Below are 84862 nucleotides of genomic sequence, written 5' to 3' on the forward strand. Positions count from 1 at the left end.
CTGCGACTCGTCGGGCTTGACGACCGGCATGGCGCTTACCCCGCACAGCTGTCGGGCGGCATGCAGCAACGGGTGCAGATCGCGCGTGCGCTGGTCGTTCGGCCGCGGGTACTGTTCATGGACGAACCCTTCGGCGCACTCGACGCCATGACCAGGGAAGGCCTGCAGGACGAGCTGCTGCGCATCCACGCGCAGACCTCGATGACGGTCGTATTCATCACCCACGACATCGAGGAGGCTGCCTACCTGGGCACCCGCCTCGTCGTGCTCGAAGGTAGGCCGTCGGCCGTGGGGCACGACCTGCGCAGCATGCTCGGGCCCGACCGGGACCAGGTCGCCACCAAGGAGTCCGCCGAGTACCTGCGACTGCGGCACAAGCTGTACGCCGCGGTGCGAGGCGAGCGGAGGGGTGAGGCACGGTGAGCGCTCAGATCGCGGTGGTCTCCTCGGCCGGGGCTGTGCCGGAGCAGCCGACTCGCCGCCATCGGCGGCGGTGGCTCAACCTGCCTGGGCTCGGGCTTTTGGTGGCGCTGGCCGTGCTGTGGGAGGTGCTGGCTCGCACGGTTCTTCGTTCGTTCGAGAACTTCGTGCCGACCTCGGAAATTGTCCGCGCGTTCGGTGAGCTTGCCAGGCAAGGCGACTTGGCCGCGCAGATCGGGCACACTCTCAGCGTCACCATGATCGGCTGGGCGGTGTCCACTGCGGTCGGTGTGGTGATCGGCGTCTGGCTGGGGCTGTCCGGAGCCGCCTGGCGCTGGTCGATGGCCAGCGTCGAGGTCCTCCGGTCGCTGCCGTCCATCGCGTTCGTGCCGATCGCGCTCCTCGTCTTCGGGTTCTCGCAGGAAATGGAGCTCATGCTGATCATGTACGTGTGCCTGTGGCCGGTGCTGATCGCCACGATCGAGGGCGTGCGCGGGGTACATCCGGGCCTCATCGACACCGCCCGCACGTTCAACCTCGGCCGGGTGCAGGTGTGGCGCAGCATCGTGCTGCCCGCGGCCGTGTCGCGGATCCTCGTCGGCGTCCGGCTGGCTCTCGCCCTCGCGGTCTCCCTCGCCGTGATCGCCGAGATGCTCGGCAACCCCGAGGGCCTGGGCTTCGGAATCGTGTTCGTACAGCGCGGTTTCCAGCCGGGGCAGGTTTTCGCCTACTTGTTCACGATCGGGCTGGTCGGCTGGGCGCTGAACGCGCTGTTCACCGGTGCGGTGCGGCTGCTGGCGCCGCGGTTTGCGGGGTCGCTGTGAGTGGCGCGGCACAGGCGCGACAGCGGCGGCGCACGTCCGGGATCCCGCCGCTTCGGGGGTTGCTGCCACTGGTGGTGCTACTCGTCCTGTGGCAGCTGCTGGTCTCGCCCGACGATCCCTACTTCCCCCCACCGAGCCGCTGGTTCGCGGCGCTCGGAGATCTCGGTACGGCGGGTGCGCTGTGGCCCTCGATATTCACCACTCTGCTGAGCTTCGTGCTCGCTCTGCTGATCTCCGTCGTGGTCGGTGCCGCGCTGGGTGTCGCCGTGGGTCGCGCTCCCGTCGCCGACCGAGTCCTCGGTCCGACCTTCGAATTCATCCGGACGATCCCGGCCGGCGCGATGGTGCCGGTCGCGGTGTTGGTCATCGGCTACACACGCTCGATGACGGTCGCCGTCGTGGTCGTGACGTCACTGTGGCCGGTGCTGTTGGCCACTCGCGCGGCTGCTCGCGAGCTCGATGGCGCTCGGCTGGAGGCGGCTCGGGTGATGCATCTGGGCCGGTTCGAGACCTTCCGCAAGATCGTGCTGCCCTCCCTGAGCTCGAGCATCGTGCTGGGCCTGCAGATCACCGCCCCGCTGGCACTGATCATCACCATCGTCGTCGAGCTGATCACCCAAGTCGATGGGATCGGCAAGCAGATCAGCCTCGCCCAGTCCCAGTTCCAGAGCGAGACGGTGTACGGGCTGGTGGCTGTCACCTGTCTGATCGGGCTCGCTGTCAACCTGGTGGCTGCGGTCGTTGCCCGTGCTACCCGTCGCTATGTCGCCTGAGCCGAGGAGGGACCGCATGACCTACCCGTACGAGGATTTCCGTGGCTACCTGAATTCACTGGAGGAGTCGGGCCTGCTCGTGCGGGTCGCCGCGCCGGTGGACAAGGACACCGAGTTGGTGCCGTTGGTCCGCCTACAGTTCCGCGGACTGCCGGAGGACAGGCGCCGGGCCTTCCTGTTCGAGAATGTGACCGATAGCCGGGGCAGGCAGTTCGACGGCGGGGTGGCGATCGCCACCTTCGCCGCGTCGCGCCGCGTCTACGCCCACGCGCTCGGTGCCGATCTGGATCGGCTCGGTGAGGTCTGGCAGCGGGCGCTGTCCGAGCCGATCGAGCCCGAGATCGTCGAGACAGGGCCGTGCAAGGAGCGGATTCTGCTCGGAGATGAGATCGTGTCCTCGGGTGGGGTCGACGCGTTTCCCCATCCCATCTCGACGCCCGGCTTCGACAACGCGCCATTCCTGACCTCGCCGTACTGGGTCACCAAGGACCCGGAGACCGGCGAGTACAACGTCGGAACCTACCGCGGCATGATCAAGGGGCCGGGTCTGGTGGGCCTGCAAATGGACACCCCGAGCCAGCACATCGCCATCCACCTTCGCAAGGCGCGGAAACTGGGGAAACCGCTCGAGGTCGCGGTGGTGCTCGGCGCCGTCCCTGCGGTCGGCCTCGCCAGCGTGCAGAAGGTGCCGTTCGGGGTAAGTGAGTACGCGGTCGCGGGCGGGTTGATGGGCCGCCCACTGGAGGTCGTACGCTGCGAGACAGTGGACCTGGAGGTTCCGGCCACGGCGGAGATCATCCTGGAGGGCCGGATCGACCCGACGCATCTGGAGCCGGAGGGCCCGTTCGGCGAAGCCAGCGGATACATGGGCCCGCGCACATTGTCGCCGGTGCTGGAGCTGACCGCGATCACGCATCGGGAGCGGCCAGTGGTGCAGGCGTTCATCAGCGAGTTTCCGCCCAGTGAGTCCACGCTGATGCGCAAGATCGGGTTCGAGAACGTCTATCGGCGGTTCTTGCAGCAGTCCTGCAATATCTCCTCGGTCGTCGACGTGACCTTCTACGAGATGGCAACCTGCAACATGTTCTTCGTCATCCGCATGAAGGACCCGTCACCGGGCCAGGCGTGGCAGGCGCTGTATGCCGCCTCGGGGTACGAGCCTTCGATGGGTAAGTACATTGTGGCAGTGGACGACGATGTCGATCCGTCCGATCTGGGGTCGGTGGTGTGGGCACTGAGTTTCCGCACGCAGCCCGCGCAGGACGTGAAGGTCCTCGGGGACAAGTTGCCCCGGCTCGACCCGTCGATGCCGCTGCCGCTCGGTGCGGATCCGGTGGCGAGCGGTTCGGCCATGCTCATCGACGCGACCCGGTCGCACCCGTTCCCGCCGACGTCACTGCCCGCTGAACCGTACATGGACGCCGCACTGCGGCGCTGGAACGACCTCGGCCTCGGACCCCTTGATCTCGCCGCCCCCGTCCACGGCTATGAACTAGGAGATTGGACGGAAGAGAATCGCGAAGAGGCGGCATTGGCCGTACTGGGCCGCTATCTGGAGACGGGTGCGAAGTTGCACGGCGCGTGAGTCCGGGCGGGGGCCGGGCGTGAGACGGCCCCAGCGCGTTCACGCCGGCGTCACCGGCGCAGCCGAACCATGGGGTTGGTGTCGCGGACCGCGCGACGACCGCCGCTGGGTCGAGGTCTGCGATGCGCCCCTCATGTTGTCCGGCGCGGGCCAGCACCCGGCTCGCCGGGTCCACGCGCCGCCGACCCTGGCTGGCGGTGTGTGGTCGGCAGCGACCAAGTAGCAGGTGTCCTCGATCGCCCGAGCCGGGCGCAAGGGTGGTCCAGTGATCCTGCCGTGGGCCGGTAGACCTGCTACGACCTGCGCTTCCCGGAAATCGGCCGGTGGCTCGTCGACGCGGGGCCGATCTGCGCGCGCCATAGGCGTCGTAGCGGTGGATCTTGCGGTGAACCAGTAGTGGGGACTGGCCAACCGTCGCGACCTGGTTGTTGGCGACGCGTTGGTCTGGGGCCGTCGTTGCCTCGACCATGCCTGCCATGAGCCGTGTTCGGCGGCCAGCGCGCAGATCGCCCGAACAAATGAACCATCGAGCATCAAGGTCAGCGTCCGGCTCGGTGGTCGGCGCGAACCGGGCGATGACGACGCGGACAGCGCGCTCCGGCTGGCATGGGAGTGCTCTTGACGACCGGGACGGCGACGATGACGAATACAGCATGACGTAGATGAAGTATCTAAACACTTGACTTAAATAAGATATTTTGGTTGCCTGTTCTTGTTGAATATTGATCTCGGGCGGGCAAGACCTGCTCATGGGACGAGGAGGGACGGGCGATGACCCGGTCTGGCAAGGACTACATCTCGGGCCTGAAGGACGGGCGTCGGGTATTCATCGACGGCGAATACGTCTCCGACGTGGCCGCGCACCCGGCTTTCGCCGGTGCCGTCGCGTCGATAGCGAACGTTTACGACAACGCCAACGCGCCCGCGAACCGCGAGGTCATGACCTACCCGTCGCCTGCCACTGGCGACCCGGTGAATCTGTCGTTCCTGATTCCGCGCAGCGAGGACGACCTGCGGCGCAGGCGGACCGCGTTGCGTCTCTCGGCCGAGACAACCGCAGGACTGATGGGCCGGGGCCCCGAGCACGTGGCGGGGTTCCTCGCCGGCTGGGCCGGGCGGGCGGACGTCTTCGCCGAGGGTGGGGATCGGTTCGCCGCGAACATCACGGCGTTCTACGAGCACGTACGTGACAACGACCTCTACTGCAGTTACGCGATCGTGCCGCCGCAAATCGACCGCAGCAAGCCCGCTCACCAGCAGGCCGATCCGCACCTCTATGCCGGTGTCAAAGAAGAGCGCGAGGATGGCATCGTGCTGGCCGGCGCACAGATGCTCGGCACCGGTGCGGCGATCTCGGACTACCTGATCCTCTCCTGCATCGTGCCGTTGCGGGAGGGGGATGAGAACTACGCGATTTCGGTCGCCATCCCGCTCGGCGCGCAGGGACTGAAAGTCTATTCGCGGCGCAGCTACGCCGAAGGCGCTACCAGCGTCTTCGATTACCCGCTGGCCAGCCAGTTCGACGAGACCGATGCGCTGATCGTGCTCGACGACGTCTTCGTGCCCTGGGAGCGGGTCTTCGTCTTCCGCAACCGCGATGTCCTTTCCGGTTCCTGGAACCGCACTCCCGCGCACCTGCTGGGCAACAACCAGGCACAGATCCGCTTTTCGGTGAAACTCGACCTGCTCACCGGGCTGGCGCAACGCGTCGCGGCGATGAATGGCTCGGACACATTCCCGCCCGTCCGCGGCACGCTCGGCCAGTTGGCCGCGCACGCGGCCATGGTGAGCGGGCTGGTCGCGGCCCAGGAGCAGGAGTGCGAGATCGATGAGCACGGCGTTGCCTGGCCCGCCCGCACGCCCAACTTCGCCGTCCAGACCCTGCAGTCGGAGTTCTACCCGAAGTTGCTGCAGATGGTCCGCGAGTTGTGCGGCGGCGGGGTCATCCAGCTACCGTCCGACATCCGCGACTACGACAACCCGGAGGCCGCGGCCGACCTGGAACGTTACGTCCAGTCACCGGGCTGGAGCAGCGTTGAGCGGGTCAAACTGCTCAAGCTGGTCTGGGACCTGGTCGGCTCGGAATTCGCGGGCCGGCACGAACAGTACGAGATGTTCTACGCCGGGGCCCCATTCCTTGTCCGCACAAGGATGGCGCAGGTCTACGATTTCGCCGCTGCGGAGGCATTGGTGGACCGGGTGATGAGTACCTACGACCGGTCCGGCCGGATCGCGTCGGACGGATCGGCAGCCTGATGGCAGGATTGCGAATCGGAGTACCAGACCTCGTCTCCCCGTCCTATTTCCCCGCGATCGCCGCGGTCGAGCTGGGCCTGCTCGCCGACGAGGGTGTCGAGGGCACGATCGAGCTGGTCTTCCCGGTCACCGATGCGGCTACGTCGCTGCGCGACGGTCGTTTGGACCTGCTGGCCGGGGCCGCGCACGCCCCGCTCTACGCGTTCCCTGGCTGGCAGAACGCCCGGCTGGTCGCCGCGATCTCCCGCAACACTTACTGGTTCCTCGTGGTGCGGTCGGATCTCGGCGTCGCGCGTGGCGACTTGAAGGCACTACGCGACCTGCGGATCGGTGCTGCTCCCGGAGTCGATGAGGGACTCCGGCAACTGCTCGTGCGCTCCGGTGTGGACTTGGCCGGGCAGGGCCTGCGGATCGGGCCGATACCGGGGGTCGCGCCGGGGACGATCTCGTTCGGCGTTGCGGCCGCCGAGGCGCTGGCCGACGGCCGGGTGGACGCCTTCTGGGCCAATGGGATGGGCGCACAGGTCGCGGAGTCGACCGGGACCGGGACAGTGGTCGTCGACGCTCGCCGCGACGGAGGCCTCGGCTCGAGGCTCACCTTCCCCGCGATCTCCACCACTCAGGACCTGATCGCCCGGGACCCGGCAGTGGTCGCCGCAGTCGTGCGCGCACTCGGCCGGGCCCAGCGGGTCCTTGCCGATGACCCGGAGCGGGCCACCGAGGTCGGCCGTCGGCTCTTCCCGCCGCGGGAGGCCGGGTTGATCGCCGAACTCGTCCGTCGGGATGCGCCGTGGTACGGGACGGAGATTTCCCCCGAAGCGGTCGCAGGCCTGAACGCTTTCGGCCGGCACGCCGGCCTGCTGGCGCATGACGTCGCGTTCGATGACGTCGTGGTCACCGATCTCGTCTCGTCCGGAACATCCCGGTGAGGCCCGACCCGACAGGAGCCGTCATGTCCGCACCACTTGTCCTCGCGATCGCGGGAACGGACGAGACGCTGGTCTTGACCGAGTTCGACCTGGTTGTCGCCGGATACACCGGGCGCGACGAGGCAGCGGTCCGCGAACACGTCGAGGAACTCGCCGCGATCGGAGTGCCCGAGCCGGACTCGGTGCCCGCTTTCTACCCGCTCGACCGCTCGCTGGCCGTCGTCGCCGACGAGATCACCGTGACCGGGGCCGGGACTTCCGGTGAGGTGGAACCGTTGCTGGTCCGGACCGGCGGCCGGCTCTATCTCGGCGTCGCGTCCGATCACACGGACCGCGAGCTGGAGCGGACGACCGTTGCCGGATCGAAGGCCGCCTGCCCCAAGCCACTCGGCCCGACGGTGCTGCCGCTGCCCGCCGACCTCGACTGGGATTCCGTCGCGGTGCGGTCCAGCGTCGACGGCCGGCCTTACCAGGACGGGTACTTGCGAGCGCTGCGCATCCCGACGGAGGTGCTCGCCCTGTACCTCGCGGCGGGAGATGACGGCCGCGACGTGGTCTTGCTCGGCGGGACTGTTCCGGTGATCGGCGGGGATTTCGTCATGGGTGCCTCCTGGGAGATGACTTTGCGGCCCGCCGGCGGGCCGGCACTCGAACTGAATTATCGCGTCGCCGTCGCCGATGTCGGCGCTGCCGAAGGAGCAAAAGCATGACCAAGCCCGAGATCGAGTTCACTCCGGTCGAGAAGACGGACTTCACGCTGTGCAGCGGGCACGTGCCCGAACTGACCGAGCGGATCCTCGCGACCGACCCGGAAACCGGGACCGCGACTCGGATCCTGCGGTTCGCGCCCAACACCGACACCACTCCGAACGGCGTGCAGGTCCACGACTTCTGGGAGGAGGTCTACATCCTGGAGGGCGAGATGACGGATCTCCGACTCGGCCAGACCTTTTCCGCCGGCCAGTACGCGTGCCGGCCCCCGGGCATGGCGCACGGGCCCTGGACGAGTGGTCCCCAGGGGTGCCTCACCTTCGAAGTCCGCTACCGGTGATTCCGCTTGCCGGGCCGCGCATCGCCGCGGACGCAGTGTTCGAACTGTGCGATGCGCGGCTGTGCGCGTGTCGGCGCGGTCGATTTCAGCGAAGACCGGCATCCCAGCACCTATAACCCTGACCGGCAGCTGCCTGAGCGGACCCGGGGAATTCGATGTCGAGACAGGGTCGTTACTCAATTTCGGGACTGGGTCCCGAAGTGCTGTGCCACGACTGACAGCTGGGAATGACTCGACTAGCCGAAGGCTGGCCGGAGCGTTCGTGAACCTTCGATGTCGAGCGGGTATGGTGCACGAAAGTGCCTGTCCTGCAAGGAATGAGGACGCGTAGAATCCCTGATGCCCGATCGGGACAGTGTCCGGTTTTACGATCGAAAGAATCCGACTGGCCGAGCTGATCTCCACCCGGGGATGGGACCGCTGACGTGCGGGCGGTGAGTGCGGCAGCCAGAATTATCGGGAACCCCGGTAACGGGGCGGTGTTGTGGTGTGCCTTCTGACCTGGATTTCAACGGGTCGCTGGGTATCGGGGAAGCGCGATCGTCTGGCCCCGGATGCTCGTGTCGGCAGCCCCGACGCCGAGCGCCAAGTCATCCTGCGCAGTCTGGGCAAGGTGTCCGATGTGGGGCTGTCGTTCACTGGTGGCGTCTGCTCCGCTTACCGCCCCGAGGGGGTCGGAACCGACCCACTAAACTCGGCAGTCATGCACGGTACAGGTCGGCGCCGCAAGCTCGGTGTGATGGGCGGTACGTTCGACCCCATCCACCATGGTCACCTGGTCGCCGCCAGCGAAGTCGCGAACCGCTTCGACCTGGACGAAGTGATCTTCGTCCCGACCGGCCAGCCGTGGCAGAAAGCGGATAAGCAGGTCAGCCCGGCCGAGGATCGATATTTGATGACCGTGATCGCGACCGCATCCAACCCGCGGTTCTCGGTCAGTCGTGCCGACATCGACCGTGGCAAGGTCACCTACACGGTCGACACCTTGCGAGAGATGCACACGCAGTGTCCCGATGACGAGCTGTACTTCATCACCGGTGCGGACGCGCTGGCCAGTATTTTGACATGGCAGGATTACACGGAACTGTTCGAACTGGCGAAGTTCGTCGGGGTGAGCCGTCCGGGCTATGAACTCAATACCGATCATCTCGAGGAGCATCTACGGGATCTTCCCGCCGATGCCGTGACCATGATCGAGATCCCGGCATTGGCGATCTCGTCGAGCGAATGCCGTCGCCGCGCCGCCGAGAATCGGCCGGTGTGGTACCTGGTCCCGGACGGCGTAGTGCAGTACATATCGAAGCGGCACCTGTATGTGCCCGGAGCAGCGGAAGGTAGCTGAGCGTGAGCGAGCGCAGCGAGGTGCGGGGATGAGTGCGTCGAGCGAGTCGGTCGAGATGGCGCAGGTCGCGGCGCGGGCGGCAGACGAGAAGTTGGCCTCCGATGTGGTGGTGCTCGATGTGTCCGAGCAGTTGGTGATCACCGATTGCTTCGTGATCGCGTCCGCGCCGAACGAGCGCCAGGTGAACGCGATCGTCGACAATGTCGAGGAGAAACTCCGTGCTGCCGGGCACAAGCCAGTTCGGCGCGAGGGCACCCGCGAAGGCCGGTGGGCGCTGCTGGACTACGTCGATATCGTGGTGCACATTCAGCACAATGATGAGCGCAATTTCTATGCGCTGGAACGTTTGTGGAAAGACTGCCCGGTCGTGCCGGTCGAGGGGATCACCGGCGCCTCGCCGGAGCCACACGCGGGTGCGGCGGCCAAGGACCACAGCCGGTGAGCGAACGAATTGTCACAGCAGCACGGTTCGGCGTGCGACCGGTCATCGGCGAGGCGAGACAGTGAACAAATACGCCGGCGTGCGCACCCTGATCCTGTTGCGTCACGGGCAAACCGAATGGAACGCCGCCGACCGGATGCAAGGGCAGATCGACACCGATCTCACCGAGCTGGGCCGCAGGCAGGCCAAAGAGGCAGCCCGCGAACTGGTCTCGCGCAACGCGATCGCGATCGTGTCCTCGGACCTGCGCCGAGCCTTCGACACCGCGTCTACGCTGGCCGACCATACCGGGCTGACCGTCGTCGCGGACGCGCGACTGCGGGAGACCAACCTCGGTGACTGGGAGGGCTTGACCCACCTCGAGGTCGATGCCGACTACCCGGGTGCGCGCGTCGCATGGCGGCTGGACGCGAGATACACCCCGCCGAACGGCGAGAGCAAACTCGAGGTCGGTGCGCGGTCGCTGCCGGTCGTGCGGGAATTGCTTGTCCAGCGGCAAGACTGGCCCGGCCGGACTATTATCCTGGTGGCGCACGGCGGGCTGATCGCTTCCCTCACGGCTGCGCTGCTCGACCTGCCGCCACAGAACTGGCCGATTCTCGGAGGACTGGCCAACACCAGTTGGGTGCAGCTCAGCAGCCACGGCCCGAGTATCGAACAGCCCGGCTGGCGTCTGGATGTGTGGAACGCAGCGGCGAAGGTAGCACCCGATGTCCTCTGAAGAACCGATCAGATCGGTCCCGGATGAACTGTTCCGGAAGGTGTCGGCGAAGGCCGAACGACACCTCCCCGACGCGTTGTTCGGCGGCCCGCCGCCGCCTCGGCGGGAGCCCGAGGCTCGGCCCGAGGTGACATCGGCGATCGCGGCGGGGGATTCGGGTGCGGCGGACCGATCGCCCGTCGCGGAATCCGACGGGACGCACGCGGAGAGTGACGCAGCGGTCGCGCAGACTGCCGCGCCGTCCGCGGAAGACGTCGGTTCCGCCGGTACGGACCGCGGGACCGCCACCGTGGCGGAGTCGGCGGTTCGTGCCGACGGCGCCGGTGTCGCGGGACCTGACGCCGGCGCGCCTGCCGATGTGGCCCACGCCGAAACTGCTGCCGACGCCGAGTCGGTCGTCGCGGAAGCCGGTGCGCAGCATGCCGTGACCGGGTCGCCGGACGATCTGTCCACGGCGATCGATTCCGATACTCCGGCAACCGGTTCCACCGCAATCGCAGGCGCCGAGGTCGGCTCGCCCACCGCGGCGGTCCGGTCCACCGATGCGGACATCGCCAGCCCCGTGCGGGCCCCTGTGGACGCCGAGTCCGCGGCCGACGTGGTTGCCGCCACTGGTGTACATGTCGACGTCGACGTCGACGTGACTGTCGACGCGGACGCCGACGTGACTGTCGTCGCGGACGCGGAGACTATCGTCGACGCGGTTGTCCCGGAAGTCGAGGCCGTCGCGGCTCGGTCCGCCGCGCCTGCGGCGGAATCGATGGTCGCGGACGAGCCCGCCGAGGTGCGGGAATCCCCGCGCCCGGTGCTGCTGGTGATCGCCGACTCGCTCGCCTATTTCGGTCCCCAGGGTGGGCTGCCCGCCGATGATCCGCGAATCTGGCCGAACCTGGTTGCCGCCGAACTGGATTGGGATGTCGAGCTGGTCGCGCGGATCGGCTGGACCTGCCGCGACGCCTACTGGGCGTTGATCGGTGATCCGCGGGTGTGGGCTGCGGTGCCGCGCGCGGGCGCGGTGGTCTTCGCGGTCGGCGGTATGGACACGCTGCCTTCGCCACTGCCGACTGCCTTGCGCGAGCTGATTCGTTACGTGCGTCCGCCCGCGCTGCGCCGCATCGTTCGCGCCACCTATCACTGGTTGCAGCCGAAACTCGCGAAACTCGGCCGCCCCGTGGCGCTTCCGCCGAAGGTGAGTGTCGCTTACCTGGAGCAGTCGCGCACCGCGGTGACGCAGCTGCGGCCAGATCTGCCGGTTGTCGCGGTGCTTCCCTCGGTGCACAACTGCGCCGCCTACGGGCGCGTGCACTCCGGACGGGAGCGTGCGGTCAAGGCAGTGCGGGCTTGGTCGGGGCGCACCTCGGTGCCGCTGGTCGATCTGGGTGAAGCGGTGCGCGACAACATCTTCTCGGGTGCGGCGAACCCGGACGGCATCCACTGGGGCTGGGACGGGCACACCGCTGTCGCCAACTCGATGGTGAAGACCCTGCAGGAGGTTCGGTAGTCCGTGGGCGTTGTGGTCGTCACCGATTCGTCGGCCAGCCTTCCTGCCGAACATCTCAATGCGCTGAACGTCGCCGTCGCGCCGCTGCATGTCCTGGTCGGTGACCGATCGATCAGGGAGGGTGTCGATTCGGTCGACATCGACTACGCCGCGGATACCGTGACCACCTCGGCGGCGTCGCCGGGCGAGCTGCGCGCGGTCTACGAGCGGGCGCTGGCCCGCAGCGGCGGCGACGGTGTCGTCGCGGTGCATCTTTCCCGGCAGCTGTCCGGAACCTGGGAGGCCGGTCGGCAGGCCGCGCGCGACCTGGACGCCGCCGACCGGGTGCGCCTGGTCGACTCGCTGGGTGCCGGGCTCGGGACCGGGCTGCCGGTTCTGGCCGCCGCGCGGCGGGCGCAGGCCGGTGCGTCGCTGGACGAGGTCTACGACACCGCGGTCGCCGCTTCCACCGGCGCCCGGTCGTTCATCCTGGTCAACCGAACCGAGCAGTTGCGTCGCGGCGGCAGGCTGCCGTCGTCGGCGGCCTTCTTCGGTACGGAGCTGGTCAGCAAGCCGCTCCTGCAGATGGTCGAGGGGCGGCTGGAGCTACGCGAGAAATTGCGTACCCGCTCCAAGGCGTACGCGAAACTCGTCGCGGCGGCGGTCGACGCGGCAGGCGAGGATGGTGCGTCGGTTGCCGTGCAGCACCTCGGCGCCGAGGAGGCGGCACACACCATCGCCACTCAACTGCGTGAACTCGTCCCCGGCGTCCGGGAACTCCTCGTCGCGGAATTCGGCCCGGCGCTGGCGGTACACCTCGGGCTCGGCGCGGTCGGCGTCGTCGTTCTGCCCGGCGTCGGCGCCTGACCAGCGGCACTGCGTCTCGTCGAGGGTTCTTGCGCGGCTGTGATGGTCGCCGCCCCGCATACGTGGTGCTGGGTGACGGCGAAGTAGCCCGCTGGGCGCCACAATCCGGGTGATCCGAACCCGGGCGCAGTGCCGAACGTGCGGCTAACGTCGCGGCATGACGAGTTCCGCGTTACCGTCGATCCGTCCCGCGCTGACGGTGTCCTCGGTCGACTGGGAGCATCCCGACGCGACGACCTTGCGCGCGGAGATGGCCGCCGAGGTGGGCCCGCGCTACCGCGATCTCGGGAACGGAGTGCACGCCGCAGCGAATGCGGTCGATCCCGCCACCGTGCACCGCACTTTCGTCGCATATTCGGACGAGCCGGTCGGCCACGCCGCGATCCGATGGAACGCCGACGATCTCGAGGTCAAGCGGATGTTCGTCCGTCCCGCGCACCGAGGTTCAGGCGCCGCGGCGTTGTTGCTCGGCGCCGCCGAGCGGGCCGCAGGCGCGGCCGGGCGTCCACGGCTCATCCTGCAGACCGGTCATCTGCAGCCGGAAGCTGTCCGCTTCTATGAACGCAATGGTTACTACCGGATTCCGATCTTTCCGCCATACGAGCCGCTGCCGCTGTCGAACTGTTTCGCCAAAGATCTGAGCTGACGCGTCGGCTCGGCGGGCCCCGCGCGCGACGCGGGGCAGGTTGCGAGTGCCTCCTCTCTTTCGGTTCGAGACAACTGGTAGGGCCCAGATCGCCCCGATCCGGCGGGTGGATGGGGCGTGCCGAAAAGTATTGATGTCCAACGATGCTGGTCGGACTTCGGAGGCGCTTCGCGACAGGTAGACCGCGACAGGCGCTCTCGACATCCCTCACCGCTCACTGTCGAGGGCCGTTCCCGATCCGATCGGCGCGCGGTGCGCCGATCGGATTCGGTCGCGGGACGGCGGCAGCCGTACGATCCCTGATTCGAATGGCATCTGTCGAGGTGCTGGTTGTCGTCGGGCTACCGCCGCCGGTGCGCCGACTACTCTTCGACGCGTTCGACGCGGCCGACCAACAGTACGTACGAGGCGATGCCGATCACCGTCACGACTGTCATGTAGAGGAACCCAGATGCGAAACTCTCGTCGGTGACGAGATAGCCGATGACAATGGGTGTCGCGATCGAGGACAGGTTGCCGATGAAATTGAACATCCCACCGGTCAACCCGATCAAGCGTTTCGGCGCGAGTGCCGAGACCAGCGACCAAGTGATCGACGCCAACCCGTTGCCGAAGAACGCGATCGAGAGAAACACGATCACCAGCGCGGTGGAGTCGATGAAATTCGCGCCCATCATCGCTGTCGTCAACAGCAGCCCGATGATGATCGGGCCTTTCCTGGCAACGCCGAGGGAGAATCCGCGACGCAACAGGAAGTCCGACAGCACCCCGGAGAAGAGCACCTCCGCAAACGAACCGTCGGTATGACGCCGCCGGCGCAGTAGGTCCGGCACGGTAGGCGATGACGTGCCGGCGTAGCTCGGGTGCGAGTTGTCCACAGTGCGGCGGTTATCAACAGGTTTATCGGATCAGCTGGTCGGGCCCATTCTTCAGCGGCGCGGCGGGACTACCGTCGCCGCCATGTCACGACAGGACGAACGCGAGCGAGTACGACGGCGGCTCGGCACGCTGACCGCCCGGATCGGTACGAGCACAGCGGCCGGCACCGCCGCCCCGGGTGACGGGTCGAGTGGCGGCGCGGCGAGTCGGCCGATCAGACCGGGGCGATGGGACCTAGAGCAATTGCCTGCCGACTCGGACCCCGGCGCGGCGGACGATCGTGTGGTCGGCGATGTGCGGTCGCCGGGCTGGCTGGATGAGCCGATTGCCGGACCGGGTTGGCGGAAACGTCTCGTGCCCGAAAGGTTTCGGGGAGTCCGCCTCGATCCGGGTCGGCGTGGTGTGCGCACGCTGGCGTTGGTCGGGCTGGCCGCGATGGTGGTCGCCGCGGTTGTCGCATTCCGCGAGCGGCCGATCGACCGATCGGTTGCTCCATTGCCCGCGATACGGTCGACGGCTGTCGCGCAAGTGCCTACGCCGGTTCCCGCGGCGAGTTCGGCCGCGGAACCCGGCGCGGCGATGGTGCACACCGATCCGGCCGTAACGACCGAGCTGGTCGTCAGCGTCGTCGGCCTGGTCCAGCGCACCGGTCTGGTCCGGCTTCCCACCGGATCGCGGGTCGCCGACGCCCTCGCCGCGGCGGGCGGCCCGAGCGACGGCGCCGACACCACCGGCTTGAACCTGGCTCAGCGCCTGTCGGACGGAGACCAAGTGCTGGTCGGCCCCGCCGGGTCGAGTCAGAGCCCGCCCCAGGTCGGCAGCACGACGGTCACCGCGGGCGACCGCCCGTTGTCCGGCTCGGCATCGGCGCCCGGCCGCACATCGAGCCCCGCGGCTAAGGTCGACCTCAACACCGCCTCCGAGTCCGACCTCGATGCCCTTCCGGGAGTCGGTCCGGTCACTGCCCGCGCCATCGTCGCCTGGCGTACCACCAACGGGCGCTTCACCTCCGTGACGCAACTCGGCGAGGTCGACGGCATCGGCCCGGCCCGCCTGGCGCGTCTGCGCGACCTGGTGCGGGTATGAGGGCCGACCGGTCGGGCGACGCGACTGACCGCACGGGCACTTCGGCTACGCACTCGGGCGAGGTCGACTCGACCGGTCGTACCGCCGGTCGCTCCCCGGCAGCCGGCGACGATCCCAGCGCCGCGCAGGTGCTCGATGCCAGACTATTGCCCGCGGCCCTGTGCTGCTGGGCCGCAACGATTGTGGCGCTGACAGCAGGCTGGCGGACCGGGGTGATGCTTGCCACCGCATTGGCGGTGTTGGCCATCGGTCTGTGGTTGTTGCTGCTGTGGGCGATCGCGCACCGGGATGAACGGTGGCGAGCCGTGGCGATCGTGGCGTTGGCAGCAGTGGTGCTCGGCGCGGGTTTCGCGGCGGCCGCGGCCTGGCGGCAGTACCGGGTGGCTATCCATCCGTTGCGGACGGCGTCGGAGCTGTCGCTGCATGTGGTGGTGTCCCCGACCGACGATCCGGAACCGCTGCGCGGCACGGGCATCGGCGGCGGACGGCAGTGGCTGGTCCGGGCGGATCTGCAGGAATACCAGCGCGGTGACACGCTTGTGCGGGCCGGTGGTGCGGTGGTGATCCTGGCGGCGGGAGAGGAGTGGGCCCAGGTGCCGCCCGGCCGGGCGATCGAGTTCCGGGCTCGGGTGGACCAGCCACGGCGAGCCGACCTCACGGTGGCGACGCTGCACGCTCAGGGGCCGCCGAAAGCCGTCGGGCGGTTGCCGTGGTGGCAGCGTATCGCGAGTTCGGTACGTGCCGATTTCACGACGGCGGCGGGACGGGCCTTGCCGGCCGATGCCGCAGGACTGCTGCCCGCGCTGGTCGTCGGTGATACCTCGGCACTGCCGGACTATGTACGCGAAGACTTCGAGATCGCGGGGCTGCAACACCTCTGCGTGGTGAGCGGGGCGAACTTCACCATTCTGCTGTCCGTCGTGTTGTTCGCCATGCGATTGCTCACGGTCGGTCCACGGACGACTGCGGCTGCCGCGGCGGCGGCGCTGCTCCTGTTCGTGGTCATCGCACGCCCGGACCCCAGTGTGCTGCGCGCCGGGGCGATGGGTGCGGTCACGGTGCTGGCTGTGATCACGGGTCGTCGGAAGCAAGCGCTGCCGGCGCTGTGCGCTGCCGTTATCGCGCTGCTTGCCCTGTCGCCTGGGCTTGCGGTCGGCGCGGGCTTCGCGTTGTCGGTGATTGCGACCGCGGGCTTGATCCTGTTGGCGCCCAGCTGGGCCGACTGGTTGCGTGCGCGGGGGTGGTGGCGTGCGCCTGCCGAGATGGTGGCTGTGTCCGCGGGGGCATTCGTGGTCACGATGCCGATCATGGTGGCGCTCACCGGGAAGATCAGCCTGGTCGCGGTGCTCGCGAATGTTGTTGTGGCACCGGTTATCGCGCCGATCACCGTCATTGGTGCGGGTGGCGCCGTGCTGTCGTGTGCCTGGGCGCCACTCGCCGACCTGGTCCTGCGTTGCGCCGCACCACCAACGTGGTGGTTGCTGCGCGTCGCCGAACACGCAGCCGGTCTCCCCGGCGCGTCTGTCACGGTAACAAGTGGTGTGACGGGCGGGCTCATCGCCGGCGTCCTCGTTGCGGTCGCGATCGCCGCCCTGCGCTCGCGGGTCGTACGCCGTTTCACTGCGGCGGTGGTGCTCGGCATGGCGGTGGTACTGATCCCGGTTCGCGTCTGGCATCCCGGTTGGCCGCCGACCGGTTGGATCCTCGCTGCCTGCGACGTCGGCCAAGGTGACGGCCTCGTCCTCGCGGTCGGTCCCGGCGCCGCCGTGGTCATCGACGTCGGGCCCGACCCGCGTCCGATCCGAACGTGTCTGGACCGCCTGCACATCTCGCAGATCCCCTTGCTCATCCTCACCCATCCGCACGCGGACCATATCGGCGGTCTCACCGGCGCCTTGCGCCACCGTGCGGTGGCGGCGATAGCCGTTGGTCTGCACGAACTCGACGGATTGCCACCAGCCTCCGCATCCGAACACGCGCCCGCGGCCGCTGAGGGCGAATCCGAATGCGCGTCGGGCGTTCCCGCAATACCGGCGGGTATTCAGCAGGGAGACAACGACGACCATGCGGGAAGCGATTCACGTCCGCTGGTACGGCCGGTCCCGGCACAGGGGCGAGTGCCCGATCCGCGCGATCATGCGATCGGGGATCGGCGAGGGCGAGTCAGCGATCGGCCAGAAGGCAGAGGTGGCCGATCCGATGGTGGGCGGGAGCGTGCGGTCGACGATGAGAGTGGGTGGGGTCGAGCCGGCGACCGGCCGACGCGCACGGCCGAGGTGATGATTGCGGGGGACCGGCGACCGACTGGGCGCGATACGTCGGTGCAGGTGCGCGGTCGGTGCCCGCTTATGGGGCCGGGATCCGGGTCGGAGGTGGGCCGAACCGGTGACGATCCGCGTGCGCCGGTGACCGGCTTGGTACAGGTGGCGGCCGTCGCCCGAAAGGCTGGGGTGCCATTACTGGAGCTGTCGGCCGGACACATGTTGAGTTTCGGTGCGGTCGAACTCGAGGTGCTGGCGCCCACCAGGAATACACCGCGGCCCATCCGCGGAGCCGAAGCGGACGACGCGAACGACCGCTCGGTGGTCGTCACCGCCCGAACCCCCGTCGGTCGCATTCTGCTCACCGGGGATATCGAAGCGCCGGCTCAGCTCGCGCTGATGCATGCCGGAATCCCTATCCAGGCCGAGATCCTCAAACTCCCACATCACGGATCACGGACAACCACAAAAGAATTTCTCACCGCCGTCGGCCCCCGCCTCGTGCTCGTCAGTGTCGGTGCCGATAACACGTTCGGTCACCCGAACCCCGCTGTCCTCGCGGATCTGTCCGCCCTCGGCGCGACGGTCGCGCGCACCGACCGTCGCGGCGACATTGCGGTCTTCGGCAATGCAGGAAGCCTGCGCATCGCGAGTTCACGGTGAGTACAGGTCGCGGAGATCGAGGATCCCAAATAGCTTTCCACTGCAAGCGCTCCGCGTCTGACCGAGGCTTAAGGCGCGCGCACCGCCACCGCTTTACTCAAGGCGTCGAGGCCGTTGCTGAAGATGCCGGTGATCAGATCGACCACCTCGGACTCGCTCACTCCGTCAGGTGCGAACCGTGCGCCCCACACCACCTCGGCGCGCTGCTCATCCTCGGGAACCGGGTACACCCGTAAGGTCGCAAGATAGCCGCGTACCGGGAAAGGCGATGCGACGATCGAGTAGGAGTAGTGGCGCTCCTGTTCGTTGAATTCCTGCAGACGTTCGACAATCGTCCCCCCTTCGCTGTTGCGTAACTCGCGGACTCTGCCCCCTTCCAGCGGGGTGCTACGGGCGACGAAAGGAAGCCAGTCCGGCAGCGCGTGGAAGCCACCGATCAGCTGCCACACCTGTTCGGGTGAAGCTGGGATGATCCGGCTTACCGAAGTCGATGCCATCTATTTCTCCTGGGCTCGTATGCCTGCGAGACGAGATCGAACCGCAGCGGTCAGACGCCGTCCGGGGTCGGGGCATTGGGGCTGATCAGTCCGGCCGCACGAAGTTCGGCCCAGAATGCCGCCGGGACATTCGCTCGCACGGCAGCTTGGTCCTCGGCGATGCGGCTGGGCCGCGACGCTCCGGGAATAGTGGCGACGGCGACCGGGTGGGCGAGCGAGAACTGTAGGGCGGCTGCTTTCACACTGACGCCGTGCCGGTCGGCGATCTCTTTGATGCGCCGGACCCGATCGACGATCTCGGCCGATGCCTTCTGGTACTCGAAATGGGCTCCGCCCGCGAGCACCCCGGAGTTGTAGGGCCCGCCGACAATCATCTCCAAGCCCTGTGCGGCGGCCATCGGCAGCAGTCGTTCCAGAGCATGTTCGTGATCCAGCAGCGTGTATCGGCCTGCCAGCAGGAAGACGTCCGGGCGCGGTTCGTCCAGGGCAATTGTCAGCTCGACCGGTTCGGTGCGGTTGGTCCCGGTGCCCCATGCCTTGATGACACCTTGATCCCGCAGCCGGTCGAGAACGCGGAAACCTCCGGTGCGGGCGACCTCGAACTGCTGCAGCCAGGCGTCGCCATGGAAGTCCTGAGCGATGTCATGCACTGTGACGATATCCAATCGGTCGACACCCAGTCGCTTCAGACTGTCCTCGATCGACCGCTCTGTGGCCTCGGAGGTGTAGGTAGTCACCATCTTGTTGGGACGACCGTGTTCGAAAAGCCCGCCCTTCTCCCCGAGATCACGCGCACTCGGGCGCTCCACCTCGTCGTAGATGACGCGCCCGACCTTTGTGGACAAGACGAAAGAATCCCTGGGCTTGGTGGACAGCAGCTCGCCGAGCCGCTGCTCGGCCAAACCCGCTCCATAGAACGGGGCGGTGTCGTAATATCGAACGCCCTGATCCCATGCGGCGTCCAGGGTCGCGGCTGCCTCATCCTCCGGGATCGCACGGTACATATTGCCCAGCGGGGCCGTGCCGAACCCGAGCGGGCTGGGAAGGAACTCACTGAAACGCATCGGCGCCTCCGTGTGACAGACCCTCTTGACCTGACCTTCGCATCGATTCTGCCCCAACCAATGTAGCTCAGCTGAGATCGCGGCAGGCCTGCTCGGCTGCCTGGCGGCGCAGTATCCGATCACATGGGTGATCGATCATGCGGTCGGCGAGGTCGCTTCGCCGCCCGAGCCCTGATCCGCTACGTCGCGCTGGTCGGGGCACTACCCGGGGTGGCCGGGGGTGTTCTCGTCCGGCCGTTCTTCGAGCGTTTCCACCAGAGCCGAGGCGAGCAGAGCCACCGCCCGATCGTCGTCGTCGGCCAGGTGCCGCAGAATGTCCAGCGCGATGGTCCCCGGCAGCTCGGCGAGCGCCTGGGTCAGTCGTCTGCGCACCGCCGAGTCGGCCGTGTGTGCGGCGAGCTCGTCGACCAGCGCACTCAGGATCCGGTCAGCCCATTGCGGATCCCGTGCCAACGTTCCCAGGAGCTCGGCCGCCTCGACATCGTTCGGGCCCTCGACCACCGTGCCGACGAGTGCCGGCACAGCCAGGGTCACCCCTCGCGCACCCAGTGCGAGACCAGCCTGTGCGCGGATTGTCGTGTCCGCGTCCTCGAGCGCGGCCGTGAGCGCCGCGGTCGCCTCGTCGCCGGGTAGCTCGGCGAGCGCCAAGACCGCGCGCCGACGGACGTCGACCTCCTCGGAGGCCAGGCCGGATGCCAAACTCGCCACAGCGTCGCCGCCGGTGCGCGCGAGCGCCCACCGCAGTGCCCCGGCAACGTTCGGGTCGGATTCGGTGAGAACCGCCTCGGCCAGCAGTTCGGCGGGCACCGGCACGTCCTCGATCGGGGTGAGGACGGTGCGCAGGCGCCGGTCGGCACTCTGCGAACCGAGTCCGTGCAGCAGCTCGACGATGCGCAGGACGTCCGGCCACCCGGAGGGCTCGGCCGCATCGACCTTGCGGAGCCGCTCGAGCAGTTCTCGCTCCCGGTTCAGTCGTTCCTCGGTCTTCCGGATGAGGTGGCCGACCAGTGCGGACGGGGTGAATTCGAGGTCGTCGAGAGCGCGTCCGACTTGGCTCAGAGACAGCCCCAACGACCGCAGCCCCTCCACATGGAAGATCCGCCGGATGTCGTCGGGGGAGTATTCCCGGTAGCCGCCCACGGTGCGGCCGGTCGGCCGCACCAGCCCGAGCGAGTCGTAGTGCCTGAGCATCCGCGCGCTGACCCCCGAACGGCGCGCCACCTCGCCGATCAGCACGCGGTTTCCTCCTCCCGGTCCGGACCGAGCGCGCGGACCCGTCTCGCCGCATCGACGGCGAGATCGAATCCGGCGTCCGGGTCGCACAGAAGTCGCTCCGTGGCGCTCGCATGCGCGCGCACCGTCGGGTCGTGACTTGCCATCGCCGTTCGCAGGACCGGCTCGACCACGGCGCCGAGCGTGACGAGGGCACGGCTCAGACTCAGCCGCACTTCCCGGTCGCCGCGGCCGAATTGCGTGGCGAGCTGCTCGGCCAGCTCTGCCTGCTCGCCGTCGGGCACGAGGACGACCGCAGCGCGCCACGCGCTGCGCGCGACCTGGTCGTCGGCGTCGTGCAGCAATGACCGGGTGATCGAGGGCCACGCGTTCGCGTCCCCGATCTTGGACAGCGTGTGCAGCGCTTGGCTGCGGGCCTGTGCACGGTCGCAACAAAGTTCCGCGCGCAGTCTCGGAACCGTGATCTGCGCCGGCAGTCGGGTCAGCGCCCACGTGAGCATGTCGCGCACGAAGAAGTCCGGCTCGATCGCGCACCGTTCTACCAGCACATCGACGAAATCGGGCTCGGGACGCGTGCCGACTGCCAGGGCGGCCGCGAGTCGAGTCGATGAGTTCTCTGCGGCCAATGCGTCGAGTAGTCGCGTGTTCTGTGGGTTCCGGTGTATCGCGTTGATGGGTACCACCTCCGACCGCCAGTGAACGCCTTGTCACAGTGACAATGTCAAGATCGCGAGCGAGCCGCCGTCGACATCGCGGTATTCACGATCGCACGGCGACCTGGCCCGTCGAATGCAGGCGTGTTCGCGTATCGCGCGTAACGATGGTGGAACGTCTCCTCCCTTCGAGGTGGAAGTTGCCCGGCCACGTTCCGGCAGGCGGCGGCGCTGCGTGCCCTGTCGGCTGGGCTTGCGGTCAGCGTGGGCTTCGCGTTGTCGGTGGTCGCGACCGCGGGCCTGATCCTGTTGGCCACCCATTTGGGCCGACTGATTGCGCAAGGGGTGGTGGCCGAGATCGTGGCGGTTTCCGCAGGGGCGTTCGTGGTCACGCTTGCCGATCATGGCGGCGCGCACCGCGATGATCAGCTTCGTGGCGGTGCGGTCGTGGTAGACAGCGGTGTTCACGGCACGCTCGCGAATGTCCCTGTTACATCGGCGCTGTCGTGTACCTGGTCATCCGGCGGCCCCGTAATATCGCACCCGCGCCATATCGCACCCGCGCCGAATTTCCCTCGTAACCATGTCCGCAACCGACCTTTCGGCGTCGGTGCTCGCGTCGGAATCCGCATCGCCCTCGTCGTTGTCCTCTGCGCGCCGATGACGAAGTCTCAAAATGCCACGCCATCACCGATATTCATCGCGAAAACCGGGCGCATCGCGGCATCGGTGCGCCGGATCGCCACGACAATGCGGCCGAGTCGGTCGACGGTGGGAGCGGTCCACGAGGCATTGTGTTCGACCGGTCGGCAACATACGATGCAGAACGCCGAACACGGAGGCATGTGATCGTCGCTGTCAGCCGAGTTCGGTCTTTCCGCAGTTTTCGACCTCGATGAGGTGCTATGAATTTCCGCCGCGTGGCCGTTATGGCTGCTGCTGTGTTCGCATCCACTTTTCTCGTAACGGCGGCCCCGGCATCGGCGGCGAGCGACAAGCCCGGTACTTGCCGGGAGGTTGCTGTTCCCGTTGCGCTGTCCGATGGTGGGCCGCAGGACAATACCGTCGCCGCGACACTCTGTACGCCGAGCGTGTGGGCTCCCGGCGAGCATCGAATCGACGTGCTCGTAGCCGGCGCCACCTACAACCGGACGTATTGGGATTGGCCGCAAGACCCGCAGGCGGATTCGTATGTCGACCTCACCTTGGCGGCCGGTCGGGCGACGTTCGATTTCGACCGGCTCGGCACCGGATCGAGCAGCCGTCCGGCGAGTTCGGCGCTCACGGTATCCAGCGACGCCTATGTGCTGCACCAGTTGATCGGCTGGGTTCGCGGTCAGGGCTATTCGCAGGTGAACGGTGCGGGGCATTCGCTGGGCTCGGTCACACTCACGAACGAGGCGTCGCGCTGGCACGATCTGGACCGACTTGTCGTGACCGGAATAATTCATCTGCCTGCCGTGGGTCTGACTTCCACCGCGTTCTTCGCCAGCCTGTATCCGGCGGCGCTCGATCCCAAGTTCGCCGGAAAGGGCCTCGACCCCGGATATCTCACCACGGTGCCCAGTCGGCGTGGCCCGGCCTTCTACGATCCGAAAACCGCCGATTCCGCGGTGATCGCCTATGACGAGAGCAACAAGGATCTGGCCACTGTCGGTGAAGTGGCCGAATCGGCTACCGCGCTGTTGGCGCCGGTGGCACTCAGCTCGGCCCGCTCGATCACCGCACCGGTCTTGATCGTCATGGGCGCGAACGACGACATCTTCTGCAACTTGGTGGTGAGTTGTCAGACAGCGGATTCGATTCTGGCGAATGAGGCTCCTTATTACAGCGGCGCCGCGGATTTCGACGCCCTCGTCGTACCGGGTACCGCGCATAACCTCCCGCTGCACCCGTCGGCGCCATCGTCCTTCCAGAAAATAAACAACTGGATCGAGACCGGCACCGCGTAACAGCGTGTAGCCGCGCCGAGGTCCTGCCCATCGTTCGCCGACGCACGCGTGTCGCGTGCGCTGGGTGCCCGGCGCAGGGTGTCGGTCGGGGATCGTAGGATCGGGCCGTGAGCGAGCGCTGCGAGCGAACCATCCAGGCAAGGCCCTCGGACGCGATGCCGTCGGGGACGTCGGGGACGTCGGGTTTCGGAAAGGCGCCGTCGTGAGCGCGCGGCCGGCACAACTCCACCTGCTGCTCGGGGAAGAAGAGCTGCTGATCGAGCGGGCACTGGGGGAGGTGACCGCGCAGGTGCGTGCGTCGGCTCCGGACGCTGACGCGGTACCGGTGGACCGACTGCGTGCGGGGGACGCGAGTACCGCCGAACTGGCTGAACTACTGAGCCCCTCACTGTTTGCCGAGGACCGGGTGATCGTGCTCGAGTCAGCGGCCGAGGCGGGCAAAGACGCGGTCGCGGTGATCACCGGGGCCGCACAGGACCCGCCCGATGGTGTGGTGCTGGTTGTCCTGCACTCCGGCGGCGGACGGGCCAAGGCTCTTGTGCCCGCGCTGCACAAGGCCGGGGCGGTCACCCACGAATGCGCCAAGGTGACCAAGGCCACCGAGCGGGTCGAGTTCGTTCGCGGTGAGTTCCGCCGTGCCGGGGTCCGGGTGTCCGGCGAGGTCGTGCAGGTCGTGCTGGAGACGGTGGGCTCGGAGCTGCGTGAGCTGGCGGCCGCGTGCGCGCAGCTGGCCGCCGACACCGGCGGTAAGGTCGATGTCGCGGCCGTGCGCCGCTACTACTCGGGTAAGGCCGAAGTGTCCGGGTTCGACGTCGCCGAGCTGGCCGTGGCGGGGGATCGTCCCGGTGCGATGGAGGCCCTGCGCTGGGCGAACGACCGTGGCGTGCCGCATGTCCTGCTCGCCGACGCACTCGCCGATTCGGTACACACCATCGCGCGGGTCGGCTCGGCCGGCCGTGGTGACCCGTTCGCACTGGCCCAGCAACTCGGCATGCCGCCGTGGAAAGTGAAAAAGGCCCAGGCCCAGGCCCGCGGCTGGACCTCCGCGACCATCGGTTCGGCCCTCCAAGTGGTCGCTGCGCTCAACGCCGACGTCAAAGGCGGCGCCGCCGACGCCGGTTATGCCCTCGAACGTGCCCTCACTCGGATCCTGGACCTGCACGGCGCCGGCTGATCCGGATAGCGAAAACCGCGACGCGATGGCCGGGTTCGCCTGGTCAACTGTCGGATCGGGTGATGGTCATCGAATCGCGTGGCGTTCGGCCTTGCTCGATTATCGTCCGCTTTGATCGATCCGGTCGGTTGGTCATGGGGCACGGTTCTGTCGATGCGTCCCGGGTTCGGTGGAACGGTCAGAGCGCGTCGGCGATTCGCTCCGCACCCGCCCCCGTCACCCCGGCGAGCCCAGCCGCGCGCCCGGTCGCGACGAGCAGCAGATCACTCAGCGACCCGCGAATCTCCTCCGATCCGTCGCCAGCCGACCAGTCCGTGTCGGTGGCCACCAGTCGCACGCCGCGCAGGCGTGTCCTGGCGCCGTAGAACCTGCTCCGCAGGACATGTTCCAGTGCGACCACTGCCGGTTCGCTCGGCATCGCCCGCCACCGCCCGAGCGGCCGGGCGATGTCTTGACCGTGGATCATGATGTCCACCAGCGGATCCAGTGGACCGGCGCCCGGCGCCAGCCGCGCCGACCCGGCATTCTCGCGTAGTTGCGCGATCAGTTCGGTCGGCCGGTAGCGGGCTGCCCAATCGCGTGCCCTCCGCTCGGTCATCCGATTCCAGTTCCCCCGGGCCCGAATCACGCCCGCGATCGTCGCCCGGAAGGTGTCCACCACTGTGACGTGGGCCAGCACGTCGTGCACGGTCCAGCCGGGGCACAAGGAATCGGCACTCCACTCGTGCTGGTCGAGGCCGTCGAGGAAATCGGCGAGCCCGAGTCGTTCGGTGCGGGTCCATGCCATGATCTCGTTCAGGTCCATCGTCACTCTCCGTAGTCGGCGCCAGCACCGATGCAGACGGTTCGCAGCGCCCGAACTCATCGGTCGGACCACCGGCTCGGCGGTGACGCTACGCATCAGGGCAGTAGCCGCAGCGTCGGGAACGCGATGGGCCCGGACACGACCCTTACGGCGGTTTGTGCCTGTGGCACCGCGCCCGGGACAGCGGCCGTCGGTGATGCAAGTCCGGCTCGCACCGCCGCACGGGTCCGAGTACTATTCGCGCCCTTCGATGTTCAGGTCGCCGAAGGTGACACTGCGGGTCATCGGCCGGGTCAGGACTCGTGCGGGAAGCCGAGGTCGACGGCGCTGGCCTGTTCCAGTCGGGCCAGCTGGGCCGTGTCGAATTCGACGTCGAGCGCGCCGAGGTTGTCCTCGAGCTGAGCGGCGGTGCGCGCGCCGATGATCGGCGCGGTGACACCTGGCTTGCGCAGGGTCCAGGCCAGTGCGACTTGCGCAGGAGTTCTGCCGATATCGGCAGCGACTTCCTTCACCACATCCGCGATCGCGAGGCCGCGTTCGGTGAGTGATCCGTTGGCGGCGGCCACGTTCTTGCGATTCCCCTCCGGCGAACCCTCCGCCTCGTGCTCCAGGTCCGCGCGGCTGTACTTTCCGGTGAGCACGCCGCTGGCCAGTGGCGACCACGGGACCACCCCGAGCCCGAGCTCACGCGCCACCGGGATGAGCTCACGTTCCACGGTCCGCTCGATCAGGCTGTATTCGATCTGCAGTGCGATCAGCGGCGAGACCAGCCACGCAGGTCGGCGATGGTCTGCATCCGGGAGACCTGCCAGGCCGGAGCGTCCGAGATCCCGACGTAGAGCACCTTGCCCGAGCACACCAGATCGTCCATGCCGCGCAGAATTTCCTCGACCGGGGTCAGGAAGTCCCAGGCGTGCAGGTAGAGCAGATCGATGTAGTCGGTGTTCAGCCTACGCAGACTGGCCTCGACCGAGGCGAACATGCTTTTGCGGTGTTTTCCTCCGGAGTTCGGGTCGCCCGCGCGCCGCAGCATGGTGTATTTGGTTGCCAGCACCAGGCTTTCGCGGTTGTCCGCGGTTGAATTCGCCGAGAAGTTGCTCGGAGGTGCTGTTGGTGTATTGGCTCGCCGTATCGATGAAGTTGCCGCCGCGGTCGAGATCGCGACGGGACGAGGTCGCCGAGCTGGCGGGGGTGAGCACGGACTACATCGTGCGACTGGAACAAGGGCGCGGCCTGCGTCCGTCGGCGGCGGTGCTCGAGGCGTTGTCGCAGGCGTTGCGGCTGGACGCCGACGAGCGCACCTACCTGTTCGACCTGGCGCAACAGCGGCTGCCGAACAACGGTAAACCGAGTACGGTGCCGGCGCCCGCACTCGCGAGGCTGGTCGACGACCTGTCGCCGCTGCCAGCGATGCTGGTGAACCATCGCTACGACATCCTGGCCTGGAACGGAGTGATGGCGCGGCTGACCACCGTTTCGGGGCCCTACCCACACGACAGCGCAACACCATGTGGCTGTGTCTGCTGGACCCGGGCGTGCGGGACTTCTACGTCGAGCGCGAACGGATCATCCGGGAGGGCATCGCGGATCTGCGGGCCGCGCGGGCCGCGCATCCGGACGATCAGATGCTCGCGGACCTGATCATCGAGTTCACGACACACAGCCCCGAGTTCGCACAGGCGTGGGCCCGCCACGACGTCCGAGTGCAGGGGCGGGGGAACAAACCGCTGCGCCATCCGGTGGTCGGCCCGCTGACGGTCAGCTATGAGGTGCTGATTCCGGTGCAGGACCCCGATCAGCGGATCATCATCTACCGCGCGGCAGATGACGAGTCCCACACGGCGCTCGCTCGACTGGCCGCCGATCCGTGAGCGCCGTGACCTGGGACTATTCCACCGAGGTGAGCGTCAGTTCCTCGTCGTCCTCGGTGTCCTCGTAGCGGCCTTCCCACTCCTCGTAGGCGGGCACGTCCTCGTCTCGCGTGACGATCCACTCCAAGGAGTAACCGCCGTCGTCGTCGGGAACCAGCACATTCTCGATCTTCAAGCCGAATCCGAGCACTTCCGCCGCCCGGATCACATCCGGCAGGTCCTCGCTGCGGACGACAGTCTGATTGGCATACACGGTTACCATGCGCCGAATGGTAGCTGGACCGTCGCCCTGGCGCGGGATGATCCAGAATCCCCGGGAGAGTGCCAGGTGAGCGAGTCGAGCGACTCGACGGGTGGTCTGGGCACGACAAAAGCCGCCTTGGTCATCGAGGCCATGGCGGCTGCGTCAAAAACGGGAACGATACCGGCGGGCGGTACCGCTGGGTCAGAGCTTGTTGAGAGCCAGTGCCAGGGCTGACTTCTTGTTGGCGGCCTGGTTGGCGTGGATGACGCCCTTCGAGGCGGCCTTGTCCAGCTTGCGGCCGACGAACTGCAGGCGCTCGGTGGCCTTTTCCTTGTCACCGGCGGCCGCGGCCTCGCGGAAGCTACGGATGGCGGTGCGCAGCGCGGACTTGACCGACTGGTTGCGCTTGCGCGCTTCCTCGTTGGTGCGGATCCGCTTCATCTGGGACTTGATGTTGGCCACGCGTGTTTCCTCGTGTTCCTGTCTGGTGGGTGTCCTGGAAAGTTCGGGAGCGCGCGACACACCCGGGAGTGAACGGGTAACGCAGCGCCGAAGGTCGAGGTTACCAGTCGGCGTTCAGCACAGGAAATCGGCGCCCGTCCGGCCTGGTCGAAGCCCGAACGACCGGTCCGTCCGGTGGCCGGAGATTCACCCATGGAATAGGAGTGATGCAAGAAATTTATCTGCATCACACCCAGTGTTGGTGACGGAATGCTGCACGATTTTCCCATGACCTCCGCCTCCCCGCCACGACCCGCCGGGTCCCCGCCGGTTCGTGCCGGGCGTGCGGCGGGCGATGGGATGAGGAGGCAGACGGGACTGTTCGAGGGATATACACCGGGCCGCTACGCCGAAGCCTTCGATGAAATGTTCGACCGCTCCGGTCGGGTGCACCCGCCGTACAACGGGATCTTCGCCGCGCTCGCGCCGATCGACGTCGCTGATCTCGCCGCGCGCTCGGAGGCGCTGGATCGCGCGTTCATCGATCAGGGCATCACCTTCTCGCTGTCCGGTCAAGAGCGCCCGTTTCCGCTCGATCTGGTGCCGCGGGTGATCGCTGCGGCCGAGTGGGGAAAACTCGAGCGCGGCATCGAACAGCGCGTGATCGCGCTGGAACTGTTCCTCGCGGACGTGTACGGCGAACAGAACATCCTGCGCGACCAGGTGATCCCCAAGCGCCTGGTCACCTCGTGCCACCACTTCCACCGAGAGGCCGCGGGCCTGGTGCCGCCGAACGGGGTGCGCATCCACGTCGCGGGCATCGACCTGATCCGCGACGAGCACGGCGATTTCCGTGTGCTGGAAGATAATCTGCGCTCCCCGTCAGGCGTCTCCTACGTGATGGAGAACCGCCGAACAATGGCGCGGGTCTTCCCGGACCTGTTCTCCTCGCACCGGGTGCGCGCGGTCGGCGATTATCCGAGTTATCTGCTCGCGGCGCTGCGCGCCGCGGCCGCGTCGAACGAAGCCGATCCCACCGTCGTGGTACTCACTCCCGGCGTGCACAATGCCGCGTACTTCGAGCATTCGCTGCTGGCCAGGCAGATGGGCGTGGAGTTGGTGGAAGGCCGTGACCTGTTGTGCCGCGACAACGTCGTCTACATGCGCACGACGGCGGGCGAGCGGCAAGTCGACGTGATCTACCGACGCATCGACGACGCCTTCCTCGATCCCATGCATTTCCTGCCGGATTCGGTGCTCGGCGTGGCCGGCGTCCTGAACGCGGCGCGGGCGGGCAACGTCGTCATCGCCAGCGCGGTCGGCAACGGCGTCGCCGACGACAAGCTGATCTACACCTACGTGCCCACGATCATCGAGTACTACCTCAATGAGAAGCCGATACTGCCCAACGTCGACACCTTTCGCTGCTGGCTGGACGACGAACGCGACGAAGTGCTTGACCGGATCGGCGAATTGGTGATCAAGCCGGTGGAAGGCTCCGGCGGCTACGGCATCGTGATCGGACCGGACGCGACGCCGCGCGAGCTCGCGGCGGCCCGACGCCGAATCAAGGCCGACCCGCGCGGTTGGGTCGCGCAGCCGGTCGTGCAGCTGTCGACCGTGCCGACCAAGATCGGTAACGCACTGGTGCCTCGGCATGTCGATCTGCGGCCGTTCGCGGTCAACGACGGTGACGACATCTGGGTGCTGCCCGGCGGACTGACCAGGGTCGCGCTACCGGACGGTTCGCTGGTGGTGAACTCCAGTCAGGGTGGCGGCAGCAAGGACACCTGGGTGCTCGCGGGCCGCGCCTCGCCCGTTGATCGTGAACTGGCGGGCGCGCAACTGGTCGGTGATCCGCCGCAGGCGGAGTCGTTCGAGTTGGGCCGGGAACCGACTGCGGTGCAGGCGAATCAGCAACAGCAGCAGCAACAACAAGACCGGCGGCGGAGCGGGCGGTCACCGCACGGTGGTGTCGGCCCGCCGCAGCAGCCGGCCGGGAGGTGACGCGCTGATGCTGGCTCGCAACGCCGAGTCCCTGTATTGGATCGGCCGTTATGTCGAACGCGCCGACGACACCGCACGTATTCTCGACGTCGCGGTGCACCAGCTGCTCGAGGACGCGACGGTGGACCCGGACCGCACATCCCGGATCCTGCTGCGCGTGCTCGGAATCGAGCCGCCGCAGGGTGAGTTGGACGTCTGGTCGGTGACCGACCTGGTGGCGTTCAGCCGCGAGCACGGCGGCTCGATCATCGATTCGATCGCCAACGCGCGCGAGAACGCCAAGGGCGCCAGGGAGGTCACCTCCAGTGAGATGTGGGAGTGCCTGAATGCCACCTACATCGGGCTGGCCGTCGCGGAGAAGGCGGCGCGCGGCCTCGGGCCGCACGAGTTCTTCCACTACATCAAGGACCGCGCGGCGATGTTCGCCGGGTTGTCGGATTCCACCCTCAGCCGCGACGACGGCTACCGTTTCCTGCTGCTCGGCCGTTCCATCGAGCGGGTGGACATGACAGTGCGCCTGCTGCTTTCGCGTGCGGGCGATCGAACCTCCTCGCCCGCCTGGGTGACCGTGTTGCGCTCGGCGGGGGCCCACGACACCTATCTGCGTACCCATCGCGGCGCGCTCGACGCCAACCTGGTGGCCGAATTCATCCTGCTCGACCGTCTGTTTCCGCGCTCGGTGTTCCATTCGGTGCGGGTGGCCGAGACCTGTCTGGCGGAACTGGATCAGCGTCCGAGCAGCAGGGTCGGCGCCAGACCCGAGGCGCAACGCCTGCTCGGTACCGCGCGCAGCGAGCTCGAGTTTCTGCCGCCTGGCGTGCTGCTGGAAGATCTGCAGACCCGGCTGCTCTCGCTGCAGAAGATCTGTCGCGCGGTGAGTGAGGCGATCGCGCTGCAATACTTCCACGCGGCGCCCTGGGTGGCCTGGACCGACCTGCGCAGCAGCCGCGACAGCTTGGTGCGGGTGGAGGGCGAACCATGAGCTGGCGGATCAGGGTGGTGCACACCACCGGCTACGTCTACGACGCGCCGGTGACCAGGTCGTTCAACGAGGCCAGGCTCACACCGAGGGCTGACAGCAGGCAGAACGTCATCTTGAACCGAGTCGAGACCGTGCCCGCGACGCGTTCCTATCGCTACACCGACTATTGGGGCACCGCCGTCACGGCCTTCGACCTGTATGCGCCGCACACGGAACTGGAGGTCACCGGTTCCTCGGTGGTGGAGACCGAACCGTTCGTGGGCCCCGCGGACGAGTTGAGCTGGGAACAGTTGCGAGCCGAACAGATCGTCGACCGGTTCGGCGAGATGCTCGCGCCCACCGCCTACGTGCCGCCCGATCGGAAACTCGCCGCCGTGGCTCGCCGGCTCTCGCGCGGCGTACCGCCCGCGAAAGCCGTCGTGCGTGCGGCGGAGTGGGTGCACCAGGAGATGGACTATCTCGCGGGCACCACTTCGGTGCGGACCTCGGCGGTGCAGGCGTTCGCCGATCGGCAAGGGGTCTGTCAGGACTATGCGCACCTGACTCTGGTGTTGCTGCGCAGTATGGGAATCCCGAGCCGGTACGTTTCCGGCTATCTCCATCCCGACTCGTCCGCCGAGATCGGCGCGACGGTAGCCGGACAGTCGCACGCCTGGATCGAGGCGTGGACCGGCGCCTGGTGGGGCTACGACCCTACGAACAATGTCGCCAGCAACGAACAGCACGTTTCGGTGGGTGTGGGCCGCGATTATGCCGATGTTCCGCCGTTGAAGGGCATATTCTCCGGGGGCGGCTCCACCGATCTCGAAGTCGTTGTAGAGATCACCAGACTCGCGTAGCGTCCGGCGAGCAACCATCGATCTCCGAGCGGCTCTGTTGTCCGAGCGGTACCACGGCTCGCAAGAGCACCAGTCTGGAACGCGGAAGGTGGGCAGATGTCTCCAACGGCTCAGGAAGTTGTCGAAGAGGGTGTCGGGAACACGCCGATTCCCGACAGCAAGAAATGGGGCGCCGAGGCGCTCGGCACCTTCGTCCTGGTGATCTCCGGCGCCGGGACGGCGGTGCTGGCGGGGGAGCGGGTCGGCGCGCTGGGGGTGGCGTTGGCTTTCGGTCTTTCGCTGATGTTCCTCGTCTACGCGATCGGGCCGATCTCGGGTTGCCATGTCAATCCGGCCGTCACGCTCGGCCAGTTGCTGCTCGGCCGGGTGCATGCGGTGACCGCGGCCGGGTATGTGATCGCCCAGCTGATCGGCGGTCTGCTGGCCGGTCTCGTGTTGTTCGCGCTGGCCAAGAACCTGCCGTCCTACGACCGCTCGGTAGAAGGGCTGGCCGCGAATGGATGGGGTGCGCACAGTCCGTCGGCGAAGACCGGACCACTCGGGGAGGTGGTCCTGCAGAACGGCTACGGCATGGCCGCCATGATCATCGTCGAGGTGATGCTGACGGCGCTGCTGGTGTTCGTGGTACTGGCCTCGACCGATCAGATCTCCGACGTGCCACTGGCCGGTCTGTCGATCGGTGTCACGCTCACGGTGATCTACCTGGTCTCGATTCCGGTGGACAACACCTCCGTGAACCCCGCCCGCAGCCTCGCGGTGGCCCCCTATCAGGACGGCGCGATGGGACAGGTCTGGGCGTTCATAGTATTCCCGCTGATCGGCGGCGCGCTGGGCGCGTTGGTGTACGGCCTGCTATTCGGCCGTTCCCGCGAGATGATCTCCTGAGCTGGTCCCGCTGTGGGAACGATGTTCCGGTCGCGACGGGTGTCGGCGCGACCGGCGTGCGGGCGGTGAGTCCGCCGCCCGCGGCGGCGAAGCCGGTCGGCTCGGGGCATCGGACCAGGCGGGACCTCAGTGCCAGGAGTATTCGGCGCACAGCCGGTGTGCGACCAGATCGAATGTGGTGCGCGCCAGGATCGCCCCCTCACGGCGGATGCCCGCCTCCGGCACGTCCAGGACCCGATCGAGCCGGACCCAGCTCGGCCGCCCGGCGTTGTCCCACGACCCGCTGCCGATGCCGACCCAGTTGCGGTCGTGCGCACGGTCAGGATTCGACGACAGCATCAGACCGAGCAGCGTACGGTTGTCGCGGCCCACGACCAGCACCGGCCGATCCTTGCCGTTACTCGGATCCTCCTCGAACGGCACCCAGGTCCAGACGATCTCGCCCGGGTCGGCCCGGCCGTCCAGCTGCGGGGAATAGACGATCTGTCGTGCTCGCTCGGCTGTCGGGACCGGCGTGGACGCGGCGGGCCGCACCGCGACGCCACCCGGCGCACGCCGTTGCGCCAGCGTTCCCACCAGTCGTTCGACCAGCTTGGGTCCCTGCTGCTTGACGATCTTCGGCCCCTGCTCCTTCGCGATGAGACCGAGCTGCTTGCCGAGAGAGTTCCAACTTCGGGCCATCTGTGGAGAATAACGGCGCGCTCACGTCTTCTCATCCGCGCCCGAGTCGCCGTGTCGTCGGGGTAATCCGCGATCCCGGCGGCCCGATATCGGGATACGTCAGGAACTGGGCAGAGCCGCGAGATTCTCGGCCCTGTCGAGACCCCTGCGGGTACGCCGCGAGGATCTCGGGTTTTGTCGGAAACGGCGCGTACACCGCCAAGATCTGGGCTCGGAGACTACGGGTACGCCAAGAGGATCTGGGGCTTGTCGGGAACGTCGGGTGCACTGTCAAGATCCGGGGCCTATCACGGAACCCGGAAAACCAACGGCAAGCCGCGGATCCTCGACCGCGTCGGGTGCGAGTTCTGCGAGCGCCGTTCGCGGCCCGGCTCGCGTCCGAGTGGGCGAAGCGCATGCGACGCAGTCGCGAGTCTCGCCCACTCGGACGTGAGCCACAAAGGGGCCGCGAACCCGCGGCGCCGCAGGCGCTGCCAGACCGACACAGCCGCTGCCGATCAACACCTCTGCTCATGGGACGATAGACGGCAGTTTGCCGATACCCATGAGGAGTGGAGTGCCCGCCAGCTTCGCCGACACGACGTTCACCGATCCCAGCCGGATCCGGAACTTCTGCATCATCGCGCACATCGACCATGGCAAGTCGACGCTGGCCGACCGCATGTTGCAGCTGACCGGAGTGGTCGAGGAGCGGCAGATGCGCGCCCAGTACCTGGACCGGATGGATATCGAGCGCGAGCGCGGTATCACGATCAAAGCCCAGAATGTCCGGTTGCCCTGGAAGCCGAGGACGGGCGAGCACGTGGGCACCGACTTCGTGCTGCATCTCATCGACACGCCTGGTCACGTCGACTTCACCTACGAGGTGTCGCGCGCGCTCGAGGCGTGTGAGGGCGCGATCCTGTTGGTCGATGCCGCGCAAGGCATCGAGGCGCAGACGCTGGCCAACTTGTACCTGGCGTTGGACAAGGACCTGACCGTCATCCCGGTGCTGAACAAGATCGATCTGCCCGCCGCCGACCCGGAGCGCTATGCGGCGGAGCTCGCGCACATCGTCGGCTGCGACCCCTCGGATGTACTGCGCGTTTCCGGCAAGACCGGCGAGGGCGTCGCCGATCTGCTCGACCAGGTGATCGCGCAGGTGCCGCCGCCGGTCGGCGATGCGGACGCGCCGGCCCGAGCGATGATCTTCGACTCTGTCTACGACACCTATCGCGGCGTGGTCACCTACGTCCGCGTGGTGGACGGCAAGCTGACCCCACGCGAGAAGATCAAGATGATGTCGACCGGCGCCACCCATGAGCTGCTGGAGATCGGCATCGTCTCACCGGAGCCCAAGCCCACCCAGGGCCTCGGCGTCGGCGAGGTCGGCTACCTGATCACCGGCGTGAAGGACGTGCGCCAGTCGAAGGTCGGCGACACGGTGACGGGCGCGCGCGGTGGGGCGACCGAGCCGCTCACCGGCTACCGTGAGCCGCGCCCGATGGTGTACTCGGGCCTTTATCCGGTGGACGGCTCCGACTACCCGGATCTGCGCGACGCGTTGGAGAAACTCCAGCTCAACGACGCCGCGCTGACCTATACCCCGGAGACCTCGGTGGCGCTCGGCTTCGGTTTCCGCTGCGGCTTCCTCGGTCTGCTGCATATGGAGATCACCCGCGAGCGGTTGCAGCGCGAGTTCGACCTGGATCTGATCTCGACGGCGCCGAACGTGGTCTACCGGGTGGACATGGAGGACGGCGCCGAGCATGTCGTCACCAACCCCTCGTATTGGCCGGAAGGCAAGGTGCGCAACGTCTACGAGCCCATCGTGAAGTGCACGATCATCTCTCCGAGTGAGTTCATCGGCTCGATCATGGAGTTGTGTCAGTCCCGCCGCGGTGAACTCGGCGGCATGGACTATCTCTCCGAGACCCGGGTCGAGCTGCGCTACACCATGCCGATGGCGGAGATCATCTTCGACTTCTTCGACTCGCTGAAGTCGCGCACCCGCGGCTATGCCAGCCTCGATTACGAGGAGTCGGGCGAGCAGGAATCGCAGCTGGTCAAGGTCGACATTCTGCTGCAGGGTGAGGCGGTGGACGCGTTCAGCGCGATCGTGCACAGGGACGCCGCCCAGGCCTACGGCCACAAGATGACCACCAAGCTGCGCGAGCTGATCCCGCGGCAACAGTTCGAGGTGCCGATCCAGGCCGCGATCGGCTCGAAGATCATTGCGCGCGAGAACATCCGGGCTATCCGCAAGGACGTGCTCGCGAAGTGCTACGGCGGCGATATCAGCCGTAAGCGCAAACTGCTGGAGAAGCAGAAGGAAGGCAAGAAGCGGATGAAGACGATCGGCCGTGTCGATGTCCCGCAGGAGGCGTTCGTAGCCGCGCTGTCTTCGGACGCGGCGTCGGACAAACCGAAGGACAAGAAGTAGGAGTCAGCCTGTCCCGCGCAGACGCACGCGCAGGCGGGTCCCTCCGAGCGGGCTGTCGTCGAGTTCGGCGGTGCCGGAATGCAGTTCGGCCTGTTGACGGACCAAGGCGAGACCGAGGCCGGAGCCGGGAGAGCCCGGCCCTTTGACGAAACGGTCGAAGGCGGCGGCGCGCACCATGTCGGGGACGCCGCGGCCGTCGTCGTCGATGCGGATCTCCACGGTCGCCTCCGGTCCCACGCGCGCGGTGACCCTGACGGTGTTCGCGTGGCCGTGTTGTACGGCGTTGGCTACGCCGTTGGTGACGATGAGCATGATGCCGCCGGGCAGGCCGGTCATCGTGGTCGGTGTGCATTCGACGAGTTCGACGCGGACGTCGGGGTGCCTGCGCTGCGCGTCCTGCACTACGCGATCCAGGGTCTCGCCGAGGTCGAACGACTCGAAGGTGTCGGGTTCGGTGAGTTCGCCGACCGCGAGACGTTCCAGGTCGGTCAGTGTGTTCTCGATCTGCTGCTCGGCGAAGAGCACGTCGGACAGGATCGCGCTGCGTTGCGCGGGGGGAATCTCCTTGGTGGCCAGCACCTGTAGGTCGGTGCGCAGGGCGGTCAGCGGGGTGCGTAGCTCGTGCGCGCAGACGGCGGCGAAGTCGCGTGCACCGGTCAGCGCCCGATGGGTGGCCCGATGGGCGGCCTCGAGCCGGGTCAGCATCCGGGTGATGGCGTCGGACAGTTCCTCGGCTTCCCGCGCGCCGCGGCCGGACAACGGAGGCAGTTCCTCCAGGGTGTCGATACTGTGCGTGGCATCGGCGAGCCGGCGCAACGGTCGGGCGGCGTAGCCGGCCAGGAACCAGCCGAGCACGGCGGCAAGCAGTGCTCCCGCCACCCCGATGCCGAGCCCGATCCGCTGGCTGCGGTGGATGGCCGTGGCCACTGTGTCGCGGTCGGGGGCGAGTGCGACGAGTACGCCGGGCATCCCATCGACCTTGGTGATCGCGGCGTCGGCGGGGAGGCCGCGCCCGCGTGTGCCGGCCGAGTCGGCGTGCGCCCGCTCGGGGGCGACAGTAGCCGCCAGCGGCGGAATCGGCAGCGCCGCAGCCGCTTCGGGCGGCGACGCGACCCGGACGGCCATCGACGATACGGTCTGGTCCAGTTGGCGTTCCCCGGTGGCGCCGAGCAAGGCGGTGAAGGTGATCGTCAACGTGAGCGCCACCATCGCCGCGATGACACCGGATACCACGGCAACCCGGGTGCGCAGCGAGGGCGATCGGCTGAGGGCTTCGCCTCGGCGGCTCGTGACGCGGTCGCGCGGGCCGCGCGGTGTGCTGATTCGCTCGCTCATGGCTGCTCCCGGAGTACGAAACCGACGCCGCGCACGGTGTGGATCACCCGGGGGGCACCGTGTGCCTCGAGTTTGCGCCGCAGGTAGGAGACGAACACGTCGACCACGTTGGTGTCGGTGGGGAAGTCGTAACCCCAGACGGCGGACAGGATCTGCGCACGGCCGAGCACGACGCCGCGGTGCTCGGCGAGCAACGCCAGCACCTCGAACTCGCGTTTGGTCAGCTCCACCAGCCCTCCCGCCGCGAGTACCCGATGCCCGGCCAGATCGATCGATACCTGCCCGACTCGGCGCAGCTCGTCGGGCCGTGCTACCGGATTGCGACTACGCCGCAACAGCGCGTTCAGGCGTGCGACCAGTTCGCCCAGATCGAACGGCTTGGTCAGGTAGTCATCGGCGCCGCGTTCCAGACAGGCGATTCGGTCGCTGACCGCGCTGCGCGCGCTGAGCACACAGATCGGGATGTCGTTGCCCATCGCCCGCAGCGCGGTGACCACGCCCACGCCGTCGAGCCCAGGCATGGTGACGTCGAGCACCATCGCGTCGGGCGCGGTGCCGTGCACCATGCTCAGCGCCTCGGCGCCGTCGCCCGCGGTGACGACCTCGAAGTCCGAGAGTTCGAGGCCCCGCCGTAGCGAGGCGAGGACTCGAAGTTCGTCGTCCACGACCAAGATTCGTTGTCCGGTCATGGTGTCAATCTAGTTGCGGGAGCAGAGATCACCGGTCGGTTGATGCCACAGCTCGGCGTCGAACCGATGGACAAGCCGATCGGAAACAATGGGTGGCTCGCGCTCATCTGGTACGCCGTCGTCGCGGCGGGCGGATGCCTCTGGTCGAAACCACTGTTCAACCACGTGTCCGCCCGTTGAAAGCCGTCTGTGATATCGCGCTGGCAGCGACATTCTGCGTCGGCCGCCCCGCGGAGGGGTAGCACGGGTACTTCGACGATTCGTCGTCGGCCTGGCACGACGGCGTGCGTGGTCGAGCGACATCGGCGCAGGGACTCTCGGCGACGAGAACTCGGCGTGGAAACCACAGTCCTACCGGGAGTGTCTCTCGCAATGTCGGATATCACACGCCGACCTCGAACCCAGAGTTCTCGGAGGCGCTCTCGAGATCTGCCAATTTCTCCCCCCTTTTTCCCGGATGCTGATCAGGGCGACTGTCGAAGCACACCGAATCGGGGCTGGTACCGGTGCATTCCGAGACCGTGTCCAGTCTGCCGGGGACACCGGAAATAGGGCTTTCGCTCCGTTATCGGTGATGGCAAGGTTGTGTTGCTCGGTGCAATCGGATTCTCTACAGTCCTGGAGAATGTGACAGTCGAGTATTTCCGAAATATTGTTAGGTGATCTTCACTCGGTCGGCCCGGCGCGGTGAGGATGCTGGACATCGAGAGTGGAGTTGCCATGACGCGTGATCTGCCCTTCGACGACGATTCCGAAGCGGCCGACCGCGCGGGTGACACCGCCTATCGAGTGGCAACCGGTGTCGCGCAGGTGGCGCGGGCGGGCGCGTATGTGACCGGCGGCGCACTCGTGGCCGCGAACGGCGGTGGCGTTCCCGCGCAGCCGGGCGAGTCCCGGCTCGACAGCTGGAACACCGGCTGGGCGCACAACACCGACCCCGATCCCGACCAGCCGAGCCCGGTGGTCACGTTTCCGGATCCGGTGGTCGAGCCCACGCCGTACGCCCCGCCGACCGCGTCGAATTCGCCTGTCGTGCATGGCCAGTGGGCGCCGGGCTTCACATTGCCGAGCACCGATCCCGGCTACGCCGACCTACCCTCGTTGCCGACGCTCGACGGCGAGTACAACGGTACCGACGCCGGCCTGCCGTTGCCGACTCTGCCGGGTGGTGACGCGGGCGGGCACGGTATGCAGTTGCCCGGATTCTCCGGTGGGGGCGTGCCCGGGCCGGGCGGCATTCCACACATCCCCGGTGTCGGTGGCAACCATGCCGGGCTCACGCTCTCCGGGACCCACGACCCCGTGTCCGATGGACTTTCACTGCCCGGTCCCGTCGGTTCCGATCCTTCCGGCGCGGTCGAGCCCGGTGGCCACGGATTCGGGCTGCCGGGCCATGGACTCGGGCAGGCTGGGCACGGCTTCGGCCTGCCCGGCGCCAACGGCTTCGTCGCCCCCGGCTCCACCGTTTTCGACCTGCCCGGCAATATCGCCCTCGATGCGACATCGGCAGCGGGCGATCCGTTCGACGGCGTCGGCGCGGGCGGCGATCACCTCGGGGTCTTCGTCGGCACCCAGTGGTCGGTCGACTTCGGACTCGGTCCGAACGGGGTCTACTTCACCTCGGAGATGAAGGTCGACGCCGCGGCCGGCCAGGTCGGCGACCAGCTCGACCAGTTCACCGACTGGCTGGCCGACGGCATCCACGTGCCGGACGGCACCGGCCGCACGGCCACCGAGGCGCAGGCGTCGGGCCAGAGCAGTCCCGGGCTCGGCGCGCTCGCCGCGCCTACCGCGGGTGCGCCCTCGGCGCAGTCTCTCGCGGCGAGCGCCGCCCAACCGGTCGGGCAGCCATTGGTAGCCTCGGCGCCGATCGCCGTGGCGTCAGGTCCGGTCGCCCCGGCGGCGTCCGTCGCGTCTGCCGCGTCGGTGGCGCCGACAGCGTCGATCGCTCCCGCCGCTCCCGCCGCGTTCGCCGCCACACCGATCGTCGCCACCCCACTGCAGACCACGATCCAGCCGGACGCGGCCGCTACGCCGATCGCGAATGTGCTCGCCGCTCCGGAGGGCCCGTCGGTGCTGACCGCGCCGGCAGCGGTGGTGCCCGCGCTGTTCGACCACATCGTGCGGCCGATACCCGCGCTCGAACCCACTCCGGTGACCGACTCGCAGCCGTCCGGCCCGACGCCGTCGCCGACGACCAAGCCGACGACGATCGTCAAGACCACGCCGACGCCGACCCTGCACGACGACGTGACCACCCCGTCGGTACCCGAGACGCCGGATCAGAGCACCATCAAGGTCCCGGGAGCCGGCACCACGACGGTGCCGCACGGCGGTGTCAGCACCGGTCCGAACGTACCGACCACGGAGACGCCAGGCGGGACGGTCACCAAGCCGGCAACACCGACGTCCGGCCCCGACGACGACGTGACGACCCCGGGCGGTATCGACGCCCCGAGCACTGGAGCCGGGGCCACGCACAGCACTCGGCCGACCCATCAGCCGACCGATGACGCACCGACCAACGATCTGCCGACCGATGACGTGCCGACCGTCTCGGTGCCCGCGCACCCGACCGTCGCGCCGACATACAGCGCGCCTACTCACGCGCCGAGCGCGCCCACCGTCGACATCGAGCCGCACACCCCGGTCGCGCCGACTTATGTCCCGCCCGCGCCGACCCCAGTGCCGGTGCCGGTCAAACCGCAGGTCATCGACCCTAAACTGCACGGAATCTCCGCACCGCTCGGTGGTGACCACGTCGCCGGTCCCGATCTCATGCCGCTGATGGCGGCGGATCACCCGTTCGTCGACCACCCTGTGCTCGCGGTGGACTCGGGCGGTAACCTGTCCAGCGCGCTGATGCCGGAGTCCATCGGCGCCGAGCCACATCATATGGTGTCCGGCGGGCTGGACCACCCACTGATGTAGTCGATTCGTCGAGGATTGAACGACCGCCGGGCGCTGGCAAGGGGTATATCGATCGAGAGAAACCGAGAGCAAGGAGGAGGGTTGTCTGCCGCTGCCGGGCTGAAGGCCGCGACCGTGAAACATCCGGACGCGATGGCCCCGCTCATCCGAATACTCGACGAGCTGCGGAAGACGGCCCGGTCCGCGGGACGTGACGATCTCGGCAGTCGATTGAACATGGTCCGCGCCAGGGTGACCGATCCCCGGGTGCGCCTCGTGGTCGTGGGTGAGCCGAAGAACGGCATGAGCACGCTGGTCAACAGCCTGGTCGGGACCGCGGTCAGTGCGACGAACAGCGAGTTGAGCGTTCCGGTGATCGTCGAGTACGGTCCGGAGCCGACCGCGACACTGGTGCGCCAGAACGAGGTGGGTCGCACCGAGCGTCAATCGGTCGATCCGCTCGATCCCGGCCCGGCGCTAGCCGCCCAGGGCGTCGTGCGCGCTGAGTTCACCCAGCCCAGCCCACTGCTCGCCGATGGTGTGGTCGTCATGGACGCGCCGGGGGCACTGGGCGACAACCGCACCACCTGGTCGATGATCGCCGCCGCAGACGCGGTGCTCTACGTCGGCGACGCGGGCGCCGAACTGACCATCGAGCAGATCGCCGAGCTGCAGCGCATCGAGCAGATCTGCCCCACCGTGATCTGCGTGCTGAACAAGATCGATATCCATCCGCACTGGTCGCACACCCAGCAGCGCAACCGGGAGTTGCTCGACGCGGCGGGTCTGGGGTTCGCGGTGGCGCCGGTGTCCGCGCAGCTGCATCGGCAGGCCGGACTATCCGGCGGCTATCAGCGCGACATCGAATCGGGTGTGCCGCAACTGATCGACCACCTGCGCGACTATGTGATCGCCCGAGCCGACACGGTCGCGCTGGAAGCCGCCGTGCGGGATATCCGCTTGGTCGGCGACCACCTCGCGATGACATTGCGCACCGAGGCCGAGGCGCTGCGTGATCCGCGTCGCGGGGCGGAGATCACCGCGCAACTCACCCGTGCCCGCGACGACGCCGATCAGCTGCGTCAGCGCACGGCGAACTGGCAGGTCACCCTGGTCGACGGCAGCACGGAGCTGATGGCCGACATCGAGCACGATCTGCGTCATCGGCTGCGCAGCCTGATTCGGGATGCCGAGGCCGAGATCGCCAAGACCGATCCGGCACGTCGGTGGCGGGATTTCGACGCCGACCTGGACGCCCGGATCTGCGACGCCGTCGAAGAGAACTTCGCGGTGGCGCACTTCCGCTCGATGGAGCTGTGCGAGCAGGTTGCCGCCAAGTTCCCGGCCGACAACCGCGCGGCGCCGAAGGTCGATCTGCGCCTGGCTTCTCCTGGCGAGGTGCTCGAACACGTGCAGTCCCTGGAATCGCTGGAAAGCGCGAAAGCCGGTGTCACACAGCAGTTCCTGACCGGTCTGCGGGGTTCCTACGGCGGCATCCTGATGGTCGGTCTCGCCACCAGTTTGCTCGGCATGTCGTTGGTCAACTGGTACTCGGCGGGCGCGGGCGTGTTACTCGGCGTCAACGCGCTGTGGGACGACCGCAAGAACCGCAAGCTGCGCAGGCGGGCCGAGGCCAAGGTGGCGGTCGCGCGCCTGATGGACGACGTGATCTTCCAGGTCGGCAAGGAATCGCGCAACCGTTTGCGCGCCGTGCAGCGGGTGCTGCGCGACCACTTCACCGACATCGCGACGGACCTCTCGCGCGGCGCGGACGAGGCGCTGCGCGTGGCCGAGGAGGCCTACGGGAAGTACGGCGCCCGCAGCGAGGAACGGGTCGCCGACCTCGAAGTGCAACTCGGCACGCTGCGCCGGCTCCGCGACGAGGCCGACGCATTGATCGCCGGGTAGCCGCACCGGTCGGGTGGCCGGGCGGTCGGCGCGAATCGCCCTACTAGGTGTGCGCGGGCTGGAACTGGCCCGTACGTCGGGATTCCTCGGCTCGGATCACATGCGTCAAGGCGTTGATCAAGGCCAGATGGGTGAATGCCTGGGGGAAGTTACCGAGGTGGCGACCGCTGCGCGGGTCGATCTCCTCGGCGTAGAGCCCGAGCGGGCTGGCGAAGCCGAGCAGCCGCTCGCACAGATGTCTGGCGCGCTGTACTTCGCCGATCTCCACCAGCGCGGAGACCAGCCAGAACGAGCAGATCGTAAATGTTCCCTCCGCACCGGTCAGTCCGTCGTCGGTGGTTTCGGTCCGATACCGCAGGACCAGGCCGTTCTCGGTGAGGCGGTCGGCAATGGACAGCACCGTGGCGCGCACCCGATGATCCTCCGGCGGCAGAAAACGGGTCAGCACCACGAGCAGCAGTGCGGCGTCCAACGTGTCGCCGCCGTACACCTGCGTGAACACCCCCTCGGCGTTCACACCATGGGTGAGGATGTCGGTCTTGATCTCTTCGGCGATGGCGTACCAGTCGGCGGCATGCTCGAACTGGCCGTGCAGTTCGGCCAGTTTCGCGCCGCGGTCCAGCGCCACCCAGCACATTATTTTGGACGAGGTGAAATGCTGCGGCTCGCCGCGCACCTCCCAGATGCCGCGGTCGGGTTCCTGCCAGTGTGTGATGGCGGCGTGCACCTGACGAACCAACAGTGGCCACAACGTCTCGGGCACCTGCTGCCGTGATTTCACATGCAGGTACACCGCGTCGAGCATGGTGCCCCAGATGTCGTGCTGGTCCTGGTTGTAGGCGTTGTTGCCGATCCGTACCGGTCGGGCGCTGTCGTAGCCGGTGAGGTGTTCGAGGATGTGCTCGTCGAGTTCACGCGCGCCGCCGATGCCGTAGAGCACCTGCAGCGGAACCGGTTCGTTGTTCTCACCGGTCGTCGCGTCGTTGAGGAAGGCGAAGAAGTCGTTGGCTTCGCGATCCAGGCCCAGGGTGTACAGGCCCCACAGTGCGAAACTGGCGTCGCGCACCCAGGTATAGCGGTAGTCCCAATTGCGTTGCCCACGTGGTGTTTCCGGCAGCGATGTGGTCGCGGCCGCCAATAGCGCTCCGGTCGGCGCGTAGGCGAGACCTTTGAGCGTGAGCGCGCTGCGCTGCAAGTAGTCGCGCCATGGGTGATCCGGGAACTTGCCGAGCGTGATCCACTGGCGCCAGCATTCGGTGGTCTGCCACATCCGCTGTGCGGCGTCGTCGAAAGTACGCGGCGCGGGCAGCTCCGACCAGGTGAGCGCGACGAACACCTGGTCGCCCTCTGTCATCCTGGTGCGGGCCCGGGCTTCCCTGCCCTCCAAACCGAGGCGCAGGTCGGTGGTGAGCCGAAGAGACGGGCCCGCGCCCGGGTCGTCGTCACGGACCGCGGTCGCCTCTTCGTAGACCTTGCCGGTGTACTCCCAGCGCGCGGTGGCCCGGTGATAGGAGAACGCGGGCTCGCAACTCACCTCGAGCTCCACCGTGCCGCTCACACATTTCACCGTGCGCAGCAGCACATGTTCGGCGTCCCAGTCCATCGGTGTGCGTCGATGCGTCCTACTGCGCTGGTCGTTGTTGTGCCACGGCCCGAGCACCATGGCGTCGCGCACGATCAGCCAGCCGGTGTCGGTCTGCCAGGTGGTCTCCAGGATTATCCCGCCGGGCAGATAGCGGCGGGCGGCGGGAACGTTGATGCCGTAGGGCCCGATCCGGAAATGCCCCGCACTGCGGTCCAGCATGGCGCCGAAGATGCTCGGCGAGTCCGGCCGCGGTACGCACATCCATTCGACCGCGCCGTTGCTGGCGATCAGGCAGTTGGTCTCGCAGTCGGAGAGGAAGGCATAGTCATCGATCGGGGGAAAGATGCCGTGATGTCGCGCTTCGATCATGGCAGTCGACAGCGCCAAGCTGCCGGGTTCGTCGACAATGCGGTCTTCGGAGGACGCCATATCCCATCTTCGGACCGATCCGGGCTCGGCGTCCACTGTTGCGGCGCCTCGATGTGGTTGCGAGTGCGTTGGCCGTGCGGAGCGCCACGGCGGACCTACTAGGCTGGAGCCGTGCATCGCATCGCAGGTTGGTGGGACGGCTTCGAGCTGTGGGTCGCGGGATTGCCGTTCATCCCGCAGTTCCTGGTTGTTCTGGTGGGGATGGTCCCGATCAGCTTCGCCATCGCCTACGGGCTCGACCGTCTGTTGCGCGCGGTGCTGCGCCGCATTGATCGCAGGCACGCCGCCGCGGCAGTGCCGCCGGTGCCGAGTCCCACGCCGATCCTCCCCGAACCCGAGCTGGTGGCCGCCGCCCACAGCGGTCGGCCGGTGCAGAGCGGGGCGCGTTGATGCCCCGTTCGCGGGTCCAGCTCGCGTTGGTCGCGCTGCTCGTGCTGGTCGTTGTCGCCTGGTTGCTCACTCGCTGAGCGCACACCGGTTCACGCCGGTCGGTCGCGGAATCGTTGGCTGAGATGAGTTCGGCGACAGCGGTCGCCGACGAGCCGACATCGTTGCCGAGCGCGCCGTCCGGATCAGCGGGATCTTCGACGTGGTCGCCGGCCGTCGGCACGCACGCCACGGCGCCGCCAGCTCTGGTGTGATGCGCGCTCCTCCGGGATCCGCACGCAGTCCGGCGCAGCGTGCGGAAGTGACGTTCGTCTACTCGGACCTGCCCGTCGCGGGTGCGAAGACCGTCCGGGCCTGCATCTATTGGCTGAGTCCTGCTGGTTGTCGACCCACGATGGTTCGAACTCGCATGGTTGCTCTGCTACAGTCTGCCCGTGTCTTCGAGTGTCATCCCGCAGGTCCGCCATGAATTGGCGTTGATCGCTGTCGGTGATCTCGCAGTCGCGGATATTCTCTGTCGCTGATCGGCGACGGGTCCTTTTCGTCGCCCGCCCGTAGGCCGGCACGCAACTTTCTCGCAAACGGACTCGACCTCTGGCGACCGATTCGGCCGACGAATCGCGATATCGCCGCGCAATGCGGCGCAAATCTACCGAACACCGTTAGTTTTATCCGCCACCGACGCTATTACCGGACAATGGCGGTCCGCAGGAAAGGCTCAACCCTGATGTCTCGCAAATCGTGGCTCTCCCCGCGTCGACGCTACGGCGCCGTCGCTGTCACCGCGCTCGCGGCGGTCGCGCTCACCGCGTGCGGTGGTGGAGCCAGTGACACCGTCGGGGGAGGTGCCTCGGACGGCAGTGCGGGCACCCTGAACCTCTATGCCTATGCGGTGCCGAAGCCCGGATTCGACAAGGTGATCCCCGAGTTCAACAAGACCGACCAGGGGAAGGGCGTCCAGATCCAGCAGTCCTATGGCGCGTCGGGCGATCAGTCCCGCAAGGTCAAGGATGGCGCGGCGGCCGACATCGTGAACTTCTCCGTCGAGCCGGACATCACCCGCCTGGTGGACGCGGGCCTGGTGGACGCGAGCTGGAATGCCGACGCCAGCAAGGGAATTCCGTTCGGCTCGGTCGTCGCGATCGTGGTCCGCAAGGGTAATCCGAAGGGCATCAAGGATTGGGAGGACCTGCTGAAGCCGGGCGTCGAGGTGGTCACCCCGAATCCGTTCAGCTCGGGCTCGGCCAAGTGGAATCTGCTCGCGCCGTACGCGGCCGCGAGCGACGGCGGCAAGAATCCGCAGGCGGGCCTGGACTACCTGAGCCGGTTGGTCACCAAGGAGCATGTGAAGGTTCAGCCGAAATCCGGCCGCGAGGCGACCGAGACCTTCCTGCAGGGCACCGGCGACGTGCTGCTGAGTTACGAGAACGAGGCGATCTTCTCCGAGCGCAACGGCGACCCGATCGAGCACACCATCCCGCCGGTCACCTTCAAGATCGAGAATCCGGTCGCGGTGTTGAAGACCAGCAAGAGCCAGCAGAAAGCGGTCGCCTTCCGCGACTTCCTGTTCACCGCGCAGGGCCAGAAGGCGTGGGCCGAGGCCGGTTTCCGGCCGGTCGATCCGCAAGTGGCGGCCGACTACGCCAAGGACTTCCCGACCCCGCAGCAGTTGTGGACGATCGACGATCTCGGTGGTTGGAAGACCGTCGACAAGGAGCTGTTCACCCCGAATACCGGTTCCGTCGCGGTCATCTACGACAACGCGACCAAATAATCGGGCGCCTCGTCGGACACGGGATACTGGACGATCGTGACTGCTAGTAGCAATGCCGGGACCGCGCGGGTAGGCGGTCCCGGCGGCTCCGCCACCGCGCCCGCACCCGCTCGTGGGAACCGGTCGTGGCTGCGCGTGACCGGCTCGGTCGGCCCGCTCGGTATCGCCACCGCGATGCTGTGGCTCAGCATCATCGTGCTGTTACCGCTGGCAGCGCTGACCGTGACCGGTTTCGAGGACGGCTGGTCCGGCTTCTGGGACGCGATCACCGCTCCCGCCGCCCTGGATTCGCTGCGCATCACCGTGCTGGTCTCGGTGGTGGTCGCGCTGATCAATGTGGTGATGGGCACGCTGATCGCCTGGGTGCTGGTCCGCGACGAGTTCATCGGCAAAGGCCTGGTCAACGCGCTGATCGACCTGCCCTTCGCGCTGCCGACCATCGTGGCGAGCATCGTGCTGCTGGCGTTGTACGGCCCGCAGAGTCCGATCGATATCCACCTCAACGCGACCCAGCCGGGCCTGATCGTGGCGCTGGCGTTCGTCACGCTGCCGTTCGTGGTGCGATCGGTGCAGCCGGTGCTCATCGAGGCCGACCATGAGGTCGAGCAGGCCGCGCTGTCGCTCGGTGCGAACAACTGGACCACCTTCCGCCGCATCGTGCTTCCGACGCTGGCGCCCGCGATCATCAGCGGCGGCGGTCTCGCCTTCGCCCGCGCGATCGGCGAATACGGTTCGGTGGTGCTGATCGGCGGCGCGATTCCGCGCAAGACCGAGATGGCTTCGCAGTACATCCAGAAGCAGATCGAGATCGACCGGCCGGTGAACGCGGCGGCGGTATCGGTCGCGCTGCTGGTCATTTCGTTCGCGACGCTGCTGGTGCTGCGGCTGCTCGCCGAACGAGCCACGCGCAAAGAGCAGGCCGACCGATGAAATTGTCCGCGTCGACGCGTATCTCACTCCGGACGGTGGCGCTCGGCTATTTGTTCATTCTGCTGCTTCTGCCGTTGCTCATCATTCTGTGGCGCACCTTCGAACGGGGGGTCGGCGCGTTCGTCGACTCGATCTCCACCCCAGCGGCGGTCTCGGCGTTCCAGCTGTCGATCCTCATCGTGGCGATCGTCGTCCCGTTGAACGTCGTCTTCGGCATCGTCACCGCGATCGCACTGGTCCGCGGCAGATTCCCCGGCCGCACTCTGGTGCAGGGCATCGTGGATCTGCCGTTCGCGGTGTCGCCGGTGGTGGTCGGCGTCTCGCTGATCCTGCTGTGGGGCTCGGGCGGCTGGTTCGGCGGCCTCGAAGACCTGGGTGTGAAGGTCATCTTCAACCTGCCGGGCATGGTGATCGCCACCATTTTCGTCACGTTGCCGTTCGTGGTGCGCGAGGTCGAGCCGGTGTTGCAGGAGATCGGAGACGACCAAGAGCAGGCCGCGGCCACCCTCGGCGCCTCGCGGTGGCAGACGTTCTGGCGTATTACGCTGCCCGCGATCCGGTGGGGCCTGACCTACGGTGTGGTGCTCACGGTAGCCCGCGCGCTCGGCGAGTTCGGCGCGGTGATCATGGTGTCCTCCGCCCTACCCGGCAAGTCACAGACGCTGACACTGCTCGTGCACGGTCGATACATCAATGACCACAACACCTTCGGCGCCTATGCCGCCGCGACGTTGCTGATGGGTATTGCCCTCGTGACTCTTCTGCTGATGACCCTCCTCGAGCGTAAGCGGGGCGCCAAGTGATCACCGTGACCAACGCGAACAAGAACTACGGCTCGTTCGCCGCCCTGGACGATGTCACCATCGATATCCCGTCCGGCGAATTGACCGCGTTGCTCGGCCCTTCCGGTTCGGGCAAGTCGACGTTGCTGCGCTCGATCGCCGGCCTAGAATCACTGGACTCCGGCGTGGTCACCATCGCGGGACGCGATGTCACCCGGGTGGCGCCGCAGAAGCGCGATATCGGTTTCGTGTTCCAGCATTACGCGGCGTTCAAGCACATGACGGTGCGCGACAACGTGGCGTTCGGCCTGAAGATCCGCAAGCGCCCGAAGTCCGAGATCGCCAAGCGCGTCGACGAACTGCTCGGCATCGTCGGGCTGGACGGCTTCCAGCATCGGTACCCGGCTCAGTTGTCGGGCGGGCAGCGCCAGCGCATGGCCCTGGCCCGCGCGCTGGCCGTCGACCCGCAGGTGCTGTTGTTGGACGAGCCGTTCGGCGCGCTGGACGCCAAGGTCCGTGCCGACCTGCGTACCTGGCTGCGCAGGCTGCACGAAGAAGTCCACGTGACCACCGTGCTGGTCACCCACGACCAAGAGGAGGCGCTCGACGTCGCCGATCGGATCGCGGTGATGAACAAGGGCCGTATCGAGCAGATCGGCAGTCCGGAGGACGTGTACGACCGGCCCGCCAACGAATTCGTGATGTCCTTTCTCGGCGCGGTGGCCCGGCTGAACGGACATCTGGTGCGACCACATGACATTCGGGTCGGCCGCGACCCGAGCATGGCGCTCGCCGAGCACGAGGGCACCGCGGAATCGGCCGGCGTCACCCGGGCAACGGTCGAGCGCGTGGTCCATCTCGGTTTCGAGGTGCGCGTCGAACTCCGTAACGCCGCCACCGGCGACCTGTTCGCCGCGCAGGTCACCCGTGGCGACGCGGAGGCATTGCGGCTGTCGGACGGTGAGACGGTGTACGCGCGCGCCACGCGCATCCCGGAACTGCCCACGCATTAGCCAGAGGTTCGCGGTAGGTGGCGCGTGTTGGTGTCGACGCGCGGCAGCGGTCGCACGACCGGGTAGTTGCCGAAGGTGCCGCCTGCTACGCGGTCCCGGGTCGCGCAGCAGGATGGGACGGTAGCTCCGAACCGTGTCGACGCTGCGATGGGCGGAGTCGTATCGTTGCCGGGAGTCGTGCCGAGCGCGTGGCCGAATCGGTCTGGCGCGGCACGCCGATGGGCGCGCAGTTGTGGTGCAGCTAATCTGCCGCAATCTATTTCGGTGGTGGTTCCGGCACGTAGGCCCGTGTCTGTTCGCGAGAGATTGTCGGGACCGACTTACAGGCAAACCTTGACGGGCTGCTCCGAACCTCGCGTGTCGCAGGGAAACCCGACCGGGCGCCCGATGTCGGCGTCGGCACGCGGTGGGTCGGCCGATGGCCGGAGTGTGTGACGTGGGTCGGTACAGGCGGCTTGCGGACAATCGGTTGTCCAGGGTTGGCATGAGGATCGCGGAGTGGTTGCCTGGACTGCGTTCGAAGCAAATCGGCGCGGCGATCAGGTGGATTGCGATGGCGGTTGGTCTCGGTTTGAGCATCGGTACGGTGAACACGGTTTCCGCACTGGCGGAGGAAGGTTCGGCCAAGGCCCCGCCGGGGCACCGCAAAAAGCAGTGTTCGCAGGCCATTACCCGCCGCACGACGTTGACCTTCGACAGCACCGGCTCGGCCCGGGTCGGCATGATTCCCCGGCATGGTCGCGCGATCGTCGAATTCGCCGATCTCACCCAGCGCTCGATCATGCAGGCACGGGTGCGGCATCGTCCGCTCTCGCGTGCGAATCTCGTCGCGACGGTCGCCGACTGTGTGATTCGCGAGGTGCTGGACGATCATCCGTCGTGCGGCGCCGGTGTCGGCATCGCCCTGACGCACCCGGCTGGCTACAGCGGTGAACAGGTGGGCGAGCTTCGTGCGGCGCTGGACGCCGCCGAGCTCACCCGGGTGACGCTGGTCGCCGAACCGATCGCGGCAGCGGCCTGGCTCGAGGCGGACCGCGGACCGCTGATGCCCGGCCTCGCGCTGGTCTACGACCTCGGCGGCACCAGCCTCGACGTGACGCTGGTCCGGGTCGGCGCCGGGCGTCCGCACAATCCGATCGTCGGTGAGCCGTTGCGCTCCACCGAGTTCGGCGGACGTGCGTTCGGCGCGCTGGTCGCCGAACGTGCGGGTCGCGGTCTGCCGTCGTCCTCGGTCGCGGAGGCGGTGACGGAGGCGGCGGCCGACGAACTGCGCCGCGACCTTGTCAAGGAATCGCTCGAACTCGTCTACCGCTGTCTGCGGATCGCGGACGTCACCATGGCCGACGTCGACTGTGTCCTCGTGGTCGGCGGCGCGGCACGGCCGGTGGAGGTGGCCCAGGTGCTGGCGGCCGAGTTGGCCAGGCCGGTGCTGATCGCGCCCGATCCCGAGCGGACCGTCGCCGACGGCGCCGCGATCATCGGCCGCAGGGCGGCGGCTGCGGCCGAGGGGCAGTCCGACCAGCGCGACGGCCGGGCCCGTCGCCGCGCGGTCACCCGCGCGTTGGTGCTGTCGCGCCGCACCAAGCGCCGGTGGACCAGGGTCGCTGTCCTCGCGATGCTGTCGTTGACCGGCGTCGGTATGTCGGTCGCGGTTCCCGGTGACGGGGTGGTCGTCGGGTTGTCGCAGGTCGGATCGCGGTAGGCGGGCCGCCCGGCGGTGCTCGCGATGAGGGCGGGCACCGTCGGGCGGCCCTGATACGTGCTGGGTTGACGTAACTCTCCGTTGGTGTAACCATGGGATACAGATAAAGGTCCCGCCGAGGAGAGGCAGTGACGACGATGTCCACAGCCGTGACGCCCGCAGTCGATCCCGATCTGGCGAAGGCGCAGGAGTACGCCGCGAAGCTGCTGCTGCTCTCCGAAGGGTCGGTCGACAAACATTTCGATCCGTTCGAGGACATCGACTGGGACAACCCCGATTTCGCCGTCGACGCCGGCGCGGAACGCTGGATCCTGCCCGTGTCCGCCGATACGGTCGGGCGCCACCCCTGGTATCAAGCGCTGCCGACCGAACAGAAGATCGCGGTCGGCAAGTACCGGCAGGCCAACATCGCCAAAGTCGGTCTGCAATTCGAGTCCATCCTGATCAGCGGCATGGTGATCCACAACTTCGGCCTGCCGAACGGTTCGCCGGAGTTCCGGTACTGCTCGCACGAGATGATCGAGGAGCACAATCACACCCTGATGTTCCAGGAGATGGTCAATCGGATCGGGCTGGACGTCCCTGGGATGGGTCCGGTGACCAGTAAGTTCAAGTACTTGGGCGCGCCGGTGGCCGCCCGGTTCCCGAACCTGTTCTTCATGGCGGTGCTGGCCGGCGAGGAACCGATCGACCACATCCAGAAGCAGATTCTGCGCTCGGGTGAACAGGTGCACCCGATCATGCGCGGCGTCATGGCCATCCATGTGGCGGAAGAGGCGCGACACATCTCGTTCGCGCACGAGTTCCTGAAGAACCATGTGCCCCGGACGGGCGCGGGCGAGAAGTTCGTGCTGTCACTGGCCATGCCGATTGTGATGTGGATTCTCGGCCGCGCCATCGTGACCCCGCCGCGGTCGTTCTTCCAGAAGTTCGACATTCCGGACAAGGTCCGTAAAGAGCTGTTCTACGGATCCAAGGAAGCCGAACGGGTTTTCAGCGATTACTTCTGCGACGTGCGTACGCTGGCCAAGGACATCGGACTGATCAACCCGGTCTCCAAGATGGTCTGGAAGCTGCTCCGGATCGATGGCCACACCACCCGATACCGCTCGGAGCCGCTGCGCGCCGAGAACAAGGTCGCTTGAGCCTGTCATGCCCTATGTCGTCACCCAGTCGTGCTGCAGCGACGCGTCCTGTGTCTATGCCTGCCCGGTCAACTGCATACACCCGACTCCCGACGAGCCGGACTTTCCGACGGCGGAGATGCTGTACGTGGACCCGAAGGCATGCGTGGACTGCGGCGCCTGCGCCACCGCCTGCCCGGTCGACGCCCTGGTGCCGGCCCGGAACCTGACCGCTGAGCAGCAGCCTTTCCTCGAGATCAACGCCGACTTCTACCGTCGGACACGGCCGCGCTCGCTGCTGGCCCGACCGGTGCCCGCGGCCGAGATCCACACCGATCGGCAGCCGCTGCGCGTAGCGATCGTGGGGTCCGGGCCGTCGGCGATGTACGCCGCCGACGAGCTGCTCACTCAGTCCGACGTGTCGGTGACGGTATTCGACCGGCTGCCGGTGCCTTACGGTCTGGCAAGGCACGGCGTGGCGCCGGATCATGACAAGACCCGCGCGATCGGCAAGCTGTTCGACGTGATCTCGGCGCAGCCGGGGTTCGGCTCGTACTGGAATGTCGAGATCGGCGTGCATATCTCGCGGGCCGAGCTGCTCGGCCACTTCCACGCCGTGATCTACGCGGTGGGTGCGTCGTCGGATCGCAAACTCGGTATTCCGGGTGAGGGGATGGCGGGCAACGTGCCGGCCACCGACTTCGTCGCCTGGTACAACGGTCATCCCGAGCACGCCGACCGAGTCGTCGAACTGACCGGGCGGCGCGCGGTGATCGTCGGCAACGGCAACGTCGCGCTGGACGTGGCCCGTATTCTGACCAGTGCGCCCGGTGCGCTCGCCGATACCGACATCGCCCCGTACGCACTGCGGGCGTTGCGCAACAGCGAGATCGAGGAGGTGGTCGTGCTCGGCCGCCGCGGGCCGCTCGAATCCGCCTTCACCGTGCCGGAATTCGTCGGCCTGCTGGGCGCCGATGTCGACGTCGTGATCGAGGGCGAACTGCCCGAGCGCGGGGCGCAACTGCCCTATCAGGTCGAACAGAAGCTACGGCTGCTGCACAGCGCGCGTGCCCGCCCGGTCCAGGGACGCAAGCGAATTGTGTTCCGGTACCTGGCCGCACCCACCCGGATCCTCGGGACCGACCGGGTGCTCGGTATCGAGGTCGGCCACACGGAACTCGTCACCGGTCCGGATGGTCGCGTCCGTGCGGTCGCGACGGGACGGACCGAGCGGGTGGACGCCAGCCTGGTTCTCACCTCGATCGGGTACCGCGGCGTTCGGGTGCCTGATCTGCCGTTCGACGAGAACGCGGCGGTGATCCCGAACCAGGAAGGTCGGGTGTTGGACCGGGTCGGCGGCACCGCACTGTCCGGTATCTACGTCACCGGCTGGATCAAGCGCGGCCCTACCGGTTTCATCGGCACCAACAAGTCCTGTGCGCAGCAGACCGTGCGGCAGCTGGCCACGGACTTCAACGCAGGTCTGCTACCCGAGCCCACCGGCACCCGGGCGGATTTCGACCGTCTGGTGCGCTTGCGCCGGCCCGCGGTCCGCGCCGGAGGGGCCGCCGCTGTTCGGCCGAGCCGGATTCGGCGTCTGTTGGCCCGCGCTTGAAGAAGGCCCACCGTGGGGACCGAGGCGGTGCTGTTCCTCGGGGCGGCCCTTCCGTCCCGCCGCACCGGACGGTCAGCGCGCGGTGAACCCGCCGTCGATGGCGAGCGCCGCTCCGGTGACGAAACTCGCCTCGCGGCTGAGCAGGTACGCACAGAACGAGGCGATCTCATCGGGCGTGCTGATCCGGCCGAGCGGATGCAGCGCGGCGATGGTCGCCACTCCTTCCGGTGTCGCGCCCATCGAGTTCCGGAACGCCGGCGTGTCGATCGCCCCGGACACCAGTGCGTTGACGCGAATACCTCGGTCGGCCGACTCCAACGCCACCGCTCTGGTCAACCCGACCACGCCGTGCTTGGCCGCTACGTACGGCGCCACCGAACCCATGCCGACAACGCCCAGATTCGACGCGTTGTTCAGAATCGCCCCGCCGCCGGTGGCGGCCAGCGCTGAGACCTGGTGTCGCAGGCCATAGAACACGCTGGTGAGATTGAGCTCCAGGTCGGCGCGCCAGCCCGACTCGTCGATCTCCGTGACCGACCCGAACGCGTGGACGGCGCCCGCGTTGTTGAACGCCGCGTCCAGGCGGCCGTATTCGGACAGCGCTGCCTCGGTCAACCGGGCCACATCCTGTTCCACCGTGACATCGGTCGGCACGAACAACGCGCGACCGCCGGCCGCGCGGATGTCGGCGGCCACCTGTTCGCCCGCGTCCTTGCCCCGTGCGCCGAGCACGACTGCCGCTCCCTCTCCCGCGACCCGAATCGCCACCGCTTTGCCCACGCCCGAGCTGGCGCCGGTGATCAGAACGACTTGTCCCGCGAACCGCATACCCATCGTCGTCATATTCCTTTCCACTCTTGCGATCTCACCGCCATGGTGTGGTCGCGTTGTCGAGTCAAGCCGGAGCGGAGCGGCATCGCTGGCGGGTATCAGCCGTTGTATTTGACAGGTCATTCGATGGTCCCGTTCGAAGCGGCATTGGAAATACGAAGTAGTGGCAATGATTTGGCTACCGACCAGTCGGTGCCTATCGCCTGGTGTGGTATGGGGGAGTGGAACCATCTCACGGTCGGATTTCGGCTTGGATAACTCGATCGCTGCATGTTAACGGAATATGGCGAGTCGCAGCGGGATTGGCCTGTCGATGGGACTGAACGCATCAGTTTTGATGCCACCACCTGGCGATACTTGCGGTCGAGGCGAGCGGAGGGAAATCGCATATCAATTAAGCATCTGTATGGACGCGAAGCAGCTAACCTGTAGTCGCTGTTTGGAAGACGACCGCGGCCGCTGGGATCCCCTGTGCGATGGACGTGGTCACGGTGCGTTGACGGGATAGCGGATGACCACAGGTCTGGGTTTCAGCATCGGTTCAGTGAACTCGGTGACGGCGTCGGTTCACGGTGTGCGCACGCGCCCTGTGGCGCGATCTCGCCGCACCGCGGTGACCTTCGACAGCGCGGGTGGACTGCGCGTCGGTGGGATTTCTCGGCTCGGCATGGCGATCACGGATTTCGCTGATCTGAGCCGTGACCCGGACACTGTTGTCGTCGGAGGCCGAATCTGGTCGCCCGCCAACCTGGTTGCCGCGGTCGTGCAGGAACTGCGTGCGTCCGAGCCCGCCGCCATCGAAGCAGGGGTCATCACGACCTACCCGGCAACATATTCCGACAAACAGCTCGCGCTGTTGCGTCAGGCGCTCGCCTTGTCGGGCGCGGGCGACATACTGCTGGTGCCGGAGCCGGTAGCGGCAGCCGAGTGGCTCGAGTACGCGCACGGCCCGTTGGAGTCGAATTTCGTGCTGGTCTACGACCTCGGCGGCACCAGCCTGGACGTGACCGTGGTGCGCGTCGGCCCGGACTGGGACAACCATCCGATGATCGGAAAGCCGATGCGTTCCTACGACTTCGGCGGCCGGCCGCTGGGGGCGATGATCGCCCGCTACGCACCCGACCCCGCGCGTCGGTCGATGACGCCGATCGTCGACATCGATGGTCTGCGCACCGTGCATGTGCAGGACTCGCTCGAGGTGGTGCGCGCCTGTGTCCGGGCGTCCGGTGTCACGATGTCCGACATCGGTCGCATTCTTGTCATCGGGGGCGCGTCGCGGCCCGCCGAGGTGGCGCGGACGCTCGCCGAACTCGGTAGGCCCGTAGTAATTTCGGCCGACCCCGGTCAGATCGTCGCCGCCGGTGCTGCGCTCATGGCGGCACGGACCGCGGCGCTCGGTACGTCCGGCGGCCGGACGGCGGTACCGCGCGCGGCGGTGATCTCCAGTGCCGCCGTGGTTTCCGCGGTCGCGATGTCGGCGGTGACCGTCTTCGGCGGACCTACCGTTCCCGGACTGTCGCCGTTGTCCAAGCGCTTCCCGGATATTTCCGCCCCGACCGAGGCCCTGCTGTTCGACGCGCGCGGCGAGCAGGTCGCCGAGGCATGGTCGCGGGTGACCGCCGCCGCACGATGGCATGCGGGGTACGTGATGCCCTCGTTTCTGTCGCCGCGGGCTTCGCTGTACAGCCGCCTCATCCCGCCTGCTCCGCGCGGCGCGACATACGGCCCGTCGGTCTCCGACTCGCGGTTCGGCTCGCATCGGGAACCTCGAAACTGCTGTAGCTCGGTGGGTCCTCGCGACGGGAGGTATACCAACCCGGCCGTATTCGTGAATCCGCTGCCGTTCGTCTTCGATCGTCATCGCCCGCCCAGCGGCCACGGTTGGCCGCACGTGCCTACTCAGCCGCACGTGCCTGATCAGCCTCCCGCGTCAGGTGCTGATACGCCCGCTGGACCGCCTGCAGGGTCACCCGCCCCGCCCGGCACCACCGTGCCTGCACCCCAGACGGGTTGGCCGCCGGCGATCCCGAATCCAGCTACTCCCCCCGCTTCCGGCGCGACCGCGCCGGGGCATTCGACCGACGCTCCGTCCACTGGAGCCGGTGCCGACACCCCGGGATCCGGAGTGCCTTCCGACAGTGAGGGCGGCTCGTCCGGCGACACTTCATCCGAGGGTGCGTCGGCCGGGGGTAATCCTGCGGATGCATCGAATGGTGGAACGCCATCGTGGAACGATGGGTCCACCAGCGGGACAACGCATGGAACTTCCTCCACCGGGGATTCGTCGTCTTCCGTTGGGTCGGCGGGTGGTTCGACGGGAGGGCCGTCGTCGGCCGGTTCTACCGAGGGAGCCTCGACCGGCGGGTCCTCGCCGGGTGGTTCCCGATCCGGCGGTGGTTCCGGTGGTGTGTCGTCGGGCGGCTCGACCGGACGGCCGTCGCGTGCCGGCGCGACGGGAGGCGCCACGACTGGCGGTTCTTCGCCGGGTGGTTCCCGATCGGGTGGTAGTCATGGCGGGCCTCCTTCCAGTGGCGGGGCCTCGGCGGGAAACTCTTCGGGCGCTTCGCCTTCTGGTGGCTCGGTGGGCCGTTCCAGCCCGGGTGGTGGGTCGACCTCCGGCGGTTCGGCTTTCGGTGGCATGGGCGGAGGCGGCATGGGCGGAGGCCGAGGTCGCTAGCTGTGACCGAAGCGGTACCCGATCCTGGCGCGAGTGCCGGTCTCGGAGCGGGTGATCGGCTGACGAGCTCGACGCTTCGCCGGCACAATGGGCTGGTGGTATCCGGGGGACCCCAGCTGATCGCGCTGGATGTGGACGGGACGTTGCTGGACACCGGGAGACCGGTCAGCGCGCGGGTGCTCGCCGCTGTGCGCGCGGCCGTCGGGGCAGGCGCGCATGTGGTGGTGACCACCGGGCGCACCCTGCTGACGACGCGTCCGGTCCTCACCGAACTCGGACTGAACGATGGGCACGCGTTGTGCTCGAACGGCGCCGTGCACATCGACGTGGCCAAGGGCGAGCCGGTCGCCGTGCAGGCCTTCGACCCGGCCCCGGCGGTCACCGCGCTGCGCGCGCTGTTCCCGGAGATGATCTTCGCCGTGGAGAAGGTCGGGATCGGAACGTGGGCCACCGGAATAAGCCCAGGCGAATTCTCGATCGGGGATTACTTGCTCGTCGACCACCAGGCATTGAGCAGCGAACCCACTCCACGCCTGAACGGCTGGTGGCCAGAGGGTTCGCTGCCGGAGATGCTGCGCGCGCTGCGCACCCTGCGGGTGCCCGGAGCGAGCTGGGTACACGGCGAGTTCGGCCCGTGGCTGACCGTCTCCCGGCAGGGCGTGTCCAAGGGCTGGGCGCTGGAGCAAGTGCGCGGCGTCCTCGGCATCCCGCACGCGGCGACCTTGGCCATCGGCGACGGCTACAACGACCGCGAGATGTTCCGCTGGGCAGCGCATTCGGTGGCGATGGCGAACGCGCCCGAGGAGGTGCGCTGCCTCGCCGACGAGGTCACCGACCATGTCCTCGAGGACGGCGTCGCCACCGTTCTGGAGCGTTGGTTCCGACCCTGATGCCTTCGTTGCGAGGCAACGCTGCAGATTGCAGCGTTGCCTCGACGCCGATCCCGCATCGGAATCACGCGATTTCGACCGTCGCACGCCCCCGCGGAACGGTGTCGGCCGTGCCGGGCACCGCCGGTGGGCGCTATCGCGCGTACGCCGCCGAATCGACTCACGCCAGGTCGATCCGGACCACCTCCGGCGTGGTCGGCCGCGGCGACCCGTCGCTCGGCTCGGTGGTGATCGCGATCAGTGCGGTGTCGTCGGGCAGGTCGGCCGCCAGCTCGAGGTATTCACCTGTGGTGTGCAAAATTCCGGCCGACCGCGGTGCGCCACCGACCGGAATCATCCACAGCTGGTAGGCGTGGACATCGTCCAATGCGGGCAGATTGACGGCTGACACGACCACCTTGCCCACACTGTGCGACAGCACCGCTGTGGCCGTGGCGCCGTCGGCGTGCACCGTGCCGTTGCGAGTAACGGAATCGGTGGCGCGCCGCACCTGCTCGGTCGCCGATGCCGTGGCGCCGTCTGCGTCCCGATCGATCAGACCGAGTCCGGCGACCAGCACGAGCGCGGCGGCCACCGCGGTTGCGGCGCCGGTCACGATCCATGTCGTCCACGGGCGACGGCGGGGAATCGGCGGGGCGTCGTGCACCGGGAACTGCTCCGGTGCCGCCGGGATGTCTTCTTCGAACAGCTCGAGCGGCGGCAGGATGGCGGTGTGGCCGAGCGCGTCGATCCGGTCGAGCGGCGGCATGATCCGGGTCGAGTCCAGGTCGCTCGACCCGTCGGCGGGCGATTGCACGCTGGTGCGGTCCTCGCCGCGCGGGCGGTTCTGCTCGTCCGCATTCGCTGCGGGAGTGAATAGCATGTCCTGATTGTTTGCTGAGTCGCTGACGCCATCGGCGTCCGAGGCGCCGTCTACTGCTCGGGCACGGATGATCATGCGGTGTCCTTCCAAGCCTGACCAAGCCGGATGCCGTTCACACACACAACGGCGGAGTGTGCGGTAGATCATATGATGCCGTCCGCACTGCAACTAATCGGCTACCCCGCGCGTCACCGACCGCGCCTGCGCGCTCGGCAGCGGCCGCCACCGAGGCACCGTCGGATCAAGGCATCCGGGCGGCAGTACGGCTCGCCGCCCGCACGCGAGTCCGGTCGGCGCCCTCCCGTCGTGATCAGGGATTGTGGTGGCGATTTACCAGGTTGGCGGTGCGCCGTCGACCAAGCGGACGAAGGAAGAGCCGGTCTCGGCCGCGCAAGACGGCGCCGGCTGCCGGTCAGGCCGAAAGCGCCGGCGGCTCGGCGATCGCCGCGTGATAGCGATCCAGGATGACGTCGGTGAGCGCCGGATGCGGACCGAGGACGTCGGCGTGGATGGCCTGCGGCGCTGCACGCACCAGGCGATCGGTCAGCAGCCCCGGGGCCAGAAACCACGGTGCGACCAGTACGCGATCCGCGCCGTGGGCCTGCAGTCGCGACATCGCCTCGGTCACAGACGGTCCGGTGGTGGCGAAGCAGAGTTCCGTGCGCCAGCCGGTGAGCGTGGCGAGTCGACCGGCCACCACGGCGGTGCGTGCGTTGGCGGTGGGCGACGACGACCCGACCGCCGCGACCGCGATGCCGAGACGACAATTCGCCGACGGGTGCACGGCCTCCCCGGTCCCGCAGGCGGTCAGCGCTCGATCCCGCAGCGCGGCGACGAGCCGGGGATCGGCGCCGAGAACGTCGGCTTGGACCAGCCGCAGCCGTGGGTGGCGGGCGCGGGCAGTGCCGAGCAGGCCGGGCAGGTCGACCCTGGCGTGGAAGGCGCTGCCGAGCAACAGCGGCGACACCACCGCGTCGGTATGCCCCTGCGCCGCGACGGCATCCACGACCTGTTCGACCGAAGGCGCGTTGAGGTCGAGGAAGGCCAACCGGACATCGAGGTCCGGGCGTGCGGCCGCGACGGCGGCGACGACCGCCGACACGGTCGCAGCCGACCGTGCATCACGACTGCCGTGGGCCACCGCGATCAGCGCGGGAGGCCGGACGGTGGTCCTGCCGTCGACGGCCGGTCGGTAGCCGAACCGGGTGGTCGCAGAGCCAGCTCGTCCGGTCGCGGACCGGGCCGCCGCAGTATTCGCCCCGCGCACGAGCGGCGCGGCGCACGACGGGGCTTGCGTGCCGGTCATCTCAGGCTCCGGCGCCGACCTCGACCGCGGACAGCACATCGCCGACCAACCCGGCGGCCAGCGTATTGCCACCGGCTGGATCGATCAGCAGGAAGCTGCCGGTGTGCCGGTTCACCCGGTAGTCGTCAGCGGCGACCGGCTCGGCGACCCGGACCGAGATGCGCCCGATATCGTTGAGCGTCAACGACTCCGGACTCGTGTCGGCACACAGGCGTTGCTCGTCGAAGCGCTCGAGTAGCGTGCCGACGATCGCCTGGGTGGTCCGGGTGCCGTGCTTGAGCAGCAGACGCGCGCCGGGACGCAGCGGTTTGTCGCCCAACCAGCAGACCGTGGCATCGAATGTGTCGAGGGGCTCCGGGGCGTCGGACACCGCGGCGATGACGTCGCCGCGCGAGATGTCGACCTCGTCGGCCAAGATCAGCGTGACACTGCGGCCCGTCTGCGCCACCGCCAGTTCGCCGTCCGGCGTATCGATCCGCTCGACGGTGGTGCGGATGCCGGAGGGCAGCACCACGACCTCGTCGCCCGGCGCAACCGTGCCCGCCGCAATCTGCCCGGCGTAGCCACGGTAGTCGGGGTATTCGGCCGTGCGTGGTCGGATCACATACTGCACCGGGAACCGTAGCCCCAGCGAGTGATCACCTGTGCTGTCCGCGTCGACCGGCACCGACTCCATATGCTCGATCAGTGACGGGCCGCGATAGTACGGGGTGTTGTCCGAGCGTGTCGCGATGTTGTCACCGTGCAGTGCCGAGACCGGGATCTCCAGGACGTCCTCGCTCGACCAGCCCAGCGTGCTGGTGAGTTCGGTGAACTCCGTGCAGACGTCGGCGAACACCGTCGCGGGGTCGTCCACCAGGTCGATCTTGTTCACCGCGAGCACCAGTTTCGGCACACCGAGCAGTGCCAGCACCGCCGCATGACGGCGGGTCTGCTCGATGACGCCCTTGCGCGCGTCGACGAGCAGGATCACCAGCTGCGCGGTGGACGCTCCGGACACGGTGTTGCGGGTGTACTGCACGTGCCCGGGGGTGTCGGCGAGCACGAAAGAGCGTCGCGGCGTGGCGAAGTAGCGGTAGGCGACATCGATGGTGATGCCCTGCTCACGCTCCGCGCGCAAGCCGTCCACGAGCAGTGAGAGATCGGGTGTGGCAAGGCCTTTGTCCACCGACGCGCGGGTGACGGCGTCGATCTGATCGGCCAGGACGGATTTCGTGTCGTAGAGCAGACGTCCGACCAGAGTGGACTTGCCGTCGTCGACAGAACCGGCGGTGGCCAGCCTCAATAGGTCGGACATGTCAGAAATAACCCTCTCGCTTGCGATCTTCCATCGCGGCTTCGGAGACGCGGTCGTCGCCGCGGGTCGCACCACGTTCGGTCAGGCGGGACGCGGCGACCTCGGCGAGAATCGCTTCGTTGTCGGCCGCGTCGGAAAGAATGGCGCCGGTGGACGATCCGTCGCCGACGGTGCGATAGCGCACCGACCGGGTCTCGAGCACCTCGCCATCGCGTGGGCCGCCCCAGACGCCAGGTGTCATCCACATGCCGTCGCGCTGATACACCGGACGCTGGTGCGCGTAGTAGATGCTCGCCAGGTCGATGTCCTCGCGCGCGATATAGCGCCAGATATCGAGTTCGGTCCAGTTGCTCAGCGGGAACACGCGCACGTGCTCGCCCGGCGCGTGCCGGCCGTTGTACAGGTTCCACAACTCGGGACGCTGCCGCTTCGGGTCCCACTGTCCGAACGCGTTGCGCAGCGAGAAGATTCGCTCCTTGGCGCGGGAGCGCTCCTCGTCGCGGCGGCCGCCGCCGAACACGGCGTCGAAGCGGTGTTCGCTGATCGCGTCGAGCAGCGGGACGGTCTGCAGCGGGTTGCGAATGCCGTCGGCGCGCTCGGTGAGCCGTCCGTCGGTCAGATAGTCCTCCACGCGGGCCACGTGCAGACGCAGGCCGTAGCGTTCGACCACGGTGTCCCGGAACTCCAACACCTCGGGCAAGTTGTGTCCGGTGTCGACATGCAGCAGCGCGAACGGCAGCGGCGCCGGCCAGAATGCCTTCAGCGCCAAGTGCAGCAGCACGGTGGAGTCCTTACCACCGGAGAACAGGATCACCGGCCGCTCGAATTCGCCCGCCACCTCACGGAAGATGTGGATCGATTCGGACTCCAGCGCCGCGAGCGTGTCGAAATCGCTGATCCCGAGGGAGCGTTCGCTTCGGATGGTTTCGGTCATGCTGTATCTCTCTCTGGCGTGCCCGAGGGCCCTACGTGGTTACGCACGCTGCCTGCTCCGGGTCATGCGGTGTGCAACCCGCATTCGGTCTTGGCGAGGCCGGCCCAACGGCCGCTTCGCGGATCGGATCCCGGCTCCGGCTTGCGTGTGCACGGTGCGCAGCCGATGGACGGGTACCCCTCCTCGACCAGGGGATTGACGAGGATGCCGTGCTCTTCGATGTAGGCCCGCATCTCGTCGTCCGACCACGGTGCGATCGGGTTGATCTTCACCAGTCCGAATGCCTCGTCGAAGGAGATGAGCGGGGCGTTCGCGCGGGTGGGCGCCTCCACCCGGCGGATACCGGTGACCCAGGCGTTGTAGCCGACGAGCGAGTTCTGCAACGGCACAACCTTGCGCAACCGGCAGCACTCGGTGGGGTCGCGCGCGAACAGGTCCTTGCCGAGCAGTTGGTCCTGGGCGACGACAGAGTGCTCGGGGCGCACGTCGATCACGTTCACCCCGTACACGACCGCCACCGCGTCCCGGGTGCCGATGGTCTCCGCGAAGTGATAGCCGGTATCCAGGAACAGGACGTCCACCCCGGCGCGGACCTGGGCGGCAAGGTGCACCAGCACGCCGTCCTGCATGTTCGAGGCGACGATGTAGCCGGAGCCGAAGGTCTGCTCGGTCCACTGCAGCAGTTCGACCGCCGAAGCGTCCGGTCCGAGCTCGGCCGCGCCCTGTTCGGCGAGGGCCCGCAGCTCGCCCGCGGCCAGTCTGTCCCCGAGTTTCGATGTCACAATTGATCTCCCGTCACCGAGCCGATGCCTGTCCCAGCTCTGCCCGATCGCCGCTCAGCGCAGGTCGGCCTCGTCGGCGCGAACCGTCCACTGCGCGAACCGTTCACCCGCTTCGCGGTGTTTGATGAAGTTGCGCACCACCCGCTCGATGTAGTCACCGAGCTCGGTGCTGGTCACCTTGTGCTGGCGGAGCTTGCGGCCGAAGGCGCTGTCGAAGCCGAGGCTGCCACCAAGGTGAACCTGGAAGCCCTCCACGTGATTCCCGGTGCCGTCATCGACCAGCTGACCCTTGAATCCGATGTCCGCGATCTGCGACCTGGCGCACGAATTCGGGCAGCCGTTGATGTTGATGGTGATCGGCACGTCCAACTGTGCGTTGATATCCGCGAGCCGCTCTTCCAGTTCCGGCACGAGCACCTGAGACCGCTTGCGGGTCTCGGCGAAGGAGAGTTTGCAGAACTCGATGCCGGAGCAAGCCATCAGGTTGCGCCGCCACAGCGAGGGACGGGCCTGCAATCCGAGGGGCGCCAGCTCGTCGATGAGCGCGTCGACCTTGTCGTCGGCGACGTCGAGCACGATCAGCTTCTGGTATGGGGTGAACCGGATGCGGTCGGAACCGATCCGCTCCACCGCGTCGGCGACTTTGGTCAGCACGGTGCCCGACACCCGGCCCGCGATGGGGGAGAAGCCAACGGCGTTGCGCCCATTGCGCAGTTTCTGAACGCCGACGTGGTCGATCGGTGCGGTCGGTTGTTCCGGCGCCGGACCGTCGATCAACTTGCGCTTCAGGAACTCGTCCTCGAGCACCTGCCGGAACTTCTCGATGCCCCAGTCCTTGACCAGGAATTTCAGCCGGGCCTTGGTGCGAAGGCGGCGATAGCCGTAGTCGCGGAAAAGCGAGACGACGGCCTCCCAGACGTCCGGGACCTCGTCCAGCGGCACCCACACGCCGACCCGCTGCGCGAGCATCGGGTTGGTCGACAGGCCGCCGCCGACCCACAGGTCCAGACCGGGACCGTGCTCGGGGTGGACCACACCGACGAACGCGACGTCATTGATCTCGTGCACTACATCCTGCTGACCGGAGATGGCGGTCTTGAACTTGCGCGGCAGGTTGGAGTACTCCTTCTTGCCGATGTAGCGGCGCACGATCTCGTCGATCGCGGGCGTCGGGTCGATGATCTCGTTCAGCGACTCTCCGGCCAGTGGAGAACCCAGCACCACGCGGGGGCAGTCGCCGCACGCCTCGGTGGTCTTCAACCCGACGGCCTCGATCCGCTTCCAGATCTCAGGGACGTTCTCCACCTCGATCCAGTGGTACTGGACATTCTCGCGGTCGGAGAGATCGGCGGTGTCGCGGGCGAACTCGGTGGAGATCTGGCCGAGCGTGCGCAATTGCGCGACGTTCAGCGCGCCCGCGTCGCAGCGGATGCGCATCATGAAGTATTCGGCCTCGAGAATGTCGATGTTCTCGTCGCCGGTCCAGCTGCCGTCGTAGCCCTGCTCGCGCTGGGTGTACAGACCCCACCAGCGGAATCGGCCGCGCAGATCACCCTTGTCGATGCTGTCGAAGCCGGTCTTGGCGTAGATGTTCTCGATCCGGGCTCGGACATTGAGCGGGTTGTCGTCTTTTTTGGACTGCTCGTTCGGGTTCAGCGGCTCGCGGTAACCCAGCGCCCACTGGCCTTCGGCCTTGCGCCGCACGGGCTTGCCGGTGCGGGCGCGCGGTCCGGTGGATGCCTCGGGGCGCGGGCGGTCCGGGCGGACGCGGCGTTCGGAGAGGGGGCGTTGGGCGTGTGTGGTGTGACCCGGCCGGGATTCGGGCTCGGGTTGATCTTTCGGACCGGCGTCGGCGCTCGACGTCATGGGGTCGCTCCTGCGGGGGTGGGTGGTACATCCGTGCTGAGGGCGTGAGGGGCTGGCTCATGCCTGTGGTGTCAGCGGCCGATGAAGTCCGAGGTGTCGGGGGTGTCGGGGATCGCCAGGGGATCCGGACTGCGGGTGCCGCTGAGCTACCGGGGGGAACCGGGCAGACAGCACGCGCTACAGACGCGCTGATAATCGACGTGGCGGCGTGCCACAAGTCGTACTCCGAATGCGCGCATGGAGGCCATTGTGCCACGTCAGCGGTGACCATCCGATCCCGTGGTCATATTTTCCGTGAATTCGAGGGAAATTCCCTGGACCGGCGACCTGGTTTGTGACGGCAGTCATAGCAGGGCACGCTCGATGCTGCTCGTGATGCGTCCGCGGGATCGCGCTCGAGGCGACCGCCGCCCGCCCGGCGACGAGGAGCGTCGAACGACGGTCCACACTGGACGGGTGAGTTCAGTTGCTGCCGTCCCGCGCGGCGCCGACGCGCCGGCGCCGGTGCTCGGTGATTTCGGGAGCGGCCCGTTCGGGATCTACGTGCACGTTCCGTTCTGCGCGACGCGGTGCGGATACTGCGACTTCAACACCTATACCGCCGGGGAGTTGGGTACGTCGGCGTCGCCGCGGTCCTGGCTGGAGGCATTGCGCGGGGAGCTGGCGACGGCCGCGCGGCAGTTCGCCGCATTACCGACCGCGACCCCGGAGGTGGCCACGATCTTCGTCGGCGGTGGCACGCCGTCGCTGCTGGGCGGCGCCGGGCTCGCCGCGGTGCTCGACGCGGTTCGCGGCGAATTCACCCTCGCGGCCGACGCCGAGGTGACCACGGAGTCCAATCCGGAATCCACCTCGCCGGAATTCTTCGAGCGCCTCCGACAGGCCGGGTTCACCCGGGTGTCGCTGGGCATGCAGTCCGCCGCGGCACACGTGCTGAAGGTGCTCGACCGCACGCACACCCCCGGCCGTGCGGTAAGCGCCGCGCGCGAGGCCCGCGCCGCCGGGTTCACACATGTGAATCTGGACTTGATCTACGGGACGCCGGGCGAGACCGATGCCGATCTCGACGCCAGCCTGGACGCGGTGCTCGGCGCGGACGTCGATCATGTCTCGGCCTATTCGCTGATCGTGGAGGACGGCACCGCGTTGGCCCGCCGGGTACGTCGCGGGGAACTGCCCGCACCGGATGATGATGTCCTCGCCGCACGCTATGAACGCATTGATGCCCGGCTCCGCGCGGCGGGGTTCGGCTGGTACGAGGTATCGAACTGGGCGGCGGGTGCCGACTCGGTCTGCCGCCACAACCTCGGCTATTGGGACGGCGGCGATTGGCTCGGCGCGGGGCCCGGAGCGCACAGTCACGTCGGCGGAGTGCGCTGGTGGAATGTGAAACACCCTGCGCGCTACGCGGATCGGGTCGCCCAGGGCGGGTTGCCCGCCGCGGACTGGGAGGCGCTCGGCGCCGACGAACGATATCTGGAGCGCGTCATGCTCGCCGTTCGGTTGCGCACCGGCTTGCCATGGGCGGACCTCGATGAATCCGGAACGGCAGCGGCGGAACGGGTCGTGGCCGATGGTCTCGCGTACCGATCGGGTGATCGGCTCGTACTCACCGACCGCGGTCGTCTGCTCGCCGACGGCGTGGTCCGCGACCTGCTGGGCTGACTATTCCGCGGCGCGGGACCGAAGATCCGGTACTCGGCTCGGCGATGTCGACACCGAGTCGCACGCACCCCGCCGGTCGACCATGCACACCGCCGCGGGCACGCCCGGTTCGCTGCAGATTGTGAAATTTTGACGAAATGCCCCTTCGGTTCCGGTATCGCGGTGGTGGTGTGCCGCGTAGGCTGCCAGCAACCCCAAGGAGAACAATGGCGTCGGCACGACACATCACTCTTATCCATGAACAGGGCGAGTTCGCCGAGGCGCGGGCAGCGGAAAAAGCGGAAAACGCGCGCCAGAGCGCCGTCGCCGCCCGCACTGTCGCCAGTTATTCGCAGAACGCCGACGACTGCCAGTCGTTATTGGCGATGCTCGGCCTCGATGCCCTCGCGGGTAAACAGGCGAAGCTCGGTCGCGGCTAGGCCGCGTTGCGGTTCGCCCTCGGCTGTCGCGATCGTGCGCCATTCGCGCGGCGGTAGTCCGTAGGCGGCGCGAAAGCGCCTGGCGAAATGTGACGGATCGCGAAAACCCCAGCGCCGTGCGATCATCGAGATCGTACGGTCCTTGTTGTCCGGTTTGGTCAGGTCGTCGCGCACCTGTTCGAGCCGCTGACTGATGATCCACTGTTCCAGGCTGTAGTCCGCGTTCGCGCAGATCTTGTACAGCTGCCGAACCGACATGTTGTGTGCCCTGGCGATCTGTTCCGCGCCGAGGTCGGGATCGGCCAGGTTGCGTCGAACGTAGGCGCGGATGCGGGACAGCACGATGTCCGAAGGGACGACGGCGCTGCTGCCGTCGTCGCTGCCCGCCGACAACAACAGCCCACGGATCAATTCGATACTGGCACAGCCCGACAGCGCGGCCGCCGGATCGGTGCTGAGCGCGTCGGCGTCGGTGGTGAGCTGCACGATGTGGTTGGCGACCAGCCGATAGTGCGGGCTGTCCTGCACTCGGGTCGCGGCTTGACGAATCAGCTCAGCCGAGAGGCCGAGCTGATCGAGCGGCACGTGCAGGCAGGTGGACGTGCCCTCACCGCGCCAGCTGAAATCGTAGGGTGCGTTCAGGTCCATGACGTGCAGGTCGCCCGGCTGGATCACACGCTGCACGCTGCCCTGCTCGTATCTGCCATTACCCGCCTGCTGCACGGCGACGGCCAGGACCGGAGCGGGCGAGCAGCGCACCTGCTTCGGTGTGCGAATCAGCTGGATCCCCGAGGTCCGCGCACGGAAGACGCTCGCCTCGCCGAACTGCCATACATCGAACGTGGCATGCACTTGGTCCTCGGGCGGGTCGAGGACGACGTGGGAGGGGACCGACGCCTGCTGTATCGCGGCAGCCACCGCGCCCACTCGCTCGTGTGGCGCGATGGTGTCCGAATCGAACACGACCGTCATGGCAGCCTCCGTCGCAATTGAGACAGATTCGACAATCGTCGCACGTCCGGCGGGTGTCGGGACGTGCATTCTCAGCCGACGATCGTGCACGGACAGTCCTTTTTCCGGCCACTGCCCGTCCTACGCTGGCGAACGGTGATCCACGTGGCGTTGAATCCCGTTCGCTCGAGGAGGCCAAGTGTCGCGAGCACGATCACGTCCGGCCGTATTCATCCACGGCTTGGGGATGCACAGCAGCAGCTGGGCGCCTTGGCTCGAACTATTCGACGCCGAGGGCTATCACGTGTCGGCGCCGGGGTGGCCCGGCGACGGCGAGACGCCGGAGGCGACGCGGAACAATTCCGAATCGCTCAACAACCGTGGCATCGCCGAGGTCACCGATCACTATGCGGAGTTCATCTCCGAGTTGCCGATGCCGCCGGTCGTCATCGGGCACTCCATCGGCGGTCTGATCGCACAAAAACTGCTCGGTAGCGGGTTCGCCAGCGCGTGCGTTGCTATCGCGCCCGCGCAGTTCAAAGGGGTGCTGACACTCGCCCCGGTGCAGCTGCGGACCGTATTACCCGTGGTGGGTCGGCCGTGGCTGCGTACCAAGACGTGGTCACACACGGCCGAGAGTTATCACCGTGCCTGCGCCAACGGGATATCCCGGGTGGAATCCGACCGGCTGTTCGCCGACCATGCCATCCCCGCGCCGGGACTGCCGCTGTTCCAGGCGGGTCTGGCCAATGCTATGCCACGGAGCGAGGCGGCCGTCGACACCCGCAGCGAGCGCGGCCCGCTGCTGATGTTCGCCGGCGGCCTCGATCGCACCGTTCCCGAGGCCACTGTGCGGTCGGCGTATCGAATCCAGCGCCGCAATCCGGCGGTGACCGAACTCGTGGTGCTCGCCGACCGCGGGCACTGCATGAGCGCCGACCACGGTTGGCGTGAACTCGGCGATACCGCGTTGGAATTCCTCGCCGGAAACCTCCCAGCGGGCCCCGGCGAGACGTAGTCCATTCGTCAGTTCCAGACCAAAGGAGCACGTCATGCCAACAATTACGACTACCGATGACGTGGAGATCTACTACAAGGACTGGGGTTCGGGGCGTCCGGTGGTTTTCAGCCACGGGTGGCCGCTGACCAGCGATGTGTGGGACACCCAGATGTACCTGATGGCGAGCAACGGCTATCGGGCCATCGCGCATGATCGGCGTGGCCACGGCCGGTCGAGCCAGGTCTGGGACGGGCACGATATGGACCACTATGCGGACGATCTCGCCGCTGTGCTCAACGAACTGGAAATCACCGACGCCGTGCTGGTCGGGCACTCGACCGGTGGCGGCGAAGTCGCCAGATATCTATCCAGGCACGGCACCTCCCGGGTGAAGAAAGCCGTTCTGCTCGCGGCGGTTCCGCCGCTGATGCTGCAGACCGAGGCCAATCCGGAGGGTCTTCCGATCGAGGTCTTCGACGGTCTTCGGGCCGCCCTGGCCGCCGACCGATCGCAGTTCTACAAAGATCTCACCACTGCCTTCTACGGCGCCGATCGCGCGGGATCGACTGTTTCGCAGTGCCTTCGAGATCAGTTCTGGCTGATGTGCATGCAGGTCGGCCTCAACGGCGCCCTCGAGTGCATCAGAGCGTTCTCCGAGACCGATTTCACCGCGGAACTACCGATCATCGACATCCCGATCCTGGTCGGGCACGGGGACGACGACCAGATCGTCCCGTTCATCGACTCTGCCCCCAAGACCGTGTCGCTGCTCCCGCAAGGTCAGCTCAAGGTGTATCCGGGCGCGCCACACGGCCTGTGTGGCGCCTACGAACAGGAATTCAACGCCGACCTGCTCGACTTCGTGAAGAACTGAGTAAAGGGTGGAAACTTCGTGAAGCGCAGACATACCGTGCGCGGCGTTGTGGCCGCGCTCGCACTGGCTGTCACCGCCGTGTCGGGCGCGCCCGCGCACGCTCAGGCGCTGCCCACCATCGTGCTGGTACACGGCGCCTTCGCCGACGCCACCAGCTGGGACGGTGTCGCCGATCTGCTGCGTCACCGCGGCTATCACGTGGTGACGCCGGACAACCCGCTGCGTGGCCCGGCCAACGACGCCGCCGCCATCCAGCGCACGCTGGACACCCTCACCGGACCCGTGGTGCTCGCCGGCCACTCCTACGGCGGTTTCGTGATCAGCAACGTGCACGATCCGAAGGTCGAATCCCTCGTCTACGTGGCGGCTTTCGCGCCGGTGCAGGGCGAGATAGCCCAGTCGGCCCTCGATCCGATCCGGTTTCCGGGAAGTCAGCTGCTGCCGCCCACGCTGCAGGTGGCGATCGTCGACGACGCCCAGGGCCTCGCGGGCAAGAACATCGACGGCTACATCGCGCCCGACCGCTTCAATGCCGTCTTCGCTCAGGACGTCGACTCCGCGACCGCCGCGCGGATGATCGCCCACCAGCGTTCCGTCGCGCTGGCGGCCAATATCGAACCTTCCGGAGCAACCTCATGGTCCAGCACCCCCAGCTGGTACCTGGTTTCAGGGGCGGACCGGGTGATCCCGCCCGCGTCCCAACGCTTCATGGCCGAGCGCATGGGTGCGCGGACCGCCGAGATCAACTCCTCGCACGCCTCGTTGGTCTCCCACCCCGACGACGTGGCCGCCGTCGTCGAATCCGCTGTTCCCCGCTGATCACCTCGGCCCGAGCGGGACATGACAAGGGATTTTCGACCTGTGCCACGGTCATGTCGGGCCGGGGGGGTGAGGTCCGGTTGTCGTCAGGGGGGATAGGGTCGGCTTCATGCACTATGGCATCTCGGTTCCGCAGCTCGTCGCCGACGGGATGTTCCAGCCGACCGAGCTGCGCGGCTATCTGGACCGTGCTGAGGAGCTCGGCTTCGAGAGCGCGTGGATGACCGAGCAACTCCTCGGATCGTCCCCCAATCTGAGCCCACTCGAGACGTTGGCGTTCGCGGCGGCCTGCAATCAGCGGTTGCGGCTCGGGTGCGCCGTCTTCGTCACGCCCCTGCACAACCCGGTGCACCTGGCGAAACGGATCGCCACGTTGGACCAGCTCAGTCGTGGGCGACTCGAGGTCGGCGTGGGCATCGGCGGACGCAACCGGATGTTCACCGCGTTCGACGTCGACCCCGATGACAACCTCGTGGCCCGCTTCACCGAGGGTCTGCAGGTCATGAAGGCGCTGTGGACGCAGCCCACGGTCGACATCGATGGCCAGTTCTGGCAGCTGAGCGGCGCCGCTATGGAACCCAAGCCATTCCAGAAGCCGCACCCGCCGCTCTGGTTCGGCGGCCGTCGTCCCGCCGCCCTGCGCCGCGCCGTGCGCCACGGCCACGGGTTCTTCGGGGCGGGGTCGACCACCACGGCGGAGTTCGCCGAACAGGTCCGGATCGTTCGCACCGCACTAGCCGACGCCGGCCGGGAGACAATGGACTTCCGCATCGTCAAACGCGTCTACATCGCCGTCGACGACGATGCCGACCGCGCCCGTTCACGCATGTCCGAAGTGTTGATCAGCCAATACGGTGCGTACGGTAAGAGTCTTCTCCCCGTGGCTGTCTGCGGCCCACCCGCCGCCTGCATCCAGGGACTGCGGGAGGTAGCGGCGGCAGGAGCCGAAATGATCCTGATCAACCCGCTGTTCGACTCGGCTGCCCAAATGGAGCGGATTGCCGCAGAGGTGCTTCCACACGTGGGTTGAGGGTCGATTTCCGTGCGTTGGCACGTCGCTGCCCGCGCTGGAACTCACCAGTTCACGCCGAGAGCCACACGCTGTCGGAACGATCGGGCGTGCGAAGTAGCCGAGATCGCTCGGGGCGCGCGGCGTCTCGGGCTCGCTCCCGGCAGCGTGGGTCACGTCCGCACAGACGGTGAATGTCCCTGAGGCCATTAGACTGGATAAAGAGACGAAACCGGAATTCGCCAGAATTTGTGTGATAGTACGGGGGCGTCGACGCCTGGGCGCGGCGCGAGGGAAGACGAGAGCGGAGGAGGTGGGGCCGATGTCGAGCACCGAGGATCGGCGCTTCGAGGTCCTACGCGCGATCGTCGCGGACTATGTCGCGACCAAGGAGCCGATCGGGTCGAAGTCGCTGGTCGACCGACACAACCTGGGAGTTTCCAGCGCGACGGTGCGCAACGACATGGCGGTGCTGGAGGCCGAGGGCTACATCACCCAGCCGCATACCAGTTCCGGTCGGATCCCGACCGACAAGGGCTATCGCCAGTTCGTGGATCGGATCTCCGAGGTGAAACCGCTCTCGCCCGCAGAGCGCAGAGCGATCATGGAATTTCTCGAGTCGGGCGTCGACCTCGATGACGTGCTGCGGCGTGGTGTGCGGCTACTGGCCCAGCTGACCAGGCAGGTTGCTGTGGTGCAGTACCCGACGGTGTCGGCGTCCACGGTTCGCCACATCGAGGTTGTCGCGCTCAACCCCGCGCGGTTGCTGCTGGTGGTGATCACCGATACGGGCCGGGTCGACCAGCGGTTGGTGGAACTCGGCGCGGTGGTCGACGACGAGGATCTGGCCGCGCTGCGCGGCATGCTCGGCGGCGCGATGGACGGCAAGCGCTTGGCCTCGGCCTCGGCGGCGGTCGCCGAACTGCCCGAGCACGCGCCGCAGCGACTGCGCGATGTGTTGATCCGGGTTTCCACGGTGCTGGTCGAGACGTTGGTGGAACATCCCGAGGAACGGTTGGTGCTCGGCGGCACCGCCAATCTCACGCGCAACGCGGCCGACTTCGGTTTCCCCGGCTCACTACGCTCGGTGCTGGAGGCGCTGGAGGAGCAGGTGATCGTGCTCAAGCTGCTGGCCGCGGCCCAGCATCCGGGGACGGTGACGGTGCGGATCGGGGAAGAGACGCAGGTCGAGCAAATGCGCGGCACTTCGGTGGTGTCCACCGGCTATGGCGCGGCCGGTGCGGTGCTCGGCGGGATGGGCGTGCTCGGCCCGACCCGAATGGACTATCCGGGAACGATTGCCTCGGTGGCGGCCGTTGCCCGATACATCGGCGAGGTCCTCGCCGAGCGCTGAGCGTGACACGGTCACACACGCCACTGATACGCTCGCTCTTTCGGCCGGATAAAGTTGAGTGGACAAGACTGATGCTGTTGTCAGCGTGCGGTGAACGCGGTGCGGGCACCGGCGGCACTGTCGAGAACGCCTAAGGACTAGAGAACTCAAGTGGCACGGGACTACTACGGACTGCTCGGCGTCGCGAAGAACGCGACCGACCAGGAGATCAAGCGGGCATACCGCAAGCTGGCGCGTGAGCTCCACCCCGACGTCAACCCGGACGAAGCCGCGCAGGCCAAGTTCAAGGAAGTGTCGACCGCCTATGAGGTGCTGTCGGACGCGGAGAAGCGGCGCATCGTCGACCTGGGTGGCGACCCGCTGGAATCCGGTGGCGGCGGTGGCGGCTTCAACGGAGCGGGCTTCGGCGGCCTCGGCGACGTGTTCGAGGCGTTCTTCGGCGGTATGAGCGGAACGGGCGGGGGCGCGCAGCGCAAGGCCCGCGGGCGCGTCCAACCCGGCGCCGATTCGCTGATTCGCACTCGGCTCAGCCTGGCCGAATGCGCGGTCGGCGTGACCAAGCACCTGACCGTGGACACGGCGATCCTGTGCGACATCTGTCAGGGCGCGGGCACCAACGGCAAGTCCAAGCCGGTGCGCTGTGAGACCTGTGGCGGCGTAGGCGAGGTGCAGTCCGTGCAGCGGTCGTTCCTCGGCCAGGTGCTGACCTCTCGTCCGTGCCCGACCTGCCGCGGTGCGGGTGAGACCATCCCGGATCCGTGCCACAAATGTGGTGGCGACGGCCGGGTGCGTGCGCGCCGTGAGATCGCCGCGCCGATTCCCGCGGGCGTCGCGAACGGCATGCGGGTGCGGCTGGCCGCACAGGGCGAGGTGGGGCCGGGCGGCGGGCACGCGGGCGACCTGTACGTCGAGATCGTCGAGCAGCCGCATGATGTCTTCGTCCGCGATGGTGACGACTTGCACTGCACCATCCGCGTGCCGATGGTCGACGCCGCGTTGGGCACCACGGTCGTGATCGACACCATCCTGGACGGTCCCACCGAGTTGACCGTCACCCCGGGCACCCAGCCGGGCGAGGTCTCGGTGCTGCGCGGTCACGGGATGCCGCGTCTGCGCTCCGGCGCGCGTGGCGATCTGCTCGCGCATCTGGACATCGTGATCCCCACCAAGTTGGACAGCAAGCAGGCCGAAGCGCTGCGCAAATACAAGGGCATGCGCGAGCGGGAACAAGCCGAGGTGATGTCGGCGCAGTCCGAGCACAACAGCGGCCTGTTCGCCCGGCTGCGCGCGTCGTTCAGCGGGCGCTAGTTGGCCGCGACGGTCTTCTACCTCGACGAGGTGCCCGCACCGGGCGCGATCGCGGTGCTCGACGGTCAGGAGGGCAGGCACGCCGCGACCGTTCGCCGGATCCGGGTCGGCGAACCGATCACGCTCTCCGACGGACGCGGCGTGCTCGCGGAATCGGAGGTCGTCGCCGCGCAGCGGGACCGGCTCGAATTGGCGGTGCGCAACCGGGTGCTGACCGCCGCGCCGGTTCCGCGGGTGACGGTCGTGCAGGCGATCCCGAAATCCGACCGATCGGAGTTGGCCGTCGAACTGATGACCGAGGCGGGCGCCGACGCCATCGTTCCTTGGCAGGCGGCGCGCTGCGTCGCGAACTGGGACGGCAAGGCGGCCAAGGCGGTCGGCAAGTGGCGCGCCGCGGCCCGGTCGGCCGCGCGTCAGTCCCGGCGCGCCTATGTCCCGGACGTCGCCGACCTACACCGCACCAACGATCTGCTCGGCGTGGTCCGCACGGCCGCGGCGGACGGCGCCATCATCGCGGCGCTGCACGAATCCGGCGACGCCCGCTTCACCGAACTGCCGTTCGCCGAGGCCTCGGAGATCATGGTGATCGTCGGCCCGGAGGGCGGGCTGGATGCTGCGGAATTGACCGCCCTGGCCGAAGCGGGCGCGGAGGTGACCCTGCTCGGCCCGACGGTTCTGCGAACGTCCACCGCCGCGGCGGTGGCCCTCGGCGCGCTCGGCGCTCTCACGCCGCGCTGGTGACGACCTCGCGCTGGACAACCGGGTGTGCGCTGCTGGCGGGTGCCCTGCTCGGCCGGGGCGACCGCTGATTCGATCGGATCGCGATCAGTCGGGAACCACCGCGTCGCGTCGCGAATGAATCGTCACTGCGCACAACAGCATCGCCGCGATCGCGAGAAGAACCGCGATGCCACGGACCAATCCGAGCCACCCGCCCCAGGCGTAGGCGATGCCCGCGCCGCCGCCGATGAGTGCGCTGCCCAGGTAGTACGCGAACAGGTAGAGCGACGACGCGGCGCCCCGGTTGCCCTTCGCGATCGCGCCGACCCATGCGCTCGCCGCGGTGTGCGCGCCGAAAAAACCTGCGGTGTAGAGCAAGACACCGAGAATGACGGCGGCTAGGTGGTCGGGAATCGTCACCGCGAGTCCGATCGCCATCAACCCCACCGACGCCGCCAGTACTTGCTGTCTGCCGACCCGATCGGCGAGGCGACCGGACGCCGCCGACGCTGCCGTTCCGGCCAGATACAGCACGAACACCAGTCCCACCAGCGTCTGCGGCAGTTCGAACGGTGCCGTGGTCAGGCGGTAGCCCAGATAGTTGTAGACCGAGACGAACCCGCCCATCAGCACGAAACCCAACCCGAATAACGCGCGCAGCCCGCGGTGGCGTAGTGGTGTCGCGAGGTCGCCGAGCATTGTGCGGATTCCAGCGGGCCTGGCCACGAAGCGGCGGGACGGCGGTAGGCGGCGGACGAACCAGACTGTGCACGCCAGGGCGGCGAGCGAAGCCGCCGCCTGGGCCCACCGCCACGACGTCAGTTCCAAGGCGAACGCCGGGATCAACCGCCCGGCCAGCCCGCCGAGCGTCGTGCCGGCGACGTAGATGCCCATCGCGGCGCCCAGCCCCTCCCCGCCGATCTCCTCGGCGAGGTAGGCCATCGCCACCGCCGGCACGCCGGCCAGCGCGATTCCCTGCAGCGCTCGACCGGTGAGCAACACGTCGAACGACGGGCTCAGCGTCAGCAGCACGCCGATCGCGGCCGCCGCGACCGCGGAGCCGATCATCACCCTGGTCCGCCCGATGCGGGACGACAGTGCGCCCACCGGAATGATCGCCAGCGCCAGAAATCCGGTGGTGAGCGACACCGCGAGTGCGGCATGCGCCGGTGTGGCGCCGAACGCGGCCGAAAAAGTGGGCAGCAGCGCCTGGGCGCTGTACATGGACGCGAACGTCGTCAGTCCCGCGGCGAACAGCGCGAGGGTGATCCCGCGCTCGTGCCGGGTATCCCGCTCGATCCCCGTGCTGGTCTGCGTTGTGGTCATTGCGCCTCCTGCGGTTCAGGATCAGCAACAGCCGCTCGGAAAGGAAATGAATAATAATGGGAAAATTGATGCATCATGCGCATATAGAGAGGTTGGACTGTGCTTGGTGAGGATCTGGAGTGGTTCACGACACTCGCCGAACTGGAGCGCGTCGGCGCGGCAGCCGAACGACTGCACATCGCCCAGCCCACGCTCTCGCGCATGCTGGCTCGGCTGGAACGCAGGATCGGTGTCGAGCTGTTCGACCGGAGCGGAAAGCGCATCACGCTCAACGAGTTCGGCCGGATCTACTACGAGCACGCCCGCCGCGCGCAGTCGGAGTTGGATGCGGCCGAACGGGCCGTCGCCGATCTGGCCGACCCGGCCGAAGGTGTGCTGCGGTTGTCGTTTCAGCATTCGTTCGGTGGCTCGCTGGTGCCACAGCTGATCAGCGGCTTCCGGCGCGGGTCCGGCCGGATCACGGTCACGCTGTGGCAGGGCGCCGCCGAGGTGGTGACCAAGCGGGTGCTCGACGGGGATGCCGATCTCGGGATCGTCTCGCCACGTCCTGCTGTCGCAGGGGTCGGCTGGCGCACGGTGCTGCGGCAGCCTCTGGTGCTCGCAGTACCACCGGATCACCGGCTGGCTGGGCGCAGACAGGTTCGGCTCGCCGAACTGGCCGACGCGGAGTTCATCACGATGCATCAGGGTTTCGGTATGCGGCGCATCTTCGACGAGTTGTGCGCGGCCGCGGACATTCGGCCGAGGATCGCCTTCGAGTCCAGTGCTCTGGTCACCGTGGCCGGGCTGGTGTCGGCGGGGTTGGGCGTGGCGATTCTGCCGGGTGCGGACCTGCCGTCGGCGGGCCCGCTGTCCGGTCCGGTCGCGGTGCCGCTCGCGGACGCCGGCGCCGCCCGCGCGGTCGGGCTGGTCTGGTCGGCGGCCGCGAGACCGTCGGACGCGGTGCGACGCTTTCGTGATTTCACCGAGGATTGGGCCCAGCGGCACGGCGCAATCCCGTGATCACGCTGTGCACGGTTTGCGGCTTATTCACTGGGCCGTGTCGGTGCAGCGCGTTAAACTTTTCTCAATACGGCAGAGACGAGACCGGAAAGCAGGCTATAGCCACTTTTGACAACACAAGGCGAGATCGGCGATCCAACTACACCCGCGGCCGGCATCGGTACCGGCGACATCGGTCCGGGCCCCGCAGCGCGCACCGTGCGTTCGAGTATCGAACTCGCTCCCGAATCCGTGTTCCCGTTTCTAGGTTCGGCTGACCAGAATCTGCGTGAGCTGGAGAAACTGCTCGACGCCGATATCCACGTCCGTGGCAATTCGGTGACCCTCACCGGTAAGGCGGCCGACGTGGCACTCGCTGAGCGGGTCATCGAGCAGCTGGTCGCGCTCACCAGCCGCAACCGAGTGGTGACCCCCGAGGCGGTACGCCACACCGTGTCGATGCTCACCGAGGGTTCCAGCGAGTCCCCGGCGGAGGTGCTCAGCCTGGACATCCTGTCCCGGCGTGGCAAGACCATTCGGCCGAAGACGCTCAACCAGAAGCGCTACGTCGACGCGATCGACGCCAACACCATCGTCTTCGGCATCGGCCCGGCCGGTACCGGCAAGACTTATCTCGCGATGGCCAAGGCGGTCCAGGCGCTGCAGTCCAAGCAGGTCAACCGGATCATCCTCACCCGTCCCGCGGTAGAGGCGGGGGAGCGCCTCGGGTTCCTGCCCGGCACGCTGAACGAGAAGATCGATCCGTACCTGCGCCCGCTCTACGACGCGCTGCACGACATGATGGATCCGGAGGCCATTCCGAAGCTGATGGCGGCCGGTGTCATCGAAGTGGCGCCGCTGGCGTATATGCGTGGCCGTACCCTCAATGACTCGTTCATCATTTTGGACGAGGCCCAGAACACCACGGCCGAGCAGATGAAGATGTTCCTGACCCGGCTCGGCTTCGGCTCGAAGATCGTGGTCACCGGTGACGTCACCCAGGTCGATCTGCCGAACGGCGCGCGGTCCGGTCTGCGTGCGGCATCGGAGATCCTCACCGAGATCGATGACATTCACTTCGCGCTGCTGACCAGCAGTGACGTGGTGCGGCATCGCCTTGTCTCGGACATCGTCGATGCCTATGACCGGTTCGAGGCCGATTCGCGTCCGCAGGTCGCGGCGCATTACGGCGGCAATCGAGCGCAGCGGCGCGCCGCGAGCCGGGCGGACCGGCGGTAACTCGCCTCGACGGGCGGGGCTCCGCTCCGGCCGGACGATCGCCGGGATCGTAGGCTATTCGGGTGAGTATCGAGATCGCCAACGAGTCGGGTATCGACGTGCCCGAAGAAGACCTGGTCAGCGTCGCGCGGTTCGTGATCGACCGGATGGATGTCCACCCGGCGGCGGAGCTGTCGATGGTGCTCGTCGATCTCGACACCATGGCCGACCTGCACATGCGCTGGATGGATCTGCCCGGCCCGACCGATGTGATGTCCTTCCCGATGGACGAACTCGAGCCGGGTGGGCGCCCCGACAGCCCGGAGCCCGGCCCGTCCATGTTGGGCGACATCGTGTTGTGTCCGGAGTTCGCCGCAGGGCAGGCGCACAAGGCCGACCACTCGCTCAACCAAGAACTGGCGCTGCTCACGGTGCATGGCGTGCTCCATCTGCTCGGCTATGACCACGCCGAACCGGAGGAAGAGAAGGAAATGTTCGCGCTGCAGACTCGGCTGCTCGAAGAGTGGTACGAGAGCTTGCGTGAAGCGCGGCGGCGGGCCGAACTCGCCGAGCGGGATGCGCGGTTGCTGGGCAAGGCGGGCTTCACCACACCGGGTGATTCCCTGGGACCCGCGTGACTGCACCGACCCTCGTTCTGCTCGCGGTGTTGCTCGTGCCGGTGGGTGGGATGTTCGCCGCGGTCGATTCGGCGCTGAACACGATCTCGCCGGCCCGGGTCGAGGATCTGGTCCGCGCCGACCGACCCGGTGCGGCGCGGCTGACCCGGATCGTCGCGGATCGGGCCCGCTATGTGAATCTCATGGTGCTGCTGCGCATTCTGTGCGAGATCGGCGCCACGGTGCTGCTGGCGGCGGGACTGATCGCGATCTGGGCGGACGATTGGGCGCTGTTGGTCACCGCCGTGGTGATGGTGCTGGTGTCCTATGTGGCGATCGGCGTCGGCCCGCGCACGCTCGGGCGTCAGCACGCCTATTCGATCGCGCTGACCGCGGCGCTGCCGCTGCAGTTCATCGGCGCGCTACTCGGCCCGCTCAGCAGGCTGCTGATCCTGATCGGTAACGCGATCACTCCGGGTAAGGGTTTCCGCAACGGTCCGTTCGCCTCCGAGATCGAGCTGCGCGAGGTGGTCGAGATGGCGAGCGAGCGCGGCGTGGTGGCCGACGACGAACGTCGAATGATCCAGTCGGTCTTCGAACTCGGCGACACCCCGGCTCGTGCGGTCATGGTGCCGCGTACCGAGATGGTCTGGATCGAGGCGGACAAGACCGCGGCGCAGGCGATGTCACTGGCGGTGCGGTCCGGGCATTCGCGCATCCCGGTGGTCGGCGAGAATGTCGACGACATCCTCGGCGTGGTCTACCTGAAAGACCTGGTGCCGTACGCGTATCGCAGCCGCGAGGTCCGGGTGCGCGATGTGATGCGGCCCGCCGTGTTCATGCCCGACTCCAAGCCGCTGGACAGTCTGCTCGACGAAATGCAGCGCAGGCGCAACCATATGGCGCTGCTGGTGGACGAATACGGTGGCATCGCCGGCCTGGTGACCATCGAGGATGTCCTCGAGGAGATCGTCGGCGAGATCGCCGACGAGTACGACACCGACGAGACCCCGCCCATCGAGGATCTCGGCGACGGCCGGTACCGGGTGTCGGCCAGGCTGTCGGTCGAGGATCTCGGTGAGCTGTACGGAATGCAGATCGAGGAGGAGGACGTCGACACCGTCGGCGGACTGCTGGCACACGAACTGGGCCGGGTGCCGCTGCCCGGTTCGAAGGTCGTGGTCCACGGGCTCGTGTTGCGCGGTGAGGGCGGCGCGGACGCGCGCGGTCGGATGCGAGTACACACGGTCGTGGTGCGCGAAGCGGCCCGCCCGGCGCAGGCCGAGAAGCCCAACGGCGACAAGCCCGGTGGCAAGCGTAAGGCCAACGGATCGGAGCGGGAGATCCCCGCTGATCGCGACAAGAACGGAGACCCCGAATGACCGAGCTGGACGTCGAGGACACCAAGCTGGTGGTGCTGGCCCGTGCTGCGCTCGGCCGCACCGGCGGCGCGAGCGGTGCGGCTATCCGCGACACCGACGGGCGCACCTACGCCGCCGGCGAGGTGACGCTGACCGCGTTGCGCCTGACCGCACTGCAAGCAGCGGTCGCCGCGGCGATTTCCAGCGGCGCCGAGGGATTCGAGGCGGCCGTGGCGGTCGGCGGTCGGTTGTCCGACTTCGGCGTCGCCGCGGTGCGGGAGGTCTCGGCGGAGGCGCGGATCATCTTCACCGATCGCGATGGCGCGGTGTTCGAGATCGTCGACGACTCGGTGGACGCTGCCGACTCGGTGGACGCTGTCGATTCGGTGGGCGCTGTCGATTCGGTGGCCGCGAACTCCGGCGAGGTGCGCGGTGGCTGACCGCTCCGCGCCGCGCGAGGACACCGAATTCCGCTCCGGCTTCGTCTGTTTCGTCGGACGGCCGAACACGGGCAAGTCGACGCTGACCAATGCGCTGGTCGGCGCCAAAATCGCGATCACCTCTTCGCGTCCGCAGACCACCAGGCATACCATTCGCGGCATCGTGCACCGGGAGCGCGCCCAGCTGATCCTGGTGGACACTCCAGGCTTGCACCGTCCACGTACACTGCTCGGTCAGCGCCTGAACGATCTTGTGCGCGACACATATTCGGAAGTCGATGTCATCGCCCTGTGCATCCCGGCCGACGAGAAGATCGGCCCCGGCGACCGCTGGATCGTGCAGCAGATCAAGCAGATGGCGCCGAAGACCACACTGCTCGGCGTGGTGACGAAGATCGACAAGGTGAGCCGCGACCAAGTCGCCGAACAACTCGTCGCGGTGTGTGAGCTGCTCGGTCCGGATGCCGACGTCGTGCCGGTCTCGGCAGTCAAGGGCGAGCAGGTCGAGGTCCTCGTCGACGTCATCGCCTCGAAGATGCCGGAGGGCCCGGCCTTCTATCCCGACGGCGAGTTGACCGACGAGCCGGAGGAGACGCTGATGGCCGAACTGATCCGTGAGGCCGCGCTCGAGGGCGTCCGCGACGAATTGCCGCACTCGTTGGCTGTTGTCATCGAGGAGGTTCTGCCTTATGAGGAGCGCGAGGATATGCTCGACGTGCACGCGCTGCTCTATGTCGAGCGGCCGAGCCAGAAGGCCATCGTCATCGGGAAGGGTGGATCTCGCCTGAAAGAGGTCGGCACCAACGCGCGCAAGCAGATCGAGCACATCCTCGGTACTCGGATCTACCTGAACCTGCATGTCAAGGTGGCCAAGGACTGGCAGCGCGACCCGAAGCAACTGGGCAAATTGGGTTTCTGACCCCGAGGTCGATCGGGAATCGCGTTGGCGCGCTCGGTTGCTGACGAACGGTGTCATCAACTCGCCAGCGAGGTCGTGCCCGCTATCGAGGCGGGCACGGTCGTGGTCTCCATCGATACCTGGGGCATCACGCGTGCTGCAAGTGCTCGACTACGTAGTCCGGTGGTGGGTGTGGCGGCTCGATCACGCTGCGCGGGAGGCTATCCCAGCGACGGGCAGCCGCTGCGCTGAGGTCATAACTACGATCGCACACCGCATCCGCATGGCGTCGAATGGACTCGAGCCCACATGCCTCGCTTCTGAAAACTATTGGTCCACTGGTATTTCCGTAAGATGTCACGTGTTGTCGGCGGGATGTCAGGTCGCCTCTATGCATTTCACGAGCCAAATCGAAATTCACCCGACGACACCGTCGGTATAGGTCGGGGTAGTCATCGTCCTCGTTATCGATGGTTGCGCCAGATATGTTGACAAGCCGACCGAAAATCGCGAGTCGACACTGTCGGTCGGCAAATGAGCGTGGATGGGAGGATATCTACGTGTCGATCTCGATCACGCTGAGTTGCTATTCCTGTCTGCTGCCTCTGATAAATTCTGCAGCGCTCGACCGAGAACCCTCGTAACTTGGCAGTCTATTCGAGGAATGGATTACATGGTGGGGGGTGTACGCAAACGAACCAGTCGGCTTACACTGAGGGGTGGTCGGGGCTGGAGGTAAAGTCATGACGGTTTTGCGACAGCAGCTTCATCCAGGCCAGGGATCGAGCAAAGGTTCCGAGCTGGACGTGTCGGCGAGACGGCCGGTGCCGTTATCTGTGGGGCAGCGGGGGTTGTGGCTCGCGCAGCGGTTGCGCCCCGACGTGCCGATATGTGAGGCACAGTATATCGAGTTATTCGGGGATTTGGATGTCGATTTACTACGTGAGGTAACGATTCGGGCGGGTCGTGAGTTTCAGTCGGGTTATTTGCGGCTGGTGGAGGTAGGGGGTGAGCCGCATCAGTTGTTCGATCCGTCGCTGGAGTCGGCGGGGCCGGTGATCGATCTACGTGGTGAACCGGATCCGGTGGCGGCGGGTCTGCAGTGGATGCGTCGGGAGTACACCACGCCGTTGGATATGGCCCGGGATCGGTTGGTCGGTTCGGCGGTTGTGCAGGTCGGGGATCGACATTTCCTGTTGTACAGCAGGATTCACCATGTCGCGTTGGATGGCTACGCCGCCATGATGATCGTGAACCGGATCGCGGAGTTGTACACGGCGGCGGTAACGGGTAGTGCGGCGGAGCCGAACCGGGCGGCGGACCTGCGTACCCTGTATGAGGCAGACCGCAGCTACCGGGAGTCGAAGCGGTTCGCCAACGATCAGGAATATTGGGCGAACCGACTCGCCGAGGTCGAGGACGGGTCGAGTCTCGTCGAGGGGAATGCGCCCGCGTGTGCGGATAGTGTGGTCGCGGCCGCCGAATTGTCTTCGGCGACGGTCGGGCGGATCGATCAATCCGCGAGAATGTTGGACGCGAGCCCGGCCGCGGTGGTGATCGCCGCATTCGGATGTTATCTGGCCCGGATGACCGGCCGGGACGATGTTGTCGTCAATATTCCCGTGTTGGGTCGCACGACCGCCGTGTTGCGGCGGTCGGGGGGAGTGTTTGTCAATGTTGCGCCGCTTCCGATTGTTGTCGGCTCGGGGGATACGGTCGCGACACTGACGCGGCGGGTGCAGTCGGATCTGGTGGGGGCGTTGCGGCATCAGCGGTTCGGTCTTGCCGACATTCGTGAGGCTGCGGGGTATAGCGGACAGCGGCGTTTCGCGGGTCCGGTTGTGAATGTGATGTTTTTCCCGCAGAAGATTCGGTTCGGTTCGGTGACGGGGGAGTTCCATATTCTGAGTTCGGGGCCGGTGGAGGATTTGTTGGTCGATTTGTATCAGACCGGGGATCCGCCGCGGACGATTCTGCATTTCATGGCGAATCCGAACCTTTACACCAGTGCTGAACTGTCGGTGCATTATTCCCGGTTTGTGGAGTTTCTCGACGAGTTCGTCGCGGCTGCGCCGGGGACTGATCTCGAGTGGGTCCATCCGGACAGCGCGCGTGCGGGTGCGCGGATCCGGCGCCGGCGTGAGGGCTTGGAGTTCTGGCGTAGGACGCTCGCGGATGTTCCGGTGGAGTTGCGTTTGCCGGTTGATCGGCCGCGGCCGGTGGTGATGTCTCAGCGGGGTGCTACTGCGAGTTGTTCGTTGGGGGTGGAGTCGGTGCGGGGGTTGGAGCGTCTTGCGCG

The 84862-nt window shown here is 67.4% G+C and carries 78 protein-coding genes and 1 pseudogene (1 of these 79 running past the window's edge); 54 read left to right on the forward strand and 25 right to left on the reverse strand.

What is annotated here, in order from left to right; all coding sequences use genetic code 11:
• The 14 genes from AB0B25_RS10770 to AB0B25_RS10835 form a co-directional block, all read left to right on the forward strand.
• Positions 1-423, forward strand: the end of a protein-coding gene (locus AB0B25_RS10770) for an ABC transporter ATP-binding protein (protein WP_357177011.1). 429 nt of this gene lie to the left of the window's left edge; 423 of the gene's 852 nt are visible here — the last part of the coding sequence; its start codon lies off the left edge, out of view; it ends in the stop codon at positions 421-423.
• A complete protein-coding gene (locus AB0B25_RS10775; protein WP_357177012.1) occupies positions 420-1244 on the forward strand; it encodes an ABC transporter permease subunit in 825 nt (274 codons plus the stop codon). Before AB0B25_RS10770 ends, AB0B25_RS10775 begins: the two co-directional genes overlap by 4 nt.
• Positions 1241-2017, forward strand: a complete 777-nt coding sequence (locus AB0B25_RS10780; protein ID WP_357177013.1) for an ABC transporter permease subunit — start codon at positions 1241-1243, stop codon at positions 2015-2017. The genes AB0B25_RS10775 and AB0B25_RS10780 overlap by 4 nt, the downstream gene beginning before the upstream one ends.
• A gap of 16 nt (positions 2018-2033) precedes the next feature.
• Entirely contained in the window at positions 2034-3602 is a 1569-nt protein-coding gene (locus tag AB0B25_RS10785) for a UbiD family decarboxylase (protein ID WP_357177014.1), read from the forward strand.
• A 771-nt stretch (positions 3603-4373) separates the two neighbouring features.
• Complete coding sequence (locus tag AB0B25_RS10790) at positions 4374-5858, forward strand: 4-hydroxyphenylacetate 3-hydroxylase N-terminal domain-containing protein (RefSeq protein ID WP_357177015.1); 1485 nt, start codon at positions 4374-4376, stop codon at positions 5856-5858.
• Entirely contained in the window at positions 5858-6787 is a 930-nt protein-coding gene (locus tag AB0B25_RS10795; RefSeq protein WP_357177016.1) for an ABC transporter substrate-binding protein, read from the forward strand. The genes AB0B25_RS10790 and AB0B25_RS10795 overlap by 1 nt, the downstream gene beginning before the upstream one ends.
• Before the next feature lie 23 nt (positions 6788-6810).
• Positions 6811-7497: a DUF2848 family protein gene (locus AB0B25_RS10800; RefSeq protein ID WP_357177017.1), complete on the forward strand. Its 687-nt coding sequence runs from the start codon at positions 6811-6813 to the stop codon at positions 7495-7497.
• Entirely contained in the window at positions 7494-7838 is a 345-nt protein-coding gene (locus tag AB0B25_RS10805) for a cupin domain-containing protein (RefSeq protein ID WP_357177018.1), read from the forward strand. Before AB0B25_RS10800 ends, AB0B25_RS10805 begins: the two co-directional genes overlap by 4 nt.
• A gap of 703 nt (positions 7839-8541) precedes the next feature.
• Positions 8542-9180, forward strand: coding sequence for a nicotinate-nucleotide adenylyltransferase (gene nadD / locus AB0B25_RS10810; protein WP_357177019.1), 639 nt, complete (start codon positions 8542-8544; stop codon positions 9178-9180).
• 28 nt (positions 9181-9208) lie between these two features.
• Complete coding sequence (gene rsfS, locus AB0B25_RS10815; RefSeq protein ID WP_357177020.1) at positions 9209-9622, forward strand: ribosome silencing factor; 414 nt, start codon at positions 9209-9211, stop codon at positions 9620-9622.
• Between the two features lie 61 nt (positions 9623-9683).
• Entirely contained in the window at positions 9684-10343 is a 660-nt protein-coding gene (locus AB0B25_RS10820) for a histidine phosphatase family protein (protein ID WP_357177021.1), read from the forward strand.
• Between the two features lie 760 nt (positions 10344-11103).
• On the forward strand, positions 11104-11844 hold the full coding sequence (gene octT / locus AB0B25_RS10825) for a diglucosylglycerate octanoyltransferase (RefSeq protein ID WP_357177083.1): 741 nt from the start codon (positions 11104-11106) through the stop codon (positions 11842-11844).
• A 3-nt stretch (positions 11845-11847) separates the two neighbouring features.
• The gene (locus AB0B25_RS10830; RefSeq protein WP_357177022.1) at positions 11848-12690 is read left to right on the forward strand and encodes a DegV family protein; all 843 of its coding nucleotides are present in this window, start codon (positions 11848-11850) and stop codon (positions 12688-12690) included.
• Positions 12691-12847: 157 nt separating this feature from the next.
• Complete coding sequence (locus AB0B25_RS10835; protein ID WP_357177023.1) at positions 12848-13336, forward strand: GNAT family N-acetyltransferase; 489 nt, start codon at positions 12848-12850, stop codon at positions 13334-13336.
• A 362-nt stretch (positions 13337-13698) separates the two neighbouring features.
• Here AB0B25_RS10835 and AB0B25_RS10840 read toward each other — a convergent pair whose 3' ends face one another.
• Positions 13699-14214 (reverse strand): hypothetical protein, encoded by a 516-nt coding sequence (locus tag AB0B25_RS10840; RefSeq protein ID WP_357177024.1) that lies wholly within the window; start codon positions 14212-14214, stop codon positions 13699-13701.
• Between the two features lie 82 nt (positions 14215-14296).
• On the opposite strand from AB0B25_RS10840, the gene AB0B25_RS10845 reads away from it, so the two are divergent.
• Both AB0B25_RS10845 and AB0B25_RS10850 read left to right on the forward strand, forming a co-directional pair.
• Positions 14297-15301 (forward strand): ComEA family DNA-binding protein, encoded by a 1005-nt coding sequence (locus AB0B25_RS10845; protein ID WP_357177025.1) that lies wholly within the window; start codon positions 14297-14299, stop codon positions 15299-15301.
• Entirely contained in the window at positions 15298-18225 is a 2928-nt protein-coding gene (locus AB0B25_RS10850) for a ComEC/Rec2 family competence protein (protein WP_357177026.1), read from the forward strand. The genes AB0B25_RS10845 and AB0B25_RS10850 overlap by 4 nt, the downstream gene beginning before the upstream one ends.
• Before the next feature lie 68 nt (positions 18226-18293).
• On the opposite strand, the gene AB0B25_RS10855 is transcribed toward AB0B25_RS10850, so the two are convergent.
• The 5 genes from AB0B25_RS10855 to AB0B25_RS10875 all read right to left on the reverse strand — a co-directional run bounded on the left by AB0B25_RS10855 (position 18294) and on the right by AB0B25_RS10875 (position 22140).
• Positions 18294-18722, reverse strand: a complete 429-nt coding sequence (locus tag AB0B25_RS10855) for an SRPBCC family protein (protein WP_357177027.1) — start codon at positions 18720-18722, stop codon at positions 18294-18296.
• Positions 18723-18772: 50 nt separating this feature from the next.
• Entirely contained in the window at positions 18773-19786 is a 1014-nt protein-coding gene (locus AB0B25_RS10860) for an aldo/keto reductase (RefSeq protein WP_357177028.1), read from the reverse strand.
• 201 nt (positions 19787-19987) lie between these two features.
• Complete coding sequence (locus AB0B25_RS10865; RefSeq protein WP_357177029.1) at positions 19988-21022, reverse strand: MerR family transcriptional regulator; 1035 nt, start codon at positions 21020-21022, stop codon at positions 19988-19990.
• Positions 21016-21645 carry a HEAT repeat domain-containing protein gene (locus AB0B25_RS10870; RefSeq protein WP_357177030.1) on the reverse strand — a complete coding sequence of 210 codons (630 nt, stop codon included), beginning with the start codon at positions 21643-21645 and terminating at the stop codon, positions 21016-21018. Before AB0B25_RS10870 ends, AB0B25_RS10865 begins: the two co-directional genes overlap by 7 nt.
• Positions 21646-21726: 81 nt before the next feature.
• On the reverse strand, positions 21727-22140 hold the full coding sequence (locus AB0B25_RS10875; protein ID WP_357177031.1) for a hypothetical protein: 414 nt from the start codon (positions 22138-22140) through the stop codon (positions 21727-21729).
• Between the two features lie 473 nt (positions 22141-22613).
• On the opposite strand from AB0B25_RS10875, the gene AB0B25_RS10880 reads away from it, so the two are divergent.
• The gene (locus AB0B25_RS10880) at positions 22614-23624 is read left to right on the forward strand and encodes an alpha/beta hydrolase (RefSeq protein WP_357177032.1); all 1011 of its coding nucleotides are present in this window, start codon (positions 22614-22616) and stop codon (positions 23622-23624) included.
• Between the two features lie 202 nt (positions 23625-23826).
• Positions 23827-24798 (forward strand): DNA polymerase III subunit delta, encoded by a 972-nt coding sequence (holA, locus tag AB0B25_RS10885; protein ID WP_357177033.1) that lies wholly within the window; start codon positions 23827-23829, stop codon positions 24796-24798.
• Positions 24799-24976: 178 nt separating this feature from the next.
• Here the strand turns inward: holA and AB0B25_RS10890 are convergent, their stop codons facing one another.
• The 3 genes from AB0B25_RS10890 to AB0B25_RS10900 all read right to left on the reverse strand — a co-directional run bounded on the left by AB0B25_RS10890 (position 24977) and on the right by AB0B25_RS10900 (position 26657).
• On the reverse strand, positions 24977-25603 hold the full coding sequence (locus tag AB0B25_RS10890; RefSeq protein ID WP_357177034.1) for a maleylpyruvate isomerase family mycothiol-dependent enzyme: 627 nt from the start codon (positions 25601-25603) through the stop codon (positions 24977-24979).
• Positions 25604-25896: 293 nt separating this feature from the next.
• The gene (locus AB0B25_RS10895; protein WP_357177035.1) at positions 25897-26319 is read right to left on the reverse strand and encodes an aldo/keto reductase; all 423 of its coding nucleotides are present in this window, start codon (positions 26317-26319) and stop codon (positions 25897-25899) included.
• Between the two features lie 38 nt (positions 26320-26357).
• A complete protein-coding gene (locus tag AB0B25_RS10900; RefSeq protein ID WP_357177036.1) occupies positions 26358-26657 on the reverse strand; it encodes an aldo/keto reductase in 300 nt (99 codons plus the stop codon).
• 80 nt (positions 26658-26737) lie between these two features.
• On the opposite strand from AB0B25_RS10900, the pseudogene AB0B25_RS10905 reads away from it, so the two are divergent.
• Positions 26738-27474: pseudogene (locus AB0B25_RS10905) on the forward strand (helix-turn-helix transcriptional regulator).
• A 16-nt stretch (positions 27475-27490) separates the two neighbouring features.
• Here the strand turns inward: AB0B25_RS10905 and AB0B25_RS10910 are convergent.
• Together AB0B25_RS10910 and rpsT are read right to left on the reverse strand one after the other, a co-directional pair.
• Complete coding sequence (locus AB0B25_RS10910; protein ID WP_357177037.1) at positions 27491-27736, reverse strand: hypothetical protein; 246 nt, start codon at positions 27734-27736, stop codon at positions 27491-27493.
• A gap of 183 nt (positions 27737-27919) precedes the next feature.
• The gene (rpsT, locus tag AB0B25_RS10915; protein WP_357177038.1) at positions 27920-28180 is read right to left on the reverse strand and encodes a 30S ribosomal protein S20; all 261 of its coding nucleotides are present in this window, start codon (positions 28178-28180) and stop codon (positions 27920-27922) included.
• Between the two features lie 339 nt (positions 28181-28519).
• On the opposite strand from rpsT, the gene AB0B25_RS10920 reads away from it, so the two are divergent.
• The 4 genes from AB0B25_RS10920 to AB0B25_RS10935 all read left to right on the forward strand — a co-directional run bounded on the left by AB0B25_RS10920 (position 28520) and on the right by AB0B25_RS10935 (position 32872).
• Positions 28520-30166: a circularly permuted type 2 ATP-grasp protein gene (locus tag AB0B25_RS10920; RefSeq protein WP_357177084.1), complete on the forward strand. Its 1647-nt coding sequence runs from the start codon at positions 28520-28522 to the stop codon at positions 30164-30166.
• A 7-nt stretch (positions 30167-30173) separates the two neighbouring features.
• On the forward strand, positions 30174-31148 hold the full coding sequence (locus tag AB0B25_RS10925; RefSeq protein ID WP_357177039.1) for an alpha-E domain-containing protein: 975 nt from the start codon (positions 30174-30176) through the stop codon (positions 31146-31148).
• Positions 31145-31987: a transglutaminase family protein gene (locus AB0B25_RS10930; protein WP_357177040.1), complete on the forward strand. Its 843-nt coding sequence runs from the start codon at positions 31145-31147 to the stop codon at positions 31985-31987. The genes AB0B25_RS10925 and AB0B25_RS10930 overlap by 4 nt, the downstream gene beginning before the upstream one ends.
• 96 nt (positions 31988-32083) lie before the next feature.
• On the forward strand, positions 32084-32872 hold the full coding sequence (locus AB0B25_RS10935; protein WP_357177041.1) for an aquaporin: 789 nt from the start codon (positions 32084-32086) through the stop codon (positions 32870-32872).
• 126 nt (positions 32873-32998) lie between these two features.
• Here AB0B25_RS10935 and AB0B25_RS10940 read toward each other — a convergent pair whose 3' ends face one another.
• On the reverse strand, positions 32999-33553 hold the full coding sequence (locus AB0B25_RS10940; protein ID WP_357177042.1) for a type II toxin-antitoxin system PemK/MazF family toxin: 555 nt from the start codon (positions 33551-33553) through the stop codon (positions 32999-33001).
• Between the two features lie 544 nt (positions 33554-34097).
• Between AB0B25_RS10940 and lepA the strand changes: the two genes are divergently transcribed.
• On the forward strand, positions 34098-35975 hold the full coding sequence (gene lepA / locus AB0B25_RS10945) for a translation elongation factor 4 (protein ID WP_357177043.1): 1878 nt from the start codon (positions 34098-34100) through the stop codon (positions 35973-35975).
• A 3-nt stretch (positions 35976-35978) separates the two neighbouring features.
• Here the strand turns inward: lepA and AB0B25_RS10950 are convergent, their stop codons facing one another.
• Positions 35979-37310: a HAMP domain-containing sensor histidine kinase gene (locus tag AB0B25_RS10950; protein WP_357177044.1), complete on the reverse strand. Its 1332-nt coding sequence runs from the start codon at positions 37308-37310 to the stop codon at positions 35979-35981.
• On the reverse strand, positions 37307-37999 hold the full coding sequence (locus AB0B25_RS10955) for a response regulator transcription factor (protein WP_357177045.1): 693 nt from the start codon (positions 37997-37999) through the stop codon (positions 37307-37309). The genes AB0B25_RS10950 and AB0B25_RS10955 overlap by 4 nt, the downstream gene beginning before the upstream one ends.
• Positions 38000-38041: 42 nt before the next feature.
• On the opposite strand from AB0B25_RS10955, the gene AB0B25_RS10960 reads away from it, so the two are divergent.
• The 3 genes from AB0B25_RS10960 (at position 38042) to AB0B25_RS10970 (ending at position 42817) form a co-directional block, all read left to right on the forward strand.
• The gene (locus tag AB0B25_RS10960) at positions 38042-38179 is read left to right on the forward strand and encodes a hypothetical protein (RefSeq protein ID WP_357177046.1); all 138 of its coding nucleotides are present in this window, start codon (positions 38042-38044) and stop codon (positions 38177-38179) included.
• A 540-nt stretch (positions 38180-38719) separates the two neighbouring features.
• Entirely contained in the window at positions 38720-40930 is a 2211-nt protein-coding gene (locus tag AB0B25_RS10965) for a hypothetical protein (RefSeq protein WP_357177047.1), read from the forward strand.
• Positions 40931-41011: 81 nt separating this feature from the next.
• Positions 41012-42817 carry a dynamin family protein gene (locus AB0B25_RS10970; RefSeq protein WP_357177048.1) on the forward strand — a complete coding sequence of 602 codons (1806 nt, stop codon included), beginning with the start codon at positions 41012-41014 and terminating at the stop codon, positions 42815-42817.
• 43 nt (positions 42818-42860) lie between these two features.
• Here AB0B25_RS10970 and AB0B25_RS10975 read toward each other — a convergent pair whose 3' ends face one another.
• The gene (locus AB0B25_RS10975) at positions 42861-44771 is read right to left on the reverse strand and encodes a glycoside hydrolase family 15 protein (RefSeq protein WP_357177085.1); all 1911 of its coding nucleotides are present in this window, start codon (positions 44769-44771) and stop codon (positions 42861-42863) included.
• Positions 44772-44942: 171 nt separating this feature from the next.
• Here AB0B25_RS10975 and AB0B25_RS10980 point away from each other — a divergent pair, with 171 nt between their 5' ends.
• From AB0B25_RS10980 to AB0B25_RS11020, 9 genes are all read left to right on the forward strand, one after another.
• Positions 44943-45221, forward strand: a complete 279-nt coding sequence (locus AB0B25_RS10980) for a hypothetical protein (protein WP_357177049.1) — start codon at positions 44943-44945, stop codon at positions 45219-45221.
• A 431-nt stretch (positions 45222-45652) separates the two neighbouring features.
• Positions 45653-45742, forward strand: coding sequence for an Ms4533A family Cys-rich leader peptide (locus AB0B25_RS10985; RefSeq protein WP_357177050.1), 90 nt, complete (start codon positions 45653-45655; stop codon positions 45740-45742).
• Between the two features lie 203 nt (positions 45743-45945).
• Positions 45946-46992: a sulfate ABC transporter substrate-binding protein gene (locus tag AB0B25_RS10990; protein ID WP_357177051.1), complete on the forward strand. Its 1047-nt coding sequence runs from the start codon at positions 45946-45948 to the stop codon at positions 46990-46992.
• Between the two features lie 129 nt (positions 46993-47121).
• Positions 47122-47922 carry a sulfate ABC transporter permease subunit CysT gene (cysT, locus tag AB0B25_RS10995; RefSeq protein WP_357177086.1) on the forward strand — a complete coding sequence of 267 codons (801 nt, stop codon included), beginning with the start codon at positions 47122-47124 and terminating at the stop codon, positions 47920-47922.
• The gene (gene cysW, locus AB0B25_RS11000; RefSeq protein WP_357177052.1) at positions 47919-48725 is read left to right on the forward strand and encodes a sulfate ABC transporter permease subunit CysW; all 807 of its coding nucleotides are present in this window, start codon (positions 47919-47921) and stop codon (positions 48723-48725) included. Before cysT ends, cysW begins: the two co-directional genes overlap by 4 nt.
• Positions 48722-49717, forward strand: a complete 996-nt coding sequence (locus tag AB0B25_RS11005; RefSeq protein WP_357177053.1) for a sulfate ABC transporter ATP-binding protein — start codon at positions 48722-48724, stop codon at positions 49715-49717. The genes cysW and AB0B25_RS11005 overlap by 4 nt, the downstream gene beginning before the upstream one ends.
• Positions 49718-50270: 553 nt before the next feature.
• The gene (locus AB0B25_RS11010) at positions 50271-51419 is read left to right on the forward strand and encodes an Hsp70 family protein (RefSeq protein ID WP_357177054.1); all 1149 of its coding nucleotides are present in this window, start codon (positions 50271-50273) and stop codon (positions 51417-51419) included.
• Between the two features lie 137 nt (positions 51420-51556).
• Positions 51557-52564, forward strand: coding sequence for a diiron oxygenase (locus AB0B25_RS11015; RefSeq protein ID WP_357177087.1), 1008 nt, complete (start codon positions 51557-51559; stop codon positions 52562-52564).
• Between the two features lie 7 nt (positions 52565-52571).
• Positions 52572-54158, forward strand: a complete 1587-nt coding sequence (locus AB0B25_RS11020; protein WP_357177055.1) for an FAD-dependent oxidoreductase — start codon at positions 52572-52574, stop codon at positions 54156-54158.
• 72 nt (positions 54159-54230) lie between these two features.
• Here the strand turns inward: AB0B25_RS11020 and AB0B25_RS11025 are convergent, their stop codons facing one another.
• On the reverse strand, positions 54231-55001 hold the full coding sequence (locus AB0B25_RS11025; protein WP_357177056.1) for an SDR family oxidoreductase: 771 nt from the start codon (positions 54999-55001) through the stop codon (positions 54231-54233).
• A 499-nt stretch (positions 55002-55500) separates the two neighbouring features.
• Here AB0B25_RS11025 and AB0B25_RS11030 point away from each other — a divergent pair, with 499 nt between their 5' ends.
• Together AB0B25_RS11030 and AB0B25_RS11035 are read left to right on the forward strand one after the other, a co-directional pair.
• Positions 55501-57666, forward strand: a complete 2166-nt coding sequence (locus tag AB0B25_RS11030; protein WP_357177057.1) for an Hsp70 family protein — start codon at positions 55501-55503, stop codon at positions 57664-57666.
• Between the two features lie 2 nt (positions 57667-57668).
• Complete coding sequence (locus AB0B25_RS11035) at positions 57669-58556, forward strand: HAD family hydrolase (RefSeq protein ID WP_357177058.1); 888 nt, start codon at positions 57669-57671, stop codon at positions 58554-58556.
• Between the two features lie 160 nt (positions 58557-58716).
• Here the strand turns inward: AB0B25_RS11035 and AB0B25_RS11040 are convergent, their stop codons facing one another.
• The 7 genes from AB0B25_RS11040 to AB0B25_RS11070 all read right to left on the reverse strand — a co-directional run bounded on the left by AB0B25_RS11040 (position 58717) and on the right by AB0B25_RS11070 (position 65851).
• Positions 58717-59493: an anti-sigma factor gene (locus tag AB0B25_RS11040; protein ID WP_357177059.1), complete on the reverse strand. Its 777-nt coding sequence runs from the start codon at positions 59491-59493 to the stop codon at positions 58717-58719.
• A 337-nt stretch (positions 59494-59830) separates the two neighbouring features.
• A complete protein-coding gene (locus AB0B25_RS11045) occupies positions 59831-60724 on the reverse strand; it encodes a sirohydrochlorin chelatase (protein ID WP_357177060.1) in 894 nt (297 codons plus the stop codon).
• Between the two features lies 1 nt (position 60725).
• The gene (locus AB0B25_RS11050; protein ID WP_357177061.1) at positions 60726-62021 is read right to left on the reverse strand and encodes a GTP-binding protein; all 1296 of its coding nucleotides are present in this window, start codon (positions 62019-62021) and stop codon (positions 60726-60728) included.
• A 1-nt stretch (position 62022) separates the two neighbouring features.
• Positions 62023-62955: a sulfate adenylyltransferase subunit CysD gene (gene cysD, locus AB0B25_RS11055; protein ID WP_357177062.1), complete on the reverse strand. Its 933-nt coding sequence runs from the start codon at positions 62953-62955 to the stop codon at positions 62023-62025.
• A 62-nt stretch (positions 62956-63017) separates the two neighbouring features.
• Positions 63018-63737 (reverse strand): phosphoadenylyl-sulfate reductase, encoded by a 720-nt coding sequence (locus AB0B25_RS11060; protein WP_357177063.1) that lies wholly within the window; start codon positions 63735-63737, stop codon positions 63018-63020.
• Positions 63738-63791: 54 nt separating this feature from the next.
• Positions 63792-65603: a nitrite/sulfite reductase gene (locus AB0B25_RS11065; RefSeq protein ID WP_357177064.1), complete on the reverse strand. Its 1812-nt coding sequence runs from the start codon at positions 65601-65603 to the stop codon at positions 63792-63794.
• Between the two features lie 146 nt (positions 65604-65749).
• On the reverse strand, positions 65750-65851 hold the full coding sequence (locus AB0B25_RS11070; RefSeq protein WP_357177065.1) for an Ms4527A family Cys-rich leader peptide: 102 nt from the start codon (positions 65849-65851) through the stop codon (positions 65750-65752).
• Positions 65852-66107: 256 nt separating this feature from the next.
• On the opposite strand from AB0B25_RS11070, the gene hemW reads away from it, so the two are divergent.
• Both hemW and AB0B25_RS11080 read left to right on the forward strand, forming a co-directional pair.
• Positions 66108-67268, forward strand: a complete 1161-nt coding sequence (gene hemW, locus AB0B25_RS11075) for a radical SAM family heme chaperone HemW (RefSeq protein WP_357177088.1) — start codon at positions 66108-66110, stop codon at positions 67266-67268.
• A 206-nt stretch (positions 67269-67474) separates the two neighbouring features.
• Entirely contained in the window at positions 67475-67687 is a 213-nt protein-coding gene (locus AB0B25_RS11080; protein WP_357075214.1) for a hypothetical protein, read from the forward strand.
• On the opposite strand, the gene AB0B25_RS11085 is transcribed toward AB0B25_RS11080, so the two are convergent.
• On the reverse strand, positions 67625-68659 hold the full coding sequence (locus tag AB0B25_RS11085; protein WP_357177066.1) for a helix-turn-helix domain-containing protein: 1035 nt from the start codon (positions 68657-68659) through the stop codon (positions 67625-67627). The genes AB0B25_RS11080 and AB0B25_RS11085 overlap by 63 nt on opposite strands.
• 178 nt (positions 68660-68837) lie before the next feature.
• Between AB0B25_RS11085 and AB0B25_RS11090 the strand changes: the two genes are divergently transcribed.
• From AB0B25_RS11090 to AB0B25_RS11120, 7 genes are all read left to right on the forward strand, one after another.
• On the forward strand, positions 68838-69656 hold the full coding sequence (locus AB0B25_RS11090; RefSeq protein WP_357177067.1) for an alpha/beta fold hydrolase: 819 nt from the start codon (positions 68838-68840) through the stop codon (positions 69654-69656).
• A gap of 34 nt (positions 69657-69690) precedes the next feature.
• Positions 69691-70512: an alpha/beta hydrolase gene (locus tag AB0B25_RS11095; protein WP_357177068.1), complete on the forward strand. Its 822-nt coding sequence runs from the start codon at positions 69691-69693 to the stop codon at positions 70510-70512.
• 63 nt (positions 70513-70575) lie between these two features.
• The gene (locus AB0B25_RS11100) at positions 70576-71331 is read left to right on the forward strand and encodes an alpha/beta hydrolase (protein ID WP_357177089.1); all 756 of its coding nucleotides are present in this window, start codon (positions 70576-70578) and stop codon (positions 71329-71331) included.
• 109 nt (positions 71332-71440) lie between these two features.
• Positions 71441-72361: an LLM class flavin-dependent oxidoreductase gene (locus tag AB0B25_RS11105; protein WP_357177069.1), complete on the forward strand. Its 921-nt coding sequence runs from the start codon at positions 71441-71443 to the stop codon at positions 72359-72361.
• Between the two features lie 301 nt (positions 72362-72662).
• A complete protein-coding gene (gene hrcA, locus AB0B25_RS11110; RefSeq protein ID WP_357177070.1) occupies positions 72663-73694 on the forward strand; it encodes a heat-inducible transcriptional repressor HrcA in 1032 nt (343 codons plus the stop codon).
• A 150-nt stretch (positions 73695-73844) separates the two neighbouring features.
• On the forward strand, positions 73845-75002 hold the full coding sequence (dnaJ, locus tag AB0B25_RS11115; RefSeq protein WP_357177071.1) for a molecular chaperone DnaJ: 1158 nt from the start codon (positions 73845-73847) through the stop codon (positions 75000-75002).
• A complete protein-coding gene (locus AB0B25_RS11120) occupies positions 75003-75743 on the forward strand; it encodes a 16S rRNA (uracil(1498)-N(3))-methyltransferase (RefSeq protein ID WP_357177072.1) in 741 nt (246 codons plus the stop codon).
• An 84-nt stretch (positions 75744-75827) separates the two neighbouring features.
• Here AB0B25_RS11120 and AB0B25_RS11125 read toward each other — a convergent pair whose 3' ends face one another.
• A complete protein-coding gene (locus AB0B25_RS11125) occupies positions 75828-77048 on the reverse strand; it encodes an MFS transporter (protein WP_357177073.1) in 1221 nt (406 codons plus the stop codon).
• A gap of 99 nt (positions 77049-77147) precedes the next feature.
• Between AB0B25_RS11125 and AB0B25_RS11130 the strand changes: the two genes are divergently transcribed.
• From AB0B25_RS11130 to AB0B25_RS11160, 7 genes are all read left to right on the forward strand, one after another.
• Positions 77148-78050 carry a LysR family transcriptional regulator gene (locus tag AB0B25_RS11130; protein WP_357177074.1) on the forward strand — a complete coding sequence of 301 codons (903 nt, stop codon included), beginning with the start codon at positions 77148-77150 and terminating at the stop codon, positions 78048-78050.
• A 156-nt stretch (positions 78051-78206) separates the two neighbouring features.
• On the forward strand, positions 78207-79268 hold the full coding sequence (locus AB0B25_RS11135; protein ID WP_357177090.1) for a PhoH family protein: 1062 nt from the start codon (positions 78207-78209) through the stop codon (positions 79266-79268).
• Between the two features lie 62 nt (positions 79269-79330).
• Positions 79331-79885 (forward strand): rRNA maturation RNase YbeY, encoded by a 555-nt coding sequence (gene ybeY, locus AB0B25_RS11140; protein ID WP_357177075.1) that lies wholly within the window; start codon positions 79331-79333, stop codon positions 79883-79885.
• The gene (locus AB0B25_RS11145; RefSeq protein ID WP_357177076.1) at positions 79882-81246 is read left to right on the forward strand and encodes a hemolysin family protein; all 1365 of its coding nucleotides are present in this window, start codon (positions 79882-79884) and stop codon (positions 81244-81246) included. Before ybeY ends, AB0B25_RS11145 begins: the two co-directional genes overlap by 4 nt.
• A complete protein-coding gene (locus AB0B25_RS11150; protein ID WP_357177077.1) occupies positions 81243-81665 on the forward strand; it encodes a cytidine deaminase in 423 nt (140 codons plus the stop codon). Before AB0B25_RS11145 ends, AB0B25_RS11150 begins: the two co-directional genes overlap by 4 nt.
• On the forward strand, positions 81658-82584 hold the full coding sequence (gene era / locus AB0B25_RS11155; protein ID WP_357177078.1) for a GTPase Era: 927 nt from the start codon (positions 81658-81660) through the stop codon (positions 82582-82584). Before AB0B25_RS11150 ends, era begins: the two co-directional genes overlap by 8 nt.
• 722 nt (positions 82585-83306) lie before the next feature.
• Positions 83307-84862 (forward strand): condensation domain-containing protein (locus AB0B25_RS11160; RefSeq protein ID WP_357177079.1); only part of this gene is annotated, 1556 nt, incomplete at its 3' end.

The sequence above is a fragment of the Nocardia sp. NPDC049190 genome, assembly GCF_040648115.1.
Classification (GTDB): domain Bacteria; phylum Actinomycetota; class Actinomycetes; order Mycobacteriales; family Mycobacteriaceae; genus Nocardia.

Bases quoted from the DNA above. Each gene is read 5' to 3' on its own strand.
- AB0B25_RS10785 (WP_357177014.1), top strand. From the start codon at position 2,034: ATGACCTACCCGTACGAGGATTTCCGTGGCTACCTGAATTCACTGGAG.
- AB0B25_RS10790 (WP_357177015.1), top strand. From the start codon at position 4,374: ATGACCCGGTCTGGCAAGGACTACATCTCGGGCCTGAAGGACGGGCGT.
- AB0B25_RS10795 (WP_357177016.1), top strand. From the start codon at position 5,858: ATGGCAGGATTGCGAATCGGAGTACCAGACCTCGTCTCCCCGTCCTAT.
- AB0B25_RS10800 (WP_357177017.1), top strand. From the start codon at position 6,811: ATGTCCGCACCACTTGTCCTCGCGATCGCGGGAACGGACGAGACGCTG.
- AB0B25_RS10805 (WP_357177018.1), top strand. From the start codon at position 7,494: ATGACCAAGCCCGAGATCGAGTTCACTCCGGTCGAGAAGACGGACTTC.
- nadD (WP_357177019.1), top strand. From the start codon at position 8,542: ATGCACGGTACAGGTCGGCGCCGCAAGCTCGGTGTGATGGGCGGTACG.
- rsfS (WP_357177020.1), top strand. From the start codon at position 9,209: ATGAGTGCGTCGAGCGAGTCGGTCGAGATGGCGCAGGTCGCGGCGCGG.
- octT (WP_357177083.1), top strand. From the start codon at position 11,104: ATGGTCGCGGACGAGCCCGCCGAGGTGCGGGAATCCCCGCGCCCGGTG.
- AB0B25_RS10835 (WP_357177023.1), top strand. From the start codon at position 12,848: ATGACGAGTTCCGCGTTACCGTCGATCCGTCCCGCGCTGACGGTGTCC.
- AB0B25_RS10845 (WP_357177025.1), top strand. From the start codon at position 14,297: ATGTCACGACAGGACGAACGCGAGCGAGTACGACGGCGGCTCGGCACG.
- AB0B25_RS10850 (WP_357177026.1), top strand. From the start codon at position 15,298: ATGAGGGCCGACCGGTCGGGCGACGCGACTGACCGCACGGGCACTTCG.
- AB0B25_RS10855 (WP_357177027.1), bottom strand. From the start codon at position 18,722: ATGGCATCGACTTCGGTAAGCCGGATCATCCCAGCTTCACCCGAACAG.
- AB0B25_RS10860 (WP_357177028.1), bottom strand. From the start codon at position 19,786: ATGCGTTTCAGTGAGTTCCTTCCCAGCCCGCTCGGGTTCGGCACGGCC.
- AB0B25_RS10890 (WP_357177034.1), bottom strand. From the start codon at position 25,603: ATGGACCTGAACGAGATCATGGCATGGACCCGCACCGAACGACTCGGG.
- AB0B25_RS10910 (WP_357177037.1), bottom strand. From the start codon at position 27,736: ATGGTAACCGTGTATGCCAATCAGACTGTCGTCCGCAGCGAGGACCTG.
- AB0B25_RS10920 (WP_357177084.1), top strand. From the start codon at position 28,520: ATGAGGAGGCAGACGGGACTGTTCGAGGGATATACACCGGGCCGCTAC.
- AB0B25_RS10925 (WP_357177039.1), top strand. From the start codon at position 30,174: ATGCTGGCTCGCAACGCCGAGTCCCTGTATTGGATCGGCCGTTATGTC.
- AB0B25_RS10930 (WP_357177040.1), top strand. From the start codon at position 31,145: ATGAGCTGGCGGATCAGGGTGGTGCACACCACCGGCTACGTCTACGAC.
- AB0B25_RS10935 (WP_357177041.1), top strand. From the start codon at position 32,084: ATGTCTCCAACGGCTCAGGAAGTTGTCGAAGAGGGTGTCGGGAACACG.
- AB0B25_RS10940 (WP_357177042.1), bottom strand. From the start codon at position 33,553: ATGGCCCGAAGTTGGAACTCTCTCGGCAAGCAGCTCGGTCTCATCGCG.
- lepA (WP_357177043.1), top strand. From the start codon at position 34,098: ATGAGGAGTGGAGTGCCCGCCAGCTTCGCCGACACGACGTTCACCGAT.
- AB0B25_RS10950 (WP_357177044.1), bottom strand. From the start codon at position 37,310: ATGAGCGAGCGAATCAGCACACCGCGCGGCCCGCGCGACCGCGTCACG.
- AB0B25_RS10955 (WP_357177045.1), bottom strand. From the start codon at position 37,999: ATGACCGGACAACGAATCTTGGTCGTGGACGACGAACTTCGAGTCCTC.
- AB0B25_RS10960 (WP_357177046.1), top strand. From the start codon at position 38,042: ATGCCACAGCTCGGCGTCGAACCGATGGACAAGCCGATCGGAAACAAT.
- AB0B25_RS10965 (WP_357177047.1), top strand. From the start codon at position 38,720: ATGACGCGTGATCTGCCCTTCGACGACGATTCCGAAGCGGCCGACCGC.
- AB0B25_RS10975 (WP_357177085.1), bottom strand. From the start codon at position 44,771: ATGATCGAAGCGCGACATCACGGCATCTTTCCCCCGATCGATGACTAT.
- AB0B25_RS10990 (WP_357177051.1), top strand. From the start codon at position 45,946: ATGTCTCGCAAATCGTGGCTCTCCCCGCGTCGACGCTACGGCGCCGTC.
- cysW (WP_357177052.1), top strand. From the start codon at position 47,919: ATGAAATTGTCCGCGTCGACGCGTATCTCACTCCGGACGGTGGCGCTC.
- AB0B25_RS11010 (WP_357177054.1), top strand. From the start codon at position 50,271: ATGGCGGTTGGTCTCGGTTTGAGCATCGGTACGGTGAACACGGTTTCC.
- AB0B25_RS11015 (WP_357177087.1), top strand. From the start codon at position 51,557: ATGTCCACAGCCGTGACGCCCGCAGTCGATCCCGATCTGGCGAAGGCG.
- AB0B25_RS11020 (WP_357177055.1), top strand. From the start codon at position 52,572: ATGCCCTATGTCGTCACCCAGTCGTGCTGCAGCGACGCGTCCTGTGTC.
- AB0B25_RS11025 (WP_357177056.1), bottom strand. From the start codon at position 55,001: ATGACGACGATGGGTATGCGGTTCGCGGGACAAGTCGTTCTGATCACC.
- AB0B25_RS11030 (WP_357177057.1), top strand. From the start codon at position 55,501: ATGACCACAGGTCTGGGTTTCAGCATCGGTTCAGTGAACTCGGTGACG.
- AB0B25_RS11040 (WP_357177059.1), bottom strand. From the start codon at position 59,493: ATGATCATCCGTGCCCGAGCAGTAGACGGCGCCTCGGACGCCGATGGC.
- AB0B25_RS11045 (WP_357177060.1), bottom strand. From the start codon at position 60,724: ATGACCGGCACGCAAGCCCCGTCGTGCGCCGCGCCGCTCGTGCGCGGG.
- AB0B25_RS11050 (WP_357177061.1), bottom strand. From the start codon at position 62,021: ATGTCCGACCTATTGAGGCTGGCCACCGCCGGTTCTGTCGACGACGGC.
- cysD (WP_357177062.1), bottom strand. From the start codon at position 62,955: ATGACCGAAACCATCCGAAGCGAACGCTCCCTCGGGATCAGCGATTTC.
- AB0B25_RS11065 (WP_357177064.1), bottom strand. From the start codon at position 65,603: ATGACGTCGAGCGCCGACGCCGGTCCGAAAGATCAACCCGAGCCCGAA.
- AB0B25_RS11070 (WP_357177065.1), bottom strand. From the start codon at position 65,851: ATGGCCTCCATGCGCGCATTCGGAGTACGACTTGTGGCACGCCGCCAC.
- AB0B25_RS11080 (WP_357075214.1), top strand. From the start codon at position 67,475: ATGGCGTCGGCACGACACATCACTCTTATCCATGAACAGGGCGAGTTC.
- AB0B25_RS11085 (WP_357177066.1), bottom strand. From the start codon at position 68,659: ATGACGGTCGTGTTCGATTCGGACACCATCGCGCCACACGAGCGAGTG.
- AB0B25_RS11095 (WP_357177068.1), top strand. From the start codon at position 69,691: ATGCCAACAATTACGACTACCGATGACGTGGAGATCTACTACAAGGAC.
- AB0B25_RS11105 (WP_357177069.1), top strand. From the start codon at position 71,441: ATGCACTATGGCATCTCGGTTCCGCAGCTCGTCGCCGACGGGATGTTC.
- hrcA (WP_357177070.1), top strand. From the start codon at position 72,663: ATGTCGAGCACCGAGGATCGGCGCTTCGAGGTCCTACGCGCGATCGTC.
- AB0B25_RS11125 (WP_357177073.1), bottom strand. From the start codon at position 77,048: ATGACCACAACGCAGACCAGCACGGGGATCGAGCGGGATACCCGGCAC.
- AB0B25_RS11150 (WP_357177077.1), top strand. From the start codon at position 81,243: ATGACCGAGCTGGACGTCGAGGACACCAAGCTGGTGGTGCTGGCCCGT.